This window comes from Photorhabdus sp. CRCIA-P01 (genome assembly GCF_003545805.1).
GTDB classification, from domain to species: Bacteria; Pseudomonadota; Gammaproteobacteria; order Enterobacterales; family Enterobacteriaceae; genus Photorhabdus; species Photorhabdus antumapuensis.
In genome coordinates this window covers 1-115,343 of the sequence record NZ_NMQR01000005.1, presented here as the reverse complement: position 1 = coordinate 115,343, position 115,343 = coordinate 1, and the positions used below count along the sequence as shown (strand labels likewise).

Below are 115,343 nucleotides of genomic sequence, written 5' to 3'. Positions count from 1 at the left end.
GAAGTCATCTGGCTTATGGTTACCCAAACTCACATCACCATTTTTTACGCCACTGGTAATGTCACATGACACATCCGAAACAGTACCGGTAATGGTCACTTGAGCATTATTTTTCGCATTAGCAGACGAAGCTGCCCCTAAAACCAACGCCGCCACGACGCTTATCTTTAATATCTTTTTCATTTGATTAACCTTATTTAAGTATCGTACAAAAATCATACTTAACTTTACATGCCATTTGCTGATAAACAGCAACATTTAGCTGTACATAAATTTGTCACTTAGGACCATTTTGACAATCAAGATAGACTGTGATATTTTTGTATGAAAACACAGCATTATCGAAACAACTTAACGACAATCGTCAAAATTTAAGGATATTTTATTGTTGAGTCCGAAAAATAAGATCAACAATTTCAAGCAAGGGGCCTGAGAGATTGGGATTTGCATGTGTTAAAAGTAGACGAATTGAGTTATTTTTGTTCGGTCGGGGTAGATACATAATGCTTTACAAAGATATACAATTTTGTATCTTTTTTTATTAGAAAATTTTCAGTATAGTTCTATGGCAAGTCTATCTTGATTGTCAAAATGGTCCTAAATGTAACGATCAACGCTTACCTTTCACATCCCAAACTCCTTGAAAACGTTCAGCATTACTCGCTGTATAACGTACAGTGTGACGAATGTTTTTATGTCCAAGGTAATCTTGTATCAGCCGGGTATCCACTCCCCGGTCTGCAAGGGCAAAACCACAGGCATGGCGCAACATATGCGGGTGCGAAACGACAGCAATATTCGCCAATTGCCCTAATCGACTAATAATCTGGTAAATCCGCTGACGCGTAAGCGGCTTCCCAGAACGTGACAAGAACAACCAATCACTCTCTGCCCCCAAGAAAGTTTTGCGCACTTTGAGCCATGCCTTAATCGCCCGGACCTCACGGAGCAACAGAGGATGGTTAGTGCAAAATCCTCCTTTTAGCCGCCGGATATACAGGCATCGCTCTTTCAATTCCATATCAGATAACCGTAGATGTCTGGCTTCGCTGACGCGAAAGCCGTGGATAAAACTCATGTACACCAAACAGTAGTTCCGCTCTGGATTAGCGCCGACTTTCGCCATTTCCAACAGGCTTTCCACTTCTGACTGCGTCAGATATTTTCTTTGGCCCATGCTTATTTCTCCCAAATATATTGATAGCACAACCCAGCTATTATCCCCTGACAGACCCGCCCTCAATTCCGAGACACAAACCAAGAACAGACAAAACCTGGGGATAAAATACACACCATTAATTTGCCCAAATGGCATGTTGTTCACTGGGGCTACAGAGGGTTATACAGATGAGAGGTAGAATTTAAACACCTTTTTTTGATTATTTTTTTATCACTATGAGATCACGCTGTTGAATTTGGTGGATATATAAGAGTATGTGATCTTGACTGTTACAGGAGGTTAGCGCGGTGTATCAGTATAATTTTCAACCCGTTATTAGGGGGAAGATTACGTTGATTACGTTAAACCCGTCTGTATTATTATGGGTGATAAACCATGCCCGATCCTGCCCGGTAAAACATGATGGACTGCCACACAATCAATGGAGAAAAAAATCGTATGAAAGGCCAACTGCTTGATACCATCCCTTTGACTTCCCTGCATGGCGTTGGGGCAAGTCAAGCGGCTAAACTGGCAAAAATGGGGCTGATTAATTTGCAGGATCTGCTGCTGCACTTTCCTCTTCGTTATGAAGACCAAACACGCCTTTATACGATTAATGATCTTTTACCGGGTATCCATGCCACAGTCACCGGCGAAATCCTCCATACCAATGTTATTTTTGGCCGCCGCCGGATGATGACCTGCCAAATCAGTGATGGTACCGGTGTGCTCACACTGCGCTTTTTTAACTTCACCGCCGCAATGAAAAGCAATCTGGCAAAAGGGAAACAGGTTGTTGCCTATGGTGAAATCAGAAAAGGGAATTATGGCGCGGAAATTATCCATCCTGAGTATAAGATTCAGAATTATGCCGGGAATGTGCATCTCCAAGAGACATTAACCCCTATTTACCCGACAACAGAAGGTGTTCGTCAGGCGGCGCTGCGTAAACTGATTGAGCAGGCACTGGCATTGCTTGATACCTGTGCTATTAATGAACTCCTGCCGGAAGCGTTAAGCCGTTCTATCATCAGTTTGCCACAAGCATTGCATACCCTACACCGCCCACCGCCAGATATTGCACTGGCAGAGCTGGAAACAGGCAAACACCCGGCTCATCACCGTCTCATTCTGGAAGAACTTCTCGCTCACCATTTGAGTATGTTAGACGTCAGAGCGGGCGCACAACGCCATCACGCTCAGTCGCTACCGGCTGAAAACGAGTTAAAACAGCAATTCCTCAACCGTCTGCCATTTACGCCAACTAACGCGCAACAACGGGTTATAGCGGAAATTGAGCAAGATCTGGTAAAAGATGTTCCGATGATGCGATTGATTCAAGGAGATGTGGGTTCAGGAAAAACACTGGTTGCCGCGCTGGCTGCGTTGCGAGTTATTGCGCATGGCAAACAGGTTGCCCTAATGGCACCGACTGAATTGCTGGCAGAGCAGCATGCAAATACATTCCGGCAATGGCTGGAACCTTTGGGTATTCAGATCGGCTGGCTGGCGGGTAAGCAAAAGGGGAAAGCACGTCAGAAACAACAAGAAGCCATTGCCAGCGGGCAGGTCGCCATGATTGTTGGTACGCATGCCATGTTTCAGGAACAGGTGAAGTTTTCCGGTCTGGCACTGGTGATTATTGATGAGCAACATCGGTTTGGTGTGCATCAACGTCTGGCTTTGTGGGAAAAAGGGCGTGAGCAGGGTTTTCATCCACATCAATTGATTATGACCGCAACACCTATCCCCCGAACCTTAGCGATGACTGCTTATGCCGATCTCGATACTTCTATTATTGATGAGCTGCCACCGGGGAGAACGCCGGTCACAACGGTTGCTATCCCGGATACACGCCGTGAAGAGGTGATCAAACGGATCAGAAATGCCTGTCTTGATGAAAACAGACAAGCCTATTGGGTCTGTACGCTGATTGAAGATTCTGATGTGCTGGAAGCTCAGGCTGCGCAAGTCACCAGTGAAGAGCTCACTCTTGCTTTACCGGAATTAAAAGTTGGGTTGGTACATGGCCGAATGAAAGCCGCAGAAAAGCTGGAAGTGATGGAGGCTTTCAAACGTGGAGAGCTACAGCTTCTGGTTGCCACGACGGTTATCGAAGTTGGTGTGGATGTGCCGAATGCCAGTTTGATGGTTATTGATAATCCAGAACGACTTGGATTGGCGCAACTTCATCAATTACGTGGACGAGTTGGCCGTGGGGCTATCGCTTCTCATTGTGTTTTACTTTACAAAACTCCCTTAAGCAGTACCGCCAGAATACGTCTGCAAGTACTTAGAGACAGTAATGATGGTTTTGTTATCGCACAAAAAGATCTGGAAATTCGTGGTCCCGGGGAGCTATTAGGAACACGCCAAACAGGGAATGCAGAATTTAAGGTTGCTGATTTGTTGAGAGATCAGAGAATGTTGCCGGAAGTACAACGTATTGCCCGGCATATTCACCAACACTATCCAAAACATGCTCGAGCCCTGATTGAACGCTGGTTACCGGAACGGACACATTATGGTAATGCGTGATTGAGAATATGTCGGCACGGACTTTTCGTTTCTCAACGCCGCCAAAAATACGGATATCTGGTTTTATCCCATAACTAAGATGCTCTGCTACAGAGCTTTCTTTTAATTATTCCGTTTAATTGGCAATGTATTATTTCCAAAGGAATACAAAATATAATTACAATTATTCCTAAATTAGCACCAGCGTTAAAAAACATCCCCAGAAAATATAAATGGTTGGTAGATTCACATAATAAGCAACTGACCACCCTTCTGAAAAACTGTACTTATTAGTCGAATCCGCCATTTTTTATCAAATTCAGTTGATGGTGTGTACGGTATTAGCGCAACGTTATGCTCGAAGGTTAAAACGGGAATAGATATCAATCTATGATAGGAAATTGTCATTAATATATATTAATGACAATTATTATATTTACAACAATGCAATATTGAATTGCTAAGTTTAGATAGTAAATGTTTCTATTAACTCAATGAATGTAATTTTAAATATTTTCTTTTTGAAGTATAAAACCTTGATGGAGGTCACGCAAATAATAGTAGTTTTGTTGGTTTTTTTATCTATACTTATATTTCATTATGGTACATATTAGGGTGTTTTTAAATTAGAGCTAAATAAATCTACGTTGATATAATGGAGAGTTTAATATGATTTATGTCAAAAGTCTTTCAGAGACTGTGGTTAAAGTTGCAATTAGTAAATGGAGTAGTGAAGAAGGTAATGACGAATATATTGAAATTAATAAAGGAGAGGTGGCTCAATGGGATAGATCAGATCAGCGCGGTTTTTTAATGTCATTAGCACGCAAAGATAGTGCTACATTGTTATATTCAATAAGATCAAATGGCTACATAATTATTTATGATAGCTCAGTTGTAAATAACGGCAACCGGATAGATTCTTTATATTCGATACCATCTGTCTAAAAAAGTTTATTATCGCGCTAGTTTTTTTAATTTAATTTTTGTTCACATACCATTGAATTAAATGAAAATATTTATTATTGATATAGTGGAGGATTTATGATTTATGTTAAAAATCTCTCAACTGAACCGGTTAAAGTTTCGGTTAATAAATGTGGAGAGGAAGGTAGAGAGGAATATTTAGATCTTGATTGTGAAGATGTAAAGGTGTGGGATCTATCCGATACGCATGGTTTTATATTTTCAGTAATACAGCGAGGTATTGAAAAATCATATTCTGCTTCGCAGAACAGTTTTATTATTATTTTTGATGATCATGTACAAGATAGCGGCACTAATATATCTCATTTAGATAAATAAATGAGAGTTTGTCATCTGATTTAATTGAGTGTTAGACCCTATTAAATCACCATCATCAGGAATGGAATCTCCATTCCTGTACTATTTGTATTCAACGGTTTGCTACTTTTGCCTGTAATGCTTGTTTTCCTGCTTCACTGATAAAGATATTTCCAGCCTATTTATGATTAATCAGTTGCTTTATCAGCTTCCGCTGCCAGTGTTTACAAAATAGGTGTTTAGCCCCAACATTTGATGAATAATATAATAGAAAAAATTTATCGGATGATAACTTTAGGTTAATGCTAAATTGATTTTTTGGTAGTTGATTTCAGATTATTTTTATCGATAAAGAGTAAAAATTAAAATTATAAGGTTTGAACCACAGAATTTAGGGGGATGTACATCTTTATTGCTATTTTTATTAATATATAAGCATGTAACTTAATCTACCAAGTATTAAATGTAAAACAAAGAATAAAAATCACCAAGGTGTTTACTGTAATATCTATTCTGTTTATAAAAAAATGAGTTGTTTTGGTTTTTTTAGGATTTACGCTCAAAATTATTTCATAAAGTTATTGTCTTTTAATTTTTATTTGAAAATTAGTTTTGTCAATAATAAGAACGTGAGAGTTAATATTTAAAATTGAATAAACGATAGGCTGAACCGAGGTATTATGGCTCAGCCTTGGTTTTAGTGTTTTTTAGTCATTCATAATGACAATGGATTAATCATCATATTCACAGTGTACTGTATTTATATCCTGATCCCAATAATCCCAAGCTAATCTTTGACCATTAGCCCGTAAGACTGCGAATGCATTTCTTGATGCACTTAGGCTGATTATATCTTGTAGTCGGGCTATTCCAGGTGGGACTTGCAAATTAAAACCTCTGAGTCCCCAAGAAACTACACTACCATTCGCTCGCAGAGCTGCGAAACCGAGATAAGATGCTGCACTCAAGCTAACAATATCCTTTAATTTAGCAATCTCGGGTGGGACACTGATATTACCCCAGGAGACTATGCTGCGATCTGCCCGTAGGGCTATAATCGTACTTCCTGTTGAATATAGGCTGACGATATCTTTTAATGCGGCAATTTCTGGTGGAATTACATTCCCCCCAGAACTATTCCCCCAGGAGATTACGCTGCGATCTGCCCGCAAGACCACGAAAGCATTAGATATTTTAACTAGTCTGACAATATCCCGTAATGTGGCAATTTCTGGTGGGACTTGGCCGCCATTGTCCCGATTACCCCAGGCTACCACGCTACGGTCTGCCCGAAGGGCTGCGAAAGCACCAGTTGTTTTACTCAAGCTGACAATATCTTGCAATCTTGCAATTTCAGGGGGTATAGAAGGTCCACTTTCCCAGGTGACTATGCGGAGGTTTGCCCGCCGGGCGATGAAAGTACCATCTATTGAACTCAGGCTGATAATATCCTTTAATTTAGCAATGTCTGGCGGGACTGTAGTGTTTCCCCAAGAGAACACGCTACCGTTCGCCCGAAGGGCTGCGAATGTATAATATGTTGCGCTCAAACTGACAATATCCTGTAAGGATGAGAAGCCACTACCAGTAGGGCCCCTATCTCCCCAAGAGACCACGCTACCGTCCGCTCGCAGGGCTGCGAATGCAGAATATGTTGCGCTCAGGCTGACAATATCCCGTAATGTGGCAATTTCTGGTGGGACTTTGCCGCCATAGTCCCTATCATGCCAATTATCTCCCATCCAAGCTACCACGCTACAGTCTGCCCTCAGGGCAGCGAATGCATGCTCTGTTGAACTCAGGCTGACGATATCCCGTAATTTGGCAATTTCTGGCGGTACAAGGCTTGCCCCCCAGCCGATCACCCTGCCATTTTGCAATAACATGGCGGTTGCGGTGACAGTAGAGGTGATGGAGATCTTGTTGTCAGAGTTACTATGTATTCCAATCCCAGATTGCTGGAATAGGTTGCTTGGTGAGAACTCGTTATTTTGGTTCATATTATTCTCCTAATAAGGTTATATCGGATTTACCTTACTCACAGGGAGTCTGTACCGTAAAACCTTCGCTCAATGGATTAATTAATTGTCATATTCATTATGCAATTTATTATCATCAGCCGAGCCCCAGCCCACTCTCTGACCATCGGCTCTTAATACTGTGAATGAGTTTCTTGATGCACTTAGGCTAACGATATCTTGTAATCGAGCTATCCCGAGTGGGACTTGATTGCCTTGGTTGCCGTGATCATTGTCTGAATAATCGCCATATCCCCAAGCGACTACGCTACCGTCCATCCGTAGAGCTGCAAATGCGGTTTCTGTTGCACTTATACTGACAATATCCTGCAATGCGGCAACTTCTGGTGGGGTTGTGATATCATTACCTCCCCAAACGACCACACTGCGGTTTGCCCGTAGGGCTGCAAAAGCCCCCGATGTTGTACACAGACTGACAATATCTTGTAATTGGGCAATTTCCGGCGGAATACTGCTACCCGAAGATGGGTTACCCCAAGCGACCACACTGTAATTTGCCCGTAGGGCAGCAAAAGCAAAATTTGTTGCACTTAGACTGACAATATCCCGTAATTGAGCAATTTCTGGTGGGATTTGAGTACCTGAGTTCTTGAACCCCCAAGCGACGACACTGCGGTCCGATCGTAGGGCTGCGAAAGCAGAAACTATTGCACTGATACTGACAATATCCTGCAATTTAGCTATTTCTGGCGGGACCTGACCACCCCAATCTTTAATTCCCCAAGCGACCACGCTGCGATTTGCCCGTAGGGCAGTAAATGCGTGTATTGTTGAACTCAGGCTGGTAATATCCTGCAATTGGGCAATTTCATCAGGTATTTTACCGCCATAAAATTCATCTCCCCAGGCAACTATGCTACCGTTTGTCCTCAGGGCCACGAAAGCAGAGCTTGTTGCCTTCAGGCTGACAATATCCGTCAATTGGGCAATTTCATCAGGTATTTGACCACCATTACCTTCGTTTTCATTTCCCCAGGCGACCACGCTACGGTTTTTCCGCAAAGCCGCGAAAGCATCATCTGTTGCACTTAGGCTAACGATATCTTGTAATTGGGCAATATCGGTTGGGATTTGGCTACTAGGGTCATTTCCCCAAGCTATCGCTCTGCCATTTGGTAATAACATGGCAGTTGCCCCTTTGGTAGAGGCGATAGAAGTATTATCATCAGAATGACTACCCCTGTCCGGTTGCCAATATTGCTTGATAGGATTACCTACGGTATCCATGTTTGGTGAAGAATCATTATTTTGATCCATATTATTCTCCTAATGATGGTTATATCGGATTGACCTTTTTACCCACAGGGGAATCTATGCCATAAAACCTATCCCTTGCGGGTTAAGCTGAATTTCTACTGCAATATTAATACTAGCTGTTCTTTTATGAATAAGATAATAGAAAAAAGTTATCGGCTGATAACTTTAGGTTAATGCTAAATTGATTTTTTGGTAGTTGATTTCAGATTATTTTTATCGATAAAGAGTAAAAATTAAAATTATGAGGCTTGAACCACAGAATTTAGGGGGGAGGTACATCTTTATGGCTACTCTTATTAATACATGAATATGTAACTTAATATACTAAGTATTAACTGTAAAGCAAAGAATAAAAATCACCAAGGATGGCGCAATATATTTTCCGTTTATAAAAAAGTGAGTTATTTTTTTAGGATTTACATTCGAAACTATTTCGTAGAAAGCGGGAGTGATGAGATTCCAAATGAATAATCGATAGGTTGAATTATTATATTTTTCTCAACCATTGGTTAATGGCCTGAAATAACAAAATAATACTTAATAGATTAACTAATCATATTCACCGTACTCTTTAATCCTGAATGACGAGGTTTCTCGGAGACTAATTGATAATCATTGCGGAACCGAATAGCGCGGGTAAATTGACGCTCATTTATGTTGTTGAGACACTCCTCATCGGTAAAGGCGAAAGTAAGCGGATGACGATAAAAACAAAATGACTTTTTTATCGTAAAGCAAAGGTAAAGAAGAGCCAGAAACCATACAACTCATTGAATTACTTTACTTTACTTTACTTTATTGTAATATCATCACGCTGGATGCTCTGATCCAGTTTGTACCACTCTTTCAGGGCTCGTTCGTCGAAGTCGATATTAAATATCATCAAGGTTTACCCTGATACGTCTAGCGGGATTTTTAAGGCGGTCACGTACCACTGCTAAGATGTCTGCATCTTCATCATGATCTGCCACCATAACGGAAACTTCAGCGAACGGCAGCTTTTCATTCTCTACAACATAGCGTAGAAAGAGACGCAGCGCATCGGATGGCGATAAGTTCAGTTTCTCAAATGTCTGATACGCACTTTTTTTAAGTTCTTCATCAACTCTGATCTGAATAGTACTCATAACGTTATCTCCTGTAATGACATTTGTAATGCAATAAAAATTTTTTGCTATAAGTGGAGTATAGAATCGCTGGTAAATGAATTACATGGCAGGGTAAACAAAGTGGAATCCCACTATGAGCTCATACCAGAGACCATTCGATAATCATTTAAAAAAACCGGGATTTGCCACTTTATCCGGATGACAATCCACAAGAAACGCCATCATTTCAGTGGCATCTTTGCTCAGGTAGAAGCGCACCATCTTTTCATTGAACTCATGTATTTTCGCCGCAGGCACGCTGATAGCATCTATGCCATTTGACATCAAAATACCGTTCATCATGAAACGGGAAGTACGTTTATTACCGTCAAAGAAGAATTGCTGTAGCGCACCGAAAAGGAAGAATGCGGCCCCCTTTTCGAAAGGCTGACACTCATCCAGCAAGGCAACACCTTCTTGAAAAACACGGTTCAATTCTGGCGCGCCGGGTACAGTAGGTAACGGAGTATGCCGACCATACTCACCCAAACTAACATCTGGAGTGTAATTCTCTTCTTGCCCTTCTCCACGGAACTGTCCCCATTCCAAGGCTTCGTTGCGGGCAACTATGCTATGAAGTTCAGTAAATGTAGCTTTGGTCAACTCAAATTGACCTTTTTTCACCATAAATAACAATTGCTTGGAACTTTCTGCGAGATTCAGGACTTGTTCCTGGTCGGAAACCTTCCTACCACCGACGGTTACACCGTCCAATAATGTCTTCACTTCTGGGAAAGTAAAAGGATTGCCTTCAAGCACGCTGGCATCCCAAACGAATTCTGCTAGCATCCGGTGAAAACGGAAACATACCCGCTCAATAGAATGAATCGGAACAATAAGAGGAACCGCAGACCGGTCCCAACGAAACCCCAAAGCGTTGAAAAGCTTCATCGTTGCTAACCCTATTTTACGATTTTGAATGTACGGAACTATAAGCGAAACACAACGACAATGCTGCACCAAATAAATAGCTGGTGCAGTACTCTAATTTACCCCTGCACTGCCGGGAATACTGGCAACAGTAAATAAAGTTTAATCACAATCGCGTTAACGATATCGATAAAGAACGCACCTACCATCGGCACCACCAGAAATGCCACATGAGAGGGACCGAAGCGATCGGTAATCGCCTGCATGTTTGCAATGGCAGTGGGTGTCGCCCCCAAGCCAAAACCACAATGGCCCGCAGCCAAAACCGCTGCATCGTAGTTTTTACCCATCACACGATAGGTAACAAAAATTGCGTACAACGCCATGACGATGGCCTGGATGGTGAGAATGACCAGCATGGGTAATGCCAGCGATGCCATCTGCCACAATTTCAGGCTCATTAAGGCCATTGCCAGGAACAGGGAAAGACTCACGTTACCCAGTACAGACACCGCCCGGTCAAATACCCGGTAAAAACCTAACACCGACAGACTGTTACTGAGGATAACCCCGATAAATAACACACAGACAAATGTCGGTAATTCAAACCATGTCCCTTGCATAAGCTCAGACACAAAATTACCTGCCATCAGACAGATAGCGATCAAAGCGATCGTTTCCAACATGACCAATGCGGTGATCATCCGACCGGTATAAGGTTTTTCAAATGCCGTTGGCACTTCCGTATCATCTGACCTCAAACCTGGGGTTTGGGTATTTCTCACCAGAAAACGAGCAACCGGACCACCAATCAAACCACCCAGTACTAAGCCAAAAGTCGCACAGGCCATTGCCACTTCTGTTGCATTTTCAAAACCATAACGCTCACTAAACAGTTTACCCCAAGCGGCACCGGTACCATGACCACCAGACAACGTAACAGAACCCGCCAGTAAGCCCATTAAGGGGTCCAGCCCTAACAGTTCAGCCAGAGCGATACCCACCGTGTTCTGAACCAACAACAAGCCAACAACGGCGAAAACAAACGTGAAAAGTACCTTACCTCCCGCTTTCAGGCTGGCAATATTCGCATTCAGGCCGATAGTGGCGAAAAAAGTTAACATCAAAGGGTCTTTAAGAGATAAATCAAAACTGATTTCCCAGCCAGTCGTTTGCTTAAGTACTAAAAGACTCAAAGCAACTAACAAGCCACCCGCGACTGGTTCAGGAATGGTGTATTTTTCAAGAAATGGAACTGATTGTACAAGTTTACGCCCAAGTAATAGTACTAATGCGGACGCAACAAGCGTGCCATAAACATCAAGATGATACATCTATGTACCCCAGCTATATTGTTAAAATTATGTAAGTTATTACGACGTTATACTCATCCTTTAGAAAACGCCAAAAGCAGGCAACGCTGGATTAGAAAAAAAATCTGCAACAAACACAAGTTAAAACATATAAAAATGTGACCAGAGCGAATCATGACAAATGACAAAATTTCTACGCAACCGATTGCTTTTACACGACTGATCATTAAAATGCGTTCTTTGTCAGTCCGGGATTTCACACCATGTTCACCTCATCCTCCGAACAAGCCGCAACAATACCGCCTAATTTTACAATTCGCTCCTGACTGGCTGAAAACTTTGCTCTCTTCCGGTATTGCTGCTGGTGGTCTGACAGCCATCACTCTTAATCTGGTGTTTCCTCAGGAGAAATAATCTTTCTACAAATCTGATATCGGGTTACACATAATCAACTCATCACGCACGTATATTCCATCATCGCGCGTGATGATGATTTATCTCTTAGCGGTTGGAAGGCCAAATAAAATCGTTACCAACCCAACCATCAAGATCGTATTCACTCATACACTGCTCAGCAAATCCTTTCAATTGATCCACTAAGCCCGTGGCTTGGGAAGCCAATAATACATCGACTCTGATAGCTTCATGGTTGCCGGAGTAATTGCGCTCGTATAATTCATGCCTGCCCGCGAATTCCGTACCGATAGAGTCCCAAATCAGTTTCATAAGCTTGACTCGCTCAACTGCACTGTAACCATTGGAACCACGCATGTATTTATCAAGATAAGGAGACAGTTCCGGGTTGGAAAAATCGCGGGCATGGGAGTTAATATAAATCAAGGCACTGCCCAGATCCTGTTCGATAATTTCTTTTACCCGCGGGTAACCCAACGTCATAAACCAACGATAAGCTATCCCATACTCGTACCGAGGTAATAGAGCATCTCCACTCCAAGGCTCCGGAGATTTAACCATCGCATCACTGAGCGCCCAAAACATATTACGCCATGACAATACTTCACCAACCCGTGCTTGCACGCCACGAAAATCCTTCGTACCCGTAGCTTCAACACCCTTAATAAGCAACCCAGAAAGAAAATCAAGTTTAACAGCCAGTCGAGTCACACCATGCAACATCGCCCGATGAAAATAACCCGATTCAGCAAAAAATAACGAAACTTTATCTACATCTCCATAGATAAATATGTTTTCCCAAGGAACCTTCACTTTATCCAGAATCATTATCGTATCGTTCTCATCAAATCGGGACGAGAGCGGATAATCAAAAGGACTGCCCATTTTATCAGCCGCCATTGCGTAAGAAGGACGACAAATTAATTTCACTCCCGGGGTATTCATCGGCAAGGTAAAGACCAACGCAAATTCCCGTTTCTTTATTGGTAAACCGTAATGACCAATAAAGTTGTAGTGACTAATCGCCGATCCTGTGGCAACAACTTTAGCGCCGCTGACAATCAATCCATCATCACACTCTTTTTCAACATGAATACAAATATCCCCAATTTCATCAGGTGATAAATGACGATCTATTGGCGGATTAATAATCGAGTGATTCCAGTAATACACGTTTTCCTGCGAACGGATATACCAGTTTTTTGCATTATCAGCAAACTCACCATAAATTTCCGGCTTTACGCCGAGCGAGGTAAGAAACGAAGCCTTATAATCAGGGCTTCTGCCCAACCAGCCATAACTCATGCGAGCCCACGTGGCAATAGCATCACGATCAGCAATTAAATCCTGCTGCGAGCGCGGTATACGGAAAAAAGGATGTGTTACACCACAACTACCCGTATCTGTAGCCGTGGTCAGTACGTCACGATAAGCAGGATCGTGCAAAGCATCGTAGAGTTTCGCAATAGCTCGGGCCGGATTTTGAAAAGCAGGATGGTTGACAACATCGTTAATGCGTTCACCATAAGCCCAGACTTCCCGACCATCGTTTAGCCCATCCAGAAATTCCTTTCCAGTAAGTGGACGGGTTGTGCGGATATTACCTTCATTCGACGATTTTTGTTTCATGTTTTCTGACATAGTAGATTCCTTACATTATTTATTTGCCGGAAGATGGGTGAAAATAAACTATGCAGTGTTATTTCAAGCATCAATCAAACTGAGAAAGGAATAGAAAGGAATGACGAAAAAACATCATTATTCCATTTATAGCCATCCATTAATACATTAATTCATTCGGATGTCATTGGCTATATTGTCATGCAATAAAATATAGATTTAATAATTATATTAATCACACAATATAATTATTAACAAATTCACACAAAAACGCCAAGTTATTAATAAAAACTTAGCACAAAAAACAAAAATACAATTAATCAAAGATTAATCTCTGAAATTTATTTTAATAGAATAAAACGATAACGAATAATTCATTATTTTTTCATTTCATACCCTGAAATTATTATAAATAACAACTAATATAGTGACTTATTGGTATTTGTATTGTTAAATTATACAAATGTTACAAATAATAATTTCTCCTCGCTCATAACTTTTATCCACCATCTCTTGAGTGAACACGAAAATTACGGCATATACCTAATAGATTTCGAGTTGCAGCGCGGCGGCAAGTGAACGAATCCCCAGGAGCATGGATAACGATGTGACTGGGGTGAGTGAAAGTAGCCAACAAAGCAGCAGCTTGAAAGATGAAGGGTATAAAAGGAAACTATAAGCCGATTAAAGGGGAGTCCGATGATGAGATGGTTAGGAAAATCGCTGGTTACTCTGTTATTACTGGGAATACTGGCAGTAATCACTGTTTATGTCGTGGTACAGACAAACTGGGGAGCGCATCAGCTTAGCCAATGGCTGAGTCATCACAGCCGTTATCAGGTTCAAATCGGCAATATTGAACATAACTGGTCACAACCAGGTACTCTGGCCTTTTCCAATATTGTCATTAGCAATCAGCAACAGACTTTCATTTTAGCGGCTCAAGTTGTCGCATTCGATTTCAACTGGCAGCAACTCACTTCCCCGCGTCATTTTCATCGTCTGTTATTGCAACAGGGCCAATTAACAATCAAAGGCCAGCAACAATCCTTACCGTTTAGCACCAATATTCTGCAACTTAATCAAATGGCTATTCAGGCAGAAAATGCAAACTGGCAAATTCAAGGACAAAACATCACCGGCGGTATCACCCCCTGGAACCCACAATCAAATAAGTTGGCAGGGAATGGGGAATTTCAATTCAGCGCTGATAAACTGAATTTCAATGATATTTCTCTTGAAAAAGTCATTATGCGAGGAAATAACCAGCAGAATACGCTGACTATCCGTTCATTTGGTGCAACATTGGCACAGGGTTCGATATCAGGCAATGGGCAGCGTCTGCCTGATGGTCGCTGGCAGTGGGATAATTTACTTATCAGCAATATTCGTTGGCAAACGTCAATGACACTTGAAGAGTTATTGCTAAAAACGAACAAATTACCCGCCGTCAGCATCAAAGATCTGAGTCTCACTAATGCCAAGCTGGAAGGTAAAAACTGGTCTGCTAACTATTTGGATGTCTCAGTAAAAAATGTCGGTTTGACTAACGGGAGCTGGCAGGCAAAAGAGGGCATCATTGATTTCAACGTTATGGATACTACGCTGAATGATCTTCATTTCACCGATGTTATTGGTCACCTTCTTATCGCCGGCAATGAACTCACTATTTCCAATCTCACTTCCCGTTGGGAAAAGGGGTTATTTCACGTCAAAGCGCAATGGAATCACCAAACAAAGCAATTCAGCATCACCAATGCAACGGTTGCCAGTTTAACTTATACCTTGCCACAAAACTGGTATCAGTTGCTGAAAAAATCATTGCCTGAATGGATATCTGGATTTTCCATTAACGAGCTGACAATTAACAACAGCTTATTGATTGATATTAACCCCGATTTTCCATTCCAGCTTACCGCCCTCAGTGGTTATATCCATGACATGGAGTTACTGAAAGAAGGAAAATGGGGGATCTGGCGTGGCTCTTCGAACCTAAGTGCCACCAGCGGAACATTTAACAAAATTGAATTACGTCGCCCTTACCTTAAATTACATACAGAGGGAAATAAACTGATCCTCGACCAATTAAATGCTTCTGTTGATGATGGATTGCTGAAAATAAAAGGCACAGTAGATCAACAGGTACAGAAGCCATTCACTTTAGATTTCCGGGGAATAGATGCAGATTTAGCGATTTTGCCTCAATGGCGGTGGGCGCCGTTGAAATTACAGGGTAAAGGCAATTTCACGCTGTTAATACAGGGAGATCTTACTGCTGATGATATTAAAAGTACTATCGATGGTACATTGACTGCCACGGATAAACAATCAGGCAACGAAACTCAAACCATCGATAAGGGGCAAATATCCACACCAAACTGTGAAACCTGTCCGGTTGTTAAGCTATAGTAATGAATGTTCGGGTACATATGTGCTGTGCCCGATTCAGTCTTATAATAGTTATTTTCTATTTCAATCCATTAATAAAATATCCGATCAGTATCAGCCAAAAAGCCGTATTAATATCAATACGTTAAAAATGCAATTAAATTTTACCCATTTTTCCGTACTAAACTTGATGACTTTATGTGGCGGGTACTCAACGAAGTTTAATCTTATAAAAGCGACTTTTATTATTTTCTTCTGCTGATGATATGAAAAATATCCCCAGTGGCATATTTAATGCCACTGTGAAATGAAATCTAAGCGATGGCCGTATAAGCATTTGGCAATACCATATAGGTGCCAGTAAATACCGCACCGATGCCCTGATCACCGCTGACAATCACATCCAATTTCACTCTTGCTTTACTGCCTTGTGCCAAACGAGCCAAATCGCCGCTCATATTTTTAAGATCCGCAACAGATTTTGGCCTGCCAACAACCGGTTTTTTGTAACGAATATCGGCATCAGCCAAAATGATATCACCACCTAGTTGACGTTCCTGTAACAACAGCCAGATTAACCCCCAACCGGTCAATGTCGCCAGTGAGAATAGACTGCCAGCAAAGATAGTTTGGTGAGGATTCTGATTCCCGGCTTCCGGCATGGTGGTAATAAAGCTCTGACCGGTATATTGAGAAATTCGTACCCCCATTTTTTCACTGAGGGGAATATGTTTGTACCAAGCTTGTTGCAGTTCGCTGCACCAATCTGGCCGGTGGAGAATATCATCCAGTGTTGCGACCGGCTTTATCATCAGAAAATGGCGAACGGGTGTCGTTTGCGGGCTAGTAATTGGCCCACGGTTTTCAAACCCCAGCTTACTGAAAAACGCCACTGCATGTTCACGAGCACTGCATACTACCCGTTTAACACCCTCCTGACGGGCAACAGATTCCAGGGCCATTGCGATTAATTTTCCCAACCCTCTGCCTTGCACGTTGGGATGCACTGCCAGAAAGCGGATTGCCCCCTCACTATCCGCATTGATATATAAACGCCCTACCGCCACCGGGTTCCCTTTCTCATCCACCACCATCTGGTGATGAGCCGTAGTGTCGTAACCATCTTTCTCAGAGCCTACAGGCTGATGCAGTGGTTTCCGCAACATTTCCCAACGAAATCGGTAATATGCTTCCAGTTCTTGTTCTGTTTCAGGTACTCGCAGATGATACATAGAAACTGCCCCTTTCTTTTGCTCATGATGTTTAATCGGGGATGGTTGCGTTCTACTGGCTATTGTTTGGTTGCTAGACCTGCAACCAGAAAGTGACTGGCCCATCGTTTGTCAGGCTGACTTTCATATCGGCAGCAAACCGCCCGATTTCTGTTTTTACACCACTTTGGCGGCATTGTTCAACAAAATAGCGATATAATTCATCGGCCTTATCTGGGGCAGCGCCACCAGAAAAGCTGGGTCGCATGCCCTTTTGAGTATCGGCAGCCAGTGTAAACTGGGAGACAACCAGCAAACTGCCTCCGATTTGTTGGATGTTCAAGTTCATTTTGTCCTGTTCATCACTGAATATCCGATACCCTATCACCTTCTCACACAACCGTTTTGCCTTCTGTTGATCATCTCCTTTCTCAACGCCTAGCAACACCAGCAGGCCGTGACCAATTTCCCCAACCACTTCGTTCTTAACAACAACATTTGCCTGTGTTACCCGCTGGATTAACGCGATCATATTTTTCCTTTACTCAAATAGTAGCATCAGCACACTATCCTCTATTATCCGTTCAATCCCTCATTTTGTTCAGAAAAACCGATTGCTTCGAAATAATCTGGCACTGTCTGCCTATCAACAACATGAACGCTATTGATCCCTAACGCCCTGGCTGCTTCCACATTTTCCAGCACATCGTCAAAAAATACCGCCTGATCCGGTGAAAAACCTTCTGTCTCAAGCACATATTTGAAAATATCAGGCTCAGGTTTACGCATTGCCAAATCCTGCGACAAATAGAGGTAATCAGCGGATGCCGCAATCTCTGGATAATTATGTGGCCAGTAATCCAGGTGCAAACGGTTTGTGTTGGATAACACTACAGCCCGGTGTCCCGCCTCACGTAATTTCTTCATTATCTGAATGATTTCAGGCCGAATATTAATAAAGATAGCATGCCATCCAGCAGCAAACTGCTCAAAACTGAGTGAAATATTCATTTCCTGACATAAAGTATCAGCGAATTCCAGATCAGTAATTTGACCACGCTCATGTTTTTCAAACGTTTCTCCCATAGAGAAATTTTTAGTCAAAGTCGCAAGAGGTGTCCCGCTCAAATTACTCCATACCGCTAAAACTCTTTTAAAATCAATCTCAATAATCACATTACCCATATCGAAGATATATAACATAATTACCTCCTGGCTAATTAATAACTTTTTACTTTAATCGTATTTTCAATTAGAAAACAGTACAGACAAGTAAAAAGCGAATCACTTCACGGTATTTTTCTTACGAAACGATAAAGTAGCATCCAGATTAAAAAAGTCGAGTAAGGTGTTATATTTATGTTGTGGTTCCTCCTCTGTATCGGCCTTCTTCTGGTTGGATATTTCATATATGGCAAAATTGTCGAAAAGATATTCACTATTCAACCAGAAAGAAAAACCCCCGCGCTTTCTATGGCTGATGGTGTTGATTACGTTGCTATGTCCACCCCAAAAGTTTGGTTAATTCAGCTACTGAATATTGCCGGTGTCGGTCCTATTTTCGGCCCAATTCTTGGTGCCCTCTATGGCCCGCTTGCCATGCTGTGGATTGTATTCGGCTGTATCTTTGCCGGCGCAGTACACGATTACTTCTCCGGTATGCTCAGTGTGCGTGCCCGCGGTGCATCCGTGCCCGTTATCGTTGGTAACGAACTGGGCAAAACCATGAAGCATTTCATGAATATATTTGCTGTTATTCTGCTGATGCTAGTTGGAGTCGTCTTTGTTTTGAGTCCAGCCGGTTTACTGAATAACTTGCTGAAAGAGGCAATGGGTTGGGATAACATTGCTATCTGGGTCGGTGTTATCTTCGCTTACTATATTCTCGCAACGTTGGTGCCTATTGATAAAATCATCGGGCGCCTCTACCCACTGTTTGGTGCATTGCTGCTGTTTATGTCTGTCGCGCTGATGGTCGGTTTAGCGATGAGCGATAAACCTTTCTATTCACAAGGGTTGGATTTCACCACTAACTTTAACCCGAAAGATCTGCCTGTCTGGCCATTGCTGTTTGTCACGATTGCCTGTGGTGCTATTTCTGGTTTCCACGCTACTCAGTCTCCGCTGATGGCACGTTGTATGCAAAATGAAAAAAATGGCCGTTTCGTTTTCTACGGCGCAATGATTGGTGAAGGTATTATCGCGCTAATCTGGTGTACATTGGGCCTGAGCTTCTATGAAGATACTAACGCATTACAGGCCGTGATTGATCAAGGTACGGCCTCTCTGGTTGTTCACGAAGTATCCACCTCTCTGTTAGGAACTGTCGGCGGTATTCTGGCAATCCTCGGTGTGGTAATTTTGCCAATTACTTCTGGCGACACCGCATTCCGTTCCGCCCGGCTGATTATTGCTGAATTCTTGAATATTCCTCAGCAGCAAATGGCTAAACGCCTATTATTAAGTGTGCCAATGTTTATTGTCGGTTATCTGATTACCAAAACTGACTTCAACATTATCTGGCGTTATTTCGGTTGGGCGAACCAAACCACAGCAATGGTCATGTTATGGGCGGCTTCCGCATGGCTGCTGCGCCGTAATAAATTCCATTGGATTACTACCCTGCCAGCCATGTTTATGACCGCGGTGTGTTTCACCTATCTGGCATTTGCCCCAGAAGGTTTTGCGCTAAACTGGAACATCTCTGTTGTTATCGGCCTGGCAGCAATGGCGATTGTCACCATTGCTTTCTTTGCAAAAGTCCGCTCTCAATCAGCTTCCGATAATATAAAAGCCGAAGCATTAAATGAGTAAAAACCCAAGCAGCGATTAAATATCACAACAACCCCTCACGATAAAAAGTTGAGGGGTTTTAATTGCCGGCCTCCTTTATCGTGATAAGAAACATTTATTCCTCCTGCAAATATCAGGCGGGATATCACATGGATATTGATAATTTAAGCGTTACGGCCAGAACAATTAGTGTCTACATATTGCAAGTTATGCCAGAAGCTCACGGCCCATTATAGTGACAAACAATGAAAAAGAATTCATCTGGGTAGAAGGTTAATTGTAGAAAATTGGATAGATTAGGCCATTTAAAAGCAAACCTACGAATAGTCGTTACACTGGGAAGTTTCCAGGCAAAGATACGATTTGTCGTTTTTAATCGTTTCCTGCTTAACTATTAAATAAAAAACAACTCATTGAAACTCTTGCCAAATGATAATCACACTGATCCTGCTGAATAGTGGCAGACATAAACAAGATTGACTACAATTGTTATTAGCAGCACACTACGAATAGTGTGTTAAATCATACACCATTCGAATACTAAAACTTTGCTTTAATAAATGTAGGTTTGTACGTTTTCAAATGCGATACCCAAAGAGAGTGACTCCCATTAATGGCACCAAAGCGTTTCTTTTAATGGACAACTTGTGTTTGGATAATTGATCGCTTGTATCGAAGTAAACGATCCTAAACTGAGTTCGATGAATTCCCTACCCTGAAGAAAGCAATCTACTACAGGGAAAGGTCTTAAATGTTTTTAGAAAACAGGAGAATCAACCATGTATATGTTTTTACCTTTTTTACTCGCATTATTTGCGGTTCTCACCACCCTATATGGCAAGTATAAAACCAGTTATACCCTGTGGGGTCTTCTTTTGGTGACGACTGTAGCTTGGTTTATCCATCATGCAACTGATTCGTTAAATCTATCTTTTTAACGGGAGACAATCTGATGAATCAGGTATTAGCAACAAAACAACAGATCAGCTACGGCATGATATTTAACCTCATTGGGTTATTTGCTATCAGTGCTGCTCTAACCATTGCCTTCTATTATCAATTGGCACTTTCGGAACTCCCTTGTCCATTATGTCTGCTACAGCGAGCAGGCATGATCATGATAGGGTTTGGTTTCCTGTTTAATCTACGTTTTGGTATCAAAAGTGCGCACTATGGCTTATCACTTATCGGCTGCATCGTGACTGGCATTGTTGCGATTCGACAAGTGTTTTTACATATCACCCCCGGTGATCTCGGTTATGGTTCCGCGCTTTTTGGTATACATTTCTATACTTGGGCCCTTATCTGCTCAGTTATTGCGATTATCGGCATATCGGCCATGCTGATATTGAAAAGCCTGGAAAAAACAACCGAAGAAAAGCAAAAAACGTCTACTATCGGTCAGATTATTATCGGATTATTTGTCATATTAATTACCGCAAATTTAATCTCCACCATTTTGGAGTGTGGCGGTGGGCAGTGTGATGACAACCCAACGTTCTATCAATTGCTGGGTAAATAAATCCCAAAAAACTCAGGGCGCCATTGGCGCCCTAAGCATGGATATTGCAGGAAAGATTATGCTTCTTTACTGCGATACGCACGACGGCGTTCGTTTTCCGTCAGATGGCGTTTACGCAGGCGAATAGACACCGGGGTCACTTCCACCAGCTCGTCATCATCAATAAACTCCAGAGCCTGCTCCAGGGTTTTCTTAATATGTGGAGACAGGGTTGTCGCTTCGTCGGTACCAGATGCACGGACGTTAGTCAGTTTCTTACCTGTCAGACAGTTAACTGTCAGGTCATTAGAACGAGAATGAATACCGATAACCTGGCCTTCATACACTTCCGCGCCATGACCAAGGAACAACTTACCGCGATCCTGTAAGCTGTAAAGTGCATAAGCAACCGCTTTGCCCTGACCATTGGAAATCATCACGCCGTTCTGACGGCGACCGATTTCACCCGGACGAATATCATCATAGTGGCTGAATGTTGCATACAGCAGACCGGTACCGGAGGTCATGGTCATGAACTCAGTACGGAAGCCAATCAGACCACGGCTTGGAATAACATAATCAAGGCGCACACGGCCTTTACCGTCTGGTAACATATCGCGCAGATCTGCTTTACGCTCACCCAAGCCCTGCATCACATCTCCCTGATGCTGCTCTTCAATATCCAGCGTCACTTGCTCGAAAGGTTCTTGCTTACGGCCATCGATCTCACGGAAGATAACTTTCGGACGGGATACCGCCAGTTCAAAACCTTCACGGCGCATGTTCTCAATCAGAACAGATAAGTGCAATTCACCACGGCCAGAAACACGGAACGCATCCGGATCTTCTGTTTCTTCGACACGCAGGGCGACATTGTGAACCAACTCTTTCTTTAGACGCTCAAGGATTTGACGTGAGGTGACATATTTGCCTTCACGTCCACAGAAAGGGGAGGTGTTAACACAGAAATACATGCTTACTGTCGGCTCATCAACAGCCAACGGGGGCAGCGCTTCAACAGCATTAGTATCACACAGCGTATCGGAAATATTCAGCTCACCCAGGCCGGTAATCGCAACGATGTCGCCCGCTTCCGCTTGCTCACTCTCAATACGCTCCAGCCCCAGATGGCCCAGAACCTTACCGATTTTGCCGTTCCGGGTTTTACCTTCACTATCAATAACTGTAACGTTCTGGTTTGGCTTAACAGTACCGCGCTTAATACGACCAATCCCGATAACACCAACATAATTGTTATAGTCCAGCTGAGAAATCTGCATCTGGAATGAACCATTAAGGTCAACTTTCGGTGGCTCTACATGATCGACAATCGCCTGATACAACGGCGTCATATCTTCCGCCATATCTTCATGATCAGTACCGGCAATTCCCATCAATGCCGATGCATAGATAATGGGGAAGTCCAGTTGCTCATCAGTCGCTCCCAAGTTAACAAACAGGTCAAACACCTGATCCACAACCCAATCAGGGCGTGCGCCAGGACGGTCAACTTTGTTAATGACCACAATCGGTTTCAAACCATGAGCGAACGCTTTCTGTGTCACAAAACGGGTCTGAGGCATTGGCCCGTCCATAGCATCGACCAGCAATAGTACACTGTCAACCATAGACATAACACGTTCTACTTCACCGCCGAAATCGGCATGTCCCGGAGTGTCTACGATATTAATACGGTAGTCATTCCATTTAATGGCGGTATTTTTTGCGAGAATAGTAATTCCACGCTCTTTTTCCAAATCATTGGAGTCCATCACACGCTCTGTCGCTGTCGAACGGTCACCGAAAGTACCGGATTGTTGCAGCAGCTTGTCAACCAGGGTAGTTTTACCATGGTCAACGTGCGCGATGATGGCGATATTACGCAATTTTTCGATCACAAACTTTGCCTCAGGCATTTTATAAATGGCGCGCTATTGTACACACATTGGTCGAAGGACTAAACAGGATCACAATAATCTATGCTTAACAACTTGATAACAATGAAATTGTGATCCCTTTCACGCCTATAAACAGACGCACTTTCGGCACAAATGCACTCATATTGTGCTTCGCAGTAACATAATTGCACCAATTTAGTGCAATTTTCCCGAATATCAAGGTATCCCCTTACGGGAATACTCACAACACAGTATATGGCAAGGCGTTAAAAAGTTGGCACGCTTTTCGCAAATGCTTTCGTGATTGAATTGATTTTCACAACTATTCGACTTTCAAAACTATTATTCGACTTTCAAAACTATAAGTTTGCAAACGTGTAAATAGCCTTGTTAAGGTAAAACGATGTGACTGTGTTTTCTTTAGTCTTAACCACGACCATTTTATCAAGACCGACACAAACCAGGAGAAACCGAGTATGTCCGTTGAACATGTTTTAACCATGATTGAAGAGCATCAGGTGAAGTTTATTGATTTGCGTTTCACTGATACCAAAGGCAAAGAACAACATATGACCATTCCTGCTCATCAGGTTAATGCAGACTTCTTTGAAGATGGCAAAATGTTTGACGGATCTTCAATCAGCGGTTGGAAAGGGATTAACGAATCTGACATGGTGCTGATGCCAGATCCAAGCACAGCCATGCTTGATCCCTTCTTTGACGATGCCACACTCACTCTACGTTGTGACATTCTGGAGCCAGGCACCATGCAAGGCTATGACCGTGATCCCCGTTCCATCTCCAAACGTGCTGAAAACTTCCTACGTTCAAGCGGAATTGCCGATACTGTCCTGTGTGGACCAGAACCAGAGTTTTTCCTGTTTGATGACGTGCGCTTCGGCAGTGCCATGTCCCACTCTTACTATCACATCGATGATATCGAAGCGGCATGGAATTCCGGGACGCAATATGAAGGCGGTAACAAAGGTCACCGGCCTGCGGTAAAAGGCGGTTATGCTCCGCTGCCTCCTGTTGATTCTTCGCAGGATTTACGTTCAGCGATGTGCCTGACGATGGAAGAGATGGGGTTGGTTGTGGAGGCTCACCATCATGAAGTGGGAACAGCAGGCCAAAATGAAATCGCTACCCGCTTTAACACCATGACCAAAAAAGCGGACGAAACCCAGATTTACAAATACGTCGTACATAATGTCGCGCACAATTTCGGTAAAACCGCAACCTTTATGCCAAAACCACTGGTTGGTGATAATGGTTCCGGTATGCACTGCCATATGTCTCTGTCTAAAAACGGGACTAACTTGTTTGCCGGTGACAAATACGGCGGTCTATCTGAACTGGCGCTATTCTACATTGGCGGTATTATCAAACATGCTCGTGCGCTGAACGCGTTTACCAACCCAACAACCAACTCTTATAAACGTTTGGTTCCGGGCTATGAAGCACCAGTTATGCTGGCCTACTCTGCCCGTAACCGTTCGGCATCCATCCGTATTCCCGTTGTTGCCAGCACTAAAGCTCGCCGTATTGAAATACGTTTCCCTGATCCGGCGGCTAACCCTTATCTGGCATTCGCCGCTCAGTTGATGGCAGGTCTTGACGGCATCATCAACAAAATTCATCCCGGTGATGCGATGGATAAAAATCTGTATGACCTGCCACCGGAAGAAGCCAAAGAGATCCCAACTGTCGCCCCTTCTCTGGATGAAGCGCTGGCAGCATTGGATGCCGACCGCGAATTCTTGACCCGTGGCGATGTATTCACCGATGACGCCATTGATGCTTATATTGACTTGAAAAACAGTGAAATAGAGCGTGTCCGTCTGACACCCCATCCACTGGAGTTTGAACTCTATTACAGTGTGTAATTAACAGCGCCGTTTCCGCTGATCATTTTTTGTTGCCGTGAAACCTTTAGCCCATCTTCGGATGGGCCCTTTTCCTGTTCTCTAAATTTCAGGCTTTGACTGGGTTTTACGCTCGAACATGATACAGTGCACCAAAAAAGTGCAGGGGTGTGGATGAAAACGGAAAATCTGCCCGATAGCGGGCAAATATTAAATTCGCTGATTAACAGTGTGCTGGTACTGGATACTGATCTCGTCATCCGCTATGCCAACCATGCAGCACTACAACTATTCGCTCAGAGTGCCCGTAAATTATTCGGTACACCTCTTCCAGTGCTGTTCAGTTATTTTTCACTGGATACAGAATTGATGCACTCCAGTCTGATCAGCGGCCAGAGTTTTACTGATAACGAAGTCACATTAGTGGTTGAGAACCGCTTTCACATTATGTCGCTCAGTGCCCAACCAATTTCCGAGCAGTTCATCTTGCTGGAACTGGCGCCTATGGATAGTCAACGCCGGTTAAGTCAAGAGCAGGTACAACAAGCTCAGCAGATAGCCGCACGGGAATTGGTTCGGGGGCTGGCGCATGAAATCAAAAACCCCCTTGGTGGGCTGAGAGGAGCCGCGCAATTACTGTCAAAAGCACTGCCTGATCCTGCCTTGCAGGAATACACCCAGGTAATTATTGAACAAGCCGACCGATTGCGCCATCTGGTAGACCGATTGCTTGGCCCACAACATCCGGGTGAACAAATTAAGCAAAGCATTCATTATGTTGTTGAACGGGTCTCCCAGTTAGTCTCGCTGGAAATGCCGGATAACGTCATACTGGTAAAAGATTACGATCCCAGTTTGCCAGAACTGGCCCACTATCCTGATCAAATTGAACAAGTATTGCTAAATATCACCCGTAATGCCTTGCAAGCGCTAGGAAAACAGGGAGGAACCATTAGCCTCCGCACTCGTACTGCTTTTCAGATTACCTTGCATGGTAAGCGCTATCGTCTGGCGGCCAGAATTGACGTGGAAGATAACGGGCCAGGTATCCCGCCACACATTCAGGACACTTTGTTTTACCCAATGGTCAGTGCGCATGAAGGTGGAACAGGTCTTGGTCTATCCATTGCGCGCAATTTAATCGACCAACACTCCGGCAAAATAGAATTTACCAGTTGGCCGGGGCACACAGAATTTTCTATCTACTTACCAATTAAGAAATAGAGGATAACGATGCAACAGGGAAAAATTTGGATCGTCGATGATGACAGTTCAATCCGTTGGGTACTGGAACGGGCGTTAAGTAACGCGGGGATGGAATGTACCAGTTTTGCAGACGCGGATAGCGCACTGACCGCGCTGGCCCAAAACACACCTGATGTACTGATTTCGGATATCCGAATGCCGGGGATGAATGGACTAAACCTGCTGAATAATATCAAACAGAGCAACCCGTTGCTGCCAGTCATCATTATGACCGCTCACTCTGATCTGGATGCCGCAGTTAGTGCTTATCAGCAAGGCGCTTTTGATTACTTACCAAAACCCTTTGATATTGATGAAGCCGTTGCCTTGCTGGAACGGGCACTTAGCCACTCCCGCGATCAGAACCAATCAATCAAAAGTCCACAGGTCGTCACATCCGTTTCTGACATGATAGGAGAAGCGCCTGCCATGCAGGACGTTTACCGTATTATCGGCCGCCTTTCCCGCTCCTCTATCAGCGTCCTGATCAATGGCGAATCCGGTACCGGGAAAGAGCTAGTGGCCCATGCGCTGCACCGTCACAGCCCACGGGCCAATGAGCCATTTATTGCCCTTAACATGGCAGCCATTCCTAAAGATTTAATTGAGTCAGAGTTGTTTGGTCATGAGAAAGGCGCTTTCACCGGCGCTAATCAGGTACGTCATGGGCGGTTTGAACAGGCTAATCACGGCTCACTGTTTCTTGATGAAATTGGTGATATGCCTCTGGACATTCAGACCCGTCTGTTACGGGTATTGGCGGAAGGTCAGTTCTACCGAGTTGGCGGTTATGCTCCCGTGAAAGTGGATGTAAGAATTATCGCGGCAACCCATCAGGATCTAGAACGTTTGGTAGAGAAAGACAAATTCCGTGAAGATCTCTATCACCGCCTCAATGTGATTCGTATGCAATTACCGCCCTTACGTGACAGAGTAGAGGATATTCCTCGCCTGACTCGCCATTTCTTGCAACAGACCGCTAAAGAGCTGGGCGTGGAAACAAAGATTCTCCATCCTGACGCAGAAATAGCCTTAATGCGTTTACCTTGGCCAGGCAATGTTCGGCAGTTGGAAAACATCTGCCGCTGGCTGACAGTCATGGCCGCAAGCCAGGAAGTGTTGGTACAAGATTTGCCGCCTGAATTATTTGAACTTCATCATACCGAAAGCAGCCCAACAACATCTGTAAATACAGTACCTACAAATACAATACCTATAAATACAATACCTATAAATCCAACAGCGGAAGACTGGCCGCAGCGACTTGCCCAATGGGCAACAAGTGCCTTGGAAAACGGTCAGCAGGATCTGCTATCTGAAGCATTACCGTTATTGGAGCGTACCTTACTTGATTGTGCACTTAAGCATACCAAAGGCCATAAACAAGAGGCTGCACGATTGCTAGGTTGGGGACGCAATACGATTACACGGAAGTTAAAAGAACTCGGGCTGGAGTGTTGAAACAGGGCTATAATCGCCCCGTTTCTATCTCTCTTACCAGTGCTGATATATCTACACCGTAATTCATTGACGTTTCCGACTCTGGTCCGCATGCCTGCTCAGGAATCCGTTGACAGTGAAGATTCTTGCTCTTCTGAAAGCCCTTAGTAAACAGTATTTCAGCTCGCAATGCTTCAAAACTGTAACCACGACCAACACGGTTCACCACGCTCATCAGGTTGTTCAGACTCTCTATATAAGCATTGGTGCTCGGGTGGTCGAAGTAAGCAAAAACATCGTCGTACCAGTTATCCATAGCTTTAACGAGTGGGTCAAAATGCACCTTCATTTCAGGTGTTATCTGTCTAAGCCAAACATCGTAAGCTTGCTGTGCCTCGTACCTATTTTTGAAGTCCCAGATGCCGAAAAATGACTCTTTCAACTCGTAAGCATAACCCAGTTCAGGATAGTTAAGTATCCAGTCAGAGAATCGCATATATTCGGCATCCGTCTGCTCATGGCGACGTTTCAGCAACACAAAGTGATCCTTCCGCTGCTGAGCTGTCAAGCCGCTTCTGATGGCCTTTAGTGCTCTTTCTAGTGACTCATTCGCCATACGGACAACATGAAACTTATCGATGATAATCGTAGCGTCAGGGATCATAGTAGCCACTGCATCTCTGTATGGTTGCCACATATTCATAGCTACATAGCGCACCTGATAGCGATCTTTTCGTTTAGTTAGGTAGCGCATAACAGTAGCGCTGTTATTGCTATCGAGCATATCAACAATGGTTTGCAGCTCGATATTGGCGATAACGCACCGGGGTTTTATGATATGAATTTCGTCAATACCCAGCCATTTAGGCATTTCAACATTGAGGGTCTTTTCCAGTCGCTCGCAGGAGTCGTGAAATATATTACGAACAGTCTTTTCGTCCACTCCTACGTCCTCTGCTACGCTGGAGAAGGTGCGCCGTAGACTCTCGCGCTCAATGTATTGGAGCAGGCGGTGAGTCATTTGCCGCTTACCATCCTTGTGCGGTACTGGTTCCATAAACGTCTTACAACATACTTGGCAGCGGTAGCGGCGGCGATTCAGTATAAGCCCTGTCCGCTTGCCATTAACAGGAGTATCCATGATCACTTCATCACGACGGCCAAAACCTACGATTTCAGGATGCTTGCAGTGGATGCAGTGAGTAGGTGGGTTGGCAGTCCCTACATGTACCTGGTAATCATGCTCCAGTTCGGAGACAGACAGGACGACATAATCAGGCCAGTTAAGGATGTTTGCCATAATCGCCAACTCATCTTTGTCAGTTATTCTACGAGCGTTACACCCCAGGCGATCAAAACATTCTCCGCGACCGATTTTATTCTCTTGATAATTTTCTGGCGTTCTGTTTTGTCGTGACACTGGTGAGCCTCCTCAACAAGCTCTGCAAGGTTAGTGTGCATCGTGTTGGTAATATCAAAATTAGGTAATGATAGATGTTTGAATATATCCGCAACTTGAATGGATACATTGTGACTGTTAATCCATTCTTGGACAGTTAATGAATTCAATAATCCGCACAAATAATATGCTGTTTCTTTGTTATCAAAGGACGCAAAGTATACTTTGTGATCTGGAATATAAACACGTTCACCAACAACAGGTACGTTCTGAAAGCTTGCAACCGCTGCATAAAACGATGAAGACATTTCAGGCCATATCACTTTCCATGGTTTGAAGGTGTAATCACCAACATTATAAACAGCATGGTAAGGAGCGCCTTTCATTTGGCGACGATAGGTAGAACGTTCCAGTAACAGCCTCTCGAACCCCTTAAACCATGCTAAGGTTTTTTTCATCTTAGGGGAATTCAGCTGTACATCCGCACTCTCGTACTCTGCATTTGAAATACCTGTGTTTGGTACGAACGTAAACAATCTTTGCTCAACATCATCGTAATCTGGAGCATCAAGTTTCAAATAGCACTCATCAAAATCACCCGCTCCCTTAATTAAAGGATAAAGCATATTGGGCTCTACCCATTGAGTCTTCTGTGGCCCAATGTCTTTCCGTCCAGCCTCGGGGCGGCTTTGAATCTGAACGAGAGTGCCGTTGTTTTGCAAGATTGGAACAAAATAAACTCCGTTAAGATCCGTGGTGATCCCCTTTCGTCCTTTAGTCCATTCACACTGTGATGATAGATATTTAATCGCGTTGAAGCGTCCAGGAGCGAGAATTGCCCACGGAGAACCTTCATCACCAACCGGAAACGCTTCTTTTATCGTATGAGAAATAGCTTTCAGCACGTCATTAAGCGGTGTGCAGGGCCTAATAGCTTTCCTGTGACCAGGATTAGCTGACCATACCTTGTAAGCTACAGGGTATTGTGCAGTGACAATGGATTTCCGAAACAACGCAACAGACGTGTGGTTGCTTGCATCCTCAAATGGTTTTAATTCCTTCATGTCATCAACAGACAATGGTTGAAGATAAAGCGAATCCTCTCGCTGTGAATCTAGTTTAAATGTTCTAAAACCTGCTGATGATGGGTTCTTAAAAAGTGTGCCAGTGATGACAAACGCTAGTTTGCCACCTATATCCAGCCATTTATCGGAGACCGTGTAGGTTATCATGGCGGATATATCGAGTTCATTCCCACCATGGCGTTTGGTCTTAGAAAAAATACCATAGTCTTCACATGTTGGTTTAACACGTTCACGATAAAGGTCAGGTAGCTTTGACCATCTAACCCAAGGAGGATTGCCAATAACTAAATCAAATTTACCTGCTGCCGCTGACCAGAAGAAGTTCCTAACAATCCGGAACCAAATACCGTTCCATTGCTTTCTGTGTAGATTTAACACTTGATCATAGGTGTGTCGGAGTGGTTTGTCCCAGTTCGATAACTCTTCTTGGGTGACTATCCTTGCTGCTGTCAGTTTTTGGCTGGATTTGTCGAACTCTAATCCCTGCTCAACATCTTTGCCCATGCGTTCAAAAACAAAATCGAGACGTTCCCTGTTTAAGGCTAACTCAACAGGCAGGTGAATATTCAGTTTGGCTACCTGACTGCCGATGTTGTATTCAACAATTCTATTTTTTCCAGAGGGGATCTCCGCAGGTGAATAAATAGCATCAGCCATTAGTACAGGCACCTCAATATCCATTCCTGGGCATGCCGCGAGAAGGTCTGCAATTTCCATCAGGAAATTTACACGAGCAGTCTGAACAGCAAGCGGGTTCAAATCAAAACCCCATACACTATCACATAGGTTTTTGATAACTTTAGATACACTCCATCCTTGCATTACCGCCAGCTCACGCTTTTTACGGATCACCGCCAGTAAGAATGCCCCGGATCCACAAGTAGGATCTAACACACGCTTCTCTAATAATGTGTCGTTAGCCGCTCTCTGAAGCGTAAAATCAACCAACCAGTCTGGGGTGTAGAATTCACCAAGGCTCTGCCGGAGTTTGCCTGGAACAAGACCTTGGTATAGATCTCGCAAAACATCCCTTGTCCTAGATAAATGATCAAGCCGATATAGCGATAGAACCGATAGCAACCGCCTCAAGGAAGGCAGTAACGCCGGAACAACCTTGTTTCTAGCAAGACCAATATACCAGCTAAAAATAGCCTCTTCGACAAAACCGTTAATACCCGCTTCCCTGAAAATGGCCGATTTCTCGACAGAATAGTCCAAATAATTAACCAGCTCATCATCATCTTTTTGCGCCGACATACTCTGAGCAGGGTGAGTCGACGATGTTAATCCGTGTGCTGACACAATCTCGGCAGCTAACAGTTTGATGAGAATCGAATTGTAAGTATGAATGACAAATAGTCGTGCCGATGTAGAATCTTCCCGAAAACCATTCCAGATAAATGCAATCTCCTTGTTAATAGCCTCTGTTTGTGAAATTGACATATCAGCAACTTGGCCGTACAAAGTTCTCCACTCCTCAAAAAGCATTTTAATTTTGTTATTGCCTTGCTGTTTTAAGTAGTAAAGCAGGCCATCAGACATAGCTTGCATAAATTCACGAGCATTTGCTGACCCATGTCCAAAATCGGCCAATAGGTTTTCAGTTGTTAAGGCTTTTCGCGTATCGGAGACAAAAGCGTCAATCACTAAATCGACCGCATAGGTTGAAAAGGGAATTAAGTGTTGAGTATGAATCTGATCACCACGGACCTGAGCAAAACAAATGTGCTCACCGTCAATAGCTATTCCAATGAAATCAGATTCGGGAATTCCTGTTTTCGCTGACTCACACTGTATATATGGCAGAAGTCGTTCTTCTGTAGCATTTTTGAAGACCGGGCTGTCCTTCTTGCCACGAAACAAACCTGGCGCTTTGAATTCAATGATTACGTGATTATGGCTTGAGTCTTTACGCCCTCGCTCAGCATTCAAATGAAGGCCAGTAGCACCCTCTATCACCTTCATCCAAATGTATCGAACTTCCTCTTCACCTTTCCAAGGCTTTAGGCGCTTTTCCTGAATAGCTTCGTATGCGTCTTGACTCATTACGTACCACCTTGTAAACCGGCGTAAAAATTCTCCCAATTATGAACCTGAACAATAATAGCATCAACCGTATAATCCGATTTTAAAAAATTTAAAAAGCCAGCATCTGATCAAGCAGCGGTAGCTTTGGTACTGACTTCGTGCCGGTTATTGGAGATATCAGAGGCCAAAAGTGCATAAACTAAATGCATTTATCAGAGGTTATACCTCAGTTAATGTTACATTTACCTAGCCTGCCATAACCACTTAAAAGCATGAACACAGAGAGATTAAAACTTTTATTTAAGATTTCGATTTAACCATAAGTTAATTTTTTAAAATAACAGTTAGTTTCATTTAATCGAAGCCCACTAATCGTTAACAAAGAGTTGAAAATAAATCAGCAAGAAAAATAAAACAGTTAAAACAGTTAAAACAGTTAAAACAGTTAAAACAGTTAAAACAGTTAAAACAGTTAAAACAGTTAAAACAGTTAAAACAGTTAAAACAGTTAAAACAGTTAAAACAGTTAAAACAGTTAAAACAGTTAAAACAGTTAATTTTGCAGGATTTAAGCCCTGAAAAAAAGGGAATTATCCAAAAAAGTATAAAGGGGGGTATTTTGATATCATCAGGCGATTTACCGATTGATTTATAAAGATAAATAAAGGTAGTGACTTATTAAAACTACTCAGGATTGCCGGTAAAACCGCATCAGTAAAGATAAAAAGTAAGTCTGATTAAAGCTAGTTAAATGTAAAATAAAAAGATTTTAAAGAGGTTAAAACCTTTTCATTTAAAATATGCTCTAACAATCAAATCACCCTTGAAAACTGACGCTGGCTAACTTCCCGACGTAAATAAATATCAAAACACATACAGATATTACGAATCAGTAACCGGCCTCGTGGCGTTGCCCAGATCTGTTTTTCATTCACTTCAACCAGCCCATCGTCAACCAATGGTGCTAATAATTGCAAATCTTCCGCGAAATAGCGGATAAAACTCAGCCCATATTGCTGCTCAATATCGGCAAAATTTAGACGGAAATTACAGATAAGCGCTTTAATAACATCACGGCGAATACAATCATCTTGGGACAGAGTTAAACCACGCCATAAGGCATGCCCCTGTTTTTCTAATTCCGCATAATAGGTTTTTAACTCTTTTTGATTTTGGCAATAGCTATCGCCCAACATACTAATAGCAGAAACTCCCAAGCCTAACAGGTCACACTCTTCCTGAGTGGTATAACCCTGAAAATTGCGATGTAATTTCCCTTCCCGCTGAGCGACCGCCAGTTCGTCATCCGGGCGAGCAAAATGGTCCATACCAATAAACTGATAGCCATTGCTTGTCAGCATCGCGATTGTTTCTTGCAATATATCCAGCTTTTGCTCGGCACTCGGTAAATCATGCGCTTTGATTTTACGTTGAGCAGCAAATAAATTCGGCAAATGAGCATAATTGAAAATACTCATTCTGTCCGGTGATAATGCTAATACGCGCTCCAGAGTGAATGCAAAGCTTTCTGGTGTTTGTTTCGGCAAGCCATAGATCAAGTCAATACTGGTGGAATTAAAACCCGTTTCGCGGGCACGTGCTACCAAAGCAAAAATAAACTCTTCATCCTGTTCACGGTTAACCAGACGCTGTACTTCTTTATTGAAATCCTGCACGCCCATGCTCAAACGGTTAAAACCTTCACTACGCAGGTGATCAATCATATCCAGTTCAATTTCACGTGGGTCAATTTCAACAGAAATTTCAGCATCTGGCAGAAAATCAAAATGGTTACGCAACACTCCCGTCAATTTACTGATTTGGTCTTTATCAAGATAGGTTGGTGTACCACCGCCCCAATGCATCTGGCTCACTTTACGGCCAGAAAACAACTTTGCTCGGTCACGAATTTCCCGTTCAAGCCATTGCAGGTATTCATCCGCTTTATGCTTCTGGCGGGTGACCAATTTATTACAACCACAGAAATAACAGAGCTTATGGCAAAATGGGATATGGAGGTAGAGAGAAAGCGGTCGTTCAGGGTAACAGGTAGCAGCCTCGATAAATGCTGTATTATCATACTGTTGATTGAATTCTAGCGCCGTTGGATATGAAGTATAACGGGGGCCGGAATAATTGTATTTTTGGATCAAAGGCAGATCCCAAATGATGGCTTGCTCAGACATGCTTATTCCTTCCGATGTTTTTGCCCATCAAAACGTAACGCTTTCATATGGTTAATATGTTGCTGTGTAGTGACTCTGCGCAACCGGGCTTTACGCCGCGACAATCGCCATAGTTTACCCAATAACCATAGCAAATAACATACTAATGGTATGGTTATTAGGATCAATCCGCCTTTAATCATGAGAGATTAAATTATTTACCTTTCAGCAGTTGCATAATGTCATCCTGCTTCTCTTCTTCACTCTCTTCCTCATCCAGTTTAATCCCCAACGCTTCCATCAGAGCATCAATCCGATCCAGCGTGGTGCCAACATAGTCATGCTCTTCTTTAGACAGACTTTCGCCATTTTCCAGACGTTCTAGCAATGCATCCAGACGATCGTCGTTTTCCAGCATTGCCAACTCTTCCTGTGGCAACAGACGTGGTTTTGTCTCAACTTTATTAGCAACGACAGGTTTTATCGGTTGTTCTCCAACGATCAGCGGAACAGGTACTTTACTGCCAAGACGTGGATCACGTTGCTGCTTGCCTGACTGATGTTTATCGCCGCTTTGCTCCTGATAGCGGTTACCGGACGGATTGCCGCGATGTTTTTTCTCACGCTTACGTGCACGCCCTTCCGCATTCAATTCTTCGCGGTTTTTTCTTTTCTGTTTACCAGCAGATGCTTTGGCCGGTGTTTTTTTCTTTAACGGGTTCATAGCCTGTTACTCAGTTTGGTTTATCAGGGTATTGCTGCGCCGGAATCTAGCAGAAACCGCACGTATAGAAAAGCGCCGCGAATAATTCTTTATCTTTTAACAAATATAGCCAAAATCTCTTATCATTCATGCATGGTTTAACCATCAACGAATATCCTATTACTCTTAGCTTTCAATAAATGATAAATCGATATGCCTATTTTTGATACTTCTTGCTATAAATCCGTTTACTTGTGGGTAGTTGGTTATGCTTTGTTATGGATGATAGTGAGTTATTCATTCGACCCGACCGTCCCTTATGATGCCGTCGAAGCATTGAACTGGGGGAAAAACGGCGAATGGGGTTCACCTAAAAATCCGTGGTTAGTTGGTGTAATGATGCTGCCTGCTATCCATATAAGCGGTGTTTCATTGAGTTTTTACTGGTATTTCATTCACTTTATTGCTATCGCGATTGGCATGCTCGGTGTATGGCATCTGGCATTTCGGCTGACAGGGAAAAAAGAGCTGGCATGGCTCGCCATGCTGACATTGAACCTGTCTGGTATTATTAACTTCGATATTATCCCTTATAACGATAATTATCTGCTAATTATGTTGTGGCCGTGGGCCATGCTGTTCTTTTTGCGCGCAGTGTACGACAACCCGCGCTGGTGGCTGGCATTTGCTCTCAGTTCCGGGCTGGCAACAATGGGAAAATATTCCACATTGGCATTGGTTGGTTCAGTTTTTCTGTTGACCCTGTTTGTGCCTAAAGTTCGCCAATGTTACCGCCAACCCGCGCTTTATATCGCCCTGGCTATCTGGTTCATGCTGGTCCTGCCTAACTTCTGGTGGCTGTGGAACAATGATTTTGCCGCCTTCAAATGGGTAGATTCACAAATAGATAGCGGATTTAATCTACACACCACCCGATCGTTATTATCGGTATTTTATCCACTGATTATTGTTGGCATGATTATCCATCAGCTTGGCGGCCGTATTAGCTGGCCGAAGGCACAACCGAACCGATTGGTAAACATTATTATTCTATTGCCATTACTGATTATTTACTGCTGGTTTTCATTCAATAAGGGGGGAAGAATGACAGAATGGCTGCACCCTTTTATGTCTGTTTCATCAGCGCTGTTGGTCGGTTCTATTACCCAATTTCCACAAAAATCATTACGCAGCACTCTGCGAGGGTTGATTGTTGTTGCGGTATTGATTTTGATAGGATATGTACTGATTATGGCAGCCAATGTTCGCGGTGCTGGTCATAAATTCGAAGGTATCAAAGACTTTTCCTGGCAACTGGAACAACGCTGGCATCAACTCTACCCAACTCCGCTCCATTATGTCGGGGGCGAATACTTGCATCAGTGGTTAACTTTCTACGCACCAAGTCAACCGGAAACGATCCAACCCTGGACGTTGGAAGGGCAAACGCCAAATGTCTATAACCGCCATGTTAAAGCAAGCGATATTGTACGTGACGGCGCTATTTTGATCGGAGGAAAAGGTAAAACCTGTGAACAGGAAGATTTTCACCGCGTTTTACAAGACTGGCCCAAACTGAAAATAAACAGCACTGAGGAGTTTCTTTTCCAGCCTGAACCTGAAACGAAACCAATACCAATCTGCGTAGGTTTTGTGTCACCGGAAAAATATCAGTAGTTTTCTCTGAAATTTGAAAGCCTGATTTAACAGGCTTTCAACTCTTCATACGCCTTTAACATAATGGCAATATACAGTATTGTCTACAGAGTTATATGTAATGTTGTTCTTTGTCGGAAAACCTTACTCAACACAGCTGTCTGTAAGAATACCGAATCGTTGTTGAAGTATTGGCCCAATCTCTTTAAGCGGGCCTTCGCTTAACATACTATCGTGGGAACAATTAATATCATACAAGGCGATGTTTCCTTCAATATACTCCCCCCATAAGTGCGGATCATAATTAACATTATCGGCTTCGCTATGGCTTTGTAGTGCCCTAAAGAATACGAGGTCACCTTGGAACCGGCTGGGTGAAAATTCGCTGAGCAAATGCGGTGCATCTCGGAACTCGGCAAGAATACGTTCGAAAATATTCTGATCGAGGTTTGCTAATGGATGCTCGATCTCAGACAACCGTTTTTTCAAGCCAACCACGCTAAACTGCCGCTCGTTTTCAGGTGCCGAACCGGTAAATGCCTCAAACATTGCACGCAGGCTTTCCCGATCGGTACGTACCATGTCTCTATAAGTCTTCCACAATGGATAACCATCCATAAAGATCAGGACATTGACCACTTTATTATCCTTTTGCAGCAAGGTGGCTATTTCATGCGCGAGATGGCAGCCGAAAGACCAGCCCAGCAATGAATAAGGCCCCTCTGGCTGGATCTTATAAATATCTGCCAGATAATTTTTCGCCATGTCATAAATCGATGTTGGTACAAGGCCGGTGCTCAACCTGCGTGCCTGAATGCCATAAAGAGGCTGCTGCTCGCCCAGATACGGGATCAACCCCGCATAAGACCAACTCAATCCTCCCCCGGGGTGTAAACAGAACAGCGGCGTTTTTTCGCCAGCCGGTTGCAATGGCAGCATGACATCCAGAATATTGCCACACAGATTGCTTTCAAGACGCAGTGCCAGCAGTGCAACGGTGGGCGATTCAAACAGGTCACGAATAGTCAGTTTCTCATCCAATTCTTTTTCGATACGCGCAATCAGCCGTGCTGCCAGCAGTGAATGCCCTCCCAGTACGAAGAAGCTGTCATCAATGCTGATGTGTCCAACACTCAATAGCTCGCAGAACTGCGCGTAAAGCCATTTCTCGCTTTCAGTCTGTGGTTGGCGTCCTTGCCGCGAACCCAAGTTTAGGTGTGGCAACGCGACAACATCCAACTTGCCGTTGGCGTTTAATGGCAGTTCTGGCAGCAGCATGACCACAGCAGGCACCATAAAATCAGGTAAATGCTCACGCGCATGCTGTTGCAGTAACACCGGTAGATTTTCGGGGCTTGCAAAGGGCACCACATAGGCGACCAATTGTTTATTGCCCGAATGATCCTCACGCGGAATGACCGCCACTTGCTGCACGGCGGTATGCTGCTTCAGCACGACTTCGATTTCCCCCGGTTCAATACGAAAACCACGAATTTTCACCTGCTGATCGCTGCGGCCAACAAAGTTGAGCACGCCATCACGCCGCCATTTCACCACGTCCCCGGTGCGGTACATGCGGCTGCCCGCAGGCCCGAAGGGATCGGCGATAAAGTGTGCCGCACTTTGCCCCGGACGCTTAAAATAGCCACGCGCCAGGCCGCGGCCGGCAATGTATAGTTCCCCTGGTGCACCAACTGGTACCGGCTGTAAAAATTCATCTAATACATAGAGGCTGGTATTATCCAAAGCAGCGCCAATAGGGACGTCTAGATAAGGGGCATCTGTTTTGGTGATGGGGTAATCCGTGGCGTAGGTGGTGGTTTCCGTTGGGCCATAGATATTCATCAATTCAAGATTGGGCCAATGTTCCCGCACCGCCTGCACCGCGCTGGCGGATATCTTTTCACCACCGGTGAATACCTTCTGCAAAAAACCTAGGCATTGCGGATGTTCTTCCGCAATCAGCCTGAATAACCCTGATGTCAGAAATGCGGCGGTTACCTGTTGCTCAACGATGGTCGATGTCAACAGATCCAGATCGAGATCGTCGCCCGGTACGATGACGGCCTGATGGCCGTTAAGCAGAGTGGCCCACAGCTCATAGGTTGAGGCATCAAATGCGTAGGGGGAATGCAATAGAACGCGCTGATGATGCTCGCTGCGCCAGCGCCGATCGAGAGTCAGGGTAATGACGTTATCTTGCGTGGTGGCGATCCCTTTGGGCTGCCCCGTGGAACCTGAGGTAAACATCACGTAGGCCAGATTCTGGGCGCTTACCGGCTCGCTGGCCCACGCAACAGTGTTCTGGCTACTGGCGTTGCCTACAGTTTCCACCTGTAAACCCGCTGGCAAAACCACATGGCTATGTGCATCATCCACCAACGCAACCTGCACCCCGACTTCATCCACTATATGCTGCCAACGTTCCAATGGATCGCTGGTACGCAGCGGCACATAGAACCCTCCGGCCTTAATTACCGCCAATATGGCGATCACGAGCGACGGCGAGCGCTCCATCAGCAATGCAACGCCATGTTCCGCTTTCACGCCAATCTGTTGCAGGCGTTGTGCCAAATCATTTGCGCACTCGTTCAGTTGTGCATAGGTAAGTTGCTTATCACCACAACTCAGAGCAATGTGTTCTGGTGCCGCCGCCGCCTGTTTTTCAAACAGGCTGGCCAGCGACGCCATCGGCACTTTCTGTTCCGTGGCATTCCACTCGATTACCATTTTGCATTGCTGCTCGTCTGTTAACAGTGGAATGTTCGCCACTGGTGTGTCTGGTTTTTCTGCAATGAACGACAGCAATCGAACAAGGTACTGCGCGAGCGCCGCCACCGTATCGCAATCAAACAGATCGACGGCATACTCAATCTGGGCATTGAGTGCACACACCTCGCCATCATCGCTATAGACTTCATCAAAATTGAACGTCAGATCGAATTTGGCAGGGACAAAACCAACCGGCTGCGGCTTCGCCTGCACATTAGCAAATTGCAGGGTGTTATCGCCGTTATTTTGCAATACCAACATTACCTGGAACAACGGATGTCGTGAGGCAGAACGCTCAGGGTTAAGCGCTTCTACCACCCGATCAAAGGGCACATCCTGATTTGCATAGGCAGAAAGCATGAACTCACGCACGCTGGCAAGCAACTGATTAAATTCAGGGTTACCCGCGCAATTTACTCTCAGCACCAGAGTATTGACAAAGAAGCCAATCAAATTGGCCATGGCCTCGTCGGCTCGCCCGGCAACGCCTGTGCCCAGCGTAATATCATCACCTGCCCCCATCCGGCTAAGCATGACGGCGACCCCAGTTTGCAGCAACATAAATAGCGTTACGCCCTCATCACGCGCCAGTTTTTCCAGGCGGCCATAAAGCGCTTGGTCAATCGCATAGCTGATCCGGGCACCTTGTTGGCTCAGTACGGATGGACGCGGGCGATCGGTCGGTAGATACGTTTCCTGAGGCGATCCTGCCAGCGCGCTACGCCAGAATTCGATTTGCTGTGCGCCTCGTGTGGAGGCATCCTGCACATCCTCCAATAGTTGGCGCTGCCATAACGCATAGTCGGCATATTGCACGGTTAATGGCGCCCACTTCACTTCCTGGCCCGCGCAGCGCGCCTGATAGGCCAAAGACAGATCGTTCAGCATTGGCCCTAACGAACCGCCGTCACAGGCAATGTGGTGAATAACCAGCAGCAGCACATGTTCGTTCTGGACCGGTAAGTGGAACAGCCACCCACGCAGCGGCAAATCATTTGCCAGATCGAACCGCCAGGCGGCAGCCTTGTCGATGCTTTCCAGCAGCTCCTCCTGCGTCACATTGCCGATGATCAGAGATGGCACCACGCTATCAGGCGCTAGAATATGCTGATAAGGCTGATCAAGATGCAGAGGATATAGCGTGCGCAGAACTTCATGGCGCTGTACCAGATCGCCCAATGCCTGGCGCAATGCTTCATCATTGAGCGACCCATTCAGCTTCAGGGCAAGCGGCATATTATACGCTGCATGATCGTTGCCAATGTTATCCAACAGCCACATTCGCTGCTGGGCAAAGGAAAGGGGTAAATACGCCTCACGGGCTTGGCGCGTGAGCGTTTCACGGCGTTGAGTGCCCTTTATCGCCAACTGCTCGGCAAACTGTGCCACGGTTGGGTAATCAAACAGTGTGCGGATCGGCAACTCAATGGCTAATACGCTGGATACACGGCTAATCAGGCGCATCACTAACAGCGAGTGGCCGCCCAACGCAAAGAAGTTGTCGTCCATGCTTACCGTTTCCAGCCCTAGCACCTCGGCAAACAACCCTGCCAGAATTTCTTCCTGCGCCGTGCGCGGCTGGCGCCGTCTGCCACCATGGTTGAAGTCTGGTGCCGGTAATGCCCGTTTATCCAGTTTCCCATTGACCGTTAAAGGGAAACGTTCAATCTGAAGGATGGCCGTAGGCACCATATAGTCAGGGAGTTTTGCCGCCACGCGGTGGTACAGTGCCGCCGTGTCAATAGCGGCGTCACTATCGCTGGTGATATACCCCACCAATTGTGGATTGCCAGGCTGATCTTTACGCATCAGCACCACGGCTTGGGTGACCTGCTGGTCATCCACCAGAGCCGCTTCAATTTCCCCCAGCTCAATGCGGAAACCACGTAGTTTCACCTGCTGATCGGCTCGGCCTATATAAATCAGTCCACCTTCTGGTGATCTGAAGGCCAAATCTCCTGAACGGTACATACGGGAACCCGGTTCACCATACGGGTCGGCGACAAAGCGCTCGGCGCTTAACCCCGCGCGGTTCAAGTAACCGCGCGCTAGCCCGGCACCAGCAATGTACATTTCCCCTTCAACACCTATAGGCACGTAGCGTAAAGCGTCATCCAACACATAGATACGCAGATCGGGGATCCCAACACCAATCGGGCTACCCGACTGGCTGCGCATCATTGTCGGAGTCAGAGCTTGATAGCTGACGTGCACGGTTGTTTCGGTAATGCCATACATGTTGATTAATTCAGGCGCTGCCGAATCGTGGCGTTGGTACCAACGTTCAAGCTGGCTGAGATCCAGCGCTTCCCCACCGAATACCACTTTGCGCAGCGTCAGTGGATATTTCTTCTCGCGATCGCTTTGATCCGCTTCTATCAATTGATAGAAGGCAGAGGGCGTCTGGTTTAATACCGTGACTTTCTCTTCGCTCAGTAGCTTGAGGAATGCCTGAGGATCGCGGCTCACCATAAACGGTACGATGACCAGCCGCCCGCCATATAACAATGGCCCCCAGATTTCCCACACTGAAAAATCAAAAGCATACGAATGGAACAGGGTCCAGACGTCATTACGGCCAAAATCGAACCACGATTGCGTTGCTGTAAAGAGCCGTAACACGTTTTCGTGCGGGATCAGCCCCCCTTTCGGGTTCCCCGTAGAGCCAGAGGTGTAAATGATATAGGCCAGGTTTGCCGTACTAACTGGGCGTAAAAGTTCATCGGGTTGAAGATCCCGTTTGCTGAACGGTGCCAGGCGCTGCTGATATTCAGGAATATCAACCACCAAATCAGACGTGGAGCCGCTTAACGTGCCGGCATTTTCTGCGTTGGTGATGATAAGCGTCGGTTTGGCATCTGACACGATAAAACTAAGCCGTTCAGCAGGGTTATGGAGATCCAGTGGTAGATATGCAGCGCCGGCTTTTAATACGGCTAACAACGCAATCAGTGTCTCCATCGAACGTGGCAACGCCAATGCCACGACATCCTCAGCGCCAATGCCGCGGTTCACCAGATAACGAGCCAACTGATTGGCCCGCTGATTAAGTTCGCCATAGCTCAGGCGATCGTTGCCCAAGCTCAGCGCAATCGCATCTGGCATTTCGCTCGCGCGTTTTTCAAACATTCCGTGAAGTGTATCGGCTGGCAATGACGCCAGCACAGGGTAAGGTTGAACCATGGCCTGAACTTCTTGCGCCAACAGCAGCGGTACGCTGCCAATAATCGTCTGCGGATCGTCAATCATGGCATGCAGTATCAGCATAAAGCGTTCGGCCAAGTTTGCCACCGTTTGATCGTCAAACAGGTCTGGCAATGAGCTGAAGCGCAGGGCTAGCGTTTCACCCGGAACCGCCACCAACCCAAGCGGGTAATGCGAGGCATCCCCGCCATGGTGCACCGTTAGCGAGATGTTCAGCGCGGTATCAGATTGCCCACTGCTGCCTTTTATGAGCGGGTAGTTCTCGAACACCATCAAGGTATCAAACAGCTCGCCGTAACCAGCATCCGCCTGGATGGTCGTCAGGTCAAGATATTGGTAATCAAGCAGCCGGGTTTGCTCTGCCTGTAGGCGTTGCAAAAGCGTAGTAAACGTCTCCGCCAGGCTGAACGTCAGGCGTAATGGCACTGTATTGATTAGCAGCCCAACGATGCTTTCCACACCGGGCAATTCACCCGGCCGGCCGGAAACTGTGACGCCGAACACCACATCGCTACGCCCCGTCATCCCCCCCAGCAGCACGCCCCATGCGGCCTGGATCAGTGTATTTGCCGTCACGCCAAGCTGTTTGACGCGTAAGTTCAGCCGCTGCGTGTATACCGCATCCAGATGCTTATGCAACAGATTCGGTTGCAGATTTTCCGTAGTGCGCCCCTTTGCCAAGCAAGTTGGCGCCACCAGGCCACTTAGCGTTTCGCGCCATACGGCGCGCATTTCGTCAACATCACGCGCCGCAATCCATTGCAGATAGTTGCGATAGGGAGTGTCGCCGGCAAGGTACTGCCTTGCACATCGCCCAGATACAGAGTGCATAACTCTTGCAGCAGAATAGGAATTGACCAGCCATCCAGCAACAGGTGATGGTTGGTAAAGACCAGATAATGCTGCTGCGCTGCCAGTTTGACCAGGGTGAATCGCAGCAACGGCGGATCGTGCGGATCAAAGCGCTCATCATAATCGGCCTGTAACAGCGCGGCGAATGCCGGCTGTTGCTGCTCTGGTGATAGATGACTCACATCTACCTCATGCCACGGCAACGGTAACCCCGCTAGGATCAGTTGTACCGGCGTTTCTACGTCTTCGTACTCAAACCCCGCGCACAAGTGCGGGTGACGTTGCAGTAAGGTTGTGACGGCCTGTTTCAGCTTTTGGCTATCTAAAACGCCAGCCAGCTGGAAAACCTGCTGCACCTGATATGCATCGCTGCCTTGGGTATCGTACAGCATATGGAACAACAGACCTTTCTGTAATGGCGATAACGGTAGTATCTCTTTAATTTCCATATTTATTTTTTCTTCTTCCACTTGGCTTGAAGTTTTTCCAAGCTATTCTGTTTAAGCGATAGCATCGTGATGTCCGATGGTGTGAATCCCCCCGCGTCAGGCACCGTAGAAAGCTGTGACATTGCTTTTAGCCAACGGAACCAATGGTTACCCAACACGCTAATGCGCTCTTCAGTGTGCAGCGCTCTGGCCCATGACCAGTTGGAGACCAGAACCGGCCCTTCCGACCGCTCTTCTACCAACGCATTGAGTGAAAGCGCATGAGGGAGCGCAAAATTGTCGTCAGCCGTTGTATCCAGCAGATTCGCCTCTGCGGCCACCTGCCAGTCGCGATCGCCGCCCACAGCCATGCGGCCCAGATAGTTGAAGCCAATCTGGGCCTGCTGTGGCTGTGACAAGACCCGCTGTGTTTGCGGATTCAGATAGCGTAGCAACCCATATCCAAGGCCGTTCGCAGGCACCTGGCGCAACTGCTCTTTAATGCGTTTTAGCGCATGACCTAATGAATAAGGGTCTGCCAGCTGCGTAACGCCCGGTTCGAGCCGCACAGGATACATGTTGGTAAACCAGCCAACAGTGCGCGACAGCTCCGTGCCGGGAAGTTCTTCACGCCCGTGCCCTTCAAGATCCAGCAGGACATCCGTCTGTGAAGTTTGCCGCCAGTCATTAACGGCCAGAGCAAAGGCGCAGAGTAGCACGTCGTTGATACCTGCATGGAAGAGCGCCGGTATCGTCCCCAGCAACGGTTGGGTAAACGCCGCCGGTAACTCGAGCCGCAGTGAGTCGCTGGCCGCAACGGTGTCTTGCATCCCGTCTAACGGGCGGGAAGTCAGCAGCGTATCCGGCTTCGCCAGCACCGTTAGCCAGTGATTCAGTTCGTTACGCCGCGCATTGGCCTCTTGCTGCAATTGATACGCCCACGCACGGAAAGAGGTACCAACCGGCAACAGATCCGGCGTTTTCCCCGCACTCATGGCTGCCCAGATGTTTTGCAAATCCAGCGCTAAAATACGCCAAGAGACACCGTCCACCACCAAGTGGTGAAATACCAACATCAGCCGACCAGGCTGCCCGGCTGATGCGCGGAACCAAACCGCCTGTAGCATTTTGCCCGCCGCCGGATCGAGGCGCTGTTTTGCACGTTGGCTTTCTGCCTTGATGCAGCGTTGCAGTTCCGCCAGCGTGAACGCCTGGCAATCCACAATGCTCAATGCGCCATCCACGATGTCTGACATCATTGGCGGAATGGTCAGCAGGACATCACTGCTCGTGGAGCGATTTGCCACCAAGCGCAAGGCATCGTGCTGCTCTAACAACAGCGTCAGCATCTGCCTGAGTTGTTTCTCATCCAGATGCTCCGGCGTTTGCAGCAACGTTGCCTGGCTGAACCCGTTGATGTTACCGGGGTTTTCCATCAACCAATGAATAATTGGTGTAACGGGTAATTCACCTACCGCGCCAACCCGCGTTTCAGCAACCGTGGTAATGTTCGCCTGCATTTTTCTGGCCAAGGAAGCAACGGTTTTGTGCTCAAAGACTTGGCGTGGTGTGAATATCCAACCCGCCTGGCGCGCACGCGCGACCAGCTGTATCGCGGTAATACTATCACCCCCCATTTCGAAGAAGCTGCCGTCAACATCAACCTGTTCCACGCCCAATAAATCGGCAAAGAGCGTGCAGAGCAGTTGCTCTTGCGTATTGTGCGGGCCACGGTGATGGGGCTGATGGAAATCAGGCGGCGGCAATGCGCGCCGATCGACTTTACCGTTCGGCGTAACCGGAATTGCCGGCAGCATGACGATGGCCACAGGCACCATATATTCCGGCAGGTGGCTACGCAGATATTCGCGTAGTTCTGCGGTATTAACGTCTCCTTCATTCACCACGGCGTAAGCAACCAGTTGGCGAAGCCCCGGCTTATCTTCACGCACGATCACCGTGGCCTGGCTCAGTTGAGGATGCCTCAGCAACAGGGATTCAATTTCACCCAATTCAATACGGAAACCCCTAATCTTGACCTGATGATCCACACGCCCAGCAAACATCAGCTCACCGTTGGTTTGCCAATAGGCGACATCGCCGGTGCGATACATTCGGCTACCTGCCACGCCAAACGGGTTCGCCACAAAGCGTTCCGCTGTTAAATCCGGGCGCCGCACGTAGCCACGGGCTAGGCTTTCACCTGCGATATACAGCTCGCCTTTTACCCCTGGCGCGACCGGTTGCAAACGCTCATCCAGAACATAGACCTGCATGTTGACGATCGGCGTACCGATAGGCGGCGCTTTTCCAGCCACCAACGGTTGGCTCATGGTGACGCAGACCGTGGATTCACTAGGCCCGTAAGCATTGATCATCCGGCGCCCTTGGCCCCAATAGTCGATCAGCTCCGGCTGGCAGGCTTCGCCTGCCACTACCAACGTTTCCAACGCAGGCAATGGCTTACGCGGCATAACCGCCAACCCCACCGGCGGCAACGTGGCATGCGTCACGCCCTGGGCCAGCATCAGTTCATACAGCGGCTCCCCCGGTAACAGCGCATCACGGCCTGCAACGACCAGCGCCGCACCGCTTAACAGTCCCATATTGATATCCCAGAACGAGGCATCGAAGCTCGGTGAAGCAAACTGCAACACGCGGCTTTGCTGCGTGACATGTAATCGCTCGACCATGCTGGCAACCAGGTTGCTGATACCCCGGTGCGTCACCAGAACGCCTTTAGGCAAACCGGTAGAACCAGAGGTATAGATAATGTAGGCCGCATTATCGATGCTCAACTTCCTTGGCAAAGTGATGCTTTCCGCTTGCTGCCGGGCCAATTGTGTATGTAGCGCCGGTTGGTCAATCTGCAAGCTGGAATACTTCGCCCCCAGTTTTTGCACGAACGCAGAATCCGTGATGACCAGCGCAGGCTGCGAGTGTTCCAACATATAATTCAGGCGTTCCTGAGGATAATCAGGATCAAGCGGTAAATATGCTGCGCCAGTTTTCAGCGTAGCAATCAGCGCGATGATAAGATCAACCGAGATCGGGAGTGCGATGGCAATGATGTTTTCTGTGCCAATGCCCCTTTCCATCATCAGATTCGCCAACCGGTTAGCCCGTTGATCCAACTGGCCGTAGGTCAGCCGTTCGCTTTCCCCCAGCAGGGCAGGCGCATCCGGCGTTGCTTTGGCAAGGGCTTCGAATTGCTCGGCAAACGTCTTGGCTGGCAATTGCCGGGTGGTGTTATTCCATTCGTTGACAATCTGCTGGTATTCACGCGCGCTAAATAACTCCAGCTCGTTGATATTACAGCATGTATTGCAACTGATAGCCGCCAGCATATTGGCGAAATAGCCCGCCAGGCGTTCAGCAGTTTCGCCGTCAAACAGGTCGGTAGCATATTCACAGATGCCGTTTAATGAGGTTGGCGTTTCTTCAAAGTTGAAGGTCAAATCAAACTTCGCCACCGGTAGCAACGGTGTGCCAACGCGGGTGTTCAGTCCATCAAAATGGACCTCGCCACAAGCGTTGTTTTGCAATACCAACATCACCTGGAACAGCGGATGGCGCGCCAAGGAACGCTCTGGGTTCAGCGTTTCCACTAGGTTTTCAAACGGCAGATCTTGATGTTCATATGCCTGCAATGCGCTATCGCGCACGCGCGCCAGCAATTGATCAAAGGTCGGATTTCCAGAAACATCGGTGCGCAGCACCAATGTATTGGTGAAAAAGCCGATTAGAGGTTCCAACGCTTCATCGGTACGGCCAGCAATAGCCACACCCAGTGGAATGTCATGACCAGCGCCTAACCGGCTCAGCAGCACCGCCAAGGCCGCCTGCAACACCATAAACAGGCTCGCATTCTGCTGCCTTGCTAGCTCAAGCAAGCGTGCATAGACCTCTGGATCAACTTCAAAACGCCATTGCCCACCTTGATAGCTTGAGCTTTGTGGCCGTGGCCTGTCGGTTGGCAACTGCAACTCTTCCGGCAGTCCATGCAGCACTTCGCTCCAATACGCCAATTGGTGACTTTGCAGGCTGCCCGTATCACGGGGATCGCCCAACAGTTCGTGTTGCCACAGAGTGTAATCGGCATACTGCACCTGAAGTGGCGCCCAGTTCGGCGCTTGCCCCTGCAACCGAGCATGATACGCCAGCGCCAGATCACGCAGCAGAGGAACAAGCGATGCCCCGTCGCTGGCGATATGGTGCATCAGGAATAAAAGCACATGATGATGCGGTTCAACATGGAACAGCAAAGCCCGGCAGGGGTTTTCATTCGCTAAATCAAAGATATATCCTGATGCTGCCAACACCTCTTCATCTAAATTCTCAGCAAGGACGTGGTGCAGTGTCAGTTCGCACTGCGCGTCTTCCCCGCACGCAATCTGCTGATAAACGTTACCATCCGACAGCTCCTGAAAGCGTGTGCGCAGGCTTTCATGGCGTTCCACCACATCATTCAACGCTGCTGCCATGGCAGGAACGCTCAATTCCCCCTGCAACTCCAGCGTCAACGGCATGTTATAAAGGGATTTACCCCCTTCAATGCGGTCAACCATCCATAGCCGGCACTGGGCCGCAGACAACGGCAAGCGTTCTGGCCTTGGTTTCACCTGCAACGCTGGGCGCAGTGTGCTCCCTTGCCCCAAGCGCTGCACAAACTGCGCTACCGTTGGTGCTTCAAACAGATCGCGGATGCTGAGGTTCACTTTTAGCGCTTTGCGAACATGGCTGACAAAGCGCGATGCCAGCAGGGAATGACCACCCAGATCGAAGAAATTATCGTCGATGCCAACTTGGAGCAAACCGAGGACCTCGGCAAACAAATGGCACAGTTTGCTTTCCTGCTCATTGCGTGCGGTTCGTCCGTAGCCAACGTTGAATTCTGGAACGGGTAACACGCGCATATCGACTTTCCCGTTGGCAGTCAGCGGGAATCTCTCTACTACGCTCACAACTGCCGGCACCATAAAGTCTGGCAACCGGGCGCTCAGCGTTTGTCGCAGCAATGTTGGTTCACACTGTCCAGTTTTTTCGGCAATGACATACGCAGCCAGCTGTTTATTTCCTTTTTGCGGTTCGAAAATGCACACAAGCGCCTGGGCAACGCCTTCCAGCTCCAGCAATGCCGCCTCTATCTCGGCAAGCTCGATGCGGAAACCGCGTATTTTGACCTGCTGATCGCCGCGGTTTAGGTACTCCAGAACCCCTTCCTGCCGCCAACGAACCCAATCGCCAGAACGGTACATGCGATCGCCACTGCTGCCGAAAGGATTAGCAATAAAGTGTGATGCCGTCAGGCCAGGCTGGTTAAGATAGCCGTGCGCAAGCCCAGTACCGGCAATATACAACTCGCCTGAAACGCCGACAGGCACGGGTTGCAGGTAGGTATCAAGCACATACACTTGCATATTGTCCAACGGCATACCGATAGGCACCGAAGCGCTGCCCGGTACGCTATGCATAGCATAAGTTGTTGCAAAGGTGGTGGTTTCGGTTGGCCCGTAGCCATTCATCATTACCAGCCCAGGGCAGTGCCGCATAACGGTTTCGATAGAGGATTTTGGCAATACATCGCCACCGGCAAGTAACAGGCGCACACTGGCCAGGGAAGAGGCATGGTCTTCCGCCATCAGCCGGAACAGACCAACCGTTAGCCACAGAGCAGTTATTTTTTCATTGGCGATGGTCTGCGCCAGCACATCGATATCCAGCTCACCCTTTGGCACCACCACTAATTGCCCACCGCACAATAGCGGCACCCAAAACTCGTAGGTCGAGGCATCAAACGCAGCGGGGGAATGCAGCAGCACACGCTGATGATCTTCCGGCAACCATCGGCGATCGCAGGCTAGCGCTATAACGCTTTCTTGGTTTACCGCAATGCCTTTCGGTTTACCAGTCGACCCAGAGGTATACATAATGTAAGCAAGGCTGGAAGGTCCGGCGTTGGTTGCAGGGTTGATTTTTGGCCAGCGTTTCCCAGCGGAATCGGCCACGTTGCATATCACAAAGCGCGCCGTTGGCAGATGGTGATCGACATCGGTAATCAATACCGCTGCACCTGCGTCATCCAGCATCATTTGCTGCCGTTCCAGAGGATCGCTGGCACGCAATGGCAGATAGGCCGCCCCAGCCTTGATCACCGCCAACGTGGCAATGACCTGATCGATCGAATGCGCCATGAGCAACCCGACGCAAAACGCTTCCTCCCCAGTAAGTTCGCGTAACCGGTGTGCAAGGCGATTGGCCGCGATGTTTAACTGAGCATAGGTTAACGTTTTACTGCCTTCGCTAACAGCGATAGCGTTTGGTGAACGGGCAGCCTGCTGTTCAAACAATACACCCAACGACAGGTTTGGCAATTCTACGAGCGTATTGTTCCAAGTTTTGAGCAGTTGTTGACGTTCAAACGTATTTAACAGGCAAATTTCACTCATTTTTTCAGTGGGCCTGTTTGCCATGATGTTCAATACACTGAATAAGCGGTCTACAAATCCCGCAACGGTTTGCGCATCGTATAGGTCCGTCGCAAATTCAATATGTCCTTTTAAAAGGCTTTGTTGTGCATCCTCTTTGAAAACAAACAGGAGATCAAACTTTGCCGTTTTAGTCAATAATTCCTGTTGCTCAATACGTAACGGCAAAAAGATATTGCCCAACGAAAATTCCTCTTCCAGTACCATCATAACTTGAAATAATGGGTGCTTAGACGCGGAACGATGTGGGGTTAAAAATTCGACAATTTGCTCAAAAGGCAAATCCTGATACATATAAGCATCAAGTACTGTTCTACGAACCTGTGCTATCAGGGAGACAAAATCAGGATTATCAGAAAGATTGGTACGTAATACCAATGTATTGGAAAAAAGGCCAATTAGTGGCATTTGAGCTTCATCTGTACGGCCCAAAACGGGAGTGCCTACCGATATATCATCACCGGCCCCCATTCGATGAAGCAGCACAGCAAGAGCCGTTTTTAGAACCATGAACAGACTGGCTTCCGCTTGTAAAGCCAGGCGTTTTAGACCCTGATATATATCCGGAGGAACTGAGAATTTATAGCAATCACCTTTGTTACTTGGCTTCGTGGGCCTGGGTTGCACACTAGCTATTGTTACCTCTTCTGGCAATAATGCTAGCTGGTTACACCAGTAATGCTTTTGTTTCGCATACAAACCTACCGATTTTTGCTCATCAGATAGTAATATATGTTGCCATAATGTGTAATCTGCATATTGCACTGGCAAAGGCGGCAGTGAAGAATTTTCTCCTTTCAAGTGAGCCTGATAGTAATGGCTCAAATCATGTAGTAGGGGGGAGATAGAACCACCATCTCCCGCAGTGTGATGGATTAATAGCAAGAATATATGCTGCTCGGGTTTTATCCGATACAACCAAGCTTTAATAGGCAATTCTTTATCAAGCCTGAAGATATAACCAGCCTGCTGAGTTAACTCTCTTGTAATTTGAGACTCATCCAACTCGTGAGCATGCAATGAGAACGAGATTTCTTCCGTCGATACAATATATTGGCATGGTATATCATCCTGTAGGGTCAGATAAGTACGCAAACTTTCGTGCCGTTTCACTACATCAGACAGCGCTGCTGAAAGTGCGATGGTATCCAATTCACCATAGATGCGTAATGCCATAGGCATATTATATGCACTGCTCTCATTAATCTGTCCCTGTAACCACAGACGTTGTTGGGCAAATGACATTGGCAAGATATTGGGTCGCGACTGGGGGGTCAGTTTTTCTCGTAGAGAATATTTTTTGTCTGTGTCAGCTATAACCTTGGAAAGCTCTTTAACCGTTGGAGATTCAAAAATAGCTTTTAGAGGTAATTCAATATCTAACTGAATGCGTAAACGAATAAGTAACTGTATTGCTAGTAGAGAATTTCCACCAAGATTGAAGAAGCTATCATTAATACCTATCGACTCAAATCCTAAAACCTCCTCAAAGATTTTGCATAAGATTTTTTCCTGGGATGATTCTGGTAAAACTCGCTCACCTGACTTGAATATTGGTTCTAGCAAAGCGTGGCGGTCTATTTTACCATTCGGCATCAGTGGAAAACTATCCACTATCATAATAACTGCCGGCAGCATATAGTCAGGTAGATGTTTTTTCAACCATTTATTTAATTCTTCCGACGAGCAAGAATTGGGTTTGCGCAAAACAATATAGGCTACCAAATATTTGTTGCTGATACTTTCTTTTCCGTAAGCAATGACTAGCGCATTCTTTATTAATGGTGATTTCAGGAATGTATTTTCAATTTCTCCCAACTCAATTCGATAACCACGAATTTTTACTTGATTATCGACACGCCCCAAGAAATTGACATTCATATCACTTCCCCAGCAAGCCAGATCGCCGGTACGATACATACGCTGCCCAGCGGTTCCAAAAGGATTTGCGACAAATCGCTCGCTGGTCATAGCGGGGAGGTCTAAATAGCCAAGAGCCAATCCATCACCTGCTATATATAGTTCTCCGGGATATCCTACTGGCACAGGCTGAAGAGCCGTATCAAGGATATAGATCTGTGTATTTAGTATTGGTAAACCAATAGAATTTGGCTGCACAGACTTTGCCGTCAGTTCATGTAAAGTAGACCAAATGGTGGTTTCAGTAGGACCATAAACTTGAATGACTCTATGTGCTAGAGACACCATACGTTCAGCCAGATTCTTAGGCAACGAATCACCACCAACGATTGCGGTGAGGTTACTCAATGAGTTTGGCTGATACTCAACCAATCCTTGCCACAAAGCGGGCGTGCCTTGCAAATGAGTTATGTTATTTCGGACGATTTCCGATGCCAATAGATTAGGATCCCGTGTAGTGTCATGAGACGCTAACGCTATTGAAGCTCCATTAACTAATGGTAAGAATATTTCCAAACCTGCGATGTCAAAACCAATCGTTGTAACAGCGAGTATTCGGTTGCTAGGTTTTATTTGCAGTGACATTTGCATTGCGTAAAGAAAATTAGTAAGCGAATGGTGTGTAATCACTACTCCCTTAGGATTCCCTGTCGATCCTGATGTAAACAAGATATACGCAGCTTGATTAGCAGTAGTGACTACTCTAATAGGGTTGTGAATTGATTGAGAATTGATTAATAAGGAGATATTGATATCATCTAATTGTATCTGAAGAGCATCTAAACAAAAGTTAAAATTAACATTAATTGACGTCAATACAATTTTCGGTTTTGCGGTTTCAATAATATATTTCAAACGCTCTTCAGGATAATCAGGATCTAACGGTATATATGTTGCACCTATCTTCGATATAGCTAACAATGCTACAATTAAATCAACGGTCCGAGGTAATAGTAACGCTACGGTGTCATTAGGGAGAAAATGTTGACTTAATAAATAATGACCCAGCTTGTTTGATCTTTCATTAAGTTGAGCGTAAGTTAAAGAAATATCCCCACAATATAACGCTGATTTATTTGGGGATTTTTTTACTTGATCTTCAAAACGATCAGCAAGTGTTAACGAAGGGATTGATGCCAGAGTTTTATTATTAATAATTTCTAAATTTCTATATTCATTATCATTTAGCAATAACAACGAACCAATGGTAGCATCTTGATTTGTTAACAAATCATAAAAAACTTTCAACATCCGAGAGGTATGTTCAGACAACTGTTCTGGAGAATACAACTCACTATTTGCATCAAATCCAAGGGTCAAAGGAACTTCTTTATTATAATCAAAGAAAAAAATGTTGAGATCAGAAACAGGTCCATTTGCAATATTGCAAGGTAGTATTTTACTTTGATGAAAATATCCACCATTATCAAAGCTTTCAACGTTTATACTTATTCGATATAATGATTCACCACTATTAATTATTTTTAAATCACGACACAGATCTTCATATCTATATTTTTGATGACGTAAGACCGTCATGATTTGTCTTGCTGCTCTGGCTAAAACCGTCTTCAAATTCAAATCTGGCGAGAGTATTAATCGCATTGGAAGTATATTTGCCATCAATCCTGGTATAATACGTTCTTTCCTTCCAAGCCTTCCTGTTACTGGTAAACCGACTATGACTTCAGAAAGTCCTGTCATGCGATGCAAGTAAACGCAAGTTATGGCAATAAGCAAGTTAGGTAATGTGCAATTCATTTCTTTTGATTTTTTATGCAGCAGGTCAGTTAATTCATAACCCAAACTCACACGATGACGTATTATAGTTCTTAAAGGAGGAGCTATTCGATTCGCTAGGCTAGGCTAGCAGGGGCAGGAATATCAGCAAATAGATTTAACCAGTAATCACGGTCACAAATAAATCTGGAAGAATTATGATAATCAATATCACCATCAATAAGTTCCTTAAATTTACCGAATGGTGAAGGAGGAGGAGAACCATCAATAAAAGAAGCATTATATAAACTTATGACACGTTGAATAATGAGTGATGCCCCCAAACCATCCATAACTATATGATGATAACAGTGGAAATACAAAAATTTATTTTCTGCTATTTTTATTAGTAATATTTCGAATGGAAGCTTCTCACAAATATCAAAAGATTGCTCCGTTCTTGCCATTAAGAAATTTTTAGCTTTCTGGAGTGCAATTTCCTCTCGAAAATCGCTGTAATCAATAATTTTTGGTTCATAGTTATTTATAGAAAAAAACTTCTGTTTAATACAATTATCAAATTTATAAAAACGAGAGTGTAAAGCCTCAGCTTCTTCTACTGTTTTTCTAACCGCCTCAGAAAAATATTCAACATTTATATAACCATCAATTATAAAATATTCGCTTATATTATTTATTGACTTATTTTCTATAATTTCGTTGAATGACCAAATTCCGAACTGCGCAGATGTTAAATTACAATACCCATCCTTATTCATATATAGTTCTGCCTTAGCTACAAATGTTATAGGGATAATGTTTTTGTTTGGTGGTTTCGCATAGTAAGCGCAACATAATTAAGCTACGAGTAAACAAGTTCGTATCCCTTTAAATAGTCCATTTGGGGTTTTGTCACCATGAGTCTTTCGGGGACGATTATTTAGTTCTAAACCGTTATCAAACGTCATTGTTTTAACCATTTGTTTTAACGGGTATAAAGCCCTCACTGTGTCTTCAGCTACTTCTGATGCTTGTTTTCCGTTCAGTTTGATAATGATTATATAGAGTGTCTTACGTTCAACCAGCGTTGATAATACACTTTTTTTATCTTTTCCTATTATCACATCACCTTCCCAATCACCAATTCATGCTTTTTTATCAACGATTTCTGGGCGTTCATTAATACTGACTTTGTTTTTAATTTTTCCCCTTCTTTCATAACAGCCATACCGTTTACGATACGGTTTACTGGCAATTCTGAGATATTGCCATAAGTCACCTCTATCCATTTGATCTTTATAAATCAATCTATAAATGGTCTCATGATGCAAGGATATCCCTTCATACTTCCTTAGATAGTCAACCACTTGTTCAGGACTTAAATCTTGACAAATTAGCTGCTTTATCCATTCTTTTATTTCTTTGGTCACTTTTGTGACTTTCTTGGCAAAATAACGGCAAGATCCCCTGAAGATGAGCCTGTTTCGGACAATATTCTTTTACTTTCTGATTTTTTTCAACTCTCTGCTACTGGTTGATAAGTTTCGATTAAGTGATTGAGCAATGAAACGTTGTGAAAGACCCGCTTTTTTTAAACTAAAAATCGGGTATCTTTCTGCTTCGGTCAGCTGTTTATAGGTCATAGTGCATTTTCCTGTGGCGGGAAATATGCCTACTATAGTAACTGACCACCCTTCTGAAAAATTGCACTTATTAGTCGAATCCGCCTTTTCTAATTTATTTCACTGCAAACTTTTCAGCCTCATATCTTTCCAATTACTCTCTACAAAACCCAAACAATTCTCACGTTTTTCTGGTCCGTAGATAACTTGCCAACCAGCAGGTACTGCGATGAATACAGGCCATAACGAGTGTTGATTTTCATCATTTATTAATACAAAGAAATCAAGAAATTCATTTTCAAATGGATTGCTCAAAACATAAATCCTCAGCTTAGTTCATGATTTAAAAAATATTATGTATTAACTTTGACAAGTCAATAAAAAATATTTGTTTCGTGACAAAAGCCACATTTATGATTATTTTATATTTTAAAAAAGTTGAAGTACACAATGAAATAACACACTCACTGTAAAGACAAATATTGAATAAGATATTATTCGCATCATATAATCTAGTGATTAATTTTATTTTTTATGATTAATTGGATTAAGGAGAGCATAAAAAACGTTGGGTATTATTCTATACTGTAATCGCTTCGGTTAGATGGTTTTTTGTTTCTTCTCCCAATTTTACTCCCGGATACCAACGCTCAAATTGAGCCTCTAGCTCACCGTTTAATACGGCCGTTCGCGTTTGCAATAAATAATGAGCGCCTTATTAACTCCATTGCATTTGTTGCTGATAAAGCCTCTTTTTATCTCTCTATACTTTGATCAGTTGATCTGACTCTGATGTAGGAATAACACATGTTTCCCTTGGCAATTAACTTTTGGTCGGTTAAATCTAACTGCACCGAGAGCATCTATGAAAGGACGGATATCTCTGGTTGTCGTAGTCTCATCGGCATTCATTATGGCACCAAGGTTTTATTCCTTTCATCTGCTAATGTGGCACCGGGCATTCCATCACCGGCTAAACAAAATGGGGATTTGGTGACAGGCGTGTTGAATCGGTTATTTTATTGCCAATCGGTAAAGTGCCCCACACTTTTTTAGGTTCATCAGGTGCAGAACTCATGGAGGTGCGGGCATCCTTGCCCATAGAGACTCCGGATAGATTTAAGCAAACCCACCATTAATCAAAATCAGGGTTGCAAAAATGGGGTATTTTATGCCCTCGATTTAATCATGATCGATAACAATCAACTAAAATATCGAATATTTCTGTAAATCCAGAATGTGTAAATCTAACAAGCAATAATAAGATGCCGAATTTATTATAACATTTTATAAGTTATATCATCGCCATATTATCTAAAAAGATTATTATTCTGTCATTTCAACAGATTTTTATTATTTTCACAAAACTCTTTATTTTTATTAATAATTTCATCATTGTTTACATTTCAGAATAAAAATATATTTCAATAATACAAAATCGGAAAAATAAATTAACATTAAAAATCTCCCTATAATTAAAATAGGGAGATTATGCCGTAAATACAAATCATTAAATAAAGAAAAAATTAACACTGAGGAGCAAAAATTAATTTTTCCTTCCGCCAAAAGCGGAAAAGAGATATTTTCCTACGTTGCAGAGTGAAGCGGCGAACAAGATAGTTTGCTGTCAATTCCAGTGCCAAACACATTACGAAATAAATTAACGCGACAAATAAAAAGACTTCTGTCGGATAAACCATGCTGCGGTTATTAACCTGAGTCGCCAAAGATGTATCTTTTATCAGCACAAACTACAGTGGTAATTTTTAGAATTGCACGGAAAAAGCCCAATACTGCGACAGGCTTCACTCCCTTTTCCAATTTCAGCAAAGTTTGACACCGCCTCAACCAAGCTAAGAGATCACTTTGGCTGTCGGATAATTGCACAATTGCCAAGTTGAGGACGCAATACGATTACACGGAAGTTAAAAGAACTTGGGTTGCAGTAAGGAGATAATATCTCCACCCCTATCGCCACTTTGCGGAATTTAATATATCAGATTCCCCATTAACAAGATTAAATAACCGATCAAGATCACATTTCACACTATCCATTCAGACAAGAAAATAATTCCACATTAGAATAGTTTATTAATGTTATTATTAGACTATCAGGATTATTTATGAGAAGACGCTTTCTTTATCACCGAAGCCTGACAGGACTTATCCTGCTGGTAATTTCCGAACTGGTCTATGCCTCAGCATCCATCAGCCCTGCGGATCAAGAAGCCATTACTCAGCAACAAAAAGCATTACTACAACAAGCCGAGCAACAACGGGAAACGCTGCATAACAACATCATATTATCTCCATCACCCGATGTAGCGCCGAGTACAGAAAAGTCTGTTTGCCACACCATTCGCCGGATTGAATTTGACGGTGCGGAAAGTCTGTCTGGATCAGTCAAAAAGAACTTAATTCACCCTTATTTATCCCACTGCTTATCTTTGCAGGATATTAATGTATTGGTACGAAAAACCACTAATGCCTATATTGAACGGGGTTATGTGACTTCTCACGCCGGACTCAGAGCACAAGATTTATCCTCTGGCATTCTTATTATTACGGTCAGTGAAGGCAAAGTTGAATCAGTCAGTCTGGACGGTGAAACACCTTTCTCGTTGAAAATGGCTTTTCCGAGAATAATGGGTAAGACGCTTAATCTGCGGGACATTGAACAAGGCATGGAACGCCTGAACCGCCTGCCTTCCCAACAAATGACCATTGATATTCAGCCGGGAAAACAACCGGGTTATTCCGCGATTATCTTAAAGCGAACATCAACTCGCTTACCCGTTAGTGCCAGCTTGAGTGCAGATAATAGTGGTCAAAAAAGTACTGGCACCGGGCAAATCAATACCAGCGTGAGCCTGGATAATCCATTACACCTTGCTGACCAGTGGGCATTGTCTGCCAGCCGTAACAATGATTTCCGCAATAGCCATCAAAGCCGCAGCCTCTCTGCCAATGTGACGGTTCCTTATGGTTACTGGTTATTCAGTTATCAATATGCCTGGAATGATTCCTTTCAGAATATCCCGACAGGTTCACAAACCTATCGCTACACAGGTGACAGCCAGACTCACCGGCTGGCAGTAAACCAGACGTTATATCGTGATGGAGAACAGAAACTGGCATTGGATATGGGGCTGACACGCCGTCGGACCACCAATTTACTGGCAGGGGAAACATTATCCATCAGCAGTCCGACACTAAGCAGCATCAGCTTTGGCGTTAATTACAGTACCGTACTGTCGGGTAGCTATATCACTTTTAACCCGACGGTGAGCCACGGTTTACAGGCGTTTGGCGCCACCAAAGATGATCTGCGTTTCTCAGATGCGCCACGTAGTCAATTTCGCAAATTCAGTTTAAGTGCCAGCTATTTTATGCCGGTCACAGACTCCGTTTATTACCTGTCATCGATTTACGGTCAGACCACGCCGGACAACCTTTACGCCAGCGAACGTCTCTCACTGGGGGGACAATATTCCGTTCGGGGATTCAAAGAACAATATCTCACCGGCAACCGCGGCGGATATTGGCGCAACGAGCTGAACTGGCGGGTATCAGAACTTCCTATCCCAGGCGAACTCACTTTAACCGGAGCGCTGGATACTGGCTGGTTACAGGAAAAAACCGGACAAATCGAGGGCGGCAATGTTACCGGAGCGGCTCTGGGCTTATCACTGGCTCACCGTAAATTCAATCAGACCATCACCGTTGGGACGCCCCTCATTCACCCTGATCACCTAAAACCGGATCACTGGGTCATTTATTGGTCAGCCTCACTGACTTTGTAACACTTAAAGTAAACAAAAGGGAAAGTACGATGAGTAAACGCAACAACTCTGTGGCGAGCGGCACGAGTTATCTTTTAATTTACCTGACGGCAATTCAGCCACTCCACCCGGCGATTGCCGCCGGAATAACACCGGACAATCACCATACTCAGGTACAAAACCGGGGCAATATCCCGGTGGTGAATATTGCCACGCCGAATGACGCGGGGATATCCCACAACACCTATAAAGAGTTCAATGTCGCCACTCAGGGTGCTGTATTAAATAACGCCACTCAGGCAGCTCAATCGCAACTGGCCGGGCAACTTAACGCTAACCCTAACCTGCATGGAAAACCGGCGGAACTGATTATTAATGAAGTGACCGGCAGCGGACAATCTAACCTGCAAGGCCAATTGGAAATTTTCGGCAATAAAGCCAACGTGATGATTGCCAACCCTAATGGCATTACCTGTGATGGCTGTGGTTTTATTAATACGGCCAGTGCCACACTGACCACGGGTAAACCCCAATTTGATAAACAGGGCGCGTTGGAAGCACTGGAGGTTAAAAAAGGCCAGATTACTATTGGCGGTAAAGGGCTGGAGGGCAAGGCGACGGATTATGTCGATATTATCAGTCGAGCGACGGAATTAAATGGCAAAATTCAGGCGAATAATTTATCCCTTACACAAGGGGCTAACCGGATTGATTTTAACGATGGCACAGTGAAAAAAATCACCGGAGAAGGCGCTAAGCCTCAATTAGCGATTGACACCAAAGCATTAGGGGGCATGTATGCCAATAAAATCCGCTTAATTGCCACAGAAGATGGCGTGGGCGTGAATTTAAAAGAGTTAACCAGTCACCAGCGTGATATGACTTTAAACGCCAATGGCAAAATTGAACTGGAAAATATCACAGCTAAAACGGACCTGAATATTGTTGGCAAAGAAACCCATATTGCGCCCAATATTACAGTGCAAGCGGGACGGGATATTACTCTGGAAAACACCACACTGGATAATAAAGGCAGTATAACTGCTGGCCGAGATATGCGAATATTTGGCGACACGGTGAAAAATACAGGCAACAAAGCTCTGCTACAAGCCAATGATAATCTGTGGATACAGAAAAATGCACAAGGAGATAAAAGTCATCTTATTGAGAATAGATCTGCTACCATAAAGACTAATAAAGGCGATTTAGTTGCCAGATCTGATAAAATGCTCAATATAAGAGATCTTTATCTCCTTTCTAATATTAAACCTGAAAAACACTCCTTTCTTGACTTTAGTAATGCTGATGATCTCAATGACATGAGAAATTGGTTCTTTATAGAAAATTATGATAGCAGTTTAATTTCATCCGGAGGGAATTTATATATAAATAGTAATAGTTTATTAAATATAAACAGTGAAATACATGGAAAAAACGATGTATTTTTAACCGGGAGTGATTTTACAAGCACTAAATTTATAAATACTAAAGGTATATACAATGGAAATACTTATCAACATTTTATAATAAATAGTTCACATCCTATATTTAATAATCCATACTATAAATACAAAAATTGGCAGGAAGACTCTAGCGCAATACATGTATTAGATAGAAATAACACAGATATAAAACAGCAAGATTGGGATCTTATTCGAAATAATCCTGCTAATGAAACAAAAATTGACCCATTTACAGATAAAACAATGCTATCTTCTGGAAAGAATTTAGTTATTGATTTTATTGGCAAGGTTAAAATCACATCAAACAAGGCACTTGTTAATGAAAATGACTTGAATACGCCGATTATGCCTGGCTGGAAAGAAAAAACATTAAATTTATTAAATTCAGAAACTGATGATATCAAAGTTAAAAATAATCTTATATTGAATGCAAATGGATTTACATTAAAATCAGCACGATTAAATGCCGAAAAAGATATAAACATTATCTCATCAGATGCTAATTCTGTCGATCTTACCGATTCTAAAATCATATCTAAATCAGGTGATTTGTCTATACTTTCAACCTATTATAAAGCACCGTATAAATTTTGGGATACACTATCATTTCCCTCTGCCATTAATATTTTATCAACTGTATTAAAAGGACATAATGTTTCATTAATAAGCAAAAATTCAGGAATATCCACTCATAAATCTACAAGATTTAGCGTTGGGCCTGATATTGATGATCGAAGTAATATAATAAACTCCTCAGGGGATTTAACACTTTCTTCAGGAACAAATTTAGATTTAAATTTCGTTAATTATTTCACAAAAAACAAGAACACGACTTTAACTGCGGCCAGAGATATTAAAATAAATATAAGTAAAACCAGTATAGACTCATCCGAGTCCATATCCATTAATGGTGGTATAAATCTAGATATTGGTGGTTTAGAACTAACAGCAGGAAAAGACGTTATATTAAATTCTTCTCAAGATTCTAAATTATGGGGAGTTCCTATTACAGCTAAGAGTATCTCTATATTTACGGGGAAAGATTTAAATATAACCAACTCTTCATTAAATGCAACAGAAAATATATTAATGAATTCTGGTGGAGATTTAAATTTATCTGCTGCTTATGGTTATGCAGGCAGTCTGATAAAAGAAGGTAAAATAAGCCATATTACTTCTGTTAATGCAGGGAATAAATTAAATTTAATCGCTAATAATAATATAAAATTAGAAGGTTCAAGTTTAATTTCTAAAGGTGATATGACCCTCACTTCTGGTGGGTATACATACCTTAAATCCGCAGTAGATACTGAAAATACAGATTCCAGATCGTCTATTACACATAAAGAAGCCAAATTAACTAGCGGTAATAATTTAACAATTCTTACCGGAGAAGGTCTTTTATTTCAAGCAACTAAACTTTTAGCTAAAGGTGTAATGAATATTGCTGCTAAAGGTGGTTATCTTTATGCACAAGCACAAGAAGATGTTACTGAATATACAACCTCCAGTACTAAACGTAAGTGGTATGGTAAAAAGAAGACTTCAACTACCACTCATCATTCAGTAACCAATAAAGTGACTGAATTTATTGCTGATGGAGATATTAATTTACTCAGCCGAGATGACAGTACTTATGAAGCCAGCAAAATTGAAACAAATAAAAATGCCAGACTGACCAGTACACATGGAAAAATAAACTTTAAAGCCGTTAAAAATAGTTCTTTTGAACAAACCATTAGCCAGTCTAAAGGATTTTTCATTAAGAACAGAGATAGTGGTCATCGGGCAGAAACATGGGTGCTGCCTTCGGTTCACATTGGTGGAAAATTAACGATTGATGCCGCAAATGGAATCAATGCTGATATCAAAACACAGAAAGGCCAATCCTTACAGGCGGTATTGGCTGCTCTTGGTAACACTTCTGAAACAACCTGGTTAAAAGAGTTAAGCCAACGTCAAGATGTAAACTGGAATGAAGTTCAGGATGCTTATGAAAATTGGGATCATAAGAGCCAGCATTTAAATCCTGTAGTTTCTGCTGTTATCGCTATCTCCGTTGCTGTAGTCACGGCTGGGGCCGGGGTAACTGTAGCTGCTGCTAATGGTGCCGCTGGTGCAGCCAGTGGTGCCGCTACCGCAGCCGGAGCCAGTGCTGCAACAGCAGCAACAGTGAGTACCGCCACATATGGCGCAGTTTCTGCGGGTATCTCATCTCTAGCGGCTACGGCGGCGGTTAAGCTTATTAATCATGAAGGAAACCTATCGAAAACCCTTAAGGATATGGGAAACAGTGAGACAGTAAAATCAACTGTCACTTCAATGGCGATAGGTGGCGCTCTGGCTGGCTTTGATAACGTCATGGGATGGGATAAAGCCGCCAATGGCACGCAAATTAACCCGGCAAAAACGACATTGCCTAAACTGAGCAATGGCGACTGGAGTAAAGTCGCTCAACGGGTAGCCGGTCAATCCATTATCAGTTCCAGCCTGGGTACAGCCATCAATGGCGGCAGTTTTAAAGATAATTTGACTACGGCTCTGTTGGCTAATATTGGCAGCCAGATTAACGCCGAAGGGGCCGGGTTGATTGGCAAGAACGGTCAGGTGTTAGGTTTACCCGGAAAAGCCATCAGCCATGCGGCGGTTTCTGCCCTTGCGGCGGAAATTGGCGGCGGTGATGCCAAAGGGGCGGCTGCCGGGGCATTAGCCGCAGAACTGGCAGCAATAACATTGGATAAAACATTCAGCGATCCAATGAAAATTCAGGCGGGTGGCAAAATCATTGGCAGCGTTGCAGGGGCCATTGCGACCAACAGTGCCAAAGGCGCTAACAGTGGGGCGAATGCCGGAGAAATTGTTATTCTCTTTAACCACCTGAACTCCATGAATGCCTACAATCTGGTCAGAGAACTCCAGGAAGCCAATAAGCAGGGAACGCCTACCGAAGCAATCTGGAACAAATACAACAAACTGAGCGCAGCACAACGGGCAGACATGTTATCTGACTGTGCCGGGAGCGGTGGGTTATGTACATTGACCTATCAGGCCGAAATGGACGGCGGGATAAAAACAGCAGATGCCATCAGTGGCTTAAGATGGATGTTTGACTTATCGGCTGAGGATGCCCATCGTATCAGCCAGTTTGTGACGACAGAAAACCAGAACGATTTAGGGCTGTTGTATAACTCGCTGCCTGCCTGGGAAAAAGGTGCATTAATAGCCAAAGAAGCGGTAGAATCTGCCGGTATTGGTGGCGCTATCGGCGGTAAAGCTTCCGTTGCTTCGATTGTTGGGAAGAATAAACAACCTTATCAACCGAATCAGGGTGCTGTTGGTAATATGAATGAATTCTTAAAACAATCCGGTTTTGGGAGCCAGATTAAAGGAAATACTCAAAAAACTAGTAAAATGTATGATGGGCAAAGTATTTATTCTGCAAAAAGTGACATTGATAAATATATCAAAAAAGGCGACCAGATTTACTTAGATGGTGATCATAAGAATCATCTTGAAATTTTTGATAAAAGAGGAAATTTTAGAGTTGTGCTTAACTTGGATGGTTCAATTAATGATGCTAAAACGAAAGCTGCGGAAGGGAGAAAATTAAAATGATGAAAACTCTAAACAAACTTAGCTATTGTATTAATTTACTCTCACTTAGGAAAAATATCCAAGCTGAGTTAAACCTGAATTTTAATATTACCGAAAAATACAAGGAATATATTTATGATTTTGAACAGGCAGTGATGTTACTTAATAGAACTATTGAAGAAAATGATCAAATAGCTATTCAATGTGCGCTGACAAGAGTTCGGATTACATCATTGAATCTGTCTAATCTATATGCAGACATTATCGACGATGTTGTATCAATAAACAGTCAGGACTTGTGGCCTGAAATTCCAGAAGATTACAAAATACCTGATCATTATAACTATCCTCAAAACAAATAACTCATACCCCCAGCCACGGCTGGGGCTTATTTATCGGCCAATTACTACTTACTTATCAGAGAAAAGTATTTAAAAAGAGGAGTGGGACAAAAACAGCGGATGCTATTAGTCGCTTAAGATGGATGGTTTAAAATGATTGCTCCTAATGCAAGTAAATCACAACAATTTTTATTGGATAAACAAAGCGGTCAACAACTACCTGAAATTAAGAATATTACCATTGTTGATATAAAATGAGGATATTAAATGAATATACATGACTTTGATAAAAATATAAAACCTCTTTTAAGAAATTATTCTTTTGAATATTCATTTTTTGCTGATGGTGAATTTGGTAATCTTGAGCGAATTGAATTTGAGGGCTGTGGAAAACTAGGGACTATTGATATATGGTCTAAGGGTTGGCTAAGTATAGACATATATGATTGTATTTTAGATAGGCAGGTAATGAATGTTATATATTCACCCGAAGAAAAACAATCTTGCAAAACTGGAGTAGAGGTGTTTTTAAGGATATTACTAAATGAAAAATAAAGTGGAAATTATATTAGGTGATATAACAAAAGTTGCTGTTGATGCTATCGTTAATGCAGCTAATACATCTTTACTTGGTGGTGGTGGAGTTGATGGAGCAATACATAGAATAGGTGGAAAAATTATTTTAGAAGAATGTCAAAAAATTAGAGCTAAACAGGGTGGCTGCAAAGTTGGTGAAGCAGTGATTACAAGTGCGGGTAATTTGCCCGCTAAATACGTGATCCATACTGTAGGTCCACGTTGGAATGGCGGTAGTAATAATGAATTTTCATTATTAGAAAAATCTTATTTAAGTTGTTTTGAATTATCTAAGATCTACAATGTCAAAAGACTTTCTTTTCCTAATATTAGTACTGGAACCTATAAATTCCCTAAAGAACTGGCAGCTAAAATTGCTTTAGATACAATTTCCTCATATTTAAATAAGGCTACTCACATTTCTAAAGTCAATATTATATGTTATGAGAAAGATAATTATGATATATATATTGATTTGATGAACAATCAGTCTTATAAAAACAAATTTTAAATTTCTTGTCGTTCCCTTTCTAAAAAGGGAACGACCACTTACCCAGAAGGGATCCATTTTAATATTAACCAGAAAAATCACTTAACTAGCTTTGATGGAATTACTCAAAAAGCAGGAATCAAAGGAACACATAATGCTGAAGCCTTCAATAATACAGTCAATACAAACGGGATAAAAATTATTAGCTCAACGCCAACAAGTGTGAATGGAATTACCGAAATAAAATATCAAATTCCTGCATACGACAGAGCCGGAAATGTCATTGGTTATAAAGAAAAACCATTCACAAAAACTGTCTATGATCCAAAGATCATCAGTGATCAAAAGATGATTGAACTTGGACAACAAGCAGCATCATCGGGGTATAAAGAAGCTATAGCTAAAGGGCTTTCTTCATATGATGGTAAGGCTGGAGGGATCACATTTAGAATATACATAGACAAAGACACTGGCTCTATCAATAACTTCCATCCTCAATAAGGAAATAACAGTGAAACAAGAATTATTTGGTCAACCATATGATGAAAGTAATCCTGAGTGGATTCTGAAAGGCTATTTTGATGTGATGTACCAAAAGGGAAAAAATTATTTTTACGATGTTATAGAAAATATTATAAAAAGGCATGGTTTTTCTACAGATGGTGCTTACTGTAGCTTTCCAGATATGAATAGCTTTTTTGAAGAAGAACATTTTGAAGGGGTTGAGTTTACATGGGGCTATCCACCGGAACAAGCACCAACAATAATTGTAAGCGAAGCAACCTGTTTCAAATATGTAAAACTAGCCTGTGACAAATATCTTCAATTACACCCAGAAGATACAGAGCAAGTAAAATCCTTACTTGCTCAACTCCCTTAACCAGAAAGATCCCAGTACTAAAAGCTGGGATCTTTTCTTAACGCTTGAACAATCATATAACTCACTGCCTGCCTAGAATAAAGGTCAGCAATCTTCATATGGCTATATGCTAAAACAAAAATGGTCAAATGATAGTTGCAAATGGAGTTCAAGTGCCGAGTAAAACAATTTGGAAAAGAGTAGGTAAAGAACGTATTGATGTGGAAAATCCAAATCCTGATCAACGAGCAGGACAATTACACAATCTTTCCATAAAGAAAATCATGGGGTTATACATATTAATGACAATAGTATTCCTTCAGGCATAAATAGGTGTAAAAATGAATAACGATTTAGATAAAATTATCAATGAGTTAAAACTTCTATCTGGTGGAGAAAAAAGCAACACAGATCTACCAGACGATGAATTGCTAGCACAATATGAGCGTGAGATTGGTTTTACTTTTCCTAATAACTATAAAAAAGTTTTAAAGGAAATAGGGAATGTTTTCTATGGCTCCATAGAATTATTATCTGTAACTAAAGATAAACAAAATTATGGTGAGTTATCACAATCTCTTAAAGATGCAAGAAAGTTAGGAGTACCTAAAGACTGGTTACCTATTTGTGAAGATAACGGAAACTACTATTGTCTCCTTCCTAGCGGCCAAGTTAGATACTGGTCCCATGATGGCTATAGTGATGAGATGTGGTCAGATATCACTGATTGGCTCCAACAAGTATGTATAAATGGCAATTAATAAATACTCTGCCAAGAGTTTGTAAATAGATTTACGTAATTTCTCGTTAATAAAATGACCACTCCCCCTGCGTTAGCTGTACGCTAACACAGGGGATTTATAGCCCGTCACATTACAGGGTGAGATCTCATATTTTTAGAATGAGTATTTTATTTAAAAATAAATCGCACTTAATTCAAAAAACATACTGAATAGTTATCAAAAACTATTAATAACGCCGTATTGAACGGGAGAGATTATCAACATCTATCTTTATTTTAAAGGCTAATTATCACCATATTATCTAAAAAGATTATTTATTTTGTTATTTTAATATTTTTCCTTATTCCCATAAAGTTGCTGATTTAAATTAATAATCTCCCTATCGTTAAAATAGGGAGATTATTCCTTAGATAATTAAATAAAGAGAAAAGCTAATATTGGGGCGCCAACACTAATTTTTCTTTCCGCCAAAAATGGAAAAGAGATATTTTTCTACGTTGCAAAGTGAAGCGGCGAACAAGATAATTTGCAGTTAATTCCAGTGCCAAACACATCACGAAATAAATTAACGCGACAAATAAAAAGACTTCTGTCGGGTAAACCATGCTGCGATTATTAACCTGAGTTGCCAGGAATGACAGTTCCGCCACGCCAACGATATAAGCCAGAGAGGTATCTTTTATCAGCGCAATCCACTGATTAATAAAGGAAGGTACCATCATCCGCAACGCTTGTGGCAAAACAATGTACCAAAGTACCTGCCAACGGTTAAAACCTAATGATAATCCTGCCTGCCACTGACCAGCACCAATCGCCATAATCCCCGCTTTTACCCCATGCGCTAAATAGGCCGAGGTGATCAACGCCAAAGCGCAAACTACTGTCGTAATTTCTGGAATTTCTATACCAAGCATCACAGGCAATAGGAAGTAAGTCCAGAAAATCAGCATAATGACTGGAATTGCACGGAAAAAGCCCAATACTGCGGCTAACAGGTTAACCCAGAAGCCTTTCAGCATTGCCAAAGCAATACCAGCAACCGTACCCAATACAATAGAAATCGCCCCGGCCATCAGGCTAATCATCAATGTCAACGCGGCCCCTTCAAGAGGACCATCAGGAAATGTACCTAACAGTAGATAGCGCCAGTTTTCTGCAATGACTGAAAAATCCATTTTAATGTCCTCTCGCTATAGCTTGTTGTTGACGCCATTGCCCCCAACCTTCCATGACGGCAATAGTAGCGATATACAGCACCGTCGCCACACCGAATGCTTCAAACGTTTTCAATGTTTCGGTTTCTACTTGACGCGAAGCATATGACAACTCAGCCACGCCAATTGCCATTGTCAGTGATGAGTTTTTCACAATATTCATATATTGCCCTAGTAACGGCGGCGTTGCGATCTTCAACGCTTGTGGTAACACGACATAACGCATTGCCTGCCAACCGGTGAGCCCCAGTGCATGAGCGGCATATTTTTGCCCGCGCCCTACACCCTGGATACCAGCACGTAGCTCCTCCGCCACAAATGGTGCTGAATAGAGGGTTAAACCAATAAATCCAGCCAGGAATTCGAATGAAGGCCAGGCCAATGATAGACCTAACAAATTGATTTCATGAGGTGTGTTCAGCCAAAGCATCACCGCTTGCGGTAGTATTTGCCCTGAGGCGAAATACCAGAAAAACAGTTGTATCAGCAAAGGCGTGTTGCGAAATAGCGTGGTGTAAGCGGTTACCGGCCAACGGAGAATTTTCAGTTGGCTGTCACGGGCAGCAGCCAGTACAAACCCTAGAACGGTGGAAGCCAGAACGGTACAAGCGGATATCCACAGCGTAATCAGGAAACCTTGCCAAAGCCACCCCAAATATTGGGGAGCAAGCAACTGTTCTGTAACAAATAACTCAAACATATCTTACGATTACCAGGTATTACCAATGACAAAGCCCCGCAACAACAGGCGAGGCTAGTTACCAAGGGTTTATTACTTATTAGGACTCAGTTTGCTGCTCCAAAGGCGCAAACTTAAAGTCCCCTCGCGGTTGAGCCGATTTGGTTTCCGGGCCAAACCAGCGGTTATAAATTTCCGCGGCTTCACCCTCTTTTTCCAGTTTCAGCAAAGTTTGGTTCACCGCTTCAACCAAGCGCTCTTGTCCTTTCGCCGCAGCCACTGCCTGATATTCACGGGTGATGCTAAAAGGAGAGATCTCAAACTCAGCTTTTTGGGCCGCCGGTACATTAGCCAGCAGACCGACCAATTTAGCATCATCCTGCGTGATGGCTTGCACATTGCCGTTACGTAACGCAGCAAATGCCAGAGGTGTGTCGTCATAAGAGATCACTTTGGCTGTCGGATAATGCTCGCGCAGCGTAATTTCCTGTACTGTCCCCTTATCAGCACCAATACGTAAATTTTTAATGTCTTCGGGAGATTTCAGAACACCTTTACGGGCAATAAATTTTTGCCCAGTGGCAAAGTAAGGGATTGAAAAATCAACTTGTTTAGCACGCTCATTAGTGACGGTAAAGTTGGCAGCAATCAAGTCAACTTTCTTTGATGCCAACAGAGGTAAACGGTTTGCCGGGTTAGTCGGACGCAGTTCCAATTTAACACCCAAGTCATTTGCAATCGCGTTTGCGATATCTACATCATAACCCGCCAGTTTTTTGGTTTGCGGGTCAATAAAACCAAACGGTGGATTACTGTCGAAAACAGCGATCCGCACTGTGCCGGTTTTTTTAATATCATCCAGCTTATCTGCCTTCGCAGCACCAGTAACCAGTGTTAACCCGGCCAATAACGCCGTAATAAGAACGCGAGATTTCATTAAACTCTCCTGACAATAATTAATTCTTTGTTAATCACAAGCTATCAACTTCACTATAGTGCATAAAATAATATAAATAACTATATTTATAACTATCAGCAATTATAAGGTAAAAAAATGCTGGTAAAAATACCAGCATTTCAGATGATTGACAAAGGGGTCAGCGAGCTACTCGTTATCTTTCGTCAACAGCTTTTCCAGTTCATCACCACCTACGTGCCGGAAATCCTGCCCTTTAACATAGTAGAAAATGAATTCACAGATGTTTTGACAACGATCGCCAATTCGTTCAATAGAACGGGCACAAAGCAGGACGGTTAGCACACTGGGGATGGTTCGAGGATCTTCCATCATATAAGTCATCAACTGGCGGACAATACCTTCATACTCTTTATCCACCTTTTTATCTTCATGGTAGATACGAATTGCTTCTTCCAAATCCATGCGGGCAAAAGCATCTAAAACATCATGCAGCATCTGGATGGTATGACGGCCAAGGGATTCCAAGCTAACCAACAGAGGTTGATGCTGATGTGAGAATTTCTCAAGTGCCGTTTGGCAAATTTTATTTGCGACATCACCAATTCTTTCCAGCTCAGCGATGGTTTTCGAAATTGACATAATCAGCCGCAGATCACTGGCCGTTGGCTGGCGCTTAGCAATGATGCGAACACACGCTTCATCAATCGCCACTTCCATCATATTAACCTTATGATCATCCTCAATCACTTCACGCGCCAATGCGGCATCCTGATTATGCATCGCGGTAATGGCTTTGGAGAGTTGTTCTTCTACCAGCCCCCCCATTGCCATCAGTTCAGTACGGACATGTGCCAGTTCAGCGTTAAACTGACCAGAAATATGTTTATTGAGATTCAGATTGTCCATGTTACGCCCCGTAATCAACCATAACGACCGGTAATATAGTCTTCAGTTTGTTTCATTTTTGGTGTGGTAAACAATGTGTCTGTATCACTGAATTCAATCAATTCACCAAGGTACATAAACGCAGTGTGGTCTGAACAACGCGCCGCCTGCTGCATATTATGAGTCACAATCACCACGGTATATTCCGATTTCAATTCGCTGATTAACTCTTCAATTCGACCAGTAGAAATCGGGTCGAGAGCTGAACAAGGTTCATCCAGCAGTAAAACTTCTGGTCGGATCGCAATGCCACGCGCAATACACAAACGTTGCTGTTGCCCGCCAGATAGACTGTATCCGCTCTGATACAGCTTATCCCGGGTTTCATTCCATAATGCCGCTTTCGTCAAAGCCCACTGAACACGTTCATCCATTTCTGCTCTGGAGAGTTTTTCAAACAGACGGACACCAAACGCGATATTGTCGTAAATAGACATCGGAAATGGCGTTGGTTTTTGGAATACCATGCCAACTTTAGCCCGTAGCAGCGCCACATCCTGTTTATCAGTCAGGATATTATTGCCATCCAACAGAATTTCACCTTCCGCCCGCTGTTCACCATACAGTTCATACATTTTGTTGAAAGTTCGTAGTAACGTAGACTTACCGCAACCCGACGGACCGATAAAAGCGGTGACTTTATTCTTTGCAATATTCAACGTTATGTTTTTCAGCGCGTGAAATTTACCATAGTAAAAGTTCAGATTGTGAACCTGAATTTTGCTGCTAGCGATATCATTAACTATGCTCATTTACTTCTCTCTGTTGAAAATATCGGTCAGTGCTTTTTCTTGGCAAACAACACACGCGCCACAATGTTAATCAGCAATACACACAGGGTTATCAATAATACGCCGGCCCACGCCAGTTGCTGCCATTCAGAAAATGGACTCATGGCAAATTTAAAGATGGTGACCGGTAAGTTAGCAATTGGCTGGCTCAAATCAGTACTCCAGAACTGATTGGAAAGAGAGGTGAACAGCAATGGCGCTGTTTCTCCGGCAATTCGGGCAATGGCCAGCAGCACACCGGTGATAATGCCGGATACCGATGCTTTCAGCGTAATGGCTGAAATCATTTTCCACTTCGGTGTACCTAAGGCATAAGCGGCTTCGCGCAGGCTATCAGGAACCAGTTTCAGCATGTTTTCCGTGGTCCTGATCACAATCGGCACCTGTAACAACGACAAAGCAATCACCCCTGCCCAACCAGAGAAGTGCTGCATTTTCGTCACAACAACCATGTAAACAAATAAACCGACAACAATAGAAGGGGCTGACAGCAAAATATCGTTTATAAAGCGGATCACCTCTGCCAGCCATGACCGGCGGCCATATTCCGCCAAATAGATACCCGCCATGATCCCCAGAGGCGTACCGATAACCGTCGCCCACAGGATCAGTAATCCACTGCCAACAATGGCATTTGCCAAACCACCACCTTCCGTATTCGGTGGTGGTGTCATTTCGGTGAACAACGCCAGTGACATGCCGTCGAAACCTTTGGTGACGGTGGAAAACAGAATCCACACCAGCCAAAACAGACCAAACAACATAGTCGCCATTGATAACAGCAGAGCGAAGCGATTTTTTTGACGACGCCATGCCTGTTTACGGCTACGTACATCGGCATCAATAGGCTTTTGTCTATCTATGGTTGCCATATCAACGCCCCTCATTCTTCGCCAAACGCATAATCATCAATTTTGATAGCGCCAGCACAATGAAGGTGATCACAAATAGAATCAGACCAAGCTCCATCAATGATGCGGTATGCAAGCCAGATTCTGCTTCCGCGAATTCGTTCGCTAGCGCAGAAGTGATGCTGTTACCGGGCATAAACAGTGAGAAACTGTCGAGCTGGTAGGTGTTACCGATGATAAAAGTCACCGCCATCGTTTCCCCCAACGCACGACCAAGCCCCAACATGACGCCACCAATCACGCCATTTCGGGTGTAAGGCAACACGATGTGCCAGATAACCTCCCAAGTGGTGCAACCGATACCATAAGCGGATTCTTTCATCATCACCGGTGTTTGTTCGAAGACGTCACGCATCACCGAGGCGATATAAGGGATAATCATGATAGCGAGAATAACACCTGCCGCCAGAATACCGATGCCAAAGGCAGGGCCGGAGAACAATTCACCCACAATCGGCAGACTAGAAAGGACATTACCGACGGGCTGTTGGAAATAGGTGGCAAACAGCGGCGAAAAAACAAACAACCCCCACATGCCATATACAATACTTGGGATGGCGGCCAGTAACTCAATGGCGATACCGAGCGGACGTTTCAGCCAGTTAGGCGCCAATTCGGTTAGAAACAGGGCAATCCCAAAACTGACTGGCACTGCGATAATCAACGCAATCAGCGAAGTCACCAATGTACCGTAAATCGGTATCAAGGCACCAAATTGCTCCGCCGGGGCATCCCACGTTTTCTGCCAGAAGAAAGAGATGCCGAACTGCTGAATACTAGGCCAGGAGGCAATAATCAGCGAGATAATGATGCCTCCTAACAAAAATAAAGTTATCAGCGCAGCTAGCCTAACCAGTGCGCTGAAAATAATATCGCCATTTTTACTGGGTGCTTTCATTGCCGTTTTTTGTTCGGCCATAGAGCTTATTCTCATTCGGGGTTAACTCCCCCTTAAGCCGAGGGAGAAATTAAAACGACAAATTTAATCGATATTTAAAGCAATCGATATTTAAAACAATCACTATCAACACGACTTAATATAGCGCCTTACCATTGCTATCCTTTATCTGGGTTTTCCAAGTCGCGCGAACTTGTTCAATCACCGCTTTGGGCAGGGTTGCATAATCCAGATCGTTTGCCTGCTTACTGCCTTTCTCATAAGCCCAGTCAAAGAATTTCAATACTTCCGCCCCTTTCACTGCATTTTTCTGCTGTTTATGAACCAGAACAAATGTGGTGGAAGTCATCGGCCACGCATTTTCACCTTGTTGGTTTGTCAAATCCTGAGCAAATGTTTTATGCCATTCCGCTTTCTTCGCTGCGGCACTGAAACTCTCTTCTGTCGGGTTAACAATGTTGCCATTAGCAGATACCAGTTTGGTATAAGCCAGATGATTCTGTTTAGCGTAAGCATATTCAACATAACCAATGGAACCTGCCAGACGCTGAACAAATGCGGCAACCCCATCATTGCCTTTACCGCCTAAACCAATAGGCCAGCTTACGGTGGAACCCACACCAACTTTTTCTTGCCACGCTTTATTCACTTTAGAGAGGTAGCTAGTAAACACAAAGGAGGTTCCGGAACCGTCAGCACGACGTATCACGGCAATATCTTGCTCCGGCAGTTTGACTCCCGGATTCAATTGAGTAATTGCTGGATCATTCCACTTTTTCACTTTACCTAAATAAATATCGCCTAAAGTTTTACCATCCAATGTCAATTCACCGGATTTAATCCCTGGGATATTAACCGCCAGTACCACCCCACCGATGACTGTCGGGAACTGAAACAAGCCATCAGCCGCTAACTTTTCATCCGATAAAGGGGCATCGGAAGCCCCGAAATCAACGGTATTTGCCAGAATTTGTTTTACGCCACCGGAGGAACCGATGCCTTGGTAATTGACTTTATTACCTGTCTCTTTTTGATAAGAATCCGCCCACTTGGCATACACCGGTGCGGGAAATGTCGCACCTGCCCCGGTTAAGCTAGTAGCAGCAAATACCGACAGGGTTGTCAAAGAAAACGTCACTGCCATTATACCGGTTACGGTGGTACGCATCAGTTTCATAATCCCTCCTAATGGGATATTGAGAATCAATAAAGAAATGTATTCGTCAAATCAAAAAAGGTGCAAGAGAGAAAATAGGTCAATTTAATTACAGCAAAATGTCTTAATTATGACATTTTTATGACAGCGCAATGGACGCTTAACCTGTGACTGACATAAAACTGTCATCTCCACACACCATAAAAATCAAATATAGGAGATGATTATCAAGCCGTTAAAAATTATCTTCCACGACAGGAATACAGACACGGATAGATAATCCCCCTCTGGGGCTGGTGCTCATTTCAATTTTCCCATCATGAGCATCAATAATTCGCTGAACAATCGCCAGACCTAACCCTGTTCCACTGCTGCTGCGCGCTCTCTCGCCGCGGACGAATGGCTGAAATAACCGTGGCAAATCTTCCTGTTTGATGCCAGCGCCATTATCTTCTACCTGAAACCAGGCAAATTTATTTGTCTGACCACTACTCACTTTAATCCAGCCATTACCATAACGATTGGCATTAACCAACATATTAGCCAATGCCCGTTTAATAGAAATCGGATTGGCGTTAACCATTATTGGGTGAAGAGACAGATGGTTTTCAATATCCTGCTCATAGCCATTCTCGGCGGAAATCACCTCTTTGAGAATAGAATTCAGTTCACAAAACTCCATTGGCATTTCTTGTCCGGTACGGAGATAGTCAATAAATTGCTCAATAATAGCGTTACACTCTTCAATATCTTTATTGATAGATTCAGACAGATAAGCATCTTCCTTGCTCATCATTTCTGTTGCTAGTCGGATACGTGTCAACGGCGTACGCAAATCATGGCTTACGCCAGCAATTAATATCGTACGGTCACTTTCCAATAACTTTATCCCAGCGGACATTTGGTTAAATGCGCGAATGGCTGCACGAACTTCCATAGAACCCGCTTCCCCCACCGCTGGCATCATAATACCTTTACCTGTTTGCCTGGCGGCATACTCCATTTCCAGTAAAGGCCGGTTCTGAAAACGGATATAAAGCCAGATACAACCGAATACCAATAATAGAATTGCCAGTGTATAGCGGAAAATAGGAGAGAATTGATTTTGTTCGATCTCAGTCAGAGGAACCCTGACCCAAATATCGGGGGACAAATAAGAATTAAGCCAAAGTATAGGGCTATCTGTGTTTATCTCCAGACGAAGATCAGCCTTGCCACCAAGGTATTCGCCCATCTTCTCACTCAAGAAATCATAACGCCTGGCCCAACGTAAACCTTGTAGCTCCGCGTCAGATTCAGAATAGAGTGTAATACCCAACTCCTGGTAAATCTCCCGGCGAACTACCGGCGATATCACCAGAAAAGAGCCATCCTCTAGCTTCAACTTTTCAGCCATTAGGGTACGAACTTCATACGCTAATACCTTATTGAACTGCTGCAAACTTGGCATGATAACGAAATTCACAACAACCAAGTAACTGGTTACCAGACTGATAAACAGCATAGCCATAATCAGGAATAAAGTATGGGTAAACGTGCTGCGAGGGGAGAACCGCAATAATTTCATACACGAATTCCGTCTGGCACAAAGACATAGCCCAGACCCCAGATAGTCTGGATATAGCGAGGATGTGTAGGATCTTCTTCAATTACACGGCGCAGACGTGAAACCAAGACATCAATCGATCGCTTCATCGTGCTATATTCCCGGCCACGAGCTAAACTCATCAGCTTATTACGGGACAGTGGCACGCCAGGATAAGACACCAGTACTTTCAATACGGCAAATTCTCCACTGGTTAATTGAATATGTTCATCTCCCTGAAACATTTCCCGCGTACTCAAATTGAGGCTAAACTTACCAAAATTAATAATTGCATCATCCTCAGCCGGTAGGCCCAATAACTTATTCGCCTGACGACGTAATACTGCCCGGATACGCGCCAATAACTCACGGGGATTAAATGGCTTCGGAATATAATCATCAGCGCCAATTTCCAACCCAACAATACGATCTACCTCCTCTCCCCTCGCCGTCACCATAATAATTGGCACCGGATTATTTTGGTTTCTTAGCCTTTGGCAAACAGAAAGCCCATCTTCTCCTGGTAACATTAAATCCAATACGATTAAGCTAACAGATTCCCGTGTCAGTAAGCGGTCCATCTGCTCCGCATTAGCAGCACTACGTACCTGAAAGCCTTGTTCTGTCAGATAACGCTCTAATAACGTTCGTAAACGCATGTCATCATCCACCACAAGGATCTTGTTATCTACTTGCATTATTAAACTCCAAAAAACACCACATACTTTGATAAATTTATCATTATGAAAGAGATTAACCCAAAGATAGAAACCAGATATCTGTATTTTGAGACTATTCCTAATAGGACTTATTTCCACTGTTATTAATTCGGATGATTAATTTAGTGGTTTATTACTGACAATGAGAACGCAGTAATTCACTGTCAAATATCGAATTTCTACCGTTATTTTGCCATCCACCAACCTACCAATTAGCGCTCTAGCTACCGGAAAATCGATAGAAATCCATTTATTAGCTGGATTAAATTCATCAGGCAGACTAAACGAAAAATGCTCTTTGCTGCATATTATCTTCTTACCTGCTCCACAGTTTTGGTTTTTCCTTCCCTACGAGGATCTGGATTGATAATGTTCAGCACATCCCAACGTTTGGACCAGAAGCCACTCGTCGGTCGATTTCTCGTCACCTTTTCTTACTATAGTAAACAACTTAGCTTGTTTTTTCTTCAATTGAACCTTAATAGCCTGTTTCATCACCAGAAAGATTCACAGCATACATACTATTCAGTATACAGAACCATAAATTATATGATGAACGTTATAAATATTAGAGCCAAATATCATAATAAGCAGACAGGTAAAGCAATCCTGCCATCGATAATGCTAATTCGAAACCGCCTGTTAACCGCTTATCTCTCGTTTTAACATCCGCGTTCACCGTCGTGGGAGCGTATTGTATTCGCTTGTCACGCAGCCGATTCAATCCATCAACAGTGATAAATTTACGCAACCAATGACGACCTGAATGTAACTAATACGTTAATCTTGCAAAACAACCGGGATTTATTGATTAATGACTAAAAACCGAGTCTTAATTTGACATCTACCACAATGGACTGTTTTATATACTTCTAAGGTTAACTACGGTATCTATATCAAGATAAAATGAAAACTAAACTGATAACCCGTGAAGGCTACAACAAATTAAAGGAAGAGCTGGATTATCTCTGGCGTGAGGAGCGTCCAGAAGTGACTAAAAAAGTCACTTGGGCAGCAAGCCTCGGTGACCGGAGTGAAAACGCAGATTATCAATATAACAAGAAGAGACTACGGGAGATTGATCGCAGAGTTCGATATCTAACCAAAAGCTTAGAAGAATTGCGGTGTGTGGATTATTCCCTCCAACAAGATGGACGGGTGTTCTTCGGTGCATGGGTAGAGATCGAAAATGATCAAGGTGAGATTAAACGTTTCCGTATTGTCGGGTACGATGAAATTTTTGGTCGCAAAGACTACATATCAATCGATTCGCCAATGGCCCGGGCTTTATTGAAGAAAGAAGTTGGCGACAGTGCAATCGTTCATACACCCACAGGAAAAATGTTGTGGTACGTGAATGAAATTGAATATATGAAATAGCCTGTATACTATTTCAACAAATAGGCTATATATCGAAGAATAACAACCGAATGAATCGCACGCTAACGATTCATTCACTCTGCAAAGGCGCAGGAAATGAATTAATAAGCATAACAAGCAGCAAAAACCGACATTCAGAACTACAATTCGTGTATATATACGTGTAGCATACACGTATACTCAATGCCGGAGATAAATCATGACAGCAAGACAACGCAACACACAGAGCGTCACAATGACTGTAGAACGAAGCTTACTGAGCCGGGCACGTGAAGCAGGTATTAACTTTAGTGCCACACTGACCGCCGCCTTGGATGCCGAATTACGCAATTACGAAGCGCTGAAATGGCGGGAAGATAATAGGGAAGCTTTGGAGGCGTTAAACCGTTTCCATGATGAACATGGTTGTTTTAGTGATGAACACAGGACATTTTAACAATGCAATTCACCGTTTACCGTAATACTGGGAAAAACGTTGTTTATCCCCTATTGCTGGACGTCACGAGTGACATTATCGGGCAGTTAAACCGCAGAATTGTGATCCCACTGTTGCCAGTTGAAAAATATCCTAACAGCAGTCGCCCTGTTCGAATGATCCCCGTTATCAGGCTAATAGACGACAAAGAATATGCGATCATGACTCACGAATTGGCCAGTATATCTGTTTATGCTTTGGGTGCTGAATTTTGCGATGCATCGCAATACCGTAATCAAGTAAAGGCGGCACTCGATTTCCTCTTTGACGGTATTTAAGTCGGATAAGTGCAGACTGTTGCCAGACTGCACTTATCGACGGCAGAGATCCAATTAGCATTGAAGAGACTAGAGGAATTAGACAGAATGAATAATCAGAATCCCCACTATTTCAGAGCACTTAGTTTAATTCATGACGCCATCAAAAACGCGAGAGCAAATGATTCAACTCACATGCCATGCCGCAATGGGTAAAATCGATTATGTTAGCTGAACAGGTAAGAACTCGAATTTATTCATTAGCCTATTAAAAAATTTAAAATGGGTAGATTCACATAATTAAGTGCAACATTGTTAATCTGGAAGTAAACATGTTCGTATTCCATTAAATAAATTTTTTAAGTAATCCCTCCATTTTTAACGAAAATCAAAAGTAGATTTGTAATTCATTAGTTACCTACTTCTGGAATAATGCGATGAAACTCAAGTTTTTCCTATTCTAGCTATCCTTTTAGTTTAATTCTGATATTCAGAAATAGCTCATAACAAGTCTGGTAACACACTTATAGTTCCAGCGACAACGTTTCACATTTGGAGTTGATCACAGTTGCTATAGCGTAATCGGCAACAAATTCGTTGAATGATATCGTAACTCGTCAGAATAAGATTAGACGTAAACTGGAAATTGTTTCTCGCAGAACGTATAAAGGGGTTTTGTGAATATTTGAAATCTGAAGCTTATCCACCAGAAGAAAACGCAACATGAATGAATCTCTGAGCCAAATTATTGCAAGTGAGCTACAAGCGCAGCCACAACAGGTACTTTCTGCGATTAGCCTGCTTGATGAAGGGAATACGGTCCCTTTTATTGCACGCTATCGTAAAGAAGTTACCGGCGGTCTGGATGATACCCAACTCCGTCAACTTGAAACCCGCCTTAGCTATCTGCGCGAACTGTCGGACCGCCGCCAGACCATTCTTAAATCCATTGACGAGCAAGGTAAGCTGACCCCAGAACTGGCCGAAGCCATTAATGGCACCCTGAGCAAAACAGAACTGGAAGATCTTTATCTGCCATACAAACCGAAACGCCGTACCCGTGGACAAATCGCTATTGAAGCGGGCCTTGAACCACTAGCGGACGCCTTGTGGCAAGATCCACGGCAAGAACCAGAGCAGGTTGCCGCTACCTTTGTTGATACCGATAAAGGTGTAGCTGATACCAAAGCGGCTCTGGATGGCGCGCGTTATATCCTAATGGAACGTTTTGCCGAAGATGCAGCGTTATTGGCAAAAGTACGTGACTATCTATGGAAAAATGCTCATCTGGTCGCTAAAGTCGTTGCAGGAAAAGAGGAGGAAGGCGCTAAATTCCGCGACTATTTTGATCACCATGAACCCATTGCACAAGTCCCTTCTCACCGCGCATTAGCTATGTTTCGTGGCCGTAATGAAAGCATACTGCAACTTTCCCTAAATGCTGATCCCCAGTTTGATGAACCACCGAAAGAGAGTTACGGCGAACAGATTATTACTCAACATCTTAACCTGCGCTTAAACAATGCGCCGGCAGATAGCTGGCGCAAAGCCGTAGTGAACTGGACCTGGCGCGTTAAGATATTGCTGCATCTTGAAACTGAATTGATGAGTACCTTGCGAGAGAAAGCGGAAGATGAAGCCATCAAAGTATTCGCCCGTAACCTGCAAGATCTACTGATGGCCGCACCTGCGGGTATGCGCGCAACGATGGGGCTCGATCCCGGTCTGCGTACCGGCGTCAAAGTGGCCATTATCGATGCAACCGGCAAACTGATTGCCACAGACACGATCTATCCACACACCGGGCAAGCGGCTAAAGCCGCTGCAAGTGTCGCCGCGTTGTGCATCAAGCATCAGGTAGAACTGGTCGCCATTGGTAACGGAACCGCTTCCCGCGAAACAGAACGTTTCTTTGCGGATGTGCAAAAACAGTTTCCAGAGATAAAAGCCCAAAAAGTGATTGTCAGTGAGGCAGGGGCATCGGTTTATTCTGCTTCTGAGCTGGCAGCACAGGAATTTCCTGACCTGGATGTTTCACTACGCGGTGCAGTCTCTATCGCCCGCCGCTTGCAAGATCCACTGGCTGAATTAGTAAAAATCGATCCGAAATCCATCGGTGTAGGTCAGTATCAACATGATGTCGGTCAGAGTCAGCTTGCCAAAAAATTGGATGCCGTCGTTGAGGATTGTGTAAACGCCGTTGGCGTGGATCTCAATACCGCTTCTGTTCCACTGTTAACCAGAGTTGCCGGGTTAACCCGTATGATTGCCCAGAATATCGTCAACTGGCGTGATGAGAATGGCCGTTTCAATAACCGTGCACAATTACTGAAAGTCAGTCGCCTTGGGCCAAAGGCTTTTGAGCAATGTGCTGGATTCTTGCGGATTAATCACGGTGATAACCCGCTGGATGCATCGACCGTTCATCCGGAAGCTTATCCAGTAGTTGAAAAAATTTTGGCGGCCACTGAGCAGAAACTCCAAGAATTGATGGGTAACCCTGCTTCATTGCGTGGATTACAACCTCTGGATTTCACCACCGAGCAATTTGGTGTTCCAACCGTTACCGATATTTTGAAAGAGCTGGAAAAACCTGGCCGCGATCCACGTCCAGAGTTTAAAACCGCGACTTTCGCGGAAGGGGTGGAAACCATGAATGATCTGCGTCCGGGAATGGTACTAGAAGGTGCAGTCACTAACGTGACTAATTTTGGCGCATTTGTCGATATCGGCGTTCATCAAGATGGTTTAGTTCATATCTCTTCGCTGTCCGATCGTTTTGTAGAAGATCCTCACACCGTGGTAAAAGCAGGTGATATCGTTAAAGTAAAAGTGTTGGAAGTTGATCTGAACCGCAAGCGCATTGCTCTGACCATGCGCCTTGATGAGCAACCGGGAGAAACCCATTCACGCCGCAATAATAATGCACAAACTGATCGCCGCCCTGAACGTAATGACAGGAACCGTAATACTTCCCGTTCTTCTACCTCAGCCGGAAACAGTGCTATGAGTGATGCGCTAGCCGCCGCATTCGGAAAAAAACGTTAAGATTCCTATCGCTGTAAACAGATGCACTGCTTCGGCAGTGCACATTTCACCGCTTGTGTCGGCAAGAATCCAAATTCACTGATTTATGCCAACCTGAATGGCTAAATGAACATCAATAATGAAAATAGGATTAACATTGAAATTAATGTTGGTTATTATTCTTATTTGCAATTAGTATGAATTGGATTAAAAATCGCACTTCATAATGAATGGGTACGACTAATTCTCGGTATTATTTTACTTATCACACATTCCGGAAGGTTATATGCAACTTCTTCCAAACCATAGTTACAAGATCATTGGTTTTTCTCCGAAGATCAGCCCAGCTTACCGACAGAAATTGCTGTCATTAGGTATGTTGCCCGGCTCCTCTTTTCATGTGATCCGCTTAGCACCTTTAGGTGATCCGATACAAATTGAGACTCGCCGAGTCAGCCTAATTCTGAGAAAAAAAGACTTGGAATTTCTCACATTAGACAACGCTCAATGCAACGCATAATCCATTGCAAGTAGCAAAACGGTAACTCCTAATCTGGCACTAAAAACATGAAAGCACTGACCATTGGCTTAATTGGCAACCCCAATGCCGGCAAAACGACATTATTTAACCAGCTTACTGGCGCTCGTCAACGTGTAGGCAACTGGGCTGGCGTTACGGTAGAACGAAAAGTTGGCCGTTTTATCACCTCAGAACACAAAATTGAGTTAGTTGACCTGCCGGGAACCTACTCTCTAACCACGATTTCTGAACAAACATCACTGGATGAGCAGATAGCCTGCCACTATATCCTGAGCGGTGATGCAGACATGCTGATTAACGTCGTAGATGCTTCTAACCTTGAACGAAATCTCTATCTGACGTTACAACTGTTGGAATTAGGCATTCCATGCATCGTTGCTCTCAATATGTTGGATATCGCTGACAGTCAGCATATCCAAATTGATATTGCCGAACTGGAGCAACGCCTTGGCTGTCCAGTCATTCCCATGGTTTCAACCCGAGCAACGGGACTGAATGAGCTGAAACGGGCAATTGACCGCCATAAGCAGAATTCCGGGCAATCACTGATTCACTACCCTGATTGCCTGTTGCAAGAAGTTGAGACGTTATCTGGTGCAATTTCAGACAATTTTCATGCTCAACAACGCCGTTGGCTAGCACTTCAGATGCTTGAAGGGGATATTTACAGTCTGGAACGTTCCGGCCTTGCTACCTCAATGCTGATTGAATCCAAAGAACGCTTGCAACAACAGCAACATGAAGAACCCGAACTAGTGATTGCCGATGTGCGCTATCAAAGCATCAATACATTGTGCATGGCAGTGATTGATACCCAAAAAGCCATGCCAAACAAACTCACTCAGGCAATTGACAGAATTATCCTCAATCGTTGGTTAGGCGTACCTATTTTCCTGGCTGTTATGTATTTAATGTTCGTGCTAGCGATTAATATCGGCGGTGCATTACAACCTATTTTCGACGGTGGTTCTGTCGCTATTTTCATTCATGGGGTTCAATGGCTTGGGCATACCTTAAGTTTCCCTGGATGGCTGACGATTTTCCTCGCGCAAGGTATCGGTGGTGGTATTAACACGGTTTTACCACTAGTCCCCCAAATCGGCATGATGTATTTATTCCTCTCTTTCCTTGAGGACTCCGGTTATATGGCGCGGGCGGCGTTTGTTATGGATCGTCTGATGCAAGTTTTAGGGCTACCGGGTAAATCGTTTGTCCCGTTGATCGTTGGCTTCGGCTGCAACGTCCCATCCATTATGGGGGCGAGAACGCTAGATGCGCCGCGTGAACGCTTGATCACGATTATGATGGCCCCCTTTATGTCTTGCGGTGCACGATTAGCCATCTTTGCCGTCTTTGCCGCTGCATTCTTTGGCAAAAACGGGGCAACCATTGTTTTTTCCCTTTATATATTGGGCATTGCAGTTGCTATCCTGACTGGCCTAATGTTGAAATACACCATTATGCGTGGCGAAGCTTCACCATTCGTTATGGAACTCCCGGTTTACCATATTCCACATCTAAAAACCCTGCTTCTGCAAACCTGGCAACGCCTGAAAGGTTTTGTTATCCGTGCCGGTAAAGTGATCGTTATCGCCAGTATGTTTATTGGTGCACTCAACAGCTTCTCATTCTCTGGTAAAACAGTGGATAGCATCAACCAATCCGCCTTAGCTTCGGTCAGCAAAGTTATTACGCCAGTATTACAGCCAATTGGCGTTCACTCAGATAACTGGCAGGCAACCGTAGGTCTGATAACTGGCGCAATGGCAAAAGAAGTCGTTGTTGGAACACTTAATACCCTGTATACCGCAGAAAGTATTAATAATGAGTCGTTTAATGCAGATGAGTTCAACCTGCTTGATGAGCTGAAAGATGCAGTTGGTGAAACCTGGGATAGTTTGAAAGAGACATTCACTCTGAGCGTGCTGGCCAACCCAATCGAAGCCAGTAAAGGTGACGGTGAAATGGATAATAGCTCCATGGGAACAATGAGTGCCAAATTTGGTTCCGCTATTTCTGCTTACAGTTATCTGATCTTTGTTCTGTTATATGTGCCTTGTGTTTCGGTGATGGGCGCGATCGCTCGTGAAACAAGCCGTGGTTGGATGACATTCTCCATTCTGTGGGGACTGAATGTCGCTTATTCAATTTCAGCCCTGTTCTACCAGATAGTGACTTTCTCACAACATTCGCAAAGCAGCCTGATCATTATTCTGACCGTCATTCTATTTAACGCATTGGTGTTCTACTTCCTGCGTCGAGTACGCAGCCGCGTGACAATGAAGTTACTCAGCAACCCGGGAAATAGCTGCCACTGCTCCAGTGGAAACTGTCACTAGGAGTTAAAAATGATTAGCCTGTTACAAGTAAGGGATGCCGTCGCTCTGAATGGACGGGCAGATGCTAAATTGCTGAGCCACCAGCTTTCTGTTTCATTATCGATGGTAGAAGCGATGCTTGAACAACTCACCGTAATGGGCAAATTGGAAAAAATTGATGCAACCGCCTGCCTAAGCGGCGGTTGCAAACAATGCCCTGAAGCACAGAAATGTGATACGGCGGTTTATCGGATTGCTGGGGAGTGTTGAGTGGTCTAAAACAATTAATCAATGTTCGATCGCCATTTAGACTCGCAAATTACTCGAACTAACATCTGCGATAACGTCAGCTTATCGGCGGGATTGGTGGATTTCTATCTTTTTGAAAGTCAATAAATTCTTTCATATCTCTGCGTTTGGTCATAATATCGTCCCAAAACTTCTGCTAACTTTTTGCTTTGATAAAGCCCATTACGTTTGCCCTTTGTTTCAATAAATAGAATCGAGATAAAACCTTTATCTGGCTTTTTACCAAATACATTTTCATATCGCTATAACCAATCATTAATAATAATAGAAATACTCTCGAACAGAACCCTTTTCAGGTAGTAATCTATCCTTTTCATTTTCTACGATAGGAGAAGCTCCATTCCTTTTTAACTCCCTCACCTTGAGTTTTGTTAAGAAAACCAAATCGACTTTCATAGGTTCCGGAAACCCAAGAGCAGAAAATATCCTTTCGGCTAATACACTTGTTGGGTTAGGATTTTTAATCATGTCCTTTTTAGTAAAATCGATCAGAAAGTAAGCAAATAAAAGATAAAAATACTCTACAAATAACATTGGTAAAAAAGAAATTTTCTTAACCCCTATACCTAAAAAAAGAATAATAAATGCAATAACAGTAAAAATGACATATAAAATATTAATTTCGTCCTTGGAATATGCGCGAACTCCGCGTTCACAACACGGTGTCATTGAAATAGTTCGCTCATACGGATTTGCCAAGGCATAAACAATATAATGATCATCTTTAGGCATCACTGCCAGTTCAACATAATCACCAACTTTAGCATTAGTCATCCCTAACCAACCATAAAATGAAATTCCGTTAATTTTTCCACGTACAAAATCACTGGGAGCATTCATTCTCACCTGACTTTGTGATGTCACTGCTGCCCCTGTAGTATTTCCTATCATAGCAAGCAATAACGCGCCAGCTTGATCACGTTCTTCCTTTCGGGAAAATGCTTCCGGATCATATTCTCGATCGGTAAAATAGCCCCACACTTTCATTACGCTAAATTCTTCCAGAATTCCGGTCACTTTAATCAATGGTGCTTTCGGTGGCAATTCTGGCGGTGGCGGTTCTTTAGCAAGTAGCGCTTCTAATTCTGGAATTTTTCTCTCTGCCTCAGCAACTTTATTTCTTTCCTCAACAGTACCATAAGAACTTAATCCCATATAGAATTTTGCATCTGATAATTCGTTCCTGACTTTTTCGAAATTAATAAACTCTTTTATATCTCTACGTTTAGTCATAATACTGCCCCCAAAGCTTCGCCTAACTTTTCACTTTGTTTTTGATAAAGTTCATTACGTTTATCCTGTGTCTCAATTAATATAGTTGAAACGAGATATTTATCAGGCTCTTTACCAAATACACAGTTACGGCACCAATCCTGTAAATCATTATCAATAAAAAGAGTATATAATTCCTCAAGAACAAATATTACTATCATTACTTGCCAACTGGCAAAATATCCTATTATCCTTGCGAAGGCTCCTTTCGTTAAAGTTTCTGCGATAGGAATAATATAACCTCCATTAACCATCTCCATTTTAATTAAAACGCCTAACAAACCACCCACTGATTTTAATAATATTCCAACATCAACAGATGTTTTTAATAGTGATAACCCAAAGCAAGACCAGCGAGTATTTTTTTTAAATAATTCCTTAATTCCATCACTACCATCAATCCCTAAATTCAATACAGACGCTACCACTCCAGCGCTGGCTCCTACAAATTTAATCGACGTAGTTGCTGCTTGATTTTTTATCCCATATTCAATAGCTGGTTTGATCACATCAGCAACCGTGCTCAGTGTACTTAGAAACGCCGAAGTAACCTGAGCATACCCTTTAGCATCTCCTTTACTCTCTTTCAGTTGATCAGCAAATTCCATCCCGTTAAAAAACAGAACCAGAATTTTTATTCGTGAAGCTTTTAAGGTTTTTTCGCCTTCGGCACTTTCGGCAAATTTATCAAATTGCTGTTTATAACTATTTAGCTTTTCAAGATCTTTCGAGGACTTATAAGTCTGAAGACCACGAGCAATTGCCTGTCTACATGAATTACCATTTTGAATATCTGCAAGACAAAGCTCTTGGATTCTATCCAACGGTACACCAGATGCGACAGAAAATATTGTCTTATTCAGTAATATATTCAAACTATTCAGCGCACTATCCAGACCAGAAAGCCGGAATACACGCTGCCCAATCGTGGATAAACGTCTATCACATACCAACATAGCACGAGAAAAAGACGAATTCGACGATATAGGCGCTTCCAGTGCTTCATTCGCCTTATCATAAGCATCAACCAGTTTGCCAAAACATTTCTGCACGACAGAAAGATAGTCAGATTCAGCAGCAGGTAATGTATCGTTTTTACTCGCCTTCATTTTATATAATAACGCTTCGGTATCCTCCATTACTTCCGGATTATTCAATAACAGAGAACGCCAAACAAAATTACCCTCCGGTTTTGCCGAATATTGTCCTATTAATTCATCCAAAAAAGCACTACCACTATCCGTAACATTGAGTGAGGCCATTGCATAATCCACTGCCTCCCGATAACTAAGGTTGTCAGAAACCTGAGTTGAATAAAAATCATGGCAATGTGTTATCAGCCGCTCTTCTTTTAACCAGCTTACCCGAAATTCAGCCAAAGACTCTAACCAGCTGGCGATCGTATGGCAGAATTTGTCATAACAATCTGAAAACGCCTGTCGTTTAGCCAGATTCAGTTCTGCCTCATATTTATTCCAACTGGTCGCCAGTGCTATCTCCCCATCCTGTTCCGCGACTTGCTTTGCTTTTACCATCAATGCATCAAGTGTACTTTGCCGCTGTGACATCGCCACCGAGGGGATTTTTACCAAAACCTTATCCATCCCGTAACTGGCCGTACTTTTATAAGCATCCAGCGTCTGCTGCTCTGCCCTAGCTTTTTCAACCTGCTGAATTTGATTCTTCGCTCCATTCAGTGATTGCTGGGTCATAAATTCAATCGACAAGTCATCTAACCAAGCGGAGTGTTCTCCGGCGATGTCATCACTCCAACCAGCCAGCTCATGAGCAATACCAATCGGATCATGCAAAGCGATTAACACTGGAGAGACAGAACTACCATCCTCTGCCGATCCTCGTTTTTGCATGGCTTTAACGGTCGCCTCTGCATTCCCCGACCGCTTTTCACTCCACGGATAGAGTGTACCCTGTGGACCAACGGTGTTAGGGTCAAAGGTATAATATGGCGCTTTTCCACTTGTCCGGCTGGTCCGCCTCACTTTAGGGTTGTAAGGCAGAATGTATTTGGCGGCGGAGTCATCCTCCTTATGGTAATCCATCACCGTATTCAAGTTATCCACGGTAACCTGACTGATGCCAACACCCTCAGGCACTCCGCGCCACTGCCACGGTTTCACACACTGCATGCGTTTTTGCCGTGCTTCAGGGTGGTTGTGATAGTACTGGATTGTTTCTTGACTCCAGACTGAGGGAGAAAAGGCCAGCCAGACATCTTGACGTAAAGCCATATCCCTCAACACAATAAATTCCACATTAGTACTTTGATGGGTCGGCGCGTAACAATCCGCTGTTTTCTTATCAAACACACTAAAGGCATTCGGCTGCTTCCACAGCGCGCCATCCTCGCTAATGCTCCAGGTTTCCCAGCAATACTGAACCAAGGGTCCAGAGTTGGTGTAATAAACATATAAAAACCCTTGTCGTAAGGCACGCAGGGCATAATGGTAGCCCTGAGCCGAGGGAGTCAGAGTTTCTGCCCACGTCGGTAAAGTTTCACCAACACAATCAGGCACCACGCTATAACGCACAGGCAGAAGCGCTGGTCCGGTTACTTCGCACATCTGGCACGATAGTCGATTCATTACAGAATCTCCTTGTTCTTTGACGAAATAGTAGAAATATTGAGATGGCAACATTCACGGGCCAGAACCTGCCACTCTTCTTCTGTTAGTCCGGCTGTACGCTCGACATAGCTACCAGTACTATTACCCTCTTCGGCAGACAACAGCGACTGTATCCGAGGGTGTAAATCAATCGCTGGGTGATATAGCAAACCATGCAATGCACAAACTTCCAGATCCAGAGCATCACTAAAGGAGTAGCGCTTGGTTATCCGGCGTAATAAGGTCAGTATGACATCCAATAGTTCAGGTTCTGTTCGGCGTAACCGGTTACGGTGTGCCTGACGATATTGGCGCAATGCCCGATTCATCGGACCTGACCAAGTTATTTCTGCTACTTCTTCCGAGGACAGGCCCAGTGAAAAGGTGTATAACTCCCTCGCAGACTGTGCATTATCCCGATGCAGTAACTGACCGTCGCCATCAACCAGATACCAGTCTGTCAGCGGTCCCAGCAGACGCGAGCGCTGCCAGCTATCCAGCAACGGCCATATGGCATTATTCACAGCCGGATCATAAAAACGCAGCATGATTTTCTGTACTGATGATAATTCCTGTACCGCAGTCATGCTGATATGTTGCGCAATCACAGAGACCAGACTAGTACTGAACAGCCAACCACAAATCATCCGGCCACGCCCGGTAATCAACTCTGCGGGATCAGCTTCCTGTAACGCCTGAGTGATGCTCAACTCCAACAGTTCAGCATCCTCAGATCGATTAATATCCAGCGGTATCAGCCAAGGAGAATAACGAGATGCATAACGGGGATGATTTATCTGGGTTGGTATTGCCGCTGGCTGATGATTAAGGATTGCCTTAGGAAACCATTCTTCCTGACGACGATCCAGAAAAACAGCCGTATCAACCATTAATAGCCCTTGTCCGTTATGCTGGTTAAACACTGTACTCAGGTCCGCCAGCAAACAGGCTTTCTGCCGGTTTATCACATCGGGAGAAAAATCATAATTAATTTGTGTCTTTATTTCTGTCATCAAATATTCCTGTCATTACATAACTATCTTTCTTTAATCTCTTTTTTTTACCAAATGGAACCAGTGTCATTTAATCCATTGAATCTTTTAGCTAAAAAAATAGGTCCACAGGCAAGCACATTTCATTTACCTGAATACACGTTATAGATTGATTAGCTGATCCACCAATACTTAAATTTTCAGACAAATAAACTAAAGCATTTGTAGTGTAAAACGAACAAAAAGTGATATGCAACTAAACCAGCGGTTAATAATTGTAAAAATAAGTAAACCTTACGAATTGAATCATGTGATGATTCTATTAAATGTCTGTTTATAACAAACCTTTTTTAACTCCAGCAGAGCTGGTAAATATTCATCTTGAAGATAAAGGTGTTTTATTTACTCATCCCTTTAATAAAGTTTTTGCTGAGAAAGCACAATCCCTAATTAATTGGTATAGATTCAAATCATACTTATATCCTTATTTGAATCATTCAACGAAAGAATATTTACCAGGTACTGAATTTAAAAATGGCTTTGACTTATATTTATTTGACTGTGAATTAAGAGAACTATGTAACAAATACATATTAAGAATAGAAGTTAAGGCAAAGAGTATTCTAACAAAGTATCTAAATGACCCTTTTTGGTATCTCAGCGATGATATATTCACACCAAATAAAGCACCATATCAGGAAAAAATCACCTCAATGACTCTGCAACAGCTATGGGAGCCAATACATTTAAAGAAGTAAAATCGTGGCTTTACGCACTAAAGGAATTAAGAAACAAATCTTCGCATAGTTCCAGGACCTGGAATAGCAATTATCGTTTGCCATCAGGGTTCGTAGATAACAATAATAATATTGTTAGAACCAGAATAACAATCAGGCCAACAATGAAAAATAAAATATATACTACATTGATTGTTTTAAAAATAATGTCTAAGACTTTGATAAGCCCATCAGAAAAATTCGAAATTGAATTTAAAAATCTCATAAACAAATACAGTTATATAAATATTTTAACTCATTCAATGGGAATTCCCTCAGGATGGGACAAGGAAAATATATGGGATTAAAAGATAGAATGTGCCTTTCTTAGTAACAAATTGAATCCCTATGATTTATCTAATCGTCAGAAGAACTAACATTAAGCCGCCGCATTCACGCGGCAGACGCTTTACTTTTCCAAACCATGCCAATAAAAATCTGTTATCTCATCGACCTTATAATGCTTCTCTACTAACAAATTCAGTCAACAACCCAACAAACTCATCTGGATGAGAAATAAAAGGCGCATGAGCAGCATGACGCATTATGGCTGAAACTGAACTTGGCCATTTTTCATCAAGAATGTTAATGATTTTCCTTGGCACCAACCCATCCAGATAGCCGTAAATCCGCAGGAATGGGATGGTAAGCTCAGCCAAAGGCTCTCTTAAATCTTCAGTACGCAAAATTTCCAGACCAACATGCAGCACTTCAACAGCAGGCATCGGCTGATCCAGCACAACAGATTTCAACAATCGCGCATCTTGACGGGCACTATCTGTGCCTAATGTTTGTAAAGCAAGAAAACGCTCAACCGTGCGCTGGAAATCTTCACTAAGTTGATGTTCGAAACCGCGCAAAACTTCTGGCTTAATCCCCGGCCAATCACTTTCCGCGCTGAAATGCGGTGAAGAAGCCACGGTAATTAATCCGGCAACCTTATCCGGATGGTCAAGCGCAATCCGGCTGGCAACCAGCCCTCCCAACGACCAACCTAGCCATAGCGCATTTTCAGGCGCATATCGCCAAACTTCATCCGCCATGTCAGCAAGACTCATTGGGCCATATTTCTGGCTACGGCCGTAACCCGGTAAATCCACCAGATGTAAACGAAAATGCGGAGCACATCGCATTTCAATGGAACGCCAAACTTCCGCATTCAGCCCCCATCCGTGCAGCAACACAAGATCACGCGAATCTCCCGCGGAAGTCTGCCAAAATAGATCAGCCATTGTTATTCTCAACTTTATTTGCCATCAAGGAAGAAGTCTATGCTAACAATGGTTGGGTACTGTTGGCTATGCCATCAGTCTCTTTGGTTTCCACATCATGGAGTATGCAGCTTTTGCAACAAACGGTTGAAACGTTTGACAAATATGTGCCCGTGCTGCGCTCTACCCTCAGAACTTCCTTCACTGCCTTGTGGACGCTGCCTCAAAAAACCTCCGCCATGGGAGAATATGATAGCAATTACCGACTATTGCCCACCCTTGAGTGGCCTGATTCGTCGCTATAAATATCACGGCACCCCACAACTTGCATCAGTTCTGGCGCGTCTGTTTCTGCTGCACTGGCAACAGGGCTATCGTGATGGACAATGGTATAAACCCAACATTCTGCTCAGTGTGCCACTGCATCGACACCGGCGCTGGAAACGGGGATTTGATCAAAGTGTATTAATGGCAAAGCAGTTATCAGAATGGCTACAATGCGATTATCAGCAAAGCTTTCTACAGCGGTCGCATGCTACACTACCACAAAGAAATTTATCGGCAGCACGGCGTAAAATTAATCTCAGGAAAGCATTTCAGCTTTGTGGCTCAGTCGCGGGACAACATGTCGCCATACTTGATGATGTGATTACCACCGGTGCGACCATGACTGAAATTTCCCGTTTGTTAATTCGTGCTGGCGCCCGTTCAGTGCAGGTCTGGGCGATTTGTCGAACCTTGTAGTCAATACGAGAATGGGCGTATTATAACCAACTATAGCAGTCAACTATTGAGCAAATGATATGATTAATATTACTGAAGCAGCGCAAGCTCATTTTGCCAAATTACTGGTAAATCAAGAAACTGGCACACAAATACGCGTATTTGTCATCAATCCAGGTACGCCTACCGCTGAGTGTGGCGTATCTTACTGCCCGCCTGATGCCGTTGAAGCGACAGATACTGAACTGAAATTTGATAAATTGTCAGCTTACGTTGACGAACTGAGCGCCCCCTTCCTTGAAGAAGCAGAAATTGATTTTGTCACCGATCAGTTAGGTTCTCAGCTAACATTAAAAGCCCCTAACGCCAAAATGCGTAAAGTTTCTGACGATTCCCCCCTTGTCGAACGTGTGGAATACGTTTTGCAGTCACAAATTAATCCACAGTTAGCCGGTCACGGTGGCCGCGTCAGCCTAATGGAAATCACTGATGATGGTTTCGCTATCCTTCAATTCGGCGGCGGCTGTAATGGTTGTTCAATGGTTGATGTCACCCTGAAAGAGGGGATTGAAAAAGAGTTGCTGAACATGTTCCCGGAACTAAAAGGTGTAAGAGACTTGACTGAACACCAACGTGGTGAACACTCTTATTACTGATAATGTATTACTGATAACAAATTTTCCCGCTCGGATAATCGTCGGGAAAACATTATTACAATAATAACCTAATGGGATAATCTCTAAGTTCTAAGAGCAATTCAGAATATATATGGAACATTTTCAAACCATCAGCCCTGAGCAGGCTTATCAACACTGGCAGGATAAATCCGCCATTATGGTGGACATTCGCGATCCACAAAGTTTCCGAGCAGGCCATGCGTGTGGCGCTTTTCATTTGACTAATGACACATTGAATGAATTTATGTTACAGGCCAATTTCGAGCAGCCGGTTATGGTCATGTGTTATCACGGTCATAGCAGCCAGAGTGCCGCTCAGTATTTATTAAACATCGGTTTTAAAACTGTCTACAGCATTAATGGCGGCTTTGAAGCCTGGCGCAGAGACTATCCTCACGCTGTTGACTCCTTACATAATCCGGCATAACACACCTCATGATCCGCGTAATCGCTATTTCAAACCCACGTCTGGCGCAAGCCTTTATCGATTATATGGCAACCCATCAGGTCCATCTCACTATGCGCCCCGGTCACGATGGGCAACACGTCGAACTGTGGCTAGAAGATGACACTAAACTTACTCTAGTTCAGCAAGAGCTGGAGCAATTTACCCGCGATCCGCTAAATGAACGTTATCAAGCGGCCAGTTGGCAATCTGGTGATGTGAATCACCCATTGAAGTACCACAATAATCTGAACTGGCAATATTTAAGTCGTCAGGCTGGCCCATTAACCATTACCGTTTTGCTCCTAAATATCGTCGTTTATCTCTGGATGCAATTTGCCGGGGATTATCAGGTGATGTCTTGGCTGGCCTGGCCTGACGATAGCCAACATATGGAGCTATGGCGTTGGGTCACCCACGGCTTACTGCACTTCTCACTACTGCATATCATTTTTAACCTCATGTGGTGGTGGTATCTTGGCGGGCAAACAGAAAAGCACCTCGGTACAGGAAAACTGTTTGTTATTATGATTGTTTCCGCTGTTTTCAGCGGCTGGGGACAATCATTATTCAGCGGTTCTCATTTTGGCGGCCTTTCTGGGGTTGTTTACGCTTTAATTGGCTATGTCTGGCTAACCGGTGAACGCGCACCCGAGCGTGGTATTGGTGTTCCCCGTGGTTTGATGGCTTTTTCGATCTTTTGGCTGATTGTTGGATACTTCGATGCATTTGGGCTATCCATTGCCAACGCAGCCCATTTCTCCGGTTTAACTATCGGTTTACTGATGGCGTTATGGGATAACCGTCATACATTCAAAAATAATAACCGGCATTTTTAAAAACATTAGGGGACTATCGTGAAGCAAACTCAACGGCATGATGCAATAGTTGAGCTGGTACGTCTTCAGGGCTATGTCAGTACTGAAGAGTTGGTTGAACACTTTAATGTCAGCCCCCAGACTATCCGCCGTGATTTGAACGACCTGGCAGATAAAAACAAAATACAGCGACATCACGGCGGTGCCGCATTGCCATCAAGTTCAGTTAATACTGCTTATCACGACCGCAAAATCATGTGGTCAGAAGAGAAAGCGCGTATTGCACAACGTGTTGCTAGCCATATCCCGGACGGCGCAACCCTGTTTATTGATATTGGCACCACACCCGAAGCTGTCGCTCACGCATTGTTAAATCATAAAGATCTGCGGATTGTCACTAACAACCTCAACGTCGCTACTCTGTTAATGACAAAAGAAGACTTCCGTTTAATCCTGGCGGGTGGGGAGATTCGTTCCCGTGATGGAGGGATTATTGGTGAAGCCACACTGGATTTTATTTCCCAATTTCGGCTTGATTACGGTATTCTCGGCATCAGTGGCATCGATATGGATGGCTCATTACTGGAATTTGATTACCATGAAGTACGCATAAAACGCGCAATTATCGAAAACTCCCGTTGCGTTATGCTAGTCACCGACCATTCTAAATTTGGCCGCAATGCTATGGTTAATCTGGGTAACATGAATCTCATTGATCACCTATTTACTGACCAGCCTCCCCCTCCAAGCATTCAGAAAGTCATTGAGCAACATAATGTTCAGTTCGAACTCTGCTGATAGTTTTTGCTACATTTGGGGATAACGCTATCCCCTATCTTCTTGCTGTTCCACAATTACGCTATCTTTTAACTTCTTCATTAATACCATGCGAATTATATGGATAAGGTAATATTTGCTATCCATATCACGCGAACATATTTTTTCTTAACAAATAGTTGGCTATTGATCGGTTTCTGATTACAATCATGAGCGAAAACGAGCATTAAAGAACTATTTCGAACATTTTAGGAGGATGCATGGAAACTAAAGACTTGATTGTGATCGGCGGCGGGATCAACGGCGCCGGGATTGCGGCAGATGCCGCTGGCCGGGGACTCTCTGTTCTGTTGCTGGAAGCACAAGACTTAGCCAAAGCCACGTCATCTTCCAGTTCAAAATTGATCCACGGTGGCTTACGCTATCTGGAACATTATGAATTCCGTTTGGTCAGCGAAGCGCTGGCAGAACGTGAAGTTTTACTGAACCTTGCACCACACATCGCTTTTCCGATGCGTTTCCGCCTGCCGCACCAGCCACATCTGCGTCCAGCATGGATGATCCGTATTGGCCTGTTCCTTTATGACAATTTAGGTAAACGTGTTAGCCTGCCCCGCAGTAGGGGACTGAAATTCAATGCCAATTCTGTTCTGAAACCAGAATTGGTCCGTGGCTTCGAATATTCCGACTGCTGGGTTGATGATGCTCGTTTAGTCGTCCTTAACGCTCAAGAAGTCAAAAAACGTGGCGGAGAAGTCCGTACCCGAACAAAAGTGACCCGTGCATGGCGCGAACAAGAAGGTTGGATGGTTGAAGCCGAAGATCTGCGTACAGGTAAAACCTATACTTGGCGTGCAAAAGGTCTGGTTAATGCTACTGGCCCTTGGGTTAAAGAATTCTTTGACGATGGCCTGAAATTGAAATCACCTTATGGTATCCGCCTGATCAAAGGCAGTCATATTGTGGTGCCAAGAGTGCATGATGAACCGCAAGCTTATATTCTACAAAACGAAGATCACCGTATCGTATTTGTTATTCCTTGGATGGATGAATTTTCCATTATCGGAACCACCGATGTGGAATATCAAGGTGATCCAAAAGAGGCGAAGATTGACGATCAGGAGATTAATTATCTGTTGAGAGTTTATAACGATCACTTCAAAAAACAACTTAGCCGTGATGATATCGTCTGGACCTATTCTGGTGTACGTCCATTGTGCGATGATGAATCCGATTCACCTCAAGCCATTACGCGCGACTATACCCTTGACATTCACGATGAACACGGTAAAGCACCATTACTGTCTGTGTTTGGTGGTAAGTTAACCACTTACCGTAAGCTAGCGGAACACGCAACCGAGAAGCTCATTCAATATTATCCTAATGCGGGAAAAGCCTGGACCAAAAATGGTCAATTACCGGGAGGTAATCTGGAAGGGTGCGATCGTGATGGTTACGCCCGCCTACTGCGTAAACGTTACAACTGGTTACCGGAAGGTGTTGCCGTGCGCTATGCACGTACTTACGGCAGTCACAGTGAACTGATTCTGCAAGGTGCCCGTAATCTGGCAGATCTAGGTGAATCTTTCGGCCACGGCTTGTATGAAGCAGAGCTTCGCTATCTGGTTGATAACGAGTGGGTTATTGAACTGGATGACGCAATTTGGCGCCGTACTAAGTTAGGCATGTGGCTGAAAGAAGAGCAGAAACAGCGCGTTGCAGCATGGTTGGCGGAGAATGCTAAACCATTGTGATAAAAAAGTTGAATCAGTGTAAAAATAGTTAATATAAACTCAGGCGCAAAATAGATCTGCGCCTGTTTTTACTCTTTATACCCCGTTTACTATCAACTCAATTGTAATTATATATATCAAATGAAGGAATATAATTCTATTATTTATAGTAATATTATTTTAATTAACTTTTAATACTAAAACAGTCAAAATATATCATCAATTTCATTATATAAATAAAATAACAGAAATAAATCAATGAGATATTGAAAATATAATTTCCACTCCACAGAATAACCGACTTAGCCAACTCATTTACTAAAATACAGAGTATCCGGAAAAACTCATCGAGCATTTTATACCATGAAGAAGTCTATAAAAATATTAACCTATTTTTGAGCTGAGCAGTTCGTAAGGAAGAATAACACCAGCATTATCATCTTTAAAATCTTTAGGGTTTCTAGTAATCAATAACCGCCCGTTTTGCTGGGCTGTTGCCCAGATTATTGCATCAGGCAGCTTTATCTTTTTCTCATGTCGAATAACTACTGCGCATTCTGCTACCTCACTCGTGACACTGAAAATCTCAAAGCCATCTAAAAAGATTCTTGTTGCATTTTCTTTATCCTTGTCCAGCTTCTTAGCTCCTACCATAACCTCCATCCATGTTATACAGCTAATAGCTGGACTATTTCCATATTTTCTCAATGTCTCCGCAGCTTGTTCATATCCATTTAAATAGTCAATCAATATATTAGTATCAAATAACGACTTCATAGCAATCATTGCCATTCCTTGCGTAAATTATTTTGATATTCCAATCCATCCGATTTTTTGTCCCCCCACAAACCGAAAGCACTATTATTCTGTTCTGAAATATTAGCATCAAGATAAGCATCTATTGCTTTTCGGATCTGTGCAGCACGTGACTTGTCAGGAGAGCGCTCCTTCAAAATCTCAAGCTTCCTAATCGTTTCTTCCGGTAAATCTATATTAATTCTTACCATAGCAACCATATTTATTTCCTCTTATCAGATATCAGGTATATGTATCATATACCTCATTAGTTCGACTGTCTATTTTTTGTTCAAGAAAATTATTTTGATCACTAATCAACAAATTTTACTCTGAAAATAGCGATTGATCATGTAAACAAAACATTTAAAACATGTGACTTTTCCATTTGCAATAATACCTATACCTAATAGATTTCGAGTTGCAGCGCGGCGGCAAGTGAACGAATCCCCAGGAGCATAGATAACTATGTGACTGGGGTGAGTGAAAGTAGCCAACAAAGCAGCAGCTTGAAAGATGAAGGGTATAAAATAGCCTATGAATAAAGCTATTACATACATATCAATACGGCTTTTTTAATTCTATCTTTGATTAATATACGGAGATGAGGATAATCATATTTGATACCACTGCCAACTATCTCTTTGATTAACTAAAAATTCAAATAAAAAAATTTTTAGGGAATAAAATTAACAAACGACTTGGTAGCAATAGATACCACAAAATGATAACTAGCGAGATGTTACATGATTATAGATATGAATATTAATGAATTATTGACAGCCGAAGCCTCATTTATGCTGGGAACCCTGACGTTAGAATCTAACATTATCGGGGTTATGAAATACGAAGATGGCACCATTTTGATAACCCAAGATAGTCCGTTCTACCCGAAGAACTATAAGTGGCCAGACCAACTACATGATAATGGAATAATTTCAATAGGCGATAAAGAACTTACCGTGACAAAAGTTTACACTGCTGGCCTTATCAATGGTCATTTATATATAGATCAGGAAATAACGAAACAAGCAACGTCGCCAGCTAAAATTATTCCAGCACATCACTTACCTGATTTACAGGGAATTTCAGAAAGAGATCTCATAGGGAAAACGGTAACTCTATCTGTGAACGATGAAACAAGATATAAGGTAAGTGCCGCACACTCGATGGCTCACTTTATGTCTCTTGCTTTAAATAAAGCAACTAATCATATATGGTCAAAAATATACGATACCGATGATTTAGGAAATTATAATTTAGATAAAGCTGCCATTTACCAATCTTCGGTCACAGAACTTAAATCAGTGGATATTTACCGCTTTGGTAAATCGATCAAAAAGAAAGGATTTGATAAAAATATATTAATTGAAAATCTAGATAAAATTAATAAAGAAGTTAATAACACACTCAATAATTGGTTATCTCAGGGTGCGGAAATAACCATTGAATATCAATCAAAAGAGATTAATGATACCAGACTGTGGAAATCTACAATTGACTCGACGGCAGTTACTATCCCATGTGGAGGTACTCATATAAATAATATTAATGAAGTCAAAGGCGTAAATGTTGAAATAAAGATCGGTGAATCTGCTGATTTTATTCAAATAACCACTCATTGCAAAATATAGAGCCTCGATTTTATTTATTTCTATATTATTTTTATCTTATATACCCTATAGATTTCAGGATGCATCGCGACGGCAAGGGAGCGAATCCCCGGGAGCATAGATAACTATGTGACCGGGGTGGGTGAGTGCAGCCAACAAAGAGGCAACTTGAAAGATAACGGGTATATATATTTTGGGTAACCCAGCATGCTCACGTTTCATAAGATTTCAAATAGAGACGCCAAGTGTATATCTATTAATTACACAACTGTTATAATGGCTGTCTACCAATTTGCTACACAGGTGATTTATGAGAACACAACCTAAAGAAACCCCGATCAACATCCGGGCGAAAGCCTTCCAGCGGGAGCTGATTGACCATGCAGCAAACCTGCTCTCAAAGACCCGAACTGATTTCATCTTGGATGCTGCCTGCCGCGCAGCCGAAGATGCCATACTCGATCAGCGCCACTTTTTCGTTAACAACGAAAAATACCATGTGTTCATGCAGATGCTGGAGCAACCGCTTTCTGATAATGAAGGTTTTAAAAAACTGATGGGATATAAAGCTCCGTGGGAATAAGCACACCCGAAATATTAACAGCTGAACATAATATAAATGATTTTTATTGCCAGCATGAAATATTAAACGAATGGCTTTCACGCCGGGCTTTAAAAAATAATAAGCTCGGCGCGAACCGCACATTTGTTATTTGCAAGGAAGGCACAAAAGACGTTATCGGTTATTATTGTCTAAGCGCCGGTTCAATTAATCATATTGAATCTACACCATCGCTTAAACGCAATATGCCAGATCCTATCCCTGTAGTGCTTCTCGGCCGTCTGGCTGTCGATGTGGAATATCAGGGGAAGAAGCTCGGGGCATTGCTTCTCCAAGATGCTTGGAAGCGTGTCGCCAGCACGGCAGAACAGGTGGGCATTTCGGCTATAATCGTCCACGCACTTGATGAAAGCGCTCGAACGTTCTATACGCGTCTTGGCTTCGCCCAGTCACCGTTGGAGCCATACACGCTGATGCTTCCATTAGGCAAACAGAAGTGACTGCTCCCCACCGTAAAAATGGCGAGTTCTCTTGCTCTGTTTCTAACCGCTTAAGCTTACCAGATAATTAAATAACAGGTCATTAGAAGTTCAAATATCACCATTTAACCAAATCCACCGCTTCACGAGTCAAGCGGCCAATTTCCTGCCAATTTCGGTTATCCACCAGCGCTTGACTAACCATCCATGAGCCACCACATGCCACAATACGCGGTACAGCAAGATAATCGCGGATATTGTTTGGTCCGATCCCCCCAGTAGGCATAATTTGCAATTCAGTATAAGGTGCTAATATCGCTTTAATCATTGGCAAACCACCGGAAGGTTCCGCCGGAAAGAATTTCAGCAGTTTTAACCCCAATTCCATTGCGCCTTCAATCGCACTTGGATTATTCACACCCGGAATAATAGGAATATTCAATTGCTGACAGGCTTTGACTGTATTTGGATTAAAACCCGGAGAAACCATGAAATCGGCACCAGCCTGTTTCGCAGCAACCACCTGATCACGATTCAGAACAGTACCCGCGCCAATCAGCATATCCGGCTGAGCCTCTCTCAACAAATGAATAGCTTCCGCCGCTGCCGCAGAACGGAAAGTAATTTCCGCTACCGGCAAGCCATTGTCAGCCAATGCCTTACCTAACGGAATAATATCTTCCGCTCGGTCAACAGCAATCACAGGTATAATTTTTAACTGGCGTAACTGTTCAATCATCTGTTTCATCAATTTTCTCTCCGCTGTTAAAAAAACTGTCCGTCACTGTCTTAGTGGCACTAATTGGAATAATCGCCCCTTTATGCTGAATAACGCTACCAGCAAGACGATGCCCCATGATTGCCGCTTGTTGTATCGGGCAATCCGTCAGAAACCCGGCCAGAAACCCAGCATTAAAGGCGTCTCCCGCCGCCGTAGTATCGACCACGTTAACAACCGGCGCCGTTGGGATCAGCTCAATCGGAGTGTCCCGTTCCAAATGCTGATAATAACAGCCGACAGCCCCCGCTTTAATAATGGCTTCTTTAACTCCTGCCTGTTTAAGACGAATCATGGTTGCTGTAACCGATTTATCGCCCCACAGCTTACATTCATCGTCATCTGTCACCAGAGCCAGAGAAGTAAAGGCGAGTAATTTCTGATAACAAATTTGGGTTTCTTCCACACTTTTCCATAATGCCGAACGGTAATTACTGTCGAAAATGATGGTTTTTCCTTGCGCCGCCAGTTCAGCCAGCAAGTTTAGTAGCTTTTCACGATCATCGACAGGCAAGATAGCCAGGCTGATGCCACTGAGATAAACGGCATCCATCTGCTGCAATGCTTGCATAACCGAAGAGAAATCAGGATGGCGCACCATATAACGGGCAGCGGAATCATTACGCCAGTACAGAAAGGTCCGCTCTCCCAGTTCATCAAGTTGAATCAAATACAATCCCGGTTGATGAGCCGGATCACGCAAAACCAGATGCGTATCAATACCTTCGTCTTGCCAACGTGTGATCATTCCTTCACTGAGCGAATCCATACCTAACGCCGTCACAAAATGAACAGCAATCTTCTGTTGGCTTGCACGCGCTAAATAAACCGCACTGTTCAGGACATCACCACCAAAAGCCTGATGCATGGTAGCGAAAGGGGCACCATTAAGTTCAATCATACATTCACCAAGGAATGCAATCTGCTTCATGGGGTTTCTCCCGGCAAGGCAAAATAACGGCGGGCGTTATTAAAGCAAATATCCTCAATCACCTGCCCTAACATGGCTTTGTTATTAGGAATTTCGCCGTGCTCTGCCCATTGCCCCAACAAGTTACACAGAATACGACGAAAATATTCATGCCGCGTGTATGAAAGAAAGCTACGAGAATCGGTCAACATACCCACAAATTGACTCAGCAACCCAAGTTGGGAAAGTTGTTCAAGCTGACGCAACATGCCATCTTTCTGATCATTGAACCACCAGCCCGAACCAAACTGCACTTTACCGGCAATACCACCACCTTGAAAGTTACCGGCCATTGTTGCAATCACTTCGTTATCTCGTGGATTCAGACAGTAAAGAATCGTTTTAGGCAACTCATCCGTCACATCCATACTATCCAGCAAACGAGATAACGGCCAAGCGATATTGTTATCACCAATGGAATCAAAGCCGCTATCCGCGCCAAGTAAGCGGAACATACGGCTATTATTGTCGCGAATCGCGCCGATATGCATTTGCATCACCCAACCACGGGCGGCATATTGCCGGCCAAGCCATACCAGAATCGCCGTGGTGTACTGTGCAATTTCAAGCTCAGAGAGAGTGCCCCCTGCCAGCCGTTTTTGCAGGATGCTATCTAATACCGTTTCATCAGGAATGGGAGCATAGCGCAGATTTTCTATGCCGTGATCAGCCGCCCGGCAGCCATGAACAGCAAAATGCTCAAGCCGACGCTCCAACGCCTTCAACACATCAGTAAAAGCAGCAATCGATACATCAGCCACGGCTTCAAGCTGTTTGATGTAATCCGTGAAGCCCACCAACTCGATTTTAAATACGCGGTCAGGACGCCAACTGGGTAATACTTCGATATCGAAATTGTCATCTGCGGCGATCTGGCGGTGATATTGCAGAGAATCCACCGGATCATCGGTTGTTCCGACCATACGCACATTCATTTGCTGCATAATGCCACGCGCTGAAAACTCCGGGGTTGCCAGCTTTTCGTTGCATTGATACCAGATTTCATCAGCGGTTTGCGGCCCGAACAATTTCCCGGAAATACCAAATGGACGACGTAATTCTAGATGGGTCCAGTGATAAAGCGGATTCCCTAATATCAACGGTACTGTTTTTGCCCATGCCTGATATTTTTCATCATCACGCGTTTGCTTACCTGTGATCAACGATTCATCAATACCCACACAGCGCATAGCCCGCCATTTATAGTGATCCCCTTCTAGCCAAATCTGACCAAGGTTATCAAACCGGCGATTTTCAGCAATTTCACGCGGATTAAGATGACAGTGATAATCATAAATCGGCATATCTGCGGCATGTTCATGATATAGCTGACGGGCAGTTTCATTGTTCAGAAGAAAATCTTCACACATAAAATTTTTCATATCTCTTTCCCTGTCAGACAAATCAAAGTGTCGCCACAGCGTGGCAGGCACCACGCTCTAATAATAGCTGGTAGGCTTCGGTAACTGCCCGGACAAAATGCGCATCAGCTAACAATGGGTTGCCAAAAATCGCCAGCAATGCGGGAACCACATCAACAGATAATCCATATTGCTGGTAAATAGATGTAAATTGGTCAACCAGTGGATCGCGCACATCAATCAAGTTGCCCTGCTCATCTTTACCGCCGACATAACGCATCCACCCGGCGATACCCAAGGCCAAATGGCGGTAATCGCTACCGTTTGCCAGATGATAAGTGACAGCATCAAACATACGTTGTGGCAATTTCTGGCTGCCATCCATTGCTATCTGCCAGGTTTGATGCTTAAGGTTGGGATTACTAAAACGCTCAATCAACAGATGAGCATACTGGAAAAGATCAGTTCCTACCGGCATCGTCAAGGTTGGCGCTTGTTCTTTCAACATCAGATTCAAGGCAGATTGCCGGTAATCGGGGTTCGCCATAGCGTCAGCAATATGCGTATATCCCGCCAAATAGCCCAGATAGGCTAAAAATGAGTGGCTACCGTTTAACATGCGTAATTTCATGGTCTCAAAAGGCAGCACATCTTTAACGAATTGGGCACCTGCCATATCCCAGTTTGGGCGGCCATTGGCAAAATTATCCTCAATCACCCACTGACGAAAAGGTTCACAGGTGATTGCACAGGGATCGTATACACCTAACTGTTCGGCTATCTCTTCCAACGATTCTGGCGTGGTGGCAGGAACAATCCGGTCAACCATGGTGCATGGAAAAGTCACATTCCGTTCAATCCATTGCGCTAACGTTTCATCACGTAAACGGGCAAAACCCACCACCGCTTCACGAGCAACTTTGCCATTTTCCCTGATATTATCGCAGGACATCACCGTCAATGGCGGCAAGTCACGTTCATAACGCAGACGGAGCGCCTCGACAATATAACCAATGGCCGATGTCGGTTCGGTTGGGTTAGCTAAATCCCGTTGAATTAATGCATTATTCACATCCAGCTTGCCGCTGGCTGCATCGATACAATACCCCTTTTCGGTAATCGTCAGGGAAACAATCGCCACTTGCGGCTGCGCGATAGTTTCCAGAATACCTTGCTGACCGACAAACTCAGGGTGTAAAGCATCAATCATAGAGCCGATAATTTTTAGCTCGGTTTTATCCGCCCCTTTCTCCACGATAGTACACAAGCAATCCTGCTGTTCAAGTTGCTGAATCAACCGATGACCAGAGAACAAGCTGACTTCACAAATTCCCCAGTCACTGCCGGTTTTTTCCAACATCTGGTGAGTAAAAACGGCCTGATGTGCCCGGTGAAAAGCACCACATCCCAGATGAACAATACGGGTAACCAATTTTTGACGATCATAAGAAGGCAGAGAAATAGCGGGATTGATTTTGCTGTTGGCTATATTACGGATCATAGAACAATTCCTGTTTAATGACGCGGATTACCTGAATGATTAATAGTTCAGTAACATCTGAGGCAACCACAAGCTCAGTTGCGGTATAAAGGTCACCAACATCAACGCGATAACCAAAGCGCAATACATGGGTACCAAAGGTTTCAATACTTTATTAATACTGACTTCACCGATAGAACAACCAACAAACAACGCATAACAGATCATCAGAACACCGCTGATTGGCAGACATAAATAGACATATCCCATCTGTAGTCCTAGCGCAGGGGTGATTTGTCCGGTTTCAAGGGTTGAGATCACCAATACCGATCCGCCATACACCAGCACGATCAAAGCAAACAGCGCGATCGCGGCCTGGATAACCAAACCCACACTATTTTTGCCTATACCCTTAAGTTTCATCGTTAACAGGTCGATAGCTAAATGGCGATGTTGACCTGTGGTATATGCCGCGCCAATCATGGCAAGCCACATAAACAGATAACGGGCAAGTTCATCCGTTACTGTACTCGGCGTACCAAACACATAGCGGGAAACCACCTGCCATGTGACACAAAACACCAAAAAAACGAAAAGACTGACGGTAAAAAATGCCAAACCTTTATTGAGGCAATACACAAGGTTTTTCACGGGGCTTTATCCTTATTGGCCTCAACGTATGCTCTATTTGATTGACCAAATAGGCAAACTGTCTGACCAAAATCAGTAAAGGAAGCTTTACGTTGCTTGGATTATAAGATCCAGGTCAAAAAAACATCCAGTGAGCGGGATCACAAACTGATTGGTTCACCAGTTTACCCGATTATTTTGTGACATTGGTCAACCAAATCGCTTTTACTTTTTGACGAAATCCGAAGTGATGCTTATGGTTTAGCCGTCAGTTCAGTTGTGCCCGTAACCTGTTTACAACAATTGGAGAACGAACAATGAACAATTCCAAGCGTATTTTATCTACTGTAATTGGTGCGATGTTCGCCTTAAGCGCATCACAAGTTATGGCAGTCACAACATTAAAACTCAGCCATAACCATAACCGCGATCACGCAGTGCACAAGGCAATGACGCAATTTGCTGATGAAGTTCGCCAAAAAACGAATGGTGATGTTCGTATTCGGATCTATCCAGACGCACAATTGGGTAACCAACGGGAATCGATGGAACTGATGCAAAATGGTGCATTGGATTTAGTCAAATCCAATGCCGCGGAACTGGAGGCTTTTTCGCCCGCTTATTCTGCTTTTAACTTACCTTATCTGTTCCGCGATAAGGCCCATTACGAAAAAATTAAAAACGGCGAGATTGGCAAAGAGATTCTGACATCCAGCAAAAACCGTGGCTTTATTGGCATAACCTATTATGAAGCAGGCGCTCGCAGTTTCTACGCCAAAAAACCTATCCGTACTCCAACGGATTTAAAAGGTATGAAAATTCGGGTTCAGCCTAGCCCAACAGCTATTTCGATGGTGAAAAATTTAGGCGGTAACCCAACACCACTAGCTTACGGCGAACTGTATACTGCTCTACAACAGGGTGTGGTAGATGCCGCCGAAAACAATATTCCCTCTTTTAGCCTGAGCCGTCACAGTGAGGTTGCCAGATACTTCTCACTGGATAAGCATACGATGGTGCCAGACGTCCTTGTTATTTCTAATAAATCGCTAAATAAGCTGTCATCGGAACAACAAAAAATTCTCATCAATGCTGCCATTAACTCCTCTCAATATATGACGAAATTATGGGAAAAATCAGAGGAGAAAGAGCGCCAGAATGCAGAAAAAATTGGCGTTAAGTTCGTCGATGTGGATAAAAAATCGTTTGAAGAAGCGGTCAAACCGATGTACGACGACATTAAGAAAAGCGATCCAATACTTTACCGTATGGTAGAACGCATCCGCGCAGTCAGATAATCATCGGTGAAGGCCAAATGGCCTTCACCTTTAACCGGCATTTTTGGTTGACCAATTTCCATTTTTGACTATTATCTACACAATACCATCGATAATCATGACAACAATAGTGACACAATGAAGCATTTATTTGAGCCAAAACGTCCTTACCAAGAAGTTGGCATCTCGTTAAGAGAGATGATTGCCAACCAAAAATATCGTATTGGGGATCGCTTACCTCCAGAGCGAGAACTTGCTGAATTATTAAGAGTTTCCAGAACCGTTGTGCGTGAAGCATTAATTATGCTCGAACTAGAAAACCTGATTGAAGTCCGCAAAGGTTCCGGAATCTATATTATTAACCGCCCTCACCTGCCGACTTGCTCTTCATGTTTAGTTAACGCAGCGGGACCTTTTGAGCTATTACAAGCTCGCCAATTACTGGAAAGTAATATTGCCGAATTTGCCGCCATGCAAGTGACGCCAAATAACATTGCTAATATGCGTCGAGCATTACAAAAAGAATCCGAAGATTTGGCCTCCGGTGAAGATGAATCCGGTGACAGAGAATTCCATCTGGCGATTGCGGAAGCCACCCATAACAGCATGTTGGTTGAACTGCTTAAACAATCTTGGGCATGGCGGGAAAATAATCCCATGTGGCAGAAGCTACACTCCCGAATTAGTGATAAAGATTATCGTAAAGAGTGGCTGCATGATCATCAGATCATTTTATCCGCTATGATCAAGAAAGATCCGGCGGCAGCCAAACAAGCAATGTGGCAACATTTGGAAAATGTGAAATTACGTTTACTGGAATTGTCTGATGTTGACGATCCTTATTTCGACGGTTATCTCTTTAATTCATATCCCTATGAAATAGCAAAGAAGCGTAATTAATTTACGAAATAATTAATAAATGAGTTTTTATATCCTGTTGTTCTGGTGAATATTGTTCTGGTGACTGTTTTTCATTCTGGCGTTTGCATAAAGGTAAATAACAATGGAACAAACCTGGCGTTGGTTCGGCCCAAATGATCCTGTTTCTTTAGATGATATTCGTCAGGCTGGTGCAACCGGCATTGTTACCGCATTGCACCATATTCCTAACGGACATATTTGGAGCAAAAACGAAATCTTGGCCCGTAAAACCCTCATCGAAAATAAGGGGCTTATCTGGTCAGTTGTTGAAAGTGTGCCTATTCATGAAGAGATTAAAACCCAGACCGGTCACTATCAGCAATGGATTAATCACTACAAAACTTCGCTGAAAAATTTGGCGGAATGTGGCATCGATACCGTCTGCTATAATTTTATGCCCGTGCTGGACTGGACACGTACCGATCTTGAATATCTTCTCCCTGATGGTTCTAAAGCCCTGCGTTTTGATCAAATTTCCTTTGCCGCATTTGAAATCTATATCCTCAAACGGCCTGATGCAGAAGCTAATTACACCGTTGAAGAGCAAACTCAAGCAAAAGTCTATTATGACAATATGTCTGCTGCTGATATTGACAAACTCACTGCAAATATTATTGCCGGTCTGCCGGGGGCCGAAGAAGGTTATACACTAGCAGAATTTCAGGCGCAATTGGATCGCTACAAAGATATTACCCACGATAAACTACGTGAGCATCTGACTTATTTCCTGCACCAGATTGTTCCTGTATGTGAAAAATATGGTTTACGTCTGGCAATTCACCCGGATGATCCGCCGCGTCCTATTCTGGGCTTACCACGTATTATTTCCACTATTGAAGATATTGAATGGCTCACCACCATTGAACCCAGCCCGGTTAACGGCATTACCATGTGTACCGGCTCCTATGGTGTTCGTGGTGATAATGATTTGGTCGAAATGATTAAACGCTATGGCAACCGAATCTATTTTACTCACCTGCGTTCCACCCAACGGGAAGAAAACAGCAAAACTTTCCATGAAGCCGCTCATCTGGCAGGTGATGTGGATATGTATAACGTAGTGATGGAAATCCTGCGTGAAGAATATCGCCGTAAGGCGGCTGGAGATAACCGTTTGATACCTATGCGCCCTGATCACGGCCATCAAATAATTGATGACCTAAAAAAACAGACTAATCCCGGCTATTCCTGTATTGGCCGATTAAAAGGTTTGGCAGAAATTCGTGGTCTGGAATTAGGTTTAAGACGAGCGTTTTTTGAAAGTAAATAATGGGTTTAAGTAATTAACTGTATTTATTAGTAACCCTATAAAGGGTTACTTTATTTAGATGAAGTTACATTAAAGTAATTGACTACAACTTTATACCCGTCATCTTTCAAGTTGCCTCTTTGTTGGCTATACTCACTCACCCCGGTCACATAGTTATCTATGCTCCCGGGGATTCGCTCCCTTGCCGTCGCGATGCATCTTGAAATCCATAGGGTATATATACAGGTTCATTTTAAGCTAAAATTTTAATTTATTATTTTAGTTAATTTATTAATATATAAATTTGGAGTAAAAAAATTCCTATCGGGCCACATATTTTCCAATAAATAATAATAGGTTATGCCAATTTATTTTTAGCTTCATCTGTCGTATAACCCTCAGGATTAGGAACAATATTATCTCTACGGAACATATACGGGTTACGAGGAGTCCTCAGTCCAATTTTTTTCCAATCTGGCCATTGCTCAACTATTTTTTTCATTTCGGCTATATAAGCTAAAAACTCTTCTTTCTCAGTCATTTTTTTAACTCCTCTATTAAGTTATCCACGTTAATTAATGATTGCGCCTCTCTTTCCATATAGGATAATGGTAGCATCTGCATTCTGAGTTTTCCATTTTTTCTATGCCATTTAACAGCCTTACCATCTTGGTCTTTCCTCTTAATTTTATAACCTACCCCTAAATTTGTAGAGAACAAATTGAAGAAACATCGAGGTCCAACACCCACAAATGGTTCAAAAATCACTTTACTATTAGAAATCTCTTCTTCAGGTATTGAAATAGAATCAGGGTGAAAATCAAAAGCTTTACTTTTAGGATAAGGCTCAATATAGACAACTCGTTTTATACCACTAGCAACGATATGTTTTGCGCAATTATGACAAGGGAATGTAGTACAATATAATATCCCATTATGAGTGCTAATATTACTTCTTGCACATGCTAAGATTGCCTCCATTTCAGCATGAACAACTCTGCCATATTCGGTAATATCCTTTATCTTGCTTTTTAGGAGATACTCCTTAAATACTTCCTTTTGTTCATCTAAAATATCTTTAAGTATATCTTCAATAATTAATCTTTTCTGTTTCGCGTTTGAATCTTCGCCTATTTTATAATCTCTACCATTTTCAGCATCTTCGATTACATCTCCCACATAATCAGGCCAATATAATCCTCCGCCGAACCGTGGCACATCATTAGCCCCAGTTGAGATTATATTCTTATCTTTTGTTAATACAGCACCAACTTGACGGGAAAGATCTCCAGATCGTAACGAAGCAGAAAAAGCCATAAACATCGCGTATTCATCAAAGGTTGGAGTAACATATGGATTACCAAAAATAAGATCTAATATTCTCCATATATTATTGTCGGTCCTATTTTTATTTCCATCATAACTTACAAAAAAATCAGATAACTCATAAGTATCTCGGGTATGCTGCCCCCACTTATTCCCCTCGTTAGAATCACGATTAATTAACTCTTTAGCTTTTACTTCATCAATACATTTATCGACGGTAAGATTTTTTATCCTCTGAGACTCACTCGTATATACACCTATCAGAAAAAATCCATTTGCATAAATATCCCTTAACGCATTGACCTCATCCGGGTGTTTAAGAGAATTTATAATATATGCTTTCCTGACCGATGGTATTGGTAAAGCATTTTTCTTTCCTCTTCCTTTATTTATCTTTGCTGCCGCAGCTAATGCCAATATAGAATTATCCTGACTAATCTCCCGTTAGGAATATTAACTAACATCACATAATTTACCCTTTTCCATAAATTTACCTCCCTTCTATTATAATAAAAACTAAATTGTATCTCTAATTAGAGGCAAGGTGTATCCTTAACCTATCAAGGACGATGAGAATATAATCCAAAAACAATCTATGAAGCAATTAAAATATTACAATCAGATCGGACAGGCAGAACAGCGTCATAATAGTTCCGCCTGAAAATAAATAGATTAAATAGAAAATATCTTTATGATCTCAATCTAATCTCCTCATCCTTCCAGAAAAACACAGCTCTTAACTCATATTTACAACCCTATCAATTAAACCGGGATAAATTCTATCTTCCAACAACGTGAATCATTTAGATAGAGGCGAGGTTTATCCGTATCAGAATCCCATTCGAAATCAACAATAAGTTGAGTACTGGGATGGAAATAACTATTTTCGTAAACCCACCGTAAGACTTCTTTTTCCCCAGGCAAGATAACCGCCTCAATATAAATCTCATCACCGGATACTTCAATATTTACCATCGACTCTGTTTCATGATTATAATAGCGGCCTGATAATCGCTGAATATCAATATCACTTTTATCAGTCATTTTTTTCAAATAATAAACATTGCCATTTTCATCAATCTGTTCCAGTGCGATAACACTGCCATTTTCAATGACAGGTCTGAATCGAATTTCTCCCCCCTTCTCTTGGAATGTTCCATCAGCGTTAAAGATAATCGGATTACCTTTCTCGAATAAATTACCTAATAAATAGCAATCTTCCTTGGTAATAATATAGGGATAGGGATCTGACCCTTTGAACATACCGGTGATATCAATATTACTGGTTCGGCAATGCTCTGGTTCAGTCATATCAGTATTAAATAATACATTAAGACATTGATTAGTAAATTCAACGGTATTAATACCTGTTGCAACAGTAATCGCGATACCTAATTTAACATCAGGTAAAACACAAACCTCAGCTTTAAAACCACCATAAGAGCCATCGTGCCGTATTATCTTTTGCCCTTCACGTTGGCTAAGCATCAAACCGTAAGCATAATTGTTACGATTGCCATTGGTTAAATTTGGTGTACGGGATAATTGCGGCAACATATCCCGAACAATCGATGGTGAATAAAATGCTTTCATCCAGCGACATAAATCACTGACTGTAGAGCGTAACCCCGCACTCCCTATAGTTGAATCGTTGTGCTCCGATCTTATCCATTGATTTGCATCTTCGTTATAAACATAACCTATCGCCCGGTCAGAAATAACCTCAGTCACATCATCATAGAAAGAGGTATTATTCATCTTTAATGGAATAAAAATATTTTCTTTCGCATATTCTCTTAACGATTTACCTGAAACCACTTTGATAATTTCCGCCAACAAATTATAGCCCGTATTGGTATAGCTAAAATATTCCCCAGGCGTAAAATTAAGCTTTTGTTGCCGTTGAATCAGTTTCCTCAATAAACCCATACTGCGGTGGTCAAAATCTGAGTTTTTACCTGCCAAGCCATAAGGAACATATTTATCCCGTAACCCACTGGTATGATGAATAAGATGCTCAATGGTAATACCAGAGAAATGTGCCGGGAAATAATCCACATATTTTTCAACTTTATCCTTGACGTTAAGCTTTCCTTCTTTTTCCAGCAAAGCAATACAGAAAGCGGTGAATTGTTTTGAGACACTCGCCATATAAAATTTCGTATTTGGGGTTACAGCAGCAGAATGTTCAATGCTGGCTTGCCCGATATAACGCTTATAAATGGTTTCATTTCCGTGGGTAACAGCAACCGCGAGAGCGCCACCCTTTTTTTTATTTTCAATATTAACCAATTCATCTATTTTCTTGAGAAGCAACTTAATTTTATTTGTGGATATAGTAGATTCCATCATTAATTTCCTTATTTAAGGTTATATAAAAAGAACATATATACAATCTGATAATACGATGCAATAAGACAGAACATGAATATGACCATTCTGCCCAAAATAATTATAATTTAATATAATCCATCCTGACAGAGAAACACTGTTCCCAATTCGTGTTTACAACCCTATCAATTAAATTAAACTAGGGCGAACTCTATCTTCCAACAATATCCATCATTGACATAAATACGAGGTTCATTTGTATCAGAATTAAACTCAAAATCAATAATCAACTCTGTAGCCGGAAGAAAATAACTGTTCCCATAAATCCACCGTAAGGTTTCTTTTTTCCCAGGCAAGATAACTGCATCAATATAAATATCATCACCGAATACTTCAATATTGATAATAGATTCTGTTTCGTGATTATAATATCGTCCTGACAATCGCTGAATATCGATATCACCTTTATCAATCATCTTTTTCAAATAAAAAACATTGCCATTTTCATTAATCTGTTCCAGTGCAATAACATTGTCATTTTCAATGATAGGTTTGAACCGAATTTGCCCCCCTTCTTCTTGGAATGTTCCATCAGGGTTAAAAATAATCGGATTACCTTTTTCGAACAAATTACCTAATAAATAACACTCTTCTTTAGTAATAATATAAGGAAAAGGCTCTATTCCTTTGAAAATACCGGTAATATCAATATCACTGGTCCGGCGAGGCTGTTTGCCTGGTTCAGTAATACCGGTATTAAACAATGTATCAAGACATTGCCTGATAAATTTATAAACATCAGCATTTGTTGCGGAGGTAATAGCGATACCTAATTTGGCATCGGGCAAAATACACGTTTCTGATTTGAAACCACCATAAGAACCACCGTGTCGTATTATCTTTTGCCCTCCACGTTGGCTAATAATCAAGCCGTAGGCATAATTGTTACGATCGCCATTGGTTAAATCTGGTGTATGAGATAATTGAGGCAACAGCTCCTGAACAATCGATGGTGAATAAAATGCCCTGATCCAGCGACACAAATCATTCACCGTAGAATAAACCCCTGTGCCACCAACCACCGTATCGTTGAGGTCATATCTTCTCCATTGGTGCAACGCCTCGTTATAAACATAGCCCATCGCCCGATCAGAAATAATCTCGGTTATGTCATCATAGAAAAAGGTATCTTTCATCTTTAATGGGACGAAAACATTTTCTTCCGCATATTCTCTCAACGATTTACCCAGGGCGGGATTCCACTTTGTATTTAATTTAATCAAAGAGAAGCTGGCTACGAAATTCTCCTGACCAAGTCGCTCTTCGACGTTTCGCTGCTTGACTATCTTTTATACTCGTATTTTGTTTAATCACATTTAATGCTATTCGATTAAAAAGAGCCATTTGTGCTGCACCATCAGGATCTTTAAGCGAGATAGCATCTTCCCGAAAGATGACGTCTAAAACCCAGTGTAGCTCATTTTCCACTGACCAATGCTTTCTTATTGCCGTGGCAGCCCGCTCCACATCTAAAGGCAACGAACT

The 115,343-nt window shown here is 43.4% G+C and carries 86 protein-coding genes and 5 pseudogenes (1 of these 91 running past the window's edge); 42 read left to right on the top strand and 49 right to left on the bottom strand.

The window, feature by feature from the left end; translation table 11 throughout:
* Positions 1-183, bottom strand: the 5' portion of a protein-coding gene (locus D3222_RS05285; RefSeq protein WP_118985214.1) for a fimbrial protein. Its footprint begins 435 nt before the window's first position; 183 of the gene's 618 nt are visible here — the first part of the coding sequence; the start codon lies at positions 181-183; its stop codon lies beyond the left edge, outside the window.
* Between the two features lie 427 nt (positions 184-610).
* Positions 611-1,177 (bottom strand): tyrosine-type DNA invertase, encoded by a 567-nt coding sequence (locus D3222_RS05280; protein WP_118985213.1) that lies wholly within the window; start codon positions 1,175-1,177, stop codon positions 611-613.
* 441 nt (positions 1,178-1,618) lie between these two features.
* On the opposite strand from D3222_RS05280, the gene recG reads away from it, so the two are divergent.
* From recG to D3222_RS05265, 3 genes are all read left to right on the top strand, one after another.
* Complete coding sequence (recG, locus tag D3222_RS05275; protein WP_118985212.1) at positions 1,619-3,700, top strand: ATP-dependent DNA helicase RecG; 2,082 nt, start codon at positions 1,619-1,621, stop codon at positions 3,698-3,700.
* 648 nt (positions 3,701-4,348) lie between these two features.
* Positions 4,349-4,627: a hypothetical protein gene (locus D3222_RS05270; RefSeq protein ID WP_118985211.1), complete on the top strand. Its 279-nt coding sequence runs from the start codon at positions 4,349-4,351 to the stop codon at positions 4,625-4,627.
* Positions 4,628-4,723: 96 nt separating this feature from the next.
* On the top strand, positions 4,724-4,984 hold the full coding sequence (locus tag D3222_RS05265) for a hypothetical protein (RefSeq protein ID WP_118985210.1): 261 nt from the start codon (positions 4,724-4,726) through the stop codon (positions 4,982-4,984).
* 710 nt (positions 4,985-5,694) lie between these two features.
* Here D3222_RS05265 and D3222_RS05260 read toward each other — a convergent pair.
* The 5 genes from D3222_RS05260 to gltS form a co-directional block, all read right to left on the bottom strand.
* Positions 5,695-6,963: an RCC1 domain-containing protein gene (locus D3222_RS05260; RefSeq protein WP_118985209.1), complete on the bottom strand. Its 1,269-nt coding sequence runs from the start codon at positions 6,961-6,963 to the stop codon at positions 5,695-5,697.
* 81 nt (positions 6,964-7,044) lie between these two features.
* Positions 7,045-8,259: a hypothetical protein gene (locus tag D3222_RS05255; RefSeq protein ID WP_118985208.1), complete on the bottom strand. Its 1,215-nt coding sequence runs from the start codon at positions 8,257-8,259 to the stop codon at positions 7,045-7,047.
* 872 nt (positions 8,260-9,131) lie between these two features.
* Positions 9,132-9,386: a type II toxin-antitoxin system RelB/DinJ family antitoxin gene (locus D3222_RS05250; protein WP_118985207.1), complete on the bottom strand. Its 255-nt coding sequence runs from the start codon at positions 9,384-9,386 to the stop codon at positions 9,132-9,134.
* Between the two features lie 144 nt (positions 9,387-9,530).
* Positions 9,531-10,298: a Fic family protein gene (locus D3222_RS05245; RefSeq protein WP_118985206.1), complete on the bottom strand. Its 768-nt coding sequence runs from the start codon at positions 10,296-10,298 to the stop codon at positions 9,531-9,533.
* A gap of 98 nt (positions 10,299-10,396) precedes the next feature.
* On the bottom strand, positions 10,397-11,611 hold the full coding sequence (gltS, locus tag D3222_RS05240) for a sodium/glutamate symporter (protein ID WP_118985205.1): 1,215 nt from the start codon (positions 11,609-11,611) through the stop codon (positions 10,397-10,399).
* A 153-nt stretch (positions 11,612-11,764) separates the two neighbouring features.
* Here gltS and D3222_RS05235 point away from each other — a divergent pair, with 153 nt between their 5' ends.
* Complete coding sequence (locus D3222_RS05235; RefSeq protein ID WP_118985204.1) at positions 11,765-12,004, top strand: hypothetical protein; 240 nt, start codon at positions 11,765-11,767, stop codon at positions 12,002-12,004.
* 87 nt (positions 12,005-12,091) lie between these two features.
* Here D3222_RS05235 and D3222_RS05230 read toward each other — a convergent pair whose 3' ends face one another.
* On the bottom strand, positions 12,092-13,645 hold the full coding sequence (locus D3222_RS05230) for a 4-hydroxyphenylacetate 3-hydroxylase family protein (protein ID WP_118985203.1): 1,554 nt from the start codon (positions 13,643-13,645) through the stop codon (positions 12,092-12,094).
* Positions 13,646-14,323: 678 nt separating this feature from the next.
* Here D3222_RS05230 and D3222_RS05225 point away from each other — a divergent pair.
* Positions 14,324-16,033: an AsmA family protein gene (locus tag D3222_RS05225; RefSeq protein ID WP_232832404.1), complete on the top strand. Its 1,710-nt coding sequence runs from the start codon at positions 14,324-14,326 to the stop codon at positions 16,031-16,033.
* Between the two features lie 293 nt (positions 16,034-16,326).
* Here D3222_RS05225 and fabY read toward each other — a convergent pair whose 3' ends face one another.
* From fabY to yihX, 3 genes are all read right to left on the bottom strand, one after another.
* Positions 16,327-17,244 carry a fatty acid biosynthesis protein FabY gene (gene fabY / locus D3222_RS05220; RefSeq protein ID WP_118985202.1) on the bottom strand — a complete coding sequence of 306 codons (918 nt, stop codon included), beginning with the start codon at positions 17,242-17,244 and terminating at the stop codon, positions 16,327-16,329.
* A gap of 73 nt (positions 17,245-17,317) precedes the next feature.
* Positions 17,318-17,755, bottom strand: coding sequence for a D-aminoacyl-tRNA deacylase (gene dtd / locus D3222_RS05215; protein ID WP_036778428.1), 438 nt, complete (start codon positions 17,753-17,755; stop codon positions 17,318-17,320).
* Positions 17,756-17,799: 44 nt separating this feature from the next.
* Positions 17,800-18,426, bottom strand: a complete 627-nt coding sequence (gene yihX, locus D3222_RS05210; RefSeq protein ID WP_118985201.1) for a glucose-1-phosphatase — start codon at positions 18,424-18,426, stop codon at positions 17,800-17,802.
* 156 nt (positions 18,427-18,582) lie between these two features.
* On the opposite strand from yihX, the gene D3222_RS05205 reads away from it, so the two are divergent.
* The 3 genes from D3222_RS05205 (at position 18,583) to D3222_RS05200 (ending at position 21,538) form a co-directional block, all read left to right on the top strand.
* Positions 18,583-20,037: a carbon starvation CstA family protein gene (locus D3222_RS05205; RefSeq protein ID WP_118985200.1), complete on the top strand. Its 1,455-nt coding sequence runs from the start codon at positions 18,583-18,585 to the stop codon at positions 20,035-20,037.
* A 758-nt stretch (positions 20,038-20,795) separates the two neighbouring features.
* Entirely contained in the window at positions 20,796-20,954 is a 159-nt protein-coding gene (locus tag D3222_RS25820; protein WP_339367475.1) for a DUF5993 family protein, read from the top strand.
* A 14-nt stretch (positions 20,955-20,968) separates the two neighbouring features.
* Positions 20,969-21,538 carry a disulfide bond formation protein B gene (locus D3222_RS05200; protein ID WP_118985199.1) on the top strand — a complete coding sequence of 190 codons (570 nt, stop codon included), beginning with the start codon at positions 20,969-20,971 and terminating at the stop codon, positions 21,536-21,538.
* Positions 21,539-21,594: 56 nt separating this feature from the next.
* Here the strand turns inward: D3222_RS05200 and typA are convergent, their stop codons facing one another.
* Positions 21,595-23,433 carry a ribosome-dependent GTPase TypA gene (gene typA, locus D3222_RS05195; RefSeq protein ID WP_118985198.1) on the bottom strand — a complete coding sequence of 613 codons (1,839 nt, stop codon included), beginning with the start codon at positions 23,431-23,433 and terminating at the stop codon, positions 21,595-21,597.
* Positions 23,434-23,891: 458 nt separating this feature from the next.
* On the opposite strand from typA, the gene glnA reads away from it, so the two are divergent.
* From glnA to glnG, 3 genes are all read left to right on the top strand, one after another.
* Positions 23,892-25,301, top strand: coding sequence for a glutamate--ammonia ligase (glnA, locus tag D3222_RS05190; RefSeq protein WP_118985197.1), 1,410 nt, complete (start codon positions 23,892-23,894; stop codon positions 25,299-25,301).
* Between the two features lie 153 nt (positions 25,302-25,454).
* Complete coding sequence (gene glnL / locus D3222_RS05185) at positions 25,455-26,504, top strand: nitrogen regulation protein NR(II) (RefSeq protein WP_118985196.1); 1,050 nt, start codon at positions 25,455-25,457, stop codon at positions 26,502-26,504.
* Positions 26,505-26,513: 9 nt separating this feature from the next.
* Positions 26,514-27,986 carry a nitrogen regulation protein NR(I) gene (gene glnG, locus D3222_RS05180; protein WP_118985195.1) on the top strand — a complete coding sequence of 491 codons (1,473 nt, stop codon included), beginning with the start codon at positions 26,514-26,516 and terminating at the stop codon, positions 27,984-27,986.
* 7 nt (positions 27,987-27,993) lie between these two features.
* Here glnG and D3222_RS05175 read toward each other — a convergent pair whose 3' ends face one another.
* From D3222_RS05175 to yihI, 4 genes are all read right to left on the bottom strand, one after another.
* Positions 27,994-29,265, bottom strand: a complete 1,272-nt coding sequence (locus D3222_RS05175; protein ID WP_118985194.1) for an ISL3 family transposase — start codon at positions 29,263-29,265, stop codon at positions 27,994-27,996.
* Positions 29,266-29,288: 23 nt separating this feature from the next.
* Positions 29,289-32,495, bottom strand: coding sequence for an Eco57I restriction-modification methylase domain-containing protein (locus D3222_RS05170; protein WP_118985193.1), 3,207 nt, complete (start codon positions 32,493-32,495; stop codon positions 29,289-29,291).
* 794 nt (positions 32,496-33,289) lie between these two features.
* On the bottom strand, positions 33,290-34,663 hold the full coding sequence (gene hemN / locus D3222_RS05165; protein ID WP_118985192.1) for an oxygen-independent coproporphyrinogen III oxidase: 1,374 nt from the start codon (positions 34,661-34,663) through the stop codon (positions 33,290-33,292).
* 193 nt (positions 34,664-34,856) lie between these two features.
* The gene (gene yihI, locus D3222_RS05155) at positions 34,857-35,366 is read right to left on the bottom strand and encodes a Der GTPase-activating protein YihI (RefSeq protein WP_118985190.1); all 510 of its coding nucleotides are present in this window, start codon (positions 35,364-35,366) and stop codon (positions 34,857-34,859) included.
* 192 nt (positions 35,367-35,558) lie between these two features.
* On the opposite strand from yihI, the gene D3222_RS05150 reads away from it, so the two are divergent.
* The gene (locus tag D3222_RS05150) at positions 35,559-37,022 is read left to right on the top strand and encodes an ArnT family glycosyltransferase (RefSeq protein WP_118985189.1); all 1,464 of its coding nucleotides are present in this window, start codon (positions 35,559-35,561) and stop codon (positions 37,020-37,022) included.
* 123 nt (positions 37,023-37,145) lie between these two features.
* On the opposite strand, the pseudogene pttC reads toward D3222_RS05150, so the two are convergent.
* The 6 genes and pseudogenes from pttC to D3222_RS25805 all read right to left on the bottom strand — a co-directional run.
* Positions 37,146-44,299 (bottom strand): annotated as a pseudogene (gene pttC, locus D3222_RS05145) (phototemtide A non-ribosomal peptide synthetase PttC).
* Positions 44,281-55,163, bottom strand: a pseudogene (pttB, locus tag D3222_RS05135) (phototemtide A non-ribosomal peptide synthetase PttB). The pseudogenes pttC and pttB overlap by 19 nt, the downstream one beginning before the upstream one ends.
* Positions 55,164-55,241: 78 nt before the next feature.
* Positions 55,242-56,027 (bottom strand): annotated as a pseudogene (locus D3222_RS05125) (IS30 family transposase).
* Positions 56,028-56,126: 99 nt separating this feature from the next.
* Complete coding sequence (gene pttA / locus D3222_RS05120; RefSeq protein ID WP_232832414.1) at positions 56,127-56,330, bottom strand: phototemtide A NRPS accessory protein PttA; 204 nt, start codon at positions 56,328-56,330, stop codon at positions 56,127-56,129.
* 649 nt (positions 56,331-56,979) lie between these two features.
* The gene (locus D3222_RS26415; RefSeq protein ID WP_255417008.1) at positions 56,980-57,108 is read right to left on the bottom strand and encodes a hypothetical protein; all 129 of its coding nucleotides are present in this window, start codon (positions 57,106-57,108) and stop codon (positions 56,980-56,982) included.
* Positions 57,109-57,532: 424 nt separating this feature from the next.
* Positions 57,533-57,751: pseudogene (locus D3222_RS25805) on the bottom strand (amino acid ABC transporter permease); the annotation flags it as partial.
* Between the two features lie 378 nt (positions 57,752-58,129).
* On the opposite strand from D3222_RS25805, the gene D3222_RS05100 reads away from it, so the two are divergent.
* The 9 genes from D3222_RS05100 (at position 58,130) to D3222_RS05065 (ending at position 67,872) form a co-directional block, all read left to right on the top strand.
* The gene (locus tag D3222_RS05100) at positions 58,130-59,809 is read left to right on the top strand and encodes a ShlB/FhaC/HecB family hemolysin secretion/activation protein (RefSeq protein ID WP_118985184.1); all 1,680 of its coding nucleotides are present in this window, start codon (positions 58,130-58,132) and stop codon (positions 59,807-59,809) included.
* A gap of 29 nt (positions 59,810-59,838) precedes the next feature.
* Complete coding sequence (locus tag D3222_RS05095; protein ID WP_232832402.1) at positions 59,839-64,866, top strand: DUF637 domain-containing protein; 5,028 nt, start codon at positions 59,839-59,841, stop codon at positions 64,864-64,866.
* On the top strand, positions 64,863-65,207 hold the full coding sequence (locus D3222_RS05090; protein WP_118985183.1) for a hypothetical protein: 345 nt from the start codon (positions 64,863-64,865) through the stop codon (positions 65,205-65,207). Before D3222_RS05095 ends, D3222_RS05090 begins: the two co-directional genes overlap by 4 nt.
* A 246-nt stretch (positions 65,208-65,453) precedes the next feature.
* Positions 65,454-65,741, top strand: a complete 288-nt coding sequence (locus tag D3222_RS05085) for a hypothetical protein (protein ID WP_036783402.1) — start codon at positions 65,454-65,456, stop codon at positions 65,739-65,741.
* Positions 65,731-66,273, top strand: coding sequence for a macro domain-containing protein (locus D3222_RS05080; protein ID WP_118985182.1), 543 nt, complete (start codon positions 65,731-65,733; stop codon positions 66,271-66,273). The genes D3222_RS05085 and D3222_RS05080 overlap by 11 nt, the downstream gene beginning before the upstream one ends.
* Complete coding sequence (locus D3222_RS05075; RefSeq protein WP_198672750.1) at positions 66,274-66,753, top strand: EndoU domain-containing protein; 480 nt, start codon at positions 66,274-66,276, stop codon at positions 66,751-66,753.
* Positions 66,754-66,763: 10 nt separating this feature from the next.
* A complete protein-coding gene (gene cdiI / locus D3222_RS05070) occupies positions 66,764-67,132 on the top strand; it encodes a ribonuclease toxin immunity protein CdiI (protein WP_118985180.1) in 369 nt (122 codons plus the stop codon).
* Positions 67,133-67,284: 152 nt separating this feature from the next.
* Positions 67,285-67,440, top strand: coding sequence for a hypothetical protein (locus D3222_RS24965; RefSeq protein ID WP_157975289.1), 156 nt, complete (start codon positions 67,285-67,287; stop codon positions 67,438-67,440).
* A 12-nt stretch (positions 67,441-67,452) separates the two neighbouring features.
* On the top strand, positions 67,453-67,872 hold the full coding sequence (locus D3222_RS05065) for an SMI1/KNR4 family protein (RefSeq protein WP_118985179.1): 420 nt from the start codon (positions 67,453-67,455) through the stop codon (positions 67,870-67,872).
* 413 nt (positions 67,873-68,285) lie between these two features.
* Here the strand turns inward: D3222_RS05065 and D3222_RS05060 are convergent, their stop codons facing one another.
* The 11 genes from D3222_RS05060 to D3222_RS26605 form a co-directional block, all read right to left on the bottom strand.
* Complete coding sequence (locus D3222_RS05060; RefSeq protein ID WP_118985178.1) at positions 68,286-69,029, bottom strand: amino acid ABC transporter permease; 744 nt, start codon at positions 69,027-69,029, stop codon at positions 68,286-68,288.
* Position 69,030: 1 nt separating this feature from the next.
* Positions 69,031-69,768, bottom strand: coding sequence for an amino acid ABC transporter permease (locus tag D3222_RS05055; RefSeq protein ID WP_118985177.1), 738 nt, complete (start codon positions 69,766-69,768; stop codon positions 69,031-69,033).
* Positions 69,769-69,847: 79 nt separating this feature from the next.
* Positions 69,848-70,684 carry an ABC transporter substrate-binding protein gene (locus D3222_RS05050; RefSeq protein WP_118985176.1) on the bottom strand — a complete coding sequence of 279 codons (837 nt, stop codon included), beginning with the start codon at positions 70,682-70,684 and terminating at the stop codon, positions 69,848-69,850.
* 168 nt (positions 70,685-70,852) lie between these two features.
* On the bottom strand, positions 70,853-71,572 hold the full coding sequence (gene phoU, locus D3222_RS05045; protein WP_011144618.1) for a phosphate signaling complex protein PhoU: 720 nt from the start codon (positions 71,570-71,572) through the stop codon (positions 70,853-70,855).
* Positions 71,573-71,586: 14 nt separating this feature from the next.
* Positions 71,587-72,363, bottom strand: a complete 777-nt coding sequence (pstB, locus tag D3222_RS05040; RefSeq protein ID WP_036813691.1) for a phosphate ABC transporter ATP-binding protein PstB — start codon at positions 72,361-72,363, stop codon at positions 71,587-71,589.
* Positions 72,364-72,389: 26 nt separating this feature from the next.
* Complete coding sequence (pstA, locus tag D3222_RS05035) at positions 72,390-73,274, bottom strand: phosphate ABC transporter permease PstA (protein WP_118985175.1); 885 nt, start codon at positions 73,272-73,274, stop codon at positions 72,390-72,392.
* Between the two features lies 1 nt (position 73,275).
* Positions 73,276-74,232 (bottom strand): phosphate ABC transporter permease PstC, encoded by a 957-nt coding sequence (pstC, locus tag D3222_RS05030; protein ID WP_118985174.1) that lies wholly within the window; start codon positions 74,230-74,232, stop codon positions 73,276-73,278.
* A 115-nt stretch (positions 74,233-74,347) separates the two neighbouring features.
* Positions 74,348-75,388 carry a phosphate ABC transporter substrate-binding protein PstS gene (gene pstS, locus D3222_RS05025; RefSeq protein WP_118985173.1) on the bottom strand — a complete coding sequence of 347 codons (1,041 nt, stop codon included), beginning with the start codon at positions 75,386-75,388 and terminating at the stop codon, positions 74,348-74,350.
* 214 nt (positions 75,389-75,602) lie between these two features.
* Entirely contained in the window at positions 75,603-76,934 is a 1,332-nt protein-coding gene (gene envZ / locus D3222_RS05020; RefSeq protein WP_118985172.1) for a two-component system sensor histidine kinase EnvZ, read from the bottom strand.
* Complete coding sequence (gene ompR / locus D3222_RS05015; protein ID WP_118985171.1) at positions 76,931-77,650, bottom strand: osmolarity response regulator transcription factor OmpR; 720 nt, start codon at positions 77,648-77,650, stop codon at positions 76,931-76,933. Before ompR ends, envZ begins: the two co-directional genes overlap by 4 nt.
* Before the next feature lie 138 nt (positions 77,651-77,788).
* Complete coding sequence (locus D3222_RS26605; protein ID WP_369973498.1) at positions 77,789-77,950, bottom strand: GreA/GreB family elongation factor; 162 nt, start codon at positions 77,948-77,950, stop codon at positions 77,789-77,791.
* 627 nt (positions 77,951-78,577) lie between these two features.
* Here D3222_RS26605 and greB point away from each other — a divergent pair.
* From greB to D3222_RS04975, 7 genes are all read left to right on the top strand, one after another.
* Positions 78,578-79,051, top strand: coding sequence for a transcription elongation factor GreB (gene greB, locus D3222_RS05005; protein WP_118985170.1), 474 nt, complete (start codon positions 78,578-78,580; stop codon positions 79,049-79,051).
* Positions 79,052-79,250: 199 nt separating this feature from the next.
* On the top strand, positions 79,251-79,487 hold the full coding sequence (locus tag D3222_RS05000; protein WP_088374722.1) for a type II toxin-antitoxin system CcdA family antitoxin: 237 nt from the start codon (positions 79,251-79,253) through the stop codon (positions 79,485-79,487).
* Between the two features lie 2 nt (positions 79,488-79,489).
* Positions 79,490-79,804, top strand: a complete 315-nt coding sequence (locus tag D3222_RS04995) for a CcdB family protein (protein WP_118985169.1) — start codon at positions 79,490-79,492, stop codon at positions 79,802-79,804.
* 702 nt (positions 79,805-80,506) lie between these two features.
* Positions 80,507-82,831 (top strand): Tex family protein, encoded by a 2,325-nt coding sequence (locus D3222_RS04990; RefSeq protein ID WP_118985168.1) that lies wholly within the window; start codon positions 80,507-80,509, stop codon positions 82,829-82,831.
* Between the two features lie 265 nt (positions 82,832-83,096).
* On the top strand, positions 83,097-83,330 hold the full coding sequence (gene feoA, locus D3222_RS04985) for a ferrous iron transporter A (protein WP_118985167.1): 234 nt from the start codon (positions 83,097-83,099) through the stop codon (positions 83,328-83,330).
* 47 nt (positions 83,331-83,377) lie between these two features.
* The gene (gene feoB, locus D3222_RS04980; RefSeq protein WP_118985166.1) at positions 83,378-85,690 is read left to right on the top strand and encodes a Fe(2+) transporter permease subunit FeoB; all 2,313 of its coding nucleotides are present in this window, start codon (positions 83,378-83,380) and stop codon (positions 85,688-85,690) included.
* A gap of 9 nt (positions 85,691-85,699) precedes the next feature.
* A complete protein-coding gene (locus D3222_RS04975; protein WP_118985165.1) occupies positions 85,700-85,939 on the top strand; it encodes a FeoC-like transcriptional regulator in 240 nt (79 codons plus the stop codon).
* A gap of 294 nt (positions 85,940-86,233) precedes the next feature.
* On the opposite strand, the gene D3222_RS04970 is transcribed toward D3222_RS04975, so the two are convergent.
* The 3 genes from D3222_RS04970 to D3222_RS04960 are packed head-to-tail and all read right to left on the bottom strand — an operon-like array spanning position 86,234 to position 90,887.
* The gene (locus D3222_RS04970) at positions 86,234-87,211 is read right to left on the bottom strand and encodes a putative type VI secretion system effector (RefSeq protein ID WP_118985164.1); all 978 of its coding nucleotides are present in this window, start codon (positions 87,209-87,211) and stop codon (positions 86,234-86,236) included.
* Positions 87,208-89,853, bottom strand: coding sequence for a T6SS effector BTH_I2691 family protein (locus D3222_RS04965; RefSeq protein WP_118985163.1), 2,646 nt, complete (start codon positions 89,851-89,853; stop codon positions 87,208-87,210). The genes D3222_RS04970 and D3222_RS04965 overlap by 4 nt, the downstream gene beginning before the upstream one ends.
* Entirely contained in the window at positions 89,853-90,887 is a 1,035-nt protein-coding gene (locus D3222_RS04960; protein ID WP_118985162.1) for a DUF4123 domain-containing protein, read from the bottom strand. The genes D3222_RS04965 and D3222_RS04960 overlap by 1 nt, the downstream gene beginning before the upstream one ends.
* Before the next feature lie 305 nt (positions 90,888-91,192).
* On the opposite strand from D3222_RS04960, the gene D3222_RS04955 reads away from it, so the two are divergent.
* Positions 91,193-91,624 carry an Abi family protein gene (locus D3222_RS04955; protein WP_118985161.1) on the top strand — a complete coding sequence of 144 codons (432 nt, stop codon included), beginning with the start codon at positions 91,193-91,195 and terminating at the stop codon, positions 91,622-91,624.
* On the top strand, positions 91,597-91,950 hold the full coding sequence (locus D3222_RS04950) for a hypothetical protein (RefSeq protein WP_118985160.1): 354 nt from the start codon (positions 91,597-91,599) through the stop codon (positions 91,948-91,950). Before D3222_RS04955 ends, D3222_RS04950 begins: the two co-directional genes overlap by 28 nt.
* 147 nt (positions 91,951-92,097) lie before the next feature.
* Here D3222_RS04950 and bioH read toward each other — a convergent pair whose 3' ends face one another.
* Positions 92,098-92,874 (bottom strand): pimeloyl-ACP methyl ester esterase BioH, encoded by a 777-nt coding sequence (gene bioH, locus D3222_RS04945; RefSeq protein ID WP_118985159.1) that lies wholly within the window; start codon positions 92,872-92,874, stop codon positions 92,098-92,100.
* Positions 92,875-92,913: 39 nt separating this feature from the next.
* Here bioH and gntX point away from each other — a divergent pair, with 39 nt between their 5' ends.
* The 6 genes from gntX to glpD all read left to right on the top strand — a co-directional run bounded on the left by gntX (position 92,914) and on the right by glpD (position 98,047).
* Positions 92,914-93,597 (top strand): DNA utilization protein GntX, encoded by a 684-nt coding sequence (gene gntX, locus D3222_RS04940; protein ID WP_118985158.1) that lies wholly within the window; start codon positions 92,914-92,916, stop codon positions 93,595-93,597.
* A gap of 59 nt (positions 93,598-93,656) precedes the next feature.
* Entirely contained in the window at positions 93,657-94,232 is a 576-nt protein-coding gene (gene nfuA / locus D3222_RS04935) for a Fe-S biogenesis protein NfuA (RefSeq protein WP_118985157.1), read from the top strand.
* A gap of 112 nt (positions 94,233-94,344) precedes the next feature.
* Positions 94,345-94,680, top strand: coding sequence for a thiosulfate sulfurtransferase GlpE (gene glpE / locus D3222_RS04930; RefSeq protein ID WP_118985156.1), 336 nt, complete (start codon positions 94,345-94,347; stop codon positions 94,678-94,680).
* A gap of 8 nt (positions 94,681-94,688) precedes the next feature.
* Positions 94,689-95,537 carry a rhomboid family intramembrane serine protease GlpG gene (gene glpG / locus D3222_RS04925; protein WP_118985155.1) on the top strand — a complete coding sequence of 283 codons (849 nt, stop codon included), beginning with the start codon at positions 94,689-94,691 and terminating at the stop codon, positions 95,535-95,537.
* Between the two features lie 18 nt (positions 95,538-95,555).
* Complete coding sequence (locus tag D3222_RS04920; protein ID WP_118985154.1) at positions 95,556-96,314, top strand: DeoR/GlpR family transcriptional regulator; 759 nt, start codon at positions 95,556-95,558, stop codon at positions 96,312-96,314.
* Between the two features lie 239 nt (positions 96,315-96,553).
* Positions 96,554-98,047: a glycerol-3-phosphate dehydrogenase gene (glpD, locus tag D3222_RS04915; protein WP_118985153.1), complete on the top strand. Its 1,494-nt coding sequence runs from the start codon at positions 96,554-96,556 to the stop codon at positions 98,045-98,047.
* A 363-nt stretch (positions 98,048-98,410) separates the two neighbouring features.
* Here the strand turns inward: glpD and D3222_RS04910 are convergent, their stop codons facing one another.
* The gene (locus D3222_RS04910) at positions 98,411-98,812 is read right to left on the bottom strand and encodes a type II toxin-antitoxin system VapC family toxin (protein ID WP_118985152.1); all 402 of its coding nucleotides are present in this window, start codon (positions 98,810-98,812) and stop codon (positions 98,411-98,413) included.
* On the bottom strand, positions 98,809-99,042 hold the full coding sequence (locus tag D3222_RS04905) for a ribbon-helix-helix protein, CopG family (protein WP_232832401.1): 234 nt from the start codon (positions 99,040-99,042) through the stop codon (positions 98,809-98,811). The genes D3222_RS04910 and D3222_RS04905 overlap by 4 nt, the downstream gene beginning before the upstream one ends.
* A 537-nt stretch (positions 99,043-99,579) precedes the next feature.
* On the opposite strand from D3222_RS04905, the gene D3222_RS04895 reads away from it, so the two are divergent.
* The 3 genes from D3222_RS04895 to D3222_RS04885 all read left to right on the top strand — a co-directional run bounded on the left by D3222_RS04895 (position 99,580) and on the right by D3222_RS04885 (position 101,496).
* On the top strand, positions 99,580-100,455 hold the full coding sequence (locus tag D3222_RS04895) for a hypothetical protein (protein WP_232832400.1): 876 nt from the start codon (positions 99,580-99,582) through the stop codon (positions 100,453-100,455).
* Between the two features lie 289 nt (positions 100,456-100,744).
* Positions 100,745-101,017 (top strand): type II toxin-antitoxin system TacA family antitoxin, encoded by a 273-nt coding sequence (locus tag D3222_RS04890; protein ID WP_118985149.1) that lies wholly within the window; start codon positions 100,745-100,747, stop codon positions 101,015-101,017.
* Positions 101,008-101,496, top strand: a complete 489-nt coding sequence (locus D3222_RS04885) for a GNAT family N-acetyltransferase (RefSeq protein ID WP_118985148.1) — start codon at positions 101,008-101,010, stop codon at positions 101,494-101,496. Before D3222_RS04890 ends, D3222_RS04885 begins: the two co-directional genes overlap by 10 nt.
* 97 nt (positions 101,497-101,593) lie before the next feature.
* On the opposite strand, the gene D3222_RS04880 is transcribed toward D3222_RS04885, so the two are convergent.
* Genes D3222_RS04880 through D3222_RS04860 form a run of 5 tightly spaced genes read right to left on the bottom strand, consistent with a single transcriptional unit; the run spans position 101,594 to position 106,715 of the window.
* Complete coding sequence (locus D3222_RS04880; protein ID WP_118985147.1) at positions 101,594-102,223, bottom strand: bifunctional 4-hydroxy-2-oxoglutarate aldolase/2-dehydro-3-deoxy-phosphogluconate aldolase; 630 nt, start codon at positions 102,221-102,223, stop codon at positions 101,594-101,596.
* Complete coding sequence (locus tag D3222_RS04875; RefSeq protein ID WP_118985146.1) at positions 102,207-103,184, bottom strand: sugar kinase; 978 nt, start codon at positions 103,182-103,184, stop codon at positions 102,207-102,209. Before D3222_RS04875 ends, D3222_RS04880 begins: the two co-directional genes overlap by 17 nt.
* A complete protein-coding gene (gene uxaC, locus D3222_RS04870) occupies positions 103,181-104,605 on the bottom strand; it encodes a glucuronate isomerase (RefSeq protein ID WP_118985145.1) in 1,425 nt (474 codons plus the stop codon). Before uxaC ends, D3222_RS04875 begins: the two co-directional genes overlap by 4 nt.
* Positions 104,606-104,627: 22 nt before the next feature.
* Positions 104,628-106,085: a fructuronate reductase gene (locus D3222_RS04865; protein ID WP_118985144.1), complete on the bottom strand. Its 1,458-nt coding sequence runs from the start codon at positions 106,083-106,085 to the stop codon at positions 104,628-104,630.
* Positions 106,086-106,124: 39 nt separating this feature from the next.
* On the bottom strand, positions 106,125-106,715 hold the full coding sequence (locus D3222_RS04860) for a TRAP transporter small permease (RefSeq protein WP_232832399.1): 591 nt from the start codon (positions 106,713-106,715) through the stop codon (positions 106,125-106,127).
* A gap of 296 nt (positions 106,716-107,011) precedes the next feature.
* Here D3222_RS04860 and D3222_RS04855 point away from each other — a divergent pair, with 296 nt between their 5' ends.
* From D3222_RS04855 to uxuA, 3 genes are all read left to right on the top strand, one after another.
* Positions 107,012-107,992: a TRAP transporter substrate-binding protein gene (locus D3222_RS04855; RefSeq protein ID WP_118985143.1), complete on the top strand. Its 981-nt coding sequence runs from the start codon at positions 107,012-107,014 to the stop codon at positions 107,990-107,992.
* 117 nt (positions 107,993-108,109) lie between these two features.
* Positions 108,110-108,871, top strand: coding sequence for an FCD domain-containing protein (locus D3222_RS04850; RefSeq protein ID WP_118985142.1), 762 nt, complete (start codon positions 108,110-108,112; stop codon positions 108,869-108,871).
* A 103-nt stretch (positions 108,872-108,974) separates the two neighbouring features.
* Positions 108,975-110,162 carry a mannonate dehydratase gene (uxuA, locus tag D3222_RS04845; protein ID WP_118985141.1) on the top strand — a complete coding sequence of 396 codons (1,188 nt, stop codon included), beginning with the start codon at positions 108,975-108,977 and terminating at the stop codon, positions 110,160-110,162.
* 337 nt (positions 110,163-110,499) lie between these two features.
* Here uxuA and D3222_RS04840 read toward each other — a convergent pair whose 3' ends face one another.
* From D3222_RS04840 to D3222_RS04820, 5 genes and pseudogenes are all read right to left on the bottom strand, one after another.
* Positions 110,500-110,682 carry a hypothetical protein gene (locus D3222_RS04840; RefSeq protein WP_118985140.1) on the bottom strand — a complete coding sequence of 61 codons (183 nt, stop codon included), beginning with the start codon at positions 110,680-110,682 and terminating at the stop codon, positions 110,500-110,502.
* Complete coding sequence (locus D3222_RS04835; RefSeq protein WP_255417009.1) at positions 110,679-111,905, bottom strand: anti-phage dCTP deaminase; 1,227 nt, start codon at positions 111,903-111,905, stop codon at positions 110,679-110,681. The genes D3222_RS04840 and D3222_RS04835 overlap by 4 nt, the downstream gene beginning before the upstream one ends.
* Positions 111,906-112,229: 324 nt before the next feature.
* Positions 112,230-113,819, bottom strand: coding sequence for a serine hydrolase domain-containing protein (locus D3222_RS04830; protein ID WP_118985139.1), 1,590 nt, complete (start codon positions 113,817-113,819; stop codon positions 112,230-112,232).
* A gap of 173 nt (positions 113,820-113,992) precedes the next feature.
* A pseudogene (locus D3222_RS04825) lies at positions 113,993-115,045 on the bottom strand (serine hydrolase domain-containing protein); the annotation flags it as partial.
* Between the two features lie 28 nt (positions 115,046-115,073).
* Positions 115,074-115,343, bottom strand: a 270-nt coding sequence (locus tag D3222_RS04820; protein ID WP_118985137.1) for an ISAs1 family transposase, incomplete at its 5' end; no start/stop codon positions are given.

What these genes read in the sequence shown, in the direction of transcription:
- D3222_RS05280 (WP_118985213.1), bottom strand. Translation starts at nt 1,177, where the DNA reads ATGGGCCAAAGAAAATATCTGACGCAGTCAGAAGTGGAAAGCCTGTTG.
- recG (WP_118985212.1), top strand. Translation starts at nt 1,619, where the DNA reads ATGAAAGGCCAACTGCTTGATACCATCCCTTTGACTTCCCTGCATGGC.
- D3222_RS05270 (WP_118985211.1), top strand. Translation starts at nt 4,349, where the DNA reads ATGATTTATGTCAAAAGTCTTTCAGAGACTGTGGTTAAAGTTGCAATT.
- D3222_RS05265 (WP_118985210.1), top strand. Translation starts at nt 4,724, where the DNA reads ATGATTTATGTTAAAAATCTCTCAACTGAACCGGTTAAAGTTTCGGTT.
- D3222_RS05260 (WP_118985209.1), bottom strand. Translation starts at nt 6,963, where the DNA reads ATGAACCAAAATAACGAGTTCTCACCAAGCAACCTATTCCAGCAATCT.
- D3222_RS05255 (WP_118985208.1), bottom strand. Translation starts at nt 8,259, where the DNA reads ATGGATCAAAATAATGATTCTTCACCAAACATGGATACCGTAGGTAAT.
- D3222_RS05250 (WP_118985207.1), bottom strand. Translation starts at nt 9,386, where the DNA reads ATGAGTACTATTCAGATCAGAGTTGATGAAGAACTTAAAAAAAGTGCG.
- D3222_RS05245 (WP_118985206.1), bottom strand. Translation starts at nt 10,298, where the DNA reads ATGAAGCTTTTCAACGCTTTGGGGTTTCGTTGGGACCGGTCTGCGGTT.
- gltS (WP_118985205.1), bottom strand. Translation starts at nt 11,611, where the DNA reads ATGTATCATCTTGATGTTTATGGCACGCTTGTTGCGTCCGCATTAGTA.
- D3222_RS05235 (WP_118985204.1), top strand. Translation starts at nt 11,765, where the DNA reads ATGACAAATGACAAAATTTCTACGCAACCGATTGCTTTTACACGACTG.
- D3222_RS05230 (WP_118985203.1), bottom strand. Translation starts at nt 13,645, where the DNA reads ATGTCAGAAAACATGAAACAAAAATCGTCGAATGAAGGTAATATCCGC.
- D3222_RS05225 (WP_232832404.1), top strand. Translation starts at nt 14,324, where the DNA reads ATGATGAGATGGTTAGGAAAATCGCTGGTTACTCTGTTATTACTGGGA.
- fabY (WP_118985202.1), bottom strand. Translation starts at nt 17,244, where the DNA reads ATGTATCATCTGCGAGTACCTGAAACAGAACAAGAACTGGAAGCATAT.
- dtd (WP_036778428.1), bottom strand. Translation starts at nt 17,755, where the DNA reads ATGATCGCGTTAATCCAGCGGGTAACACAGGCAAATGTTGTTGTTAAG.
- yihX (WP_118985201.1), bottom strand. Translation starts at nt 18,426, where the DNA reads ATGTTATATATCTTCGATATGGGTAATGTGATTATTGAGATTGATTTT.
- D3222_RS05205 (WP_118985200.1), top strand. Translation starts at nt 18,583, where the DNA reads ATGTTGTGGTTCCTCCTCTGTATCGGCCTTCTTCTGGTTGGATATTTC.
- D3222_RS25820 (WP_339367475.1), top strand. Translation starts at nt 20,796, where the DNA reads ATGTATATGTTTTTACCTTTTTTACTCGCATTATTTGCGGTTCTCACC.
- D3222_RS05200 (WP_118985199.1), top strand. Translation starts at nt 20,969, where the DNA reads ATGAATCAGGTATTAGCAACAAAACAACAGATCAGCTACGGCATGATA.
- typA (WP_118985198.1), bottom strand. Translation starts at nt 23,433, where the DNA reads ATGCCTGAGGCAAAGTTTGTGATCGAAAAATTGCGTAATATCGCCATC.
- glnA (WP_118985197.1), top strand. Translation starts at nt 23,892, where the DNA reads ATGTCCGTTGAACATGTTTTAACCATGATTGAAGAGCATCAGGTGAAG.
- glnL (WP_118985196.1), top strand. Translation starts at nt 25,455, where the DNA reads ATGAAAACGGAAAATCTGCCCGATAGCGGGCAAATATTAAATTCGCTG.
- glnG (WP_118985195.1), top strand. Translation starts at nt 26,514, where the DNA reads ATGCAACAGGGAAAAATTTGGATCGTCGATGATGACAGTTCAATCCGT.
- D3222_RS05175 (WP_118985194.1), bottom strand. Translation starts at nt 29,265, where the DNA reads ATGGCAAACATCCTTAACTGGCCTGATTATGTCGTCCTGTCTGTCTCC.
- D3222_RS05170 (WP_118985193.1), bottom strand. Translation starts at nt 32,495, where the DNA reads ATGAGTCAAGACGCATACGAAGCTATTCAGGAAAAGCGCCTAAAGCCT.
- hemN (WP_118985192.1), bottom strand. Translation starts at nt 34,663, where the DNA reads ATGTCTGAGCAAGCCATCATTTGGGATCTGCCTTTGATCCAAAAATAC.
- yihI (WP_118985190.1), bottom strand. Translation starts at nt 35,366, where the DNA reads ATGAACCCGTTAAAGAAAAAAACACCGGCCAAAGCATCTGCTGGTAAA.
- D3222_RS05150 (WP_118985189.1), top strand. Translation starts at nt 35,559, where the DNA reads ATGCCTATTTTTGATACTTCTTGCTATAAATCCGTTTACTTGTGGGTA.
- D3222_RS26415 (WP_255417008.1), bottom strand. Translation starts at nt 57,108, where the DNA reads ATGGGCAAGGATGCCCGCACCTCCATGAGTTCTGCACCTGATGAACCT.
- D3222_RS05100 (WP_118985184.1), top strand. Translation starts at nt 58,130, where the DNA reads ATGAGAAGACGCTTTCTTTATCACCGAAGCCTGACAGGACTTATCCTG.
- D3222_RS05095 (WP_232832402.1), top strand. Translation starts at nt 59,839, where the DNA reads ATGAGTAAACGCAACAACTCTGTGGCGAGCGGCACGAGTTATCTTTTA.
- D3222_RS05090 (WP_118985183.1), top strand. Translation starts at nt 64,863, where the DNA reads ATGATGAAAACTCTAAACAAACTTAGCTATTGTATTAATTTACTCTCA.
- D3222_RS05085 (WP_036783402.1), top strand. Translation starts at nt 65,454, where the DNA reads ATGAATATACATGACTTTGATAAAAATATAAAACCTCTTTTAAGAAAT.
- D3222_RS05080 (WP_118985182.1), top strand. Translation starts at nt 65,731, where the DNA reads ATGAAAAATAAAGTGGAAATTATATTAGGTGATATAACAAAAGTTGCT.
- D3222_RS05065 (WP_118985179.1), top strand. Translation starts at nt 67,453, where the DNA reads ATGAATAACGATTTAGATAAAATTATCAATGAGTTAAAACTTCTATCT.
- D3222_RS05060 (WP_118985178.1), bottom strand. Translation starts at nt 69,029, where the DNA reads ATGGATTTTTCAGTCATTGCAGAAAACTGGCGCTATCTACTGTTAGGT.
- D3222_RS05055 (WP_118985177.1), bottom strand. Translation starts at nt 69,768, where the DNA reads ATGTTTGAGTTATTTGTTACAGAACAGTTGCTTGCTCCCCAATATTTG.
- D3222_RS05050 (WP_118985176.1), bottom strand. Translation starts at nt 70,684, where the DNA reads ATGAAATCTCGCGTTCTTATTACGGCGTTATTGGCCGGGTTAACACTG.
- phoU (WP_011144618.1), bottom strand. Translation starts at nt 71,572, where the DNA reads ATGGACAATCTGAATCTCAATAAACATATTTCTGGTCAGTTTAACGCT.
- pstB (WP_036813691.1), bottom strand. Translation starts at nt 72,363, where the DNA reads ATGAGCATAGTTAATGATATCGCTAGCAGCAAAATTCAGGTTCACAAT.
- pstA (WP_118985175.1), bottom strand. Translation starts at nt 73,274, where the DNA reads ATGGCAACCATAGATAGACAAAAGCCTATTGATGCCGATGTACGTAGC.
- pstC (WP_118985174.1), bottom strand. Translation starts at nt 74,232, where the DNA reads ATGGCCGAACAAAAAACGGCAATGAAAGCACCCAGTAAAAATGGCGAT.
- pstS (WP_118985173.1), bottom strand. Translation starts at nt 75,388, where the DNA reads ATGAAACTGATGCGTACCACCGTAACCGGTATAATGGCAGTGACGTTT.
- envZ (WP_118985172.1), bottom strand. Translation starts at nt 76,934, where the DNA reads ATGAAATTATTGCGGTTCTCCCCTCGCAGCACGTTTACCCATACTTTA.
- ompR (WP_118985171.1), bottom strand. Translation starts at nt 77,650, where the DNA reads ATGCAAGTAGATAACAAGATCCTTGTGGTGGATGATGACATGCGTTTA.
- greB (WP_118985170.1), top strand. Translation starts at nt 78,578, where the DNA reads ATGAAAACTAAACTGATAACCCGTGAAGGCTACAACAAATTAAAGGAA.
- D3222_RS05000 (WP_088374722.1), top strand. Translation starts at nt 79,251, where the DNA reads ATGACAGCAAGACAACGCAACACACAGAGCGTCACAATGACTGTAGAA.
- D3222_RS04995 (WP_118985169.1), top strand. Translation starts at nt 79,490, where the DNA reads ATGCAATTCACCGTTTACCGTAATACTGGGAAAAACGTTGTTTATCCC.
- D3222_RS04990 (WP_118985168.1), top strand. Translation starts at nt 80,507, where the DNA reads ATGAATGAATCTCTGAGCCAAATTATTGCAAGTGAGCTACAAGCGCAG.
- feoA (WP_118985167.1), top strand. Translation starts at nt 83,097, where the DNA reads ATGCAACTTCTTCCAAACCATAGTTACAAGATCATTGGTTTTTCTCCG.
- feoB (WP_118985166.1), top strand. Translation starts at nt 83,378, where the DNA reads ATGAAAGCACTGACCATTGGCTTAATTGGCAACCCCAATGCCGGCAAA.
- D3222_RS04975 (WP_118985165.1), top strand. Translation starts at nt 85,700, where the DNA reads ATGATTAGCCTGTTACAAGTAAGGGATGCCGTCGCTCTGAATGGACGG.
- D3222_RS04970 (WP_118985164.1), bottom strand. Translation starts at nt 87,211, where the DNA reads ATGACTAAACGTAGAGATATAAAAGAGTTTATTAATTTCGAAAAAGTC.
- D3222_RS04965 (WP_118985163.1), bottom strand. Translation starts at nt 89,853, where the DNA reads ATGAATCGACTATCGTGCCAGATGTGCGAAGTAACCGGACCAGCGCTT.
- D3222_RS04960 (WP_118985162.1), bottom strand. Translation starts at nt 90,887, where the DNA reads ATGACAGAAATAAAGACACAAATTAATTATGATTTTTCTCCCGATGTG.
- D3222_RS04955 (WP_118985161.1), top strand. Translation starts at nt 91,193, where the DNA reads ATGTCTGTTTATAACAAACCTTTTTTAACTCCAGCAGAGCTGGTAAAT.
- D3222_RS04950 (WP_118985160.1), top strand. Translation starts at nt 91,597, where the DNA reads ATGGGAGCCAATACATTTAAAGAAGTAAAATCGTGGCTTTACGCACTA.
- bioH (WP_118985159.1), bottom strand. Translation starts at nt 92,874, where the DNA reads ATGGCTGATCTATTTTGGCAGACTTCCGCGGGAGATTCGCGTGATCTT.
- gntX (WP_118985158.1), top strand. Translation starts at nt 92,914, where the DNA reads ATGCTAACAATGGTTGGGTACTGTTGGCTATGCCATCAGTCTCTTTGG.
- nfuA (WP_118985157.1), top strand. Translation starts at nt 93,657, where the DNA reads ATGATTAATATTACTGAAGCAGCGCAAGCTCATTTTGCCAAATTACTG.
- glpE (WP_118985156.1), top strand. Translation starts at nt 94,345, where the DNA reads ATGGAACATTTTCAAACCATCAGCCCTGAGCAGGCTTATCAACACTGG.
- glpG (WP_118985155.1), top strand. Translation starts at nt 94,689, where the DNA reads ATGATCCGCGTAATCGCTATTTCAAACCCACGTCTGGCGCAAGCCTTT.
- glpD (WP_118985153.1), top strand. Translation starts at nt 96,554, where the DNA reads ATGGAAACTAAAGACTTGATTGTGATCGGCGGCGGGATCAACGGCGCC.
- D3222_RS04910 (WP_118985152.1), bottom strand. Translation starts at nt 98,812, where the DNA reads ATGATTGCTATGAAGTCGTTATTTGATACTAATATATTGATTGACTAT.
- D3222_RS04905 (WP_232832401.1), bottom strand. Translation starts at nt 99,042, where the DNA reads ATGGTTGCTATGGTAAGAATTAATATAGATTTACCGGAAGAAACGATT.
- D3222_RS04895 (WP_232832400.1), top strand. Translation starts at nt 99,580, where the DNA reads ATGAATATTAATGAATTATTGACAGCCGAAGCCTCATTTATGCTGGGA.
- D3222_RS04890 (WP_118985149.1), top strand. Translation starts at nt 100,745, where the DNA reads ATGAGAACACAACCTAAAGAAACCCCGATCAACATCCGGGCGAAAGCC.
- D3222_RS04880 (WP_118985147.1), bottom strand. Translation starts at nt 102,223, where the DNA reads ATGAAACAGATGATTGAACAGTTACGCCAGTTAAAAATTATACCTGTG.
- D3222_RS04875 (WP_118985146.1), bottom strand. Translation starts at nt 103,184, where the DNA reads ATGAAGCAGATTGCATTCCTTGGTGAATGTATGATTGAACTTAATGGT.
- uxaC (WP_118985145.1), bottom strand. Translation starts at nt 104,605, where the DNA reads ATGAAAAATTTTATGTGTGAAGATTTTCTTCTGAACAATGAAACTGCC.
- D3222_RS04865 (WP_118985144.1), bottom strand. Translation starts at nt 106,085, where the DNA reads ATGATCCGTAATATAGCCAACAGCAAAATCAATCCCGCTATTTCTCTG.
- D3222_RS04855 (WP_118985143.1), top strand. Translation starts at nt 107,012, where the DNA reads ATGAACAATTCCAAGCGTATTTTATCTACTGTAATTGGTGCGATGTTC.
- D3222_RS04850 (WP_118985142.1), top strand. Translation starts at nt 108,110, where the DNA reads ATGAAGCATTTATTTGAGCCAAAACGTCCTTACCAAGAAGTTGGCATC.
- uxuA (WP_118985141.1), top strand. Translation starts at nt 108,975, where the DNA reads ATGGAACAAACCTGGCGTTGGTTCGGCCCAAATGATCCTGTTTCTTTA.
- D3222_RS04840 (WP_118985140.1), bottom strand. Translation starts at nt 110,682, where the DNA reads ATGACTGAGAAAGAAGAGTTTTTAGCTTATATAGCCGAAATGAAAAAA.
- D3222_RS04830 (WP_118985139.1), bottom strand. Translation starts at nt 113,819, where the DNA reads ATGATGGAATCTACTATATCCACAAATAAAATTAAGTTGCTTCTCAAG.